Here is a 113387-nt window from a genome sequence, read left to right on the forward strand (position 1 = left end):
TCCCGGGGGTCGTCGAGGCCAAGGGATATACCAATCTGCACGCGCTGCCGCGGATCGCCTGGGACGGACGGCAGGGCTCGCTGCGCATGATGCGCGTGATGCTGTCGGGGTGCATGTTTCCGCAGGTCAGGCCCACCAGGGACAATTGGGTTTAGAGCGTGAGTTCATAATCCATGGCTATGGGCTTGGCGATGTCCGAATTGCCCTCGGAAGCGGCCATCCCGGACTGCCTTCAGCACGTCTCCTGTGCCAATAGGCGACATCGTTGACACACGATGGTCAATCGGCACAATCGAACAGTTCTCTACAGGAACAAGGTGCGGCAATGGATGCCACTTCAGTGTCTGGCAAATGTTTGTGCGGCTCGATTGTTTTCCAATATACCGGGGCACCGAACTGGACGTTGCATTGCCATTGCGAGAGTTGTCGACGAGCAACCTCTTCCCCAATAACGACATGGATTTCAGTCCCACGCAGCGCGTTCGCGTTCACGAAGGGCGCGCCCCGCTATTTCCATTCTTCGCCGGGCGTTCGGCGTGGTTTCTGTGAGAATTGTGGGTCACCCCTCACATATGAGAATGAACGGATAGAGGGAGAAATTCACATATATGCGGTGTCGCTGCTCGACGCGAATTATGCGTCGCCGAGCTGCCATGTCTTCGTTAATGAACAGCTACCTTGGTTCGAGGCGCTCGATGACTTGCCGAGGTTTGCAACGACCGGTCGCGACGGTGCCTCGCCTATCCGCATCGGTCCTAAGAAGAAAGTGGATTGATCTTTCGTGCCGAGGGCCAGTTAGGGTCGGGTCTCAGTTGGATAAATGAGAGGTTCATATGCGTGGCGCTGTCCAGTATTGCCTTTCGTGGTACCCGGAAAAATCAACGCACCCCGGAGGTGCTCGTTCCATCTCGCGATCCGGTCGATGTCTCTTGTGGGTCACATGAGGCGAAATTCCCGAGTGACAAGCGCATGTCTGCTTTAGCCTTCGATTGTGTTGCAAAAGTCGTTTTGCCGAAGGTGTCAAAAATTCTGAGGGCCGCAGGCGCGATTTTCGTGTAGAGATATGAAGGACCTCATCGCCTCGCGCTCAACTCATAGGCGACTTCGGTAACGCGATTGAGGTTATTCGAATCGTCAATCGCCTCGCGTTTTAAGGTTTCACCAAAACTTCGGACTGATGCAAATTTCGACTTTTGCAACAGTATCGCCTTCAAAAGCGGACATCTCTCGTTCTATGAGCACACGCCCTAAGCGGCCCGGTCCGGCCGCGACATCCAGCTGATGATCGGCATCGCCGGCAGCACCCATCCAAGCCCCGCCACGACATAGAAGATCGCCTGCAGCAGGCCTGAATTGGCCAGCCATGGCGTCTGGGCGATGGTCATTCCCAAGAGCGACCACACCACGACCAGCACCAGAAGTGCGATGGTTCCGAAGAATTTGCGGGTGCGTATGGTCATGGCGGATATGTCAGGCTCGTGGCGGGTTGCGCGCGGGAAGGGGCGGACTATAAGGGGCGCACCACTTCAATCAAGCGCGCCTTTAAGGCGGGCCAAGACTGATTTCAAGACGGGTTTTATGACCGGTAGTTCCGCACAGCAGGCTCCGCATCCAGGCGCCGTCAGATGGTGGCTGATCGTGGTCGCCGCACTGATCGCGGTCATGGTGCTGGTCGGCGGCGCCACGCGGCTGACGGAATCCGGATTGTCGATCGTCGAGTGGAAGCCGGTGACCGGCACGCTGCCGCCGCTCAACGAGGCGCAGTGGGTGCAGGCGTTCGAGGGCTACAAGGCCATCCCGCAATACCGCGAACTCAACGCCGGCATGAGCCTTGCGGAGTTCAAGACCATCTTCTGGTGGGAATGGAGCCACCGCCTGCTCGGGCGCGTGATCGGCGCGGTCTATCTGCTGCCGTTCCTGTACTTCCTGTGGCGTGGCGCGCTGGGCGCTGAGCTGAAACGGCGGCTGTGGGTGATCTTTGCCCTCGGCGCGCTGCAGGGTGGGGTCGGCTGGTGGATGGTCGCGTCGGGCCTCACGCAGCGGACCGAGGTCTCCCAGTATCGGCTGGCGACGCATCTGGTGCTGGCCTTGATCATTTTTGCCTCAATCGTCTGGACGCTGCGGCGGATGACCGCGCGTGCGCAGCCCGTTGTCCCGTTGTGGCTGAAGGTCTCCGGGGTGGCTTTGCTCGGCCTGACTTTCGTCCAGCTTTATTTCGGCGCGCTGGTCGCGGGGCTACGGGCGGGCAGGGTGTACAACACCTGGCCCGAGATCGACGGTGCCTTCATTCCGTCGGCGGCGCGGCTGTGGTTCGAGGAGCCATGGTGGCGCAATCTGTTCGACAACACGCTCACCGTGCAGTTCGAGCACCGCATGACCGCCTATGCGCTACTGATCCTGGCGGTGCTTCACGCCATCGACGCCATGCGGTCGCGAGCCGGTGCTGCCGTTATCGGCGGCGCGTGGTCGCTGGTGGCCGCGATCACGCTGCAGGCCGCGCTCGGCATCCTCACGCTGCTGCACCAGGTACCGATCGATCTGGCGCTGGCGCATCAGGCTGTCGCGATCGTGGTGCTGACGCTTGCGGTCTTGCAGACCGAACGCCTGGTTGCACGCCGCGTCGGACACGACCGGCAGAAACTGGTTCTGCCGCTCGGCCAACCCGGCTGAAATTGAGCAATTCTAATCTGCCGGCATTCCGGGAAGTGCCCGATTTGCAGGGGGTTCTTGCTGTGCGACGGCCTTGACGCGTTTGTGTGAGGCCGCACCGCTTTACTTGGGTGGTTTGGACGATAAAACGAAACAAAAACAGGTCTCGTCTCATGTCCTCAGCATTCATCCAGGCCGCCGTCATCCTGCTCCGCGAGGGGCTCGAAGCCATGCTCGTGATCGCAGCGCTTGCGGGCTATCTGACCAAGGCCGGCGCCGGTCATCGCATTCAGGCGCTGTATGCCGGCGCGCTCGTCGCCGTTGCGGCCAGCTTCGTTGCGGCCTGGTTGTTTGCGGTGCTGAACTCGGGCGATCACAGCGACATCCTGGAAGGCATTATCATTTTGCTTGCCGCCGCCCTGATGCTCTACGTCAGCGGCTGGTTGATGGTGAAGCAGGATCCGCGCGGCTGGCAGGAATATCTCGCGCACAAGGCCGATCAGGCCCTGTCGCAGGATACGATATGGGCGGTCGGCGCGCTGGCGTTCTTTGCGGTCTTTCGCGAGGGCGCGGAGACCGTTCTGTTCATCAATGCGCTCGCCAAGACCGAAGGCGGCTGGAGCGCGGGGCTGTTTGCCGGACTTGCCGCGGCGACGCTCGGGCTGGCCGTGCTGTTTTATTTCATCAACCTGATTGCGCGAAAGCTGCCGCTGCGGCCGCTGTTCATCATCACCTCGGCGTTCCTGTTCGTGATGGCGATCAAGTTCATCGGCGAGGCGGTGCAGGAGTTCCAGGAACAGGCGATCATCACGGTCACCGAGGTCAAGGGCTCGGCCTTCCTGAGCGCGATCGGCCTCAATCCATCGATGGAAGCGCTCTCGATCCAGGGCCTGGTGATCCTGTTTGCGCTGGCGACCTATTCGGTGGTCCAGCGCAACAACCGCCTGATGCGCGAGGACAAGGCCGCAAACAAGGCCACCATGCGCGCGGCTGAGTAGCTCGTCGCGCTACGCTACCTGCCGATTGAGTCCGAGATAATCGAGCCCGATATCGAGCGCGGCGGAACTGTGGGTCAGCCAGCCGGCTGAAATCAGGTCGACGCCGGTCGCGGCGATCGCTTTGGCGGTCTCGGCCGTGATGCGGCCGGAAGCTTCCGTGATTGCCCGGTCGCCGGTCATCGCCACCGCCTGCCGCAGTTGCTCGACCGTCATGTTGTCGAGCAGGACGGCATCCACGCCGATCGCGAGAACCTGTTCAAGCTGGGCCAGCGTGTCGACCTCGATCTCGATCTTGACGAGATGGCCGGCATGCGCTTTTGCGCGCTCGATCGCGGTTCTGACATCGCCTGATAGCGCGATGTGGTTGTCCTTGATCAGAATGGCGTCGTCGAGGCCAAAACGGTGATTGCTGCCGCCGCCGGCACGGACCGCGTATTTTTCCAGCGTGCGCAATCCGGGCGTGGTCTTGCGGGTGCAGACGATGCGCGCCTTGGTGCCTTGTGCTGCCGACACCAGCGAGGCCGTCGCGGTGGCCACGCCGCTGAGATGGCAGAGGAAGTTCAGTGCGGTCCGTTCGCCGGTCAACAACCCGCGCGCCGGCCCTTCGATGGTCGCGATCACATCTCCCGGCGTGACGACGCTGCTATCGGGCCGCTCGGCGATGAGCCGGATGGCAGGATTGACGAGCTGAAATGCACAGCGCGCGATGTCGAGCCCGGCGACGACACCGGGTTGGCGCGCGCGCAGCACCAGCGAAGCTTGCCGGTCGGCCGGGACGATCGCATCCGCCGTGATGTCGCCGGCGCGTCCGAGGTCTTCGAGCAGGGCGGTTCGAACCAGCGGCTCGTACATGAAGGGCAGAAGCGGCGTAAGCGTCACGGCTGGGCACTCCCAACAGACAGAGATCCGGTTTCAACGACGTCGCGGGCGGTCTCGACTGCGTATGCAAGCGAGATGGATGAAGGCACGGCCGCCGGCAGGGCGTCGGGGAAGTCGCTTCGATAGTGCCCGCCGCGGCTTTCCTCGCGCCGCCAGGCGGCGACGGCGATCATCAGTCCCACCAGCGCGGGATCGGTTGCCGCGCCGTGGCCGCGGGCGAGCGGATAGAGGCCGCGGATCGCGCGTACGATGCCGTGCCGGTCGCGGAGCACGCCGAGGCCTTGCGACAGGATCGCCCGCACGGCCGAAGGGTCGGATGCGGGCGCAAGCGCATTGGCCGCGCGCGTTTTCAGCGGACCGCGGCTCGCGCCCTGGACGCTCCGCGCGACCCATTGCGCACAGACGATCGCTTCCATCAGCGAATTGCTGGCGAGCCGGTTGGCGCCATGCAGCCCGGTGCGGCTGACCTCGCCGCACGCCCAAAGCCCGTTCACGCTGCTGCGGCCTTCGATATCCACCGATATCCCGCCCATGTGGTAGTGCACCGCCGGCCGGACCGGTATCGGATCGGTTGCGGGATCGATCCCTGCCATTTTGCAGAAGGCGGAAATGACCGGATAGCGTTTTGCAAATTCCGCTCCCGGATGTTTCCGCGCATCGAGGAACACGCGATGGCCTTCGGCGCGGCGGCGCCAGACCGCACGCGCGACGATATCGCGCGGCGCAAGTTCGGCGCCGGGCTGGTCCGCCATGAAGCGTTGCCCGGTGTCGTCGATCAGGATTGCGCCATCGCCACGCACGGCTTCGGTGACCAGCGGCATCGGGCGCGACGGCCCGTCGAAGGCGGTCGGGTGAAACTGGATGAACTCGATATCGGAGAGTTTTGCGCCCGCGCGTGCCGCCAGCGCCAGCCCCTGGCCAAAGCAACCGGCGGGATTGGTGCTGTCCAAAAACAGCCCGCCAATGCCGCCTGTCGCGATCACCACGCGGCCGGTATCGATCACGAGCGGACCCTGCGCGTTCACGGCGAGAACGCCCTTGACGGCATTGTCCTCGACGATCAGGCTCCGCGCCTCGACGCCTTCCAGCAGGGTAATCGACGGGCAGCGGCGCACCGCTGCGATCAGCGCACGCATGATCTCGCGGCCGGTGCCGTCGCCGGTGGCGTGCACGATCCGGTTGCGGCCATGGGCGGCTTCGAGCCCGAGCCGCCAGCCGCCATCGGGCCTGCGATCGAAGGCGACGCCAAGCCTCGCGAGATGCTCGACCGCCGCAGGCGCCGCGTGAACGATTCGGCGAGCGACGGCTTCGTCGCACAGGCCTGCGCCTGCGGCCAGCGTATCGGCCAGATGCAGGGCAGGGTCGTCATCCCCGCCCATCGCGGCCGCAAGCCCGCCCTGCGCCCACAGGCTCGACGCCTCCGCGCCGAGCGGCGCCTTCGACAGCAGCAACACCGGTTCCGGCGCCATCTGAAGCGCCGTCATCAATCCGGCGGCGCCGCCGCCGATGATGACGGGACGGTTGTCGAGCACTGAAATCTCCGGGCTCATATCGCCAGCATCCTTTCGACAGCGCGCCGGGCTGACACAGCGATGGCGGGATCGATCGTCACCTCGTGCCGGCCGGTCTCCAGCGCATGGCGAATGTTCTTCAGCGTGATCCGCTTCATGTGCGGGCACAGATTGCAGGGCCGGATGAACTCCACGTCGGGATGGAGCACCGCGACATTGTCGCTCATCGAGCATTCCGTCAGCAGCACGACCCGGGGCGGGCGTTGTTGGCCGACGAAGTCCGACATCGCCGCCGTCGAGCCGGAGAAATCGGCTTCCGCGACCACTTCGGGGGGACACTCCGGATGCGCCAGGATGGTCACGTCAGGGTGATTTTCGCGCAGTTGCCGGACGTCGGACGCGGTGAACAGCTCGTGCACCTCGCAATGGCCCTTCCATGCGATGATCTTCACGTTCGTCTGCGCCGCGATGTTCTGCGCGAGATATTCATCCGGCAGCATGATCACGCGCTCGACGCCGAGCGACTCCACGACCTTGAGCGCATTGCCCGAGGTGCAGCAGATATCGGACTCCGCCTTCACCGCCGACGAGGTGTTGACATAGGTGACGACGGGGACGCCGGGATAGCGCTGCCGCATCAGCCGCACGTCCTGCGCGGTGATGGAGTCGGCCAGCGAACAACCCGCCGCGAGGTCGGGGATCAGCACGGTCTTTTCCGGGTTCAGCAGCTTGGCCGTCTCGGCCATGAAGTGCACGCCTGCCAGCACGATGATGTCGGCATCGACCTTGGTGGCTTCGCGCGCCAGCAACAGGCTGTCGCCGACGATGTCGGCGACGCCGTGGAAGATTTCAGGCGTCTGGTAATTATGCGCGAGGACGACCGCGTTGCGGCTTCGCTTCAGTTCGAGGATGGCGTCGACGTCCTCGGCGAAAACCGCCCATTCAGGCGGCGGGATGACCCGTTTGACCCGGTCGTAAAGCGCTGCGGAACGGGCGAGTGCAGTGGAGCTGAGGCTGGCCATTTATACTCTCCTTGAGTATATCTTGGCTTATACTTATCCTGAGCATAACCGATGTCAAGTGCGCGATAGCGGGAGCTTGGTTCCGGCGATCGCCCGTTCCGCCAGCACGCCGTGGCGGAACCGGAACAGCTTGGCCGGGCGGCCGACGGTATCGGCGGCGATTGCACCAGTTTCCTCAACGAGTTGCTGCTGCTCGATCAGGCGGCGAAAATTCTGCTTGTGCACCAGCCGGCCTGCAAGCGCCTCAACGCTGCGTTGCAGCTGCAGCAGGGTGAATTCCGCCGGCATCAGCTCGAACACCACGGGACGGTATTTGATCTTGGCGCGCAACCGCGCGATCCCGGTGGCGAGAATGCGGCGGTGATCTCCGGTCATTGGTTTGCCCGGAATGACGGTCGTCGCCGGTGCCCCGTCACGCACGGCTTCCGGGACTAGGCCAGCTTCATAGAGCAGCTCGTAGCGCTGCAGCACCAGCTCCTCGTTCCATTCGCGATCGTCGAGGCCAAACGTGATGGCGACGCGCTGCCAGCGTTCGCGCTGCAGGCTCGTCGTCGCCGCGGACTTTGCCCATGCCCGCAGCCGCGACGCCAATGTCTTCGCCAGCGAAGCAGGGAGACCGGCCCGCTGATCCTCCCATGGGAAATATTCGTACCAGCCGGACCAATGCGCCTCGAAACCCGCGCCGACCTTGTCTTCGCGGGTCAGGCCCAGATAGCTGATCGAGATCGAATGCGGCGACTTGGCATCGCCGGCCCGCCCGCGATCGGCGAACGTATAGAGCTGCTCGACATAGCCGAGCGGATGGCCGGTCTGCGCCTCGACCCATGCCCGCAATCCCGTCTGCAGCGAACGGTGCGCAAATTCGAACGGGCCGCTCGGCAGCGCGCCGTCGTTGGCGATGGTCATGATCTTGGGCTCGCCGTCGGTGACGGCGACGAGGACGGCGACGAGGTCCGCCGTGGTCGCATTGGCAGCGCCCGTCTTGCTGGTTCTCCGCGGTGCCCCTGCCACGTTGGTCGTCCGCCTCCGTTATTGTCTAATGCGCGTTTAGCAATATCCGTACACGCCGCAAGCGTACGGCAGGCGGTTCCAATAGGGGCCATAGGACGGGCCGCCGTAATAGGGGCCGTCATAGCTGTAGGAATGGCTGGTACCGTAATAGCCGGGCAGCGTGGAAGAGCCCGGCAGCAGCGGCGTGCCGTAGACGCGCGGCGCATAAGGCACCACGCCCACCGGCGTGAACAGCACGTCGGGATCCTCTTCCTCGACCACCAGCGTGCGGCCGCGGCGCACATAAAGGGGGGCAGCGGCGGGTGCAACGGTGGTCCGGTAGTTGTAATGGGCGCGGGGCAGGCCGGGCGGCAATTTGCTGGCAGCGCGAACCGCGGCGTTTTTGGGGGCGGCGCTCTTGGTGGCGGGAGCGCCGTTGGCGCTCCTGGGGGCGGGGCTGTCCGCGCTCTTGGGAGCGGGGGTTTCGTCGGCGGCGGCGGTTCCGATCGCGAAGATCGCGATCAGGAATGGCGTCATCCAGCGCAGCATCGTTGGCTCCGAATCATCGAGGGCGGCTCAGCGCCACTTTATGCCGGAATGAGCGTTAACGAGAGACTTGTGATTGGGGGATGAGAGTTGTTTGGGGGCAGGCCGCGGCCGGTCGCTGGCATTGCAGACAGGAGTTCCGTCATTGCGAGCGAAGCGAAGCAATCCATCCTTCTGCACGAAGAAAGAATGGATTGCTTCGTCGCTTCGCTCCCTTGCGCAAACGCTTCGCGTTTGTCGCGGCAATGACGGCCGAGGGGCCGTTACGCGCTCAGCGCTTGCTCCAGATCCGCGATCAGGTCTTCCTTGTCCTCAATGCCGATCGACAGGCGTACGACATCGGGTGCGGCGCCGGATCTCACCTTGGCGGCGTCGTCGAGCTGGCTGTGCGTGGTCGACGCCGGGTGAATCACCAGCGAGCGGGTGTCGCCGACATTGGCCAGATGCGAGAACAGTTTCAGGTTCGACACCAGGTTGACGCCGGCGTCGTAACCGCCCCGCAGGCTGAAGGTGAACACCGCACCGGCGCCCTTCGGCGCATATTTGCGCGCGAGCCTGTTGTACTTGTCGCTGGCGAGGCCGGCATAGTTCACCGACGCCACGGCGGAGTGGCCGGCAAGGAATTCCGCGACCGCCTTGGCGTTTTCGCAATGCCTTTGCATGCGCAGCGGCAGTGTCTCGATGCCGGTCAGGATCATGAAGGCGTTGAACGGCGAGATTGCCGGGCCGAGGTCGCGCAGGCCCAGCACGCGGCAGGCAATCGCGAAGGCGAAATTGCCAAACGTCTCCTGGATCCTGATGCCGTGATATTCCGGCCGCGGCTCGTTGAGCATCGGATATTTGTTGTCCTTCGACCAGTCGAAGGTACCGCCGTCGACGATGATGCCGCCGAGCGAATTGCCGTGGCCGCCGAGAAATTTCGTCAGCGAGTGCACGACGATATCGGCCCCATGATCGATCGGGCGGATCAAGTAGGGCGTCGCCAGCGTGTTGTCGACGATCAACGGCACACCGGCCTTGCGGGCCACTTCCGCGATCGCCTCGATGTCGGTGATGCTGCCGGCGGGATTGGCGATCGATTCGATGAAGATCGCCTTGGTGCGCGGCGTCACCGCGCGCTCGAAGCTGCCGATATCATCAGGATCGGCCCACGCCACGTTCCAGCCAAAACTCTTGAACGCATGCGTGAACTGGTTGATCGAGCCGCCATAGAGTTTTCGCGCGGCGATGAACTCATCGCCGGGCATCAACAGTTGCTGCAGCACGACGACCTGCGCCGCGTGTCCCGAGGCGACCGCAAGCGCCGCGGTGCCGCCTTCCAGCGCCGCAATGCGCTCTTCCAGCACGGCGGTGGTCGGGTTGCCGATGCGGGTATAGATGTTGCCGAACGCCTGCAGCCCGAACAGCGAGGCGGCATGGTCGGCATCGTTGAACACGAAGGACGTGGTTTGATAGATCGGCGTCACCCGTGCGCCGGTGGTGGGATCGGGCTGCGCGCCGGCATGCACGGCAAGGGTCGAAAATCCCGGGAGACGGTCGGTCATCTGTGCGTCCTGTTCTTGGGCTTGTTCTTGAGCTTGTTCTTGGGCTTGCATTGAAAATGCGGGCGATGCTGATCGGAGCCGCGTCCGGCGTCAAGGCGAGGGGATCACATATCGTGAATTAGAAATGCGTCTGCTTCTTCTTGCCGCGTGTTCGAAACGATCGTTTCGTATTGCGTCACGTCGGCTCGCTTTTGTTCTTTGCGGCGCGATCCGATGCTGCGGTCGCGCCGCCGCCGACGCTCATCCGGTTGAGCGACAGCCGCATCCCCTGGGTCGGGATCGGCGCGCGCTTCGAGCTCAGCGTGCGCGAATTGACGCCCATCCATGAAATTTCCGACGACAGCCGTCCATACTCGATCTTGGGACAACGATTCATCACCACCTTGAGGCCGGCGGCTTCGGCCTTCTCGGCAGCCGCGTCGTCGCGCGCGCCGAGCTGCATCCAGATCACTTTCGGCGGCGGCGACAATGTCAGGGCTTCGTCGACGACGGGCATGATGTGGCTGGAATTGCGGAAGATGTCGATCATGTCGATTGGACGGCCGATATCCGACAGCGAGGCGACGAAGGGTTTGTCGAGCAGGCTCTTGCCGACGTGACCCGGATTGACCGGGATCATGTCGTAGCCGCGTTGCGCCAGATACTTGAACGCAAAATAGCTCGGCCGCACATTGACCGGCGACGCGCCGACCATCGCGATCGACTTCACGGAGTTGAGAATGCCGCGGATGTAGTTGTCGTCGTAGGCGTCGTGGTTCATTTTAATCCTGCACAGTCATTCCGGGATGGTGCGTTAGCACCAGACCCGGAATCTCGAGATTCTCCAATGCGCAATCGCGCATCGTAGTTCTCGCTTCGCGAGCCCCGGAATGACGACGCTCTGCGTCGTCACTTATCCTGCCATTTCGGTTCGCGCTTCTCGATGAAGGCGCCGATGCCTTCCTCGGCGTCGCGCGACATCATGTTTTCGGTCATCACCTCGGCCGTATAGCGATAGGCGTCGGCAAGGCTCATTTCGGCCTGGCGATAGAACGCCTCCTTGCCGAGCTTGACGGTATAGGCGGATTTGAGCGCGACCTTCTGTGCCAGCGCGATCGCCGCATCGCGTTCGGTGCCGGCGGCCACGACGCGGTTGACGAGGCCGATGTTCTTCGCCGTTGCCGCCGAAATCGGCTCGCCCGTGAGCAGCATCTCCATCGCCTGCTTGCGCGGGATGTTGCGCGACAGCGCCACCATGGGCGTCGAGCAGAACAGGCCGATATCGACGCCGGGGGTGGCGAAGCCCGCGGCCTCGGAGGCGACCGCGAGATCGCAGCTTGCCACGAGCTGGCAGCCGGCGGCGGTCGCGATGCCCTGCACGGCAGCGACCACGGGCTTCGGCAGATGCACGACCGCCTGCATCATCGCGCTGCAGGCGTTCATGATCTGCCCGAAATAGGCGCGTCCGCGATCGGCATCGCTGCGGCGCGCGGTCAGCTCCTTCATGTCGTGGCCCGCGGAGAACGCCGGACCGTTGGCCGCGATGACGACGGCGCGGACGCTGTTGTCGTCGTGGATTTGCTTCAGCGCGCCGTGCAGCTCGGCGATCAGGCCCTCCGACAGGCTGTTGCGCGCTGCTGGTCGGTTGAGGGTGAGCAGGCGGATGCTGCCGACATTTTCCTGCAGCAGGATCGGAGGTTGTGGCGTGGGCGCGCGAGCAGTCTGGGCGGGCATTTCCGAGGTTTCCACTCCGAGATTTTTATTTGGGCTTTGATGACAACCTAATGTAACAGGCACCCGGATGCGAGGGCAGGGGCGGCATGGCGGCAGCGAAAATGAGCGTGGCTGAGCTGGAGAAGTTCCTCCGCGAGGAATTTCCGCAGGCCTTCAGCGACGGCGATATCACCATCGAGAGCGCCGACGGCGAAACCTGCCTGCTGCGGCGGCGCTATGACGAGCGCATGCTGCGTCCGGGCGGCACGGTGTCGGGGCCGACGCTGATGGCGATGGCTGATTTCGCGATGTATGTGGTGCTGCTCTCGGCGATCGGCCCGGTGGGACTGGCGGTAACGACCAACCTCAACATCAATTTCCTGCGTAAGGGCCTGCCAGGCCAGGACGTGCTGGCCGCGGCGAAGCTGTTGAAGCTCGGCAAGCGCCTGGCGGTCGGCGAGGTCAACCTGCTGTCGGGATCGTCGCCCGATCCGATCGCCCATGTGACGGCGACCTACTCCATTCCAAATACGTAGGGTTTTTAGCGGTACTATTGCACCATATTTATAAGTGACTGTTCTTGCAGAGATAATTTATGCGCGTCGGCGTTGACGGACAACGCGCCGTTCTCTAGAAACCGCCCAGTTCGGCGCATCTGGCGCCGATTTCCATTTTCACGGATTTCCTCACATGAAAACCTATTCGGCAAAGCCCGCCGAGGTGACGAAGAAGTGGGTGTTGATCGACGCCAAAGGTCTGGTGGTCGGCCGTCTTGCCACGCTGGTCGCCATGCGCCTGCGCGGCAAGCACCTCCCGACCTACACGCCTCACGTCGATTGCGGCGACAACGTCGTCATCATCAATGCGGCGCACGTCGTGCTGACCGGTCGCAAGCGCGACAACAAGGTCTACTACAAGCACACTGGCTTCATCGGCGGCATCAAGGAACGCACCGCGAAGTCGATCCTCGAGGGTCGTTTCCCCGAGCGCGTGGTCGAGAAGGCCATCGAGCGCATGATCCCGCGCGGTCCGCTCGGCCGTGTACAGATGGGCAATCTGCGCGTTTATCCCGGCGCCGAACATCCGCATGAAGCCCAGCAGCCCGAGAAGGTTGATATCGCTTCGATGAACCGCAAGAACATGAGGGCCGCATAAGATGTCGGATACCATGCAGTCTCTCGACCAGTTGGCGTCGCTGAAGACGGCCGCTCCAGAAGCGCCGAAATACGTCAAGAAGGTCGACAAATACGGCCGCGCCTATGCCACCGGCAAGCGCAAGGACGCGGTTGCCCGCGTCTGGATCAAGCCGGGCGCCGGCAAGATCGTGGTCAACACCCGCGAAGTCGAAGTCTATTTCGCCCGCCCGGTTCTGCGCATGTTGATCCAGCAGCCGCTGGTCGCCGCCGCGCGCGCCGGCCAGTACGACGTCATCTGCACGGTCGCCGGCGGCGGTCTGTCGGGCCAGGCGGGTGCCGTGCGTCACGGCATCTCGAAGGCGCTGACGAACTTCGAACCGGATCTGCGCGGCGTCCTGAAGAAGGGCGGCTTCCTGACCCGCGACTCCCGCACCGTGGAGCGCAAGAAGTACGGCCGGGCGAAAGCGCGCAAGTCGTTCCAGTTCTCGAAGCGCTAATTGCTTCGCTAAAATTTGCAGCGCTTGCTGCATTCGCGAAAGAAAAAGGGCGCCCGATCGGGCGCCCTTTTTGCTTACTATTTAGTGATGGGTTACCACGGATTTTCGTGAAAACTTGCTTACCCGCACAAACGAAAATGGAACACGGCGCTCCTAGTGTCCCCAATGCGATGGCGCGAAATTGCATTTCAGTGTGCGCCGAACAAGTTGCATCACACGCGTTCGGGTGAGCCCATGTCGTTCGATACTTCCACGCTATATCTGTTTGCCACGATGGTTGCAGGCATGCTCGGGGCCATGCTGCTGCTGTTCGGCAAGCAGGAAAACATTCCAGCCTTGAAGTGGTGGGGGACGGCCTATCTGCTTGGCGCATCGTCGGTGGCGATCTGGACCATCGGCGGCGCCAGACTCGGCGAGCCGCTGTTGCTGGCGCTGCATGCGCTCGGCTTCGTGGCCTGCGGCATGGTCTGGAATGCCTCGCGCGTCTTCCACGGCCGCAAGCCCAATCTGCCAGGGCTGTTGTTCGGCGCGATCGTCTGGATCAGCATGGTGCTGGCTGTGCCATCATTGAATCCCGCCATGCGGCTGATCGTCGGGGCGGCGATCGTCGCGATCTATGCGGGACTGACGGCTTCCGAATTGTGGAGCGAACGCCGGCGGACGATGCACAATCGCTGGCCGACGATTGCCGTGCCCGTGATGCATGGTTGCGTGCTGGCGCTGCCGATCCTGCTCGGCAGCCTGCTGCGCCCGCATGACGAAACCTTCACCAGCAGCATCTGGGTGACGGCGTTTTCGATCGAACTGGTGCTGTATGCGATCGGCACCGTGTTCGTCATCTTCATGCTGGTGTCGGACCGCGCCGTGACGGTGCACAAGACCGCGGCTTCGGTCGATCCCTTGAGCGGAATGCTGAACCGCCGCGGTTTCACGGAAGCCAGCAACCGGGTGATCGAACGCGAGGCTGCCGCGGGGCGGCCGGTGACGGTGATGATTTTCGACATCGACCATTTCAAGAGTATCAATGACCGCTTCGGCCATCCGGCAGGCGACGAGATCCTCAAACTGTTCTCCACCGTCGTGGTCAGCAGTTTGCGCATCAGCGACCTGTCGGGGCGGATCGGCGGCGAGGAATTCGCGGCGTTGTTGGCGTGTTCGCTGGACGAGGGCGTGATCGTGGCCGAGCGTGTGCGCGAGGCGTTCGAGGCGTCCAACATCGCCTGCGAGGAAGGTCCGGTCGACACCACCGTCAGCATCGGCGTCGCGGGCGGTCCGGCGGGCACGGAGCTCGACGTGTTGCTGGCGGCGGCCGATACCGCGCTCTATCAGGCCAAGCGCGGCGGCCGTAACCGGGTCGAGGCCGCGGAAGAGCTGCCGCTCTCGCTGGAGAACTGGCGGCGCAAGACCGCCGGCCGCGCAGCTTCGCAACGCCAGGTGCCGGCGGCGACCTGAACGCTTCGACCGAACAAGGCGATATCTGCGGAGTTCGATCTGTCATTTTCGGCGGGGATCGCGGCGGAAACGATGCGCGGTAACCTCGCGTTTACCATTCCATCCATATCCTCTGCGTCATGGATTCACCTCGCAGACGAAACCCACAGGCCGCCCTGATGTCGCTCGAAGCGGCCGCAGCCTCGGCCCGCGGCGGTTTTGGCTGCATGTTCTCGACCTCGGAAGAATTCGAGATGGCGCTCATCACGGAGCGTCGTGCGCAGGGGCGTTATGATCAGCGCAGAATGCGCTGGCCTGCCATCATGTTCATCGGCTGTGCGCTGATGATCGCCGGCACGGTGCTGCTGTTCAACTAGGCGCTGATCCCTCATTTCGCCAACGGGTCGGGGCGCACCTGAATATGCACCGCCCGCGGCTTTGAGCCCTTGCCGCCCTCCATCAGCCAGGGTGTGCGATCGCCGCTCGAACTCCACAGCCCGCGGCCTTTCCAGCCCGCGACCGGATCGTCAATGCGCCCGTCGAGGCCTTTGGCAAAAAAGCCGAGCGGATAAGGGATGCGCAGCATCACCATCTGCCCGTCCTTGAGAGCAACGAAACCGTCGTTGAGGTTGGCGGTGGAGATCGGAATGTTCTCGCCGAGGCCGACCGTGTTGTGGTGATCGACCCAGGTGTAGTAGCTCGCCTCGGCGCTCGAGCTCTCGAACCCTTCAAAGCCGGGGCCCGGATATTTGAAATAAGAGAAGCCCTCCGGGCAGTGGTTGCCGGTCGCGCTCGGACCATTGAGCGGGTTCTTGCATTTGCTGCGATCGAAGCGGATCAAGCTGCCGTTCGAGCCCGAGCCCCAGAGCACGCCGTTCTTGTCGATGTCGCCGCCGCGAACGCCGATGCCTTCCTTCGGAATGGCATAAAACTCCGACAGTTTGGTCTTGGGATCGAAGCGCATGAAGCCGGGCTGGCCGACGAACACGTTGACGGTGTACCAGACCGAGCCGTCGGTCGGATGCGGCATCACGGCGTAGGGGCCTGAGCCGGCGACCCGCATGTCCTTGTCCGCCTCTGCCGGCTTGCCCGGCTCGGTGTATTCGTCGACCTTGCCGTTGCCGTTGGTGTCGAGAACGAACGGCGCCCACCCCTGCGCTTTGACGACATCGCCGGTCTCGTCCCATAACTTGGTATTGACCCAGCCGGCGACGGGGCCGGTCCCCGAAACCCAAAGCGTATCGTCGGCATCGTAGCCGAACTGCGGGTGATGGGTGCCGAAGCAGGTATCGATGAAGCTGTACTTCTGGGTCTTGGGATCGAACACCGTCACTTGCCGGCCTGAGCGTTCGAGCGGGAAGGCCTTGGCCGACGGGTGATCGGACCCTTTCCGGCAGTAAGCTGGATTTTCGATGCCGCGCACCGCCGCCGCCAACCACACGCGGCCCTTCTTGTCGAACATGCTGTTGTGATTGTTGGTCCGCTGGCTCCAGATCTTCTCGTCACCCCAATAGGCCGAGGGGCTGACCGGATTGAGGAGAGCCGTGCCATGGAGCGGAGGGCCGAAAGATTCCGGTGCATTGGGATCAGCGACCGGCATCCTGGAGAACGTCACCTTGTGCGTCTTCGGATCGAGGATCGGCATATCGTCGGATGAGTATTCGTTCGCGCCGTACAGTGGGCCGTAGGCGTTGACCGTTGGATAACGCCGATCCGAGGAAATCAGATCGTGGACGAAGTGCTTCTCTGTCGCCCATTCCCACGACGAGACGACGACGTTGCGTTCGATGCCGGTCGGCCGCGGCGGTTTGGATTTCGGCAGCTCGCCCTTGGCGACCCGATCGGTCCAGTCGCCGAAATACTTGAACGGTACGCCGCCGAGCTGGCCCGCGAGCCGATTCACCATCCATTCCCCGGTCTGGCCTGAGGAGACGCGGCGTATCCAGGCTTCCTCGCCCGATTTGAATTCGCCGAAAGCGCCCGGGATCGTGCGCGTGGATTCCTGGCCAAGCTGATGGCAGCCGATACAGTCGACATTGTTCATCCGCTGGCGCCAGATATCCTGCGTGATCTCCTTCGGGATGTCGGTAGTACCGCCGAAATCCTTCGCCGGCGGGATCTTCATCAGCGTGTACCAGTAGATCGCCGAATAATAATGGGCGGCTGCGGCCTCGTTCGGCGCCGGCACCGCCGTGAGGTTGACCTGCTGGCCGGGCTTGGCGCGTAACCTGGGCGAATCTACCAGCCCGTAGCCGCGCACCCAGATGGCGTAGTTCACACTCAGTGGCAGGTCCGGGATCACGTAACGGCCCTGATCGTCGGTGACGACGATCTTGGCGAATTTCGTCGGCAACTCATTCGTTTCCGCGATGACCCAGACGCCGGCCTCCGGGCCGTTGGGTCCGGCTACCACGCCGCCGATGTCGTCATTGTCGATCGCAACCGCCGCCGGTTGCTGCGCATGCGACGGCGCCGCCAAGGTGAGCGCGCCCGCCGCCGCAGCCAGGGTGAAGGAGAACAGGATCCGATTGAGATTCATCGCTTCTCTCCCCGTGGCCGTGAGCTTGCCGCTCGTTGTTTGGCGCAAGCCTACATCAAATTAGGGTTGAGGCGCGAGCATGTCACGCGCGCGATTTCCTCATGCTTGATGCCGCGAACGGCCAGCGTGCGTCGCAGCAACGCACAAGCGTCGCATATGTCTTTTGCTTTTGGGGCGACTGGGCTAGACACGCCAATTCTCATGAGAAGGCGTAACTCCGATGATCACCGAAATCGCACAAATCGACGTCAAGCCCGGCACCGAGAAGGATTTCGAGGCTGCCGTTGCCAAGGCGCGTCCGCTGTTTCTGCGCGCCAAGGGCGGCAAGGGCTTTGAGCTGCACAAATCGATCGAGAAGCCGCAGCGTTACCGGTTGATGGCGCAGTGGGAGACGCTGGAAAACCACACCGTGGATTTTCGCGGCTCGGAAGATTTCACCGCCTGGCGCGCGCTGGTCGGGCCGTATTTTGCTTCGCCGCCCGAGGTCGAGCACACCGAGACGGTGCTGACCACGGCCGACTAAGGGCGTTCAGGCGGCCGCTGCTTCGGCCGGCAGACGCTCCGTCTTGAAATGGTCGATCATCACCTTGGCGATCGCCATCAGCGGCAGCGCGAGCGCCAGCCCCCAGATGCCGAACACGACGCCGAGCAGGATCTGGAACGCAAACAGCGTGGCCGGCGGAATATCCAGCGCCTGGCGCTGGATGATCGGGGTCAGCACGTAGCTTTCCAGTGCGTGCACGCCGAGAAACAGGATGAAGGCGGAGAGGGCCGCGACCCATCCCGAGGCGACGCTGGCCAGCACCACGATCAGGCCGCCGAGGATCGCGCCCACCGTCGGGATGAAGGCGAGCAGTCCGGCCTGGATGCCGAGAATGAACGAACTCTGGATGCCAATGATCGATAGCCCGATCCAGGTCACCAGAAACACCGCGATCATGGTGATGATCTGCGCGATCAGCCAGCGCTCCAGCGTCTCGCCGATCCGGTCGACGATCGCGACCGCCCGCGTGCGGTGTCGGGCAGGCGCCATGAACAGCAGCCCGTCGCGGTAGACGCTTGGCTGGGTCGCAAAGGCTATTCCCAGGAACAGCACGATGAAGAAGTTTCCGACCGCGCTTGCGGTGCCCAGAATCAGTTTCAGGCTCTGGCTGAAGATCGCGCCGCCGCTGGCCGCAATCGTGCCGGCGCTGGGAAGCGTGTGGGGCGTCGGCGCAGCAGTCGCCGGCGCGGCATCATCCGACGGCGAGGACACGGTGCCGAAGTCGAAGAAGCTGGTGTCGATGCCGTTCCGTTCCAGAAAACCCTTGACGTTGACGAGCTGCGATTTGAGCGTGTTGCTCAACGCCGTCGTCTGCTGGGCGATCGTGGTGCCGCCGAGAAAGACAATGCCCGACAGCATGCCCGCAACCACCAGGCAGACCACTGTGAGCCGCAGCGCATGCGGCAGCCGCACCACGCGTCCGAGCAGGTTGCTCATGGCGTTGAGCGCGACGCCGAGCAGGATACCGGAAAATATCAGAAACAGCGTCGCGGCGAAGTGCCAGGTGAACGCGAGCAGGGCGGTGAACAGCACCACGCCGATGCCGCCGACCGATATCGCCCACGCCAGATCGTTGCGGGCCTGAAGGCGATTGTCAGCGGGACCTGTCACGTTGATTCCTTCTCGTGAGACATATTGCGTCGCCAGTCATTCGTCAAAATCGGACCGGGATCAAGCGGGCGGGCGCGCGCCGGTTTGACGCTGTCGCACCCGGTATGCCAAGCGGTGCATGAATCTGATATGGCGGGCCGGCGAGGATGAGATGAATTTCAAATGGTTCGGCCCGATTGCGCTACTGGCGGCGCTGGTGATCGGCGACCAGATCAGAATCAACCGGCCTGCCCACAAATATCGCCTGATGGTCGAGGTCGAGACGCCGGAGGGGCGCAAGTCGGCCTCTGGCGTGATGGCCGTCCATCCCGATCGCAGCTACACCCGCCGCGGTCAGACCCGCACGTTGGGTGACGCCGTTTTGGTCGATCTCGGGCAGGGCAAGAACCTCGTCGCGCTGTTGGCCCATGTCGACAATAATCTCGTCCTTGACGACATGAACTACGTGGCCTTGCGGGCCTATGCGGCGGCAGCCGGCAAGCGCGTGCCGTTCAGCGAGATGAGCCGGCTGACCGGCACAGTGCCGGTGAAGGGTGCGCTGATCCCGGTGTTCGTCAGTTTTACCGATCCGGCCACGCCCGGCACTGCGCGCCTGGTGCCGCCCGACAATGCCGAAGCGGTGCTCGGCAAGGGCTATCGCCTCCAGGGGATATCGACTGAGGTGGTGCCGAACGGATATTGGCCGCTTGATTTCGGCGGCGTGCTGGGCGAGCCGGTAACGCGCGGAATCCAGGCAAAATTGCCGTGGCTGAGCGGTGCCGGCGATTCGGCGGCCACGGCGCTCCGCGCGGCCGGTTTGCCCGGGGTCGAGGCGATCGGCGCCCAGGAGGCTTTCACGCGGAAATAGCAGGGCAGCCCCGCTGCCGCTCTGCGGATATTGATCCGCAGCCGGGCCGCAGGCATTATCTTCTGCAATCATGGCCCAACCCAGAATATCCTTGCACAGGACGATGACAGCGGAATTTTTGCGATGAGGCGGCCCGTGGTCGGTGTGATCGGGAACGCCTATCGCGTCGAAAATCGTTTCCAGACCCAGATGGTCGGAGAGCGCAATTTGCGCGCTGTCACCGACGTGGCAGGGGCGCTGCCGCTGATGTTCGCGGGCTCGCCCGAGATTACCGATGTCGGCGCGCTTCTCGACGTCGTCGACGGCGTGGTGCTGACCGGAGCGCGGGCCAATGTGCACCCGACGCGTTTCAAGACCGAGCCGCATGAGAGGCACGAGCCCTACGATATCCATCGCGACGACGTCGCGCTGGCGCTGACGGAGGCCTGCGTCGCCCGCGGTGTGCCGATCTTCGGCATCTGCCGCGGCCTGCAGGAGATGAACGTCGCCTTCGGCGGCTCGCTGCACCCGGAAATCCGCGAGATCCCCGGCCGCATCAACCACCGCATGCCGCGGCTGGAGAATGGCGAGATCCATCCCGACCCGACGGTGGTGTTTGCTGACCGGCACGACGTCCACCTCACGCCCGGCGGCACGTTTGCGAATCTGCTCGGCTGCGAAACCATCCGGGTGAATTCGCTGCACGGGCAGGGCATCCTCGAACCCGGCGAGCGCGTCGTCATTGAAGGCATTGCCGAAGACGGCACCATCGAGGCGATCCGGATCGCGGACGCCGCCAGCTTCGCCCTCGGTGTCCAGTGGCACGCCGAGTACGACCCGCAGCGCAACCCGATCAACCGAAAGCTGTTCGAAGCGTTCGGCGAGGCGCTGAAGGCGCACGCGCGAACCGGCTAGGCGACCGCAAAGAACGGTCGCATGACAAGGGAGGATGCGATGCGGGACCGCAAATGGTCGAGACGCGACCTGCTCAAGGCATCGACGGCGTCCGCTGCAGGCCTGCTGTTTGCCGAACCCCTGAAGGCCGCGGTGCCGCCGGCGGAGGAGGTGACGCCGGCCCTGATCGAAGCCGCGAAGAAAGAGGGCAAGCTGTCGTTCTATTCGGCGCTTGAACTCAATACCGCCGAGCGACTGGCGAGGACTTTTGAGGCGAAATATCCTGGGATCACCGTGCGCGTGGAGCGCTCCGGTGCGGAGCGGATTTTCCAGCGCATCGCGCAGGAGCAGGGAAGCGGCATCAAGGCCGTCGACGTCGCCAATTCGACCGATACCGCGCATTATCTCGAATGGAAGAAGAACGACTGGCTGGCGCCTTACCTTCCGAGCGACGTGGTCCGGCATTTTCCCTCCGATCAGATCGACCGGGACGGCATGTACGCGACGTCCTGCGCCTGGACGGAAGCGATCGGCTACAACACCAACCTCGTCAAGCGCGAGGAGGCGCCGAAAAGCTATGCCGACCTGCTCGATCCCAAGTGGACGGGCAAGATGGTCAAGGCCCATCCCGGCTACAGCGGCGCTATTCTGACCACGACGTTCCTGCTGGCGCGCGATCTCGGCTGGCCGTATCTGGAGAAGCTCGCGCAGCAGAAGATCATGCAGGTGCAATCAGCCGCCGATCCGCCGAAGAAGATCCTGCTCGGCGAGCGTGCCGTGATGGCCGACGGCAATGATTACAATCTCGTGCTGCTGAAGGACCAGGGCAAGCCGGTCGAAGTGGTGTATCCGGCCGAAGGCTCGCCGCTGATCATCGTGCCATCAGGCATTTTCCGCAGCGCGCCGAATCCGAATGCGGCAAGGCTTTTCCAGAGCTTCTTCTTCAGCGCGGAGGCCCAGCAGATGCTGGTCGACGTCTTTGCGCATCGCTCCTTTCACGCACGGGTGAAGGAGAAAGGCGAGCACATCCCGCTTTCCAGCTTGAAACTGCTGAAGGCCGATCCGGCCCAGGTGCAGGCGCAAAGCGAGGAGATCAAGGCGCGCTACGCCAAGATCTTCGGGGTGTGATGCCGGCACCCTCCAGCGCGGGAAATACGCCGAAAGCGGTTGCAACCAAAAGGAATCGTTGGATAGTACTGCAACCATCCGAATTTTGGGACGAATCATAAAGGCGGCCTGTATCAAGCGTCCTCCGTACTTCTACGGAGGCGGAAAAGATGGGATCGGGTCCGGGAAGTCGGCTAAGTCATCCATCATCTCCAGACTGGTGAAGCCATGACGCAACCAAGACGGCTCGCGCTGGCGATGGCGTTGCTGGTCGTCGTGACGTCCTGCGTCGTGAGCGCAGTGACCTATTATTTTGCGACGCAAGCCGCGCCGGGCGGGCCTCTGGCGACGATTGTCAGCGCGGCGCTGCTGGGCGGTACGATTGCCGGCGTGCTCGCGGTGGCTGTCGCTGCCGGTCCTGCGCGATTTTGGCGTAGCGCGCTGCCCGACGTCACTGGCCCCGTGGATGGTCGCAGCGGACGGGAGCAGGGGCTCGCTCATCAGGCGCTGACCGACAGTGAAATGGCGCAGGCGATCGTCGAAAACGCGCTCGATGCCTTCGTCCAAACCGATGGGTCCTGCGTCATTCTCGACTGGAGCCCGCACGCCGAGGCCTTGATGGGATGGACGCGCGCGGAAGCCCTCGGCAGGAGCGTGGAAGAGCTGGTGTTTCCGGAAGCACAACGCGCTGTGCACCGGCAATGGGTGGACCGCTTCCTGAGCGAGGCATCGGGCGACGCCGCCGGCGGGCGATACGAAACGCCGCTGTTGCACAAGGATGGACGCGAATTCTTCGCAGAGGTGTCGCTGACGGCGCTGCGCCGCGGTGAAGGCTACCTCATCAATGCGTTTGTCAGGGACATCACCGCAAAGCGCGCCGCTGAAGAACAATTGTTCCAGGCGCAGAAGATGGAATCGGTCGGGCAATTGACCGGCGGCATCGCCCACGACTTCAACAACATGCTCACCGTGATCACGGGCACGATCGAAATCCTGGCCGACGGCGTCAAGCACGATCCGGCGCTGACGTCGATCGCCAAGATGATCAATGACGCGGCCGACCGGGCGTCGCAGCTCACGGCGAACCTGCTTGCCTTTGCCAGAAAGCAGCCGTTGCGGCCGCTTGAGACCGACGTCAATGCGCTGATCGAGGAGGTCATCAAGCTCTTGGCGCCGACGCTCGGAAGGCGGATCGAGATCGGGACGGCGTTGAGCGAACAGGCCTGGCCGGCCCTGGTCGATCGCAGCCAGCTCACGTCGGCGCTGGTCAATCTCGCCATCAATGCCCGCGACGCCATGCCTGATGGGGGGAGGCTGCTGTTCAGGACGGGTAATTTCACGCGCGACGCATGCGACGCTGAAGTGGGCGGTCTCGGCGCGGGCGACTACGTCGCCGTCGAGGTCATCGATAGCGGCGCCGGCATTCCGCCTGCCATACGCGACAGGATTTTCGAGCCGTTCTTTTCGACCAAGCAGTTCGGCACCGGCACCGGACTTGGGCTGAGCATGGTGTTCGGCTTTGCAAAGCAGTCCGGCGGCAGCGTCGTGGTCGATGGCGACGAGGGCAAGGGCGCCTGTTTCCGCATCTATCTGCCGAAGGCCGACGTCGAGCCTTCGGACGCGCTTCCGGCAAGCGATGCCTCGCCGCCTGACGACGACGAACTGCGCGGGGGATCGGAAACCATCCTGTGCGTCGAGGATGATGATGTCGTGCGGGCGCATGTCACCGGCCGTCTCGAAAGTCTCGGCTACAAGGTCATTGTCGCTTCCAACGCGACCCACGCGCTCGAACTGGTGAATTCCGGCGCAGCGTTCGACCTCCTGTTCACCGACATCATCATGCCCGGCGCCATGAACGGCCGGCAGCTCGCGCAACAGGTCGCCGAACTGCGCCGGCCGCTCCGGGTGCTCTACACCTCTGGCAACACCTTCGGCGCGTTCGATGCGGGCGGGCATCTTGGCGAAGGTGTGTTGCTGCTGACCAAGCCGTATCGCAAGGCCGAACTCGCGCGCATGGTGCGGCTCTGCCTCGACCGCGCGATCGACCACATGGGCGATCCGATCCCGCTGCCGTATTCGGTGCAGGAGGATCTGGAGCGGTTTCTGAGGGATAATCCGCCGGAAAAGAAGTAGCCGCGAACAAGCGATACGTAAGCCCGCATGAGCGCAGCGATATGCGGGGGCAGCGAAAATCCTGGATGTCGCTTTCGCTCATCCGGGGGCTACGCTTGCTGCACGCTCGCCAAGGCTACGCTTGCTGCATCGGAGGTCGCGACGAAGCGTAGTTGCGGTGACGCTGCGTTAGCGAAAACCGAAGCTTTGCAAGAGCCCAGGTGTCTGGCTATTTTGCACTGGCTGCTGCTCCGGTGCTCGGGCGTCCGGTACTGGCGCGATCGGCATCGGTGCACTTTCTTCCCGGGTCCTCACTCGATGATGTCGCGCGGGCCGGATCTCTGCTCGAGCATTTTGCACGGACCGGACCCGTCGGTGCTTTTTCACAGGCCGGACCTGCGCTGGGGCATCTTGCGCCACCCGTACAGGAGCAGCTTGCACGGGCTGTTTGGGCTCGACCTGTGCCCGTGTATCTTGTTCGTCCGCCCAGGCCTGGAATTGCTTGAACAAGGCTTCAGTGAGCGGGTGGCCGATCTCGGCCTGGCTCTGATCAGCAGGCTCAGCAGCCGCAGCAATTTCGTCGCGCGGCGGCGCGTCACTTGTCGTCGACGGCAAATCCTGCGTGCCGGCGATTGATTGAATTGGTGGTGCCGACGGATCGTTGTCAGGCTGAAGCTCGTTGTCAGGCTGAAGCGCTGGTTTGTCGACCCATGTAGCCGTGACGTTCGCAACGAGCGCGACTGGATCTCCCACCGACAGGATCGCGATCCCGATCGCTGCTGTCGCCGTCACCCCCAAAATACTCGCCTTGAGGATACGTGACGAGAGAGCCGCTCTGCCCAAAGCCTTCCCGATATCCGGCTGCCTGGTTTCTTCGGCTTGCTCGGTGAGAAAGACAGGATAACGCTCGTCCGGCGGGAAACCGTCTTTTGTCGCCATTTGTTCGATGCCGCCTCTTATTTGTTCTCGTACATCAGTACCTCGCCAGCGAGGTCTAAAAGCGACAATCACCGCCACGATTTTGGAGAAGTTTTGACTTCATTGGGATTCGGGAACCGGGAACCGCAAGATCACGCGGGAACCCAGATTGCTTTGAGCGCGAGTGAAAATGGCCACCACGATAACGAAAGGCGCCCCGCAAGGGGAGCGCCTTTCGCATGTTGAGCCGAGATAACGGCGGCGAAGCCGTGCGGAATCACTGCGAATAGTACATCTCGAACTCGACCGGGTGCGGGGTCATCTCAAATCGCTCGACTTCGGTCATCTTCAACGCGATGAAGCTGTCGATGAAGTCGTCGTCACTGGGCCGTGCGACGTGCGGGCGCAGTGGCCGGCCGCAGCTCCAGTGTGGATACGCCTGCGGCAATATTCACGCCCGTCTGCCCCTGCACGGATGCCGGCTGCATGATGACCCTGCGGTCCGGGCCTCCAACCAGGACGTTGGCACTCGCTCCGGCGCCGACCGTGCCGCCGGCGGTCGCACCCGTATGGGTTCCCGCCAATGCCCCCCGGCCCAACGTGGACGGCGCAAAAACCGCCCAAGCCATCTGGCCGCCGGTCGTGGCACCGATGTCGAGGCCAAGCGTGCTGACGGTGCCCTCATAAGCGTCGCGCGCCCTGCCTCTCGCCGAGGCATAGATGCAGCTCAGTTGCCGCTGCCCCCCGACAACGAGGCCGACACCGGGCGATATGTTGCAGGTGAGCGTGCCGACCCTTGTCCGGTCCTGAGCCGTGGCCGGAGTCATGGCGAGGGCGAGCGCCAGGGCGGCGCATGTGGTTGCGAGACTATTCAAGGTTGTTCTATTCAGCGTTGCTTTGGTCATGGGCGTCCCTCCGTCGACGCATTTGATGGACCCCCTCAACGCGCAACGACACTGCGATGTTCCTGTTCCGAGCTGTAACGGTCGTGCAGGCGGGTCGGCAGGCGGGCGGTGGAAAATTCGCGGCGGCATTCGGCCATGAGTACACGAACCACGCGGCCGAAACGCCTGACTTTCCTACACAAAAAACAAAAGGCGCCCCGCAAGGAGCGCCTTTCGCATTGTTGGATGGTGATACGGGCGGCGCGAACGCCGCGCGGGATCACTGCGAATAGTACATGTCGAACTCGACCGGATGCGGGGTCATCTCAAAACGCTCGACTTCGGTCATCTTCAGCTCGATGAAGCTGTCGATGAAGTCGTCGTCGAACACGCCGCCGGCCTTGAGGAACGCGCGATCCTTGTCGAGGTTTTCCAGCGCCTCGCGCAGAGAGCCGCACACGGTCGGGATCGCTTTCAGCTCTTCCTTCGGCAGGTCGTAGAGGTCCTTGTCCATCGCCGGACCCGGATCGATCTTGTTCTTGACGCCGTCGAGGCCGGCCATCAGCATCGCGGCGAAGCCGAGATAGGGATTGGCCATCGGGTCGGGGAAGCGGACTTCGACGCGCTTGGCCTTCGGGTTTGCCGTATACGGAATGCGGCAGGAGGCCGAACGGTTGCGCGCGGAGTAGGCGAGCAGCACGGGAGCTTCATAACCCGGGACCAGGCGCTTGTAGGAATTGGTCGACGGGTTGGTGAAGGCGTTGATCGCTTTCGCGTGCTTGATGATGCCGCCGATGTAATGGAGGCAGGTCTCCGAGAGGTCGGCGTATTTGTTGCCGGCGAACACCGGCTTGCCGTCCTTCCAGATCGACTGGTGGCAGTGCATGCCCGAGCCGTTGTCGCCATAGACCGGCTTCGGCATGAAGGTGGCAGTCTTGCCGTAGATGTGGGCGACCTGGTGGATGCAGTATTTGTAGATCTGCATCTGGTCGGCCATCAGCGTCATGGTGTCGAACTTCATGCCGAGCTCGTGCTGGGCGGAAGCCACTTCGTGGTGATGCTTCTCGACCTTGACGCCCATCTTGGCCATGGCGCCGAGCATTTCGGAACGCATGTCCTGCACGGAGTCCTGCGGCGGCACGGGGAAGTAGCCGGCCTTGGTGCGGATGCGGTGGCCGAGATTGCCGCCCTCATATTCGGTGTCCGAATTGATCGGCAGTTCCGAGGAGTCGAGCTTGAAGCCGGTGTTGTAGGGCGTGGTCTGGTAGCGCACGTCGTCGAACACGAAGAACTCGGCCTCGGGGCCGAAGAACACGGTGTCGCCGACGCCAGACGATTTTACCATCGCCTCGGCCTTCTTGGCGATGCCGCGGGGGTCGCGGTTGTAGGGCTCGCCGGTGGTCGGCTCGAGCACGTCGCAGACGATGACCATGGTGGTCTCGGCGAAGAACGGGTCGATCGTCGCGGTCACCGGATCGGGCATCAGGCACATGTCGGATTCGTTGATCGCCTTCCAGCCGGCGATCGAGGAACCGTCGAACATCTGGCCTTCAGCAAAGGTGTCTTCTTCGATCATGCCGACATCGAAGGTCACGTGCTGCCACTTGCCGCGCGGATCGGTGAAGCGCAGGTCGACGTATTTTACGTCGTTGTCCTTGATCGATTTCAGGACGTCTTTGGCGGTCTTCATGAATACCCCTTTTAGCTACGGACGGTTTCCAGGACGCGACATTTTCGCAGACGATCGCTCGAGACATCGCGAACGAAATCAGGCCGCTGAAGCAGCCAATTTCTTGTTTTTTAGTCGCAAAATTCGGATAGCACCCGGCTTAGATAGCGTCCAGCCCGGATTCTCCGGTTCTGATCCGGATCGCTTCCTCGATGTTGGAGACGAAGATTTTGCCGTCGCCGATGCGCCCGGTCTGGGCGGCGCGGCGGATCGCGTCGATCGCCTTCTCGACCAGATCATCCCCGATCACGATCTCGATTTTCACCTTGGGCAGGAAATCGACGATGTATTCCGCGCCGCGATATAGTTCGGCGTGTCCCTTCTGCCGGCCGAAACCCTTGGCTTCGGTGACCGTGATACCTTGCAGTCCGACTTCCTGAAGCGCCTCTTTCACCTCGTCGAGCTTGAATGGCTTGATGATGGCTTCAATCTTCTTCACTGAGCGCCTCCCGGGCATTTCCAAATTCAGAGTGCAGATGGTTTCGATGTCGCGCGAGGCGCCGTCTGGTTTGATCCTTGCTTCCGGCAAAGCCGGATTGCTCATAATTGCCGCTAACTGCGACGATCATGTGCTCGGTTTTCCAACCGGCTTCCTCAAAAGCAGGGTCTATGCCAAGTTGTTAACGCGGCTGATTTCGAAACGTTATCAGACTTTTAACGGGCAAGTGGAAGAGGTTGAGCCGGACGACGTATGATAGCGAAGCTTACAAAATAGGCAAATCGATCAATTCATGTGCAGGCGAGGCCGGGAGGGCCGCGGGGTGCGACGTGGATATGCCTCCAGAAAAGGCTGACGGATCGAGGATTCGGCATGGAAGTTTTGACCACAACTGAGATGGAGCGTGCTGACCGGTTGACGATTACCGCCGGCACGCCGGGCTTCGCGCTGATGATGAGCGCAGGGCAAGCCGTGGCGGAGGCCGCAATGGCTCTCGTCGAGGAAGGACCCATCATGGTGGTCGCCGGCCGCGGCAACAATGGCGGCGACGGTTTTGTGGCGGCGGCCGAACTGGCGGCGCGCGGCCGCGAAGTGTCGGTCATCCTGCTGTGCGAGCGCGACAGCCTGCAGGGCGATGCCGCGCTCGCTGCACGTGGCTGGAAGTATCCGGTGCTGCCGTTCAACCCGCAGGCGATCGGCAAGCCGGCGCTGATCATCGATGCGCTGTTCGGTGCCGGGCTTAATCGTCCGATCAAGGGCGACCCGCTCGAGATGATCGAGGCGGTCAACGCCAACGGCGCGCCGGTGCTTGCGGTCGACCTGCCGAGCGGGATCAACGGCACGACCGGCGCGGTAATGGGTGCCGCAATCAACGCCGTGGAGACCGTGACCTTCTTCCGCCGCAAGCCGGCGCATCTGTTGATGCCGGGACGCAAGCATTGCGGCCGGGTCCGCGTCGCCGATATCGGCATCGATGCGCAGGTGCTCGAGGAGATCGCGCCGCGGACATTTGAGAACGTTCCGCAGAGCTGGCAAAAATCCTTCCCCGTGCCTGATATTGACGGCCACAAATATGCCCGCGGCCACGCCGTCGTGCTGTCGGGTGAACTGGCGTCGACCGGCGCGGCGCGGCTCGCGGCCCGCGGCGCCTTACGGGCGGGCGCCGGGCTGGTGACCGTAGCCTCGCCGCGCGACGCGCTGGCGGTGAATGCTGCGGCGCTGACCGCGGTGATGGTTCGCCCCGTCGATACCGTGGTCGAATTCGCCGACATGGTCAGCGACAGGCGCCTCAATTCCATCGTGATCGGGCCGGGCGCCGGCGTCAGCGCCCGGACGCGCGATCTCGTCCACACGGCACTGTCGGCGAAACGCGGCCTCGTGCTCGACGCCGACGCGCTGACGAGTTTTGCCGAAGCGCCGGAGCGGTTGTTTGAAGCGATCAAGGCTGCCGAGGACGCCCACGTCGTGCTGACCCCGCATGAGGGCGAGTTTCCGCGCCTGTTCAGCGACATCAGCAACAAGCATCCCGGCCGCTCCAAACTGGAGCGGGTGCGCGACGCCGCCGAGCGCGCGGGCGCGGTGGTGCTGTTGAAGGGGCCGGACACCGTGGTGGCATCACCGGATGGCCGCGCCAGCATTGCTTCCAACGCGCCGCCCTGGCTCGCCACCGCCGGCGCCGGCGACGTGCTGGCTGGAATGATCGCAGGGATGCTGGCGCAAGGCGTACCAACGTTCGAGGCCGCCTGCATCGGCGTATGGATGCACGGCGAAGCTGCAAGCGAGGCGGGACCGGGGCTGATCGCCGAAGATTTGCCGGAGGTGCTGCCCGCGGTGTTCAGGCGACTCTATGACGGGTTCGGGATCGAGTATTAGGCAACTCGAACTTGCCGACATGGACGTGGCGTCGGGCGTCCATCGCGCGGCGTTCGACCATGCATTGCCCTGGCTTACCGGTCCGCACACGCCCGACGAAGACCGATGGTTCTACCGGGAACGTGTGTTCACGGAATGTCACGTGCACGGGGCTTTCGAGGGCGGTGCGCTGGCCGCAATCATCGCCTTCCGAAGCGATTGGATCGATCAGTTGTATGTGCTGCCGGAAGTACAAGGACGCGGCGTCGGTAGCGAATTGCTGCAGGTCGCAATGCGCGCGTTCGATTGCCTCCAGCTTTGGACGTTTCAGCGCAATCTACGAGCGCGACGCTTTTACGAAGCGCGGGGCTTTGCGCTGGTCGAGGAAACCGACGGTGCCCGCAATGAGGAGAAGGAGCCGGACGCGCGCTATCTTTGGACGCGCCCGTAAGGTGCTATCCGACGAGGTATTTCGCCACCGCCGCCTCATTCCATTTCAGCCCAAGCCCGGGGCCTCGCGCGGTCACCGTGCCATCGATAACCTTGGCCGGCTGAGCGAGGATCACGCTGGCGAAATCGAGGAATTCGAGCCAGTGCGCGGTTGGCGTCACCGCGAGCATATGGGCGCTGGCCTCGGCGAACAGGTGGCTCGACATCGGAATGTTGGCGGCTTGTGCTTGCGCTGCGACCTGCAGCCAGCCGGTGACGCCGCCGCATTTCATCAGGTCGGGCATGATGAAGTCGCTGGCGCCGGCTTCGATCGCTTCCGCAAAGCCGCGCGGGAACCACCAGTTTTCGCCGGCCTGAATAGGTGTCGGCGAGGTCTCGCGCACTTTTGCGTGTCCAGACAGATTTTCCTGCGGCACCGGCTCTTCGATCCAGTGCAGATCGTAGGGTTCGAGGCGGGCAATGCGCCGCGCAGCCTCAGCGGGATCGAGTGACTGGTTGAAATCGATCATCAGCGCGACATCGGGGCCGATGAGGGCGCGCACGCCCTTGACCACCCGCTCGTCTTTGGCGGCGTCACCGTCGCCGACCTTGATCTTGATGCCGCGAAAACCCTGCTCCAGCGAGCGGCGCAGCGGCTTCTCGTCGGCTGTGGGATCGACCACGCCATAGCTATCATAGGCCTTGATCGGCCGCGCTGAGCCGCCGAGCAATTCGGCCACTGGCCGGTCGGCGATCTGGCCGAGCGCGTCCCAATAGGCCATGTCGAGACCGGACACCGCCATGCCGACGAGGCCCTGCCAGCCGAGCAGGCGGAACTTGGCGTCCATCGTTGCCATCAGGTCATAGGGCGCGATTGGCTTACCAATAAGCTCGCGTCCGATCTCCTCGATCAGGTGGACCAGCGGCTTCACCGTCATCCGGGCGTAGGCGAAGATGTAGGAGTGGCCGGTAACGCCCTGATCGGTTTCGACATCGATCAGGACAAGCGGCCCGACGTCGATCACACCGAACGCGTTCTTCACGGGGCGGGCGAGCGGCACGACGATGCCGCGCGCCTTGACGCTGCGGATGGCGGGGACCGGCTTGCTCATGGTGTGCTCCTCACTCGACACTGTACCACCGCACCAGCCGCGGCGCCGCCCAGTCGGTCGCCACGGATTCGATCAGGTAGCGCCCGGCATGTTCGGCCAAAAAGGCGATGCGCTGGGTCTGGCCGGGCTCGATCGCCAGCGTATCCAGCCAGAATGGCTTCCAGCCATCGTCGAGCCGGTCCAGCAGCCGGAAATGATGGCCGTGGAGGTGGAAGACGGCGGCGGTGGGCGCGCGGTTGATCAGGGCCAGCACGACAACGCGGCCGGTCTTGGTGCGGAAGGCGGGTGGGGCGGATGCGGCGAAATTGGCGGGCGTAACCCAGTCGCGTGTCGGTCCGCCAAGCGGCAGTTCGACCCGGGTGGCGTTCTTGAGGTCGAGCCGTTCGGGGAGGCCGTTGGAGGGCAGTGGCGGCGCCGGTGGCAGCGGGGCGGGGCGGATCGGCGGCTCACTGGCAACGCGAATCTTGCCGATCGGGCGGGCTTCCTTACCATCGTGCAATAGGATCGGGGTTTCGCTGCCGGCCGCCGCTGTGACGTCGATGAACGCGTCGATCCGGCCGCCCGGCGCCAGCACCACCGCGCCATTTCGGGCCTGGAACGGCTCGGACGGTTGGCCGTCGACGGCCATCACGCGGACCTCGAGCCCCTCCAGTTTGAGAGCAATAACAGAGCGTTGACAGCCGCTGATGATGCGGATCCTGACCCGTTCGTTGATCCGGGCTGAGAGATCGAGCGAAGTCCGGCCGTTAATCGTATGGACTGGCACGATGTCTCCGGGATCGGTCCCCGGTGCCATCGCGGTTCCATCCGGTCTCACCCGCCAATCCTCAATCAGCAGAACCTCGTCGCGGTCGACGGCGACAGGCTCGGTTTCCCGGACGATCAATGGCCGTGGCCGCGATGGGTGGGTCTGGCCATCGCCAAGCAGCCCGGATTCGCAGAGGAAGGTCCCGGCGTGGCGCAGCGGCAGTTGCGCGGCGTCCTTGCCGCCGGTTGCGAGCGGAGCCCGGCCCGTCAGCGGTTCGGTTGCCGAGGCGCCATCGATCCCTCGCCAGTTGAGGACCGCAGGCACTGGCAGCTCATTGCCAAAGTCGACCGCCAGCGTATCGCCGCGCTTGAAGGTGAGTTCAGGCCCTTGCAGCGACCAGATTGGCGTGGCCGCACTTCCCGGGCGGAGTGCGAGGCTGTCGGGCTTGGCCTGCAATGCCAGGGAGGGACGGTCTTGGAGACTACCTTGTTGGGCCCGGCCTGACACGGGCAACATCGGGACCAGTGCGGCCGCCCCCAGCCCAGCCATCAGTTCGCGTCGATCCAGCGGGAATTCGGGGCTTGCCATCGGACCAATGCGGACCATTTTTTGTTGTGCCTGTCCTAGCTGTGACGCCTTGCCCCGGTGCTGTCAAAAAGGGCCATTTTTTTGCTGCGGAGGTGTAGGCTCATGTTATAAGCCCGCCGCCCGCGGCATCGCGGCCGGGTATGGATGCTTTTCACGCGGGCGTGGCGGAACTGGTAGACGCGCTGGATTTAGGTTCCAGTGACGAAAGTTGTGGGGGTTCGAGTCCCTCCGCCCGCACCAAGCGCTCTATCCAGGCGTTTGCATGACGAATACTGGAGGGCCTGCTTTCCCATCGGGGGAGCCAAGGTCCGCCGAACCACCGGCGCAGGCTGCAAAGCCAAGCCTCGAACATTTGACACTGCCGGGTCGCTCTAGCCCGGCGCAAGCGGAAGAAGATTGACACCATGCAGGTCACCGAAACCCTCGCCGAGGGATTGAAGCACGAGTTCAAGGTCAGCGTTCCCGCATCGGATCTCGATGCCAAGGCGGACGCCAAGCTGGTCGACCTCAAGGACAAGGTGAAGCTCAACGGCTTCCGCCCCGGCAAGGTGCCGGTAAGCCATCTGAAGAAGGTGTATGGCCGCTCGGTGATGGCCGAGACCATCGACCAGACCATCCGCGACACCAACACGCAGATCTTCACCGACCGCGGTTTCCGCCTCGCGACCGAGCCGAAGATCACGATGCCGACCGAGACGAAAGAGGTCGAGGAGTTGCTCGCCGGCAAGACCGACCTGACCTACACGGTTGCGATCGAGGTGGTGCCGACGATCCAGCTCGCCGATTTCAAGACTTTTTCGGTGGAGAAGCCGGTGGTCGAAGTGACCGATGCCGAGGTCGATGAGGCCATCAAGCGCATCGCCGACCAGAACCGTCCCTATGCCGCGAAGGCCGAGGGCGCCAAGGCCGAAACCGGCGATCGCGTCACCATCAGCTTCAAGGGCTCTATCGACGGCGTTCCGTTCGACGGCGGCACGGGCGAGGGTATCCCGGTGGTGATTGGCGCCGGGCAGTTCATCCCGGGTTTCGAGGAGCAACTGGTGGGCATCGGAACCGGCGAAACCCGTACGCTGAAAGTGTCGTTCCCGAAGAACTACGCGAGCGAGAAGCTCGCCGGCCAGCCGGCCGAGTTCGAGACCACCGCAACCCTGATCGAAGCCCCGGGTGAAACCAAGGTCGACGACGAGTTTGCCAAAACGCTCGGCCTGGAATCGATCGACAAGCTGAAGGAGGCCGCACGCGAGCGGCTGGTCGCCGAGTTTGCAGGGGCCACGCGCCAGCGCGTCAAGCGCGCGCTGCTCGACCGTCTGGACGACAGCCACAAATTCGAGGCGCCGCCGTCGCTAATCGAGGAAGAGTTCAACCTGATGTGGAACTCGATCAAGGCCGAGATGGAATCCTCAGGCAAGACCTTTGCCGACGAGGACACCACCGAAGAGGCCGCGAAGGAAGAGTACAAGAAGATCGCCGACCGCCGCGTCCGGCTCGGCCTCGTACTGTCGGAAATCGGCGAGAAGAACAAGATCACCGTGACCGATGACGAAGTCGGCCGCGCGGTGATCGAGCGTGCGCGTTCGATGCCCGGCCGCGAGAAGGAAGTCTGGGACTACTATCGCAGCAATGCCAATGCGCTGGCCCAGCTTCGTGCGCCGATTTATGAAGACAAGGTGGTCGATTTCATCCTCGAACTCGCCAACGTGACCGAGAAGAAGGTCTCGCGCGAGGACCTGTTCAAGGACGAAGACGAGAAGAGCGCAGCCTGACCGGGTTGGTCAGGTCGATGTTAATGATGAACGGCGAAAGCGGCGTGATGGCAGCATCCGTCGCTATGAGATCGCCTGCGAATCAGCTTGAACTCGTCTCATTCGGCTCGCCATTGCCCGGCCTTGTCGCCGGGAAATTGGCTCATATCTGTGAGCGGCTCGCTACCCGCGAGTTCTGAGCCGAAGTCCTGCATCACGGGACGTTCGTCCGTGCGCGGCAATCATGCCTGCCTTGCCGATGGATGTTCGCCCCCGCTGTTCTCTACCTAACCCTCTACTAACCCTTGGGGTGACTAATGCGCGATCCCGTTGAAACCTACATGAACCTCGTGCCCATGGTGGTCGAGCAGACCAACCGCGGCGAACGCGCCTACGACATTTTCTCGCGGCTCCTGAAAGAGCGCATCATCTTCGTGACCGGTCCGGTCGAAGACGGCATGTCGACGCTGACAGTCGCGCAGCTCCTGTTCCTTGAGGCGGAAAATCCCAAGAAGGAAATCTCGATGTACATCAACTCGCCGGGCGGCGTGGTGACATCGGGGCTTGCGATCTACGACACGATGCAATTCATTCGTCCGCCGGTGTCGACGCTGTGCACCGGGCAGGCCGCCTCGATGGGCTCGCTGCTGCTCGCGGCCGGCGCAAAGGACATGCGCTTCTCGCTGCCCAATTCGCGCATCATGGTGCATCAGCCTTCGGGCGGCTTCCAGGGGCAGGCCACCGACATCATGCTGCATGCGCAGGAGATCCTGAATCTCAAGAAGCGCCTCAACGAAATCTATGTGAAGCACACCGGCCAGACCTACAAGGCGATCGAGGACGCGCTCGAGCGCGACAAATTCCTGACCGCCGATATGGCTCGCGACTTCGGCATCGTCGACAAGGTGATCGACAAGCGTCCCGAAGAGGCGGCGGTAACGAAAATCCCGTAAGGACACGGATTAGCGTCTTTCGCGTTGACCTTAACGGCTGGTTGCGCTGAAACGGAAAATATGGCCGCTGGCGCCCTGTCCATGCCCCCGCATGGACAGAAAGTTCCAGTTTCGTGCCGGTTTTGCTGCGTGGCAAACGCGCAACGCTCGCTCGATTTCGTCAACTTCTCCCCGTGCCAACGCCGCAAATCACGGTATTGTCACGGGTAGCCAATCCGCGCCCGATTAGCGAATTCTTGATAGTCGGGTGTCAGCATGATTGGCTGTGACGGTTGGGCTAAGATCGCGGGGGATTCGAGAAACCGTGATTCGCACGGTGCGTATTTGAGTTAGGGTCTTTTCTGGTACGGAATTTGCTCTATCTACCTTCAGGTCCGGTGAAGTGCCGGAATGGGTCGATCGGGTAACGGATCGAACGGCGGACGGAGACAAGAATGAGTAAGGTTGGCACGAGCGACTCCAAGAACACGCTGTATTGCTCGTTCTGTGGCAAGAGCCAGCACGAAGTCCGCAAACTCATCGCGGGTCCAACCGTATTCATCTGCGACGAGTGCGTCGAACTCTGCATGGACATCATCCGTGAGGAGAACAAGTCTTCGCTGGTGAAGTCGCGCGACGGCATCCCGACGCCGAAGGAAATCTGCAAGGTGCTGGACGATTACGTGATCGGCCAGAGCCATGCCAAGAAGGTGCTCTCGGTTGCGGTCCACAACCACTACAAGCGCCTCAATCACCAGACCAAGCACAACGACGTCGAGCTCGCGAAGTCGAACATCCTGCTGATCGGTCCGACCGGCTCGGGCAAGACGCTGCTGGCGCAGACGCTGGCTCGGATTCTCGACGTGCCGTTCACGATGGCGGATGCGACCACGCTGACCGAAGCCGGCTACGTCGGCGAAGACGTCGAGAACATCATCCTGAAGCTGTTGCAGTCGGCCGACTACAATGTCGAGCGCGCGCAGCGCGGCATCGTGTATATCGATGAAATCGACAAGATCAGCCGCAAGTCCGACAATCCGTCGATCACCCGCGACGTGTCGGGTGAGGGCGTGCAGCAGGCGCTGTTGAAGATCATGGAAGGCACGGTCGCCTCCGTGCCGCCGCAGGGCGGCCGCAAGCACCCGCAGCAGGAGTTCCTGCAGGTCGACACGACGAATATCCTGTTCATCTGCGGCGGCGCCTTCTCTGGCCTCGAGAAGATCATCTCCGCGCGCGGACGTTCGACCTCGATCGGTTTCGCCGCCCAGGTTCTGGCGCCCGAAGATCGCCGCACCGGTGAAATCTTCCGCCATGTCGAGCCGGAAGACCTCCTGAAGTACGGCCTGATCCCGGAATTCGTCGGCCGTCTGCCCGTGGTCGCAACGCTGGAAGATCTCGACGAGGCCTCGCTGAAGAAGATCCTGACCGATCCGAAGAACGCGCTGGTGAAACAATACCAGCGGCTGTTCGAAATGGAGAACATCGAACTCACCTTCGCCGACGAGGCGCTTGGCGCGGTTGCCCGCAAGGCGATCGAGCGCAAGACCGGCGCGCGCGGACTGCGTTCGATCCTCGAAAGCATCCTGCTCGAGACCATGTTCGATCTGCCGGGCCTGGAAGGCGTCGAAGAGGTCGTGATCTCGCGCGAAGTTGTCGAGGGAACTGCCCGTCCGCTCTACATCTATGCGGACCGTTCGGACCGGGCCGTCGAGAGCAGCGCCAGCGCCTGATCGCGCTCGTCATACCTCGCTTGGACTACCCCGATGAGGACGGCTGCCGGACGTTCCGGCGGCCGTTGTTGCGTCAGCGTTTTGCGCGCGTTTAGCCCCAATTAGTGGGCATTTTTCCGTGACTTGACACCCCCATACCCGATAGCCACCTAATGCCAATGGTGGCGGAAATCACGTTCGAGATTCGTCGCAAAATCATCCGGTGAGAGGCGGCAGCGAAGGCGGCCGAGTGACCCGGAACTCCCGGCACCTTGTGGCGGTTGCGCTAAACGAAGCGGACTGCGTGCAAGGGGGCAAAACAAAAGGAATAGGCCATGACCACCCCAAAAACCCGGCCAACCATCGTTCTCGGCGAAAGCCATTCGTATCCGGTGTTGCCGCTCCGCGACATCGTGGTTTTTCCGCACATGATCGTGCCGTTGTTTGTCGGCCGCGAGAAATCGATCCGCGCCCTCGAAGAGGTGATGAAGAACGACGCGCTGATTCTGCTCGCGACGCAGAAGAACGCGTCCGACGATGATCCAAGCCCGGATTCGATCTATGAGGTCGGTACGCTCGCCAGCGTGCTGCAGCTGCTGAAGCTTCCCGACGGCACCGTGAAGGTGCTGGTCGAAGGGCTCGAGCGCGCGCGCGTGCAGAAATATTCCGACCGCAGCGAATATTACGAGGCGACCGCGATTGCGCTTGCCGACACCGACGCCAATTCGGTTGAAGCCGAAGCGCTGGCGCGCTCGGTCGTGTCCGACTTCGAAAGCTATGTGAAGCTGAACAAGAAGATCTCCGCCGAAGTCGTCGGCGTGGTTCAGGCGATCACTGATTTTGCCAAGCTGAGCGATCAGGTCGCGCAGCATCTCGCCGTCAAGATCGCCGATCGCCAGGGCATCCTGGAGACGTTGTCCGTCACGCAGCGCCTGGAGAAGGTGCTGGGCCTGATGGAGAGCGAAATCTCGGTGCTGCAGGTCGAGAAGCGCATCCGCTCGCGCGTCAAGCGCCAGATGGAGAAGACCCAGCGCGAGTATTACCTGAACGAGCAGATGAAGGCGATCCAGAAGGAGCTCGGCGACGACGAAGGTCGCGATGAGCTCGCCGATCTGGAAGAGAAGATTGCCAAGACCAAGCTTTCCAAGGAAGCGCGTGAGAAGGCCCAGCACGAGCTGAAGAAGCTGCGCCAGATGTCGCCGATGTCCGCGGAAGCAACCGTCGTGCGCAACTATCTCGACTGGCTGTTGTCGATCCCGTGGAACAAGAAGTCCAAGGTCAAGAAGGATCTGGAGGCCGCGCAAGCGGTGCTGGACGCCGACCATTACGGGCTTGAGAAGGTCAAGGACCGCATCGTTGAGTATCTCGCCGTGCAGTCGCGCGCCAACAAGCTGACTGGACCGATCCTGTGCCTGGTCGGACCTCCCGGCGTCGGCAAGACCTCGCTCGGCAAGTCGATCGCGAAGGCGACGGGCCGCGAGTTCGTGCGCGTGTCGCTCGGCGGCGTGCGCGATGAAGCCGAGATCCGCGGTCACCGCCGCACCTATATCGGCTCGATGCCCGGCAAGGTCATCCAGTCGATGCGCAAGGCGAAGACCTCGAATCCGCTGTTCCTGCTGGACGAGATCGACAAGATGGGCGCCGATTTCCGCGGCGATCCGTCGTCGGCGCTGCTTGAGGTGCTGGATCCCGAGCAAAATGCGACCTTCAACGATCACTATCTGGAGGTCGACTACGATCTGTCGAACGTCATGTTCATCACGACCGCGAATACGCTGAATATTCCCGGCCCGCTGATGGACCGCATGGAGATCATCCGGATCGCCGGCTACACCGAGAACGAGAAGGTCGAGATCGCGCGCAAGCACCTGATCCCGAACGCCATCTCCAAGCATGGCCTCGATTCCAAGGAATGGTCGATCGACGACGATGCCTTGTTGCTGATGATCCGCCGCTACACCCGCGAAGCGGGCGTGCGTAATCTGGAGCGTGAGCTCTCCACACTTGCCCGCAAGGCGGTGAAGGAGCTGATGATCTCCAAGAAGAAGTCGGTCAAGGTCACCGAGAAAACGCTCGAAGACTTCCTCGGCGTGCCGAAGTACCGCTTCGGCGAGATCGAAAGCGAGCCACAGGTCGGTATCGTCACCGGACTTGCCTGGACCGATGTCGGCGGCGAGTTGCTGACCATCGAAGGCGTCATGATGCCCGGCAAGGGCAAGATGACGGTCACGGGCAATCTGCGCGACGTGATGAAGGAGTCGATCTCGGCGGCGGCGTCTTACGTCCGCTCGCGGGCGATCAACTACGGCATCGAGCCGCCGCTGTTCGACCGGCGCGACATCCACGTCCATGTGCCTGAGGGGGCGACCCCGAAGGACGGACCGTCGGCGGGTGTGGCGATGGCCACCGCGATCATCTCGGTCATGACCGGCATCCCGGTTCGCCACGATGTCGCGATGACCGGTGAGATCACGCTGCGCGGTCGCGTGCTGCCGATCGGCGGTCTGAAGGAGAAGCTGTTGGCGGCTGCCCGCGGCGGCATCAAGACGGTGCTGATCCCCGAGGACAACGCCAAGGATCTCACGGAGATTTCCGATGCGATCAAGGGCGGCATGGAGATCATCCCCGTGGCGCGGCTCGACGACGTCGTCGCCAAGGCGCTGGTCCGCACGCCGGTGCCGATCGTCTGGGAAGAGGACACCAAGGTGCCGGTCAAGCCCGATGGCGCCGACGAAGCGGCCGGTGGCCTCACGGCCCACTGAGCCAGTTTGTTGCGAAATGATAAAACGGCGCCTTCGGGCGCCGTTTTTGTTTTGCAAGGGTCGAAACTTCGATTTGGCAAGCGGAGTTGGAAGGGGATGGAAATCGACGGGCAATGCCACTGCGGGCGGGTGACCTATCGGGCCGATATCGATCCCGCGAAAGTATCGATCTGTCACTGCACCGATTGTCAGAACCTGACGGGCTCACCGTACCGGGTCACGGTGATCTGCTCCGAAGCCCAGGTCCGCATGACGGGCGCGCCGGCGAAGATTTACGCGAAGACCGGCGACAACGGCCGCACGCGTTTCCAGCATTTTTGCGAGGGCTGTGGTTCCCCGCTGTTCACCAGCGGCGACGGCGGGCCGGACGATTGGGGCATCCGCTGGGGCAGCATCCGCCAGCGCAATCAGATCAAGCCGGCGCGGCAAATCTGGTGCCGCTCGGCTGCGCCGTGGATCAACGATCTCAGGGAGTTGCCGGGCAGGCCGGGCGACTAGTGCGACCGGACACCCGAGCTATCCAACCCTTGCATCAAAGGGGGCCGCAGGGCTAAACAGGCGGCTCAAGGGCGGCTAGCTCAGCTGGTTAGAGCATCTCGTTTACACCGAGAGGGTCGGCGGTTCGAATCCGTCGCCGCCTACCAGCCTTCGCGCTGACGCGCTACGGCTCGGCAAGCCAGCCTTGGCGTCAGCGCGAAGGCTGTCGCGCCGAAGCTCGAAGAGCGAAGGCGGACTGATCGAAAGTTTCCGCGCACATGGACGCCCCCCAAGGCCACGAACAAAACGCTGACCAGGTCGCCTACTGGAATGGACCGGCCGGGCAACGCTGGGCCGCGCGGCAGGCGGAGCAGGACGTCGTGCTCGGGCCGGTCGCCGACCTAGTGATTGACCGGGCGAAGCTGAAGCCGGGCGAGCGCGTCATCGATATCGGCTGCGGCAGCGGCGCCACGACGATCGCGTTCGCGCGCGAGGTCGCGCCGTCAGGCCATGTGCTCGGCGTCGACATATCCGGCCCGATGCTGGAACGGGCGCGGCAGAGCGCGCCGAAGGATTTACCGGTCGATTTCGTTCTTGCCGACGCCACCGTCTATCCGTTTGAGCCCGCCAGTTTCGATGTGCTGGCTTCGCGGTTCGGCGTGATGTTCTTCGCCGATCCCGCGCTGTCGTTTGCCAACATGCGCAAAGCGCTGCGGCCCTCGGGCCGGCTGGCGTTCGCCTGCTGGCGCGAGCCGCGCGAAAATCCGTTCTTCATGGTGCCGCTGCAGGCCGCCTACAAGCACGTGCCGAAACTGCCGCAACAGGGGCCGGAAGATCCCGGGCCGTTTGCGTTCGCCTCGGAGGCGCGCGTCCGCCGCATTCTCGATGTGGCCGGCTTTACCGACGTCGAGATGGAGGCGTGTCCGCTGCTGCTGGATTCCGCGATCGGCCGCGGTCTCGAAGGCGCGGTGCAGGGCGCGCTGGAGATCGGTCCGGTGAGCCGCGCGCTGGAGGGCCAGCCGGAAGAACTCCGTAAGGCTGCCGCCAATTCGATCCGCGAAGCGCTGACGCCGTTCTCCAAGGGCGATGCGGTGTTGCTGCCGGCATCGGTCTGGATCGTGACGGCAAGGGCGTCGTGATTGAGGCGGCTCGCGCCACACTGTCATTGCGAGCGAAGCGAAGCAATCCATGCTCGGCAAGCGCGGAGAGATGGATTGCTTCGCTTCGCTCGCAATGACGGGGTGAGAGCCACGCTCTCTCCTCCCGGATCATGGCCAGACGCACGATAGTCTCGGCGGCCTTTTTCATGTCCTGGCGGCTGACCCATCCCAAATAACGCTGGATGGCCACCGCTACGCCACCAAATCGCCTGACGACTCAACGACGCTTGTTGCATCGGGCTGGCGGCGATGCGCATGGGTGCAGCAATGATGCGCTTGTCCGATCTGCATCTGACTCCGGCCCGGACCGGGTTGATTATCGTCGCAGCATTTCTGCTTTGCGCGATCGTCGTTCGAGTCATCACTGTGTCCGAACACAGCGAGATCCGCACGCACGCCACTCCTGAGAACGGCAGCCGAATACCCTTGGATGTTGGTGTCGCAGACCTTAGGGGATCGCTGCCTTAGATAGCTTGTTGGACGACAATGCGCGTCCGGCACGCAATGGACGCGAGGAACGCTATTTGATCGTCGCCTGCACGGTAATTACCGACGTGCCGGAAGCCGTCGGCCCCTGACCCGTCGCTTTGATGGCAAAGCTATCGCTTCCCTTGTATCTAGCCTTCGCCTTGTATTCGTACGTCGTTATGTTGAGCTTTTTCAACTTGCCGTGCGCCGGCTTTTTTAAGATATCCGAACTGGTCACCGTCCCGCGCATCGTGATTGGGAACTGGCAACTTTGCCCGGACGTGACGCTGATGTCGCCGGTCGAGTTCTCGCCCCAATCCGCTAATTCCACTAATTTTGGACAGTCAGAAGCGGCTAGCCCGCATTTCTCACAGTGTTGAGGCGCATCGGGGCGCGAATCAGCGAAAGTTCTTTTGCGAGAAGGACTTTGGGATGATTCAAGGAACGCCCCGATGCCGACAGAGTGTAGCGCAGAACAGTTTGATTTTGGAAGGGTGGAAGGCCGTGTTGTGGAAGCGGCCTTTGATGGCGGCCTTGTGACGTCGGATGCCGGCGCGCTGCTTCTGGGCGCGACCGACCGGGCGATCGATTTGGTGGGTCGCTTTGCGGATTGCTTTCGCGATCATCGCCGTCAGGACTTGATCGAGCATGCGGTCGGCACGTTGATCGGGCAGCGGGTCTTTGGCATCGCGCTCGGCTATGAAGATCTCAACGACCACGACGAGCTGCGGCACGATCCGCTGATGGCGGTGCTTTCGGGCAAGCTTGCAGCCCGGCGCGGGGACTGCGCACCGGTGGCCGGCAAGTCGACGCTGAACCGGCTGGAGTTGAGCCGAAACGAACCTTCGCGCTATCACAAGATCGCCTATGACGCGGCGGCGATCGAAGCGTTGCCGGTGACGCTGTTCCTGGAGGCGTACCAGCGGCCGCCGGAGCAGATCATCCTCGATCTCGACGCCACCGACGATCCGCTGCACGGACATCAGGAGGGGCGCTTCTTCCACGGCTATTACGACTGCTACTGCTATCTGCCGCTATACGTGTTTTGCGGCCGGCATTTGTTGGCGGCCAAGCTGCGCCCCTCCGACATCGACGCCAGCGCGGGCAGCGTCGCGGAGGTCGAGCGGATTGTCCGGCAAATCCGCGCCCGCTGGCCGTTCGCGCGTATCCTGCTGCGAGCCGACAGTGGCTTTGCGCGCGAGGCGCTGATGGCGTGGTGCGAGCAGAACCGCGTGGATTACCTGTTCGGGCTCGCCCGCAACACGCGCCTGGTCGCCATGATCGAGGAGGAGCTTGCCACGGCCAGGGCCGCGGCCGAGAAGACCGGCCGCCCGGCGCGCCGCTTCAAGGACTTCCAGTGGAGCACGCTCGATAGCTGGAGCCGAAGCCGCCGCGTCGTCGCCAAGGCGGAGTGGACGCACGGCGAGGCCAATCCGCGCTTCGTCGTCACTTCGCTCAGGCGCAGCGAGACGGGAGCGCGGGCGCTCTATGAGGACATCTATTGCGCGCGCGGTGACATGGAGAACCGCATCAAGGAATGCCAGCTCGACCTCTACGCCGACCGCACTTCGGCCCAGACCATGCGCGCCAACCAACTGCGGCTGTGGTTCGCCGCGATGGCCTATGTGCTGATCTGCGCCCTGCGGCGCATCGGCCTTGCTGAAACCACCTTTGCGGACGCCACCTGCGGCACCATCAGGCTTAAGCTCTTGAAGATCGGCGCGCTGGTTCGCATCTCCTGCCGCCGCATCAGGATCGCCATGGCCTCGGCCTGCCCTGCCGCCGAAGAATGGGGGCACGCGGCTCGCCGCCTGGCCGAAGCCGCCAAGGCCCGCGCCTCGCCGGCCTGACACGCGAAGCCGCGACGCGCCCAATCCGCGGTATCACCAACAAGGTCCAACGCACACTCAAAACCAAATCGCCGCCAGCGCTTTCGGCGCCACGGTCCTCGTCGCCTTCGCGCCGATCCACCAATACCCGTCGCAAATCAAATTGGCCCTGTGAGAAATGCAGGCTAGCGCTGGAGACGCGGACATTGAGCCTGTGGCTCCAACGATAAGCGCCAAAGCGGCGACCTTGGACAACCGCATAGCCGACTCCCTCATTTTCAAAAACGTGGCGTACCTGGCTTTTAACCACGTCGCTATCGCTCGCTTGCGCAAAGCGCTTGGCGTTTGTCGCAGGCATCGGCGGGATGGAGTGTCGCCGAACTCGCTACGCCCGTTCTTCCCAGATCATGGCCAGGTGCACAATCGTCTCCGCCGCCTTTTCCATGTCCTGGCGGCTGACCCATTCGAGCCGCGAATGAAAGGCGTGTTCGCCGGCGAAGATGTTGGGGCAGGGCAGGCCCATGAACGACAGCCGTGAGCCGTCGGTGCCGCCGCGGATCGAGCTGCGCACCGGTGTCAGGCCTGCGCGACGGATCGCCTCGATGGCGTAGTCGACGGTTTCGGGGTGGCGGTCGATGACCTGCTTCATGTTGCGGTATTGCGCCTTGACGTCCATCCGGTATGTCGAGCGCGGATAATCCTTCATCACCTCTTTGACGATGCTTTCGAGCAGCGCTTCCTTTTGCTGCAGCCCCTCGTCGGTGAAATCGCGCACGATGAAGCCGATGGTGGCTTTCTCCAGTGCGCCGGAAATGCCGATCGGATGCAAAAAACCTTCCTTGCCCTCGGTGGTCTCCGGCGAGCAGGTGTCCCTGGGCAGGCGGTCGACGATGGCGGCCGCGATCTTGATCGCGTGCTCCATCTTGCCTTTTGCAAAGCCGGGGTGGGTCGAGACACCCTCGATGGTGATGATGGCGCCGTCGGCCGAAAAGGTTTCGTCCTCGATATTCCCGGCGGTTTCGCCGTCCATCGTATAGGCGAAGTCGGCGCCGAGTTTCTTCAGGTCGGCCTTGTCGACGCCGCGGCCGATCTCCTCGTCGGGCGTGAACAGGATCTTGATGGTGCCGTGCCGGATGTGCGGATTTTGAATCAAAAACCGCGCCGCATCCATGATCTCGGCGAGGCCGGCCTTGTTGTCGGCGCCCAGCAGCGTGGTGCCGTCGGTGGTGATGATGTCGTGGCCGATCTGGTCGGCGAGCGCGGGGTGATCGGCGGTGCGGATCACCTGCGTGGGATCGGCCGGCAGCACGATGTCGCCGCCGCGATAATTCTTCACGACCTGCGGCTTGACGTTGGCGCCGGTGCAATCAGGAGAAGTGTCCATGTGCGAGCAGAAGCAGATCACCGGCACCTTTTTGTCAGTATTGGCCGGGATCGTCGCATAGACATAGCCGTGCTCGTCGAGATGGGCGTCTGCGAGCCCGATCGCCTGCAACTCGGACGCCAGCAGGCGGCCCAGATTCTTCTGCTTCTCGGTGGAAGGGCAGGTCGGCGACGTCGGATCGGACTGGGTGTCGATCACGACATAGCGCAGGAAGCGCTCGGTGACATCGTGGGTGAAGGCGAGGGGGGAGGCCGGCATGACGATCCGAAAAGCTGGGGCAAGGGAAGCGCTCTATAACAGAAAAGCGCCATTCCGGGTCCCCCGCCGGAATGGCGCTTCTGGTCGGATCAGGAGGGCGCGGCGGATCACACGGCTTCCTTGAGTTCCTTGGCCGCGCGGAAGGCAACCTTCTTGCTGGCCTTGATCGGGAGCGGTTCGCCGGTGGCGGGGTTGCGGCCCATGCGGGCGGCGCGCTTGCGGACCTGGAGGATGCCGAGCCCCACGATACGGACCCGCTCGCCCTTCTTCAGGTGTTTTGCGATCTTGCCGACCATGTCGGTCAGGATCGCCTCGGCGGCTTTCTTCGACAAATCATGCTCCTCGGCCAGCGCTGCGGCCAGATGCTTGAGTGTGATGGTGGCTGGAGTCGCTGCTTTCTTCGCCATATCTGGCCCTCCTCGTTGGTTGAATGGCTTTCGAGCGCGTTTGTGAAACCGGTCCGCGCCGGGAAAATGCCTTGCGTGGTGACTTGAAACCCCGGGGATACGGTGCGACCAGAGTGGGAGGGTTTCAAGAAACCCAGACGTATCAGGCCTTAAACGATTCGGGCGATAGCTGCCTGCGCTGTTTTGCCCGGAAACAGGCCATTATTTGCATCGGAATCGCAGAAACGCCCGTCTGACGCGGGGATTCGCAACGTCCTTGACTAAGCGGTAGCGGCCCTTTATGCCCTCGGTTCTGCGCGGATCAGAACATGATTACGGCATCCGCGGGAGTAGCTCAGTTGGTTAGAGCGCCGCCCTGTCACGGCGGAGGCCGCGGGTTCGAGTCCCGTCTCTCGCGCCATTTATCAATGGCTTAGCTGGTTCCCGTTTTTGGAAAAGTATTTTCATAGGCTCCGCGGAAATACTTTTGGCCGGGTTTTGTTCTATTGAATCCCCGACCTTTCGGTTTACAAAACCCGTAGTGCGATTTGTGCCAGCACTTTTCCCCGTCCGGGCCTGGCGGGTTTTGGCCCGAACTGTTAGGTAGCGCTGCCGAACCACCGCATCTAATGATCGATGGATGAGGCGCCCGTTAGTTGCCGACATAAATCGGCAGACGACCTTCCGCCTCGGCTTTGCGGCCCTCCAGAAAGTCGTTCGTGCGATATAGCGCGCCATATTGTGCATCGAGTTCGCGGTAGGCTGCGTTCTCTGCCCCATCTATCGCGAGGTGCGCTGATGCGAGCGTCGTTCGGATGCCGAGCGGCGCGCAGCCAGCGACCCGTTCCGCGATCTCGATACCACGAGCAAGCGCCTTCTCGCGGTCAGGCGCGATCTCCTGAACGACCCCAATGCGGCGCGCTTCGTCCGCTCCCCAATGGTCGCCGGTCAGCATGTATCTCATCGCGTTCGCCCAGCCTGCCTCGCGGACGAACCTCACCGTCGCACCACCACCCGGAAAGCGGCCATGAGTGTTTTCATCCTGGCCGAATCGAGCATCGGCGGCAGCGATCCGGATATCCGCGGTGAGCAGGAGTTCATGCCCCATGTTCCATGTATCGCCATGCGCGACCACAATCAGCGGCTTGCTCAGGCGCTTGATCTTTCCGAGCGGATCCAGCTCTCCTTCGACGAGTGCGGTCGGCTTTCCAGTCTTGGCAAGCTCCGTGAATGCGTCGACATCACGTTGAGCGCGGTAAATCAACAAGGCGAACGGCCCCGGGCGCACTTTAACCGGGGCCGCCCACTCCCGGCTGGGGCTTGGGGGCTATAAAGCCGGAAGCGCGGATTTCGACTCTTCGGGGAACTTCAGGTTCCATGCCCATCCTGATTTCAGTTCCCGAGCGTCCTAGTTAAGGACAGCACCGACTGTGCGGTGCCGTCCGTATTCGATCCCCGGTGTCGTGGTTTGATTTTAGGGGGTGTCCTAATTTTGCGGCTGGCGTGATAGCGTGTGGGTGTAGCCGAAAGAGGTCGACGATGAGGGCAAAATCGCTGTCAGGGTCTTTTGGGATTATTGCGGTCATACTTGCCGCAACCAGCTTCGGTGTCAGCGCTGGCGACGATTCTGCGCGTGGCCGATCAAACGATGTCATCAAATCACGACCCGCCACGGCTTCGAATAATGCTCAGAAGTATCGGCCGAAGCGCGGGTGCTTTGCGACGGGAACTTGGGATGCATCCGGTAATTCCCAAATGGTTTGCTGATGAGTGTAGAGGCCGCCTTGGCGGCCCTCCGGAACAGTGAAATACTTTTCGCCATTTTAATCACTTCCCGGCCTCTGTGAGCAGCAGCGGACGGCCCGCCACGAACCATTCACCACCGGTCCGATAGGCCGAGGACAACTGCCCCTCCAAACCGTGCAACAGGGGCCGGGATGTCGCGCACTCACAATTCATATTCAGATGCGCGATACACTCGCCTGCACGCGTACCGCCAAATGATTACCTACGGATTGTATCTGCGATTGCCACTCTTCCCCAATTATTCTCCAATTATAGTGCCTAGCGCTTGAGATGGAGCGGCCCAGGGGATGCCTCTGACTAATAGTGCAGGGTCTTTTCATGAGAGTTTCGCGGAAGGGGCGTTCCGTTCCAATGATCAGGCCGTCGCGCATTCGCAACTGACTGCCTTCATGCAATGGTGCGAGGTCCGGACGGGACAGCACCTGCCTGATCATGCTGCGATGGACCGCTTCTCGGTTGAGGACTTCCGCCGCTTTTGGCGCCTCTTCCTGGAGTGGTCCGACCTGCCTTGGCACGGCGAGGTCGAGCCAGTCTGCGTCGGCGATGCCTGCGAGACCGCGCGCTTCTTCCCAGATCTTCGTCTCAACTACGCCGAATGCCTCCTCACCGGCAGTCCCGGCCAGTCGGTCTTGACGGCCTGCCATGCTAACGGCAGCCGCGACCGGCTCACGCGGGGCGCTCTGCGCTGCACGGTTGCCCGGTTGGCGAAGTCGCTGCAGCAGCTCGGTGTGCGCCCCGGCGATCACGTCGTGGCGATCGCACGCAACAACGCCGAGGCGGCCATTGCCTGCCTGGCCACCACGGCAATTGGTGCGACTTTCGCTAGCTGCGCCCCGGACATGGGTGTGCCTGCGATCCTCCTGCGCTTTGCCCCTCTGGAGCCTGTGGTGCTCTTCGGTTGCCTCAGAGCTGAGCCATGGGATCCGGGCGTCCCCGTCTCCGAGCGCGTCGTCGGAGCGGCGGCCGGCCTGCCGGGCCTTACCGCGATAATTGCTCTGGACGACGGTTCGCTTCCCGCCGGCGAGATCATGGTGCCTCTGCACAGGCTTGCCGATCTGATCCGCGATGACGACACCGACAAGGACCCACCCGGCTGGCCGCGCCATCCGTTCAACCAGCCGCTGTTCACCATGTTCTCCTCCGGCACCACGGGCGCGCCAAAATGCATCCAGCATGGCGCCGGCGGCACCCTGCTGGAGCATGTGAAAGAGCACCGGTTGCACTGTGATCTCGGGCCGGGCGACAAGCTGTTCTTTCAGACCTCCTGCGGTTGGATGATGTGGAACTGGCAGCTCTCCGCGCTCGCCTCCGGCGTGGAGATTGTCCTCTACGATGGGCCGCTCGGGGCGCCAGACACGTTCTGGCGGATCGTCGCCGAGGAGCGCGTGACCGTCTTCGGCACCAATCCTGCCTATCTGCACTTCTGCGAGCAGAAAGACTCTTCCCCGGGTCGGATGTTCGACCTTTCAGCCCTGCGGGCTATGCTTTCCACCGGTTCCACCCTGTATCCCCGCCAGTACGACTGGGTCCGCGGCGAAGTGAAAGCGGCGATGCCGCTGCAGTCGATCTCGGGCGGCACCGACATCATCGGCTGCTTTGTCCTGGGCAATCCGGACCTGCCCGTCCATCGCGGCGAGGCACAGTGCCGCAGCCTCGGCCTCGATGTCCGCTCGCTCCCGCCGCCTCACGATCCGGAGGCGCGCATCGGCGAGCTCGTCTGCGGCAACCCTTTTCCCTCGCGCCCCCTTGGCTTTCACGGTGATGTCGACGGCACGCGCTTTCATGCCGCCTACTTCGCCCAGAACCCCGGCCTCTGGACGCATGGCGATCTGATCGAAGCCACGCCCCATGGCGGTTGGCGGTTGCATGGCCGTTCCGACGGAGTTCTCAATGTGCGCGGCATCCGCACAGGCACCGGGGAGATCTACCGCATCCTCGATTGTATCGAGGACGTCCTCGAGGCTATTGCGGTCGAACAGCAAGCAGAAGAGGAGCCAGGCGGCACACGCATGGTTCTCTTGCTCGTGCTGCGCGAAGGTCTGGTACTCAACGACAAGATGGTGAATCACATCCGCTCGGAGCTTGCGCGGTGCGGCTCGCTGGCCTTCGTGCCGGCGCGTATTGCACAAGTCGAGGCGCTTCCTGTCACCTTCAACGGCAAGCGGTCCGAAGCCGCGGCGCGGGACGCGGTGAATGGCCGCCCTGTACGAAATCGCGACGCTCTGCTGAACCCGGAATGCCTTGATGCCATTGCCAAGCATCCGGTTCTCCGAGTGCCTCCGGCTGTCAGGGGGGCGCGGAGGCCACCGCCAGGCCGTGGGGCGATCCCGGACCCTGACCGGCTACGGCAGGACCTGCAGGCGATCTGCGAACGCGTGCTGGGCATTGCGCCCATCGGCTGGTCCGATAATCTTCTTGGCTTCGGTGCGGACTCGCTCACAGTGGTGAGCCTGCTGCTCGAGATCGAGAGCTATGCCGGGTATCCCGTGCCCCTCTCGGCCTTTCTGGCGGCGCCCTCGATCGAAGGCCTGATCACGGTCCTCTCCGTCGGCGAGGAGGCAGTGACGGCGCAGCAGTTTAGTCAGTCCGGCCCGCGTCTCCGTGCCGTGGGTCCGGACGACCGGGAGCCGATCTGCCGCTTCCTTGAGGAATCCTTCCGCGAGTCGGGCATCAATGCCGCGACATGGCGTCGGCTGTTCGACCATGAGTGGTCCGATCACGGGCGCGGCTTCATACTCCTTGACGGCGACGCAATCGCTGGGTTCATCGGGGCTGTTACCGCCCGGCGGCAGGTGAACGGTGAGGCCGTGCTCGTCTGCAATCTGTCCTCCTGGGTCATACACGCGCAGTACCGCGGCTGGGGCATGGCCCTGCTTGCCTCGCTGCTGGAGGACGAGGGCCTCACCTATACGTGCTTCACCCCACAGCCGACATCTTGGGCTGCCCTGATGGCGCAGCGTTTCAAGCCGCTGGAGTCGCACAGGATCGCCATGCCGCCATTGCTGCAGGCCGAGACGCTGTTCGGGCCGAACCGGCCGGTCATCAGCTTCGATCCGGCTGTGATCCGCGAGAGGTTGACCGGCGAACAACGACAGATCTTCGACGATCACGCAACGTATGACACCCTGCAGCTCACCGTCAGCGACGGGGCCGACTATGCCTATCTCGTGGTAAAGCGCCGCATTCACCGTGTTGCGGCGAGCCGACTGGGAGGACTGGCGCGAGTTCTGCCGCTGGGAATCCCCTATTCGGACATCCTGCATTGTAGTGCACCGGAGCTGCTGTTGCGGCATCTCGAGCGCGTCAAGCTAGCGATCCTGCGGCGACAGCGGACGGCGGCGCTCGTCGGGGAGGCGCGGCTGTTTCCGGTCCAGCCACGAGGTGTGATGCTCCCGCTGCGCGCCTGTTACCGTTCCCCGCAACTCGCGGCCGGCGACCTCGACAGGCTGTATTCGGAAATCGTGCTGCTGCCCATCTGATAGGGTCGTCAACCCCTTCTTGCACGCAGTGTGTGTCCGAGGAGATTCAAATGTTCGCCGAGTAAGGGCGCTGCGCCATTTTTCAATGGCTTGATACCGATTTCTTCACGACCAGCCGCAAACAAAAAGGCCACCCGAAGGCGGCCGTTTTTATTCCAATAAAATCGATACCGCTAACGGACCGTCGAGGTGTTCGAGCTGGTGACGACCACCGCCTTGCCGGCCTTCACGACCTGCGCTGTCTGGCTGTAATCCGCACCGGTCCGGGCGGAAATGCCGAAAGCTGCCACCGCGATCCCCGCCACGAGCGCGACAACCACGATCTTCAGGTGGGTACTGCGATCCGCTGAGTGAATTGAGTGGTTCATGTGATGCCTCCCGGACGCCTTCCGCGTCCCTGCTGTGAGAGAGGTACGCCCTGTGTGTTTCAGGATCGTTTCGCGGTTTCGGCAAAATGGTTTCATTCGGCCGGTATTTCGCCTGTTTTCTGCCAAATCATCCGTGATGTAGATCACATACAGATCTAACCGACAGCGATGCGGGCCGCGGGGGGACACGGGCCGGGATCAAAACAATAATAAAAGCAAAAAAGGAAGCGCCGGCGGCGAGCCGGCCGGTCAGCTCGCCCGCTGAATGTCGGCGCGTATCGACCGTGCTGCCCTGATGAACAAAAGGGCGCCGAGCGTGGTCGTGACCGCAGCCGACAGCAGCGAATACCGCACGGCCTGGGCGCCATAGTCATTCTTCAGCGCGTCGTTGAGCATGCCGACCGCGAGCGGGCCGACGCCCTGGCCGAATCCGGCGGCTGTCAGCAGCATGATGGCGGAAGCCAGCGCCCGCATGCTCGGCTTGGCGACAGTTTGCGCGATCGCAAAGATCGGGCCGAGATGAAAGCCGACCAGGAACGAGGTGGCGGCCAGTGTCGCCACCATCGTGGTGAAGTCCGGAGTCAGCATGCAAAGCGCAAACACCGGTCCCGCGAGGCCTGACGTGATCGCGGGTGCCCACAGCTTCCAGCGATCGTCGCGGCGGCTGATCTGGGCCACCATGAATCCGCCGAGCAGCGTGCCGGCGATGCCGCACAGCCCCTTGAAGGTGCCGGCATAGGTGCCGATTTCGGCGCTGGAGAGATGGTGCACCCGCGCCAGGAACGGCGGAATCCAGGCCGAGGTCGCGTAGTTGGTGTAGGTGGTGAGACAAAAGCCCGCGAGCAAAATGACAAACGTTCGCTGCGAGGCGAGGAAGCCGAGCGTCGGCCTGATCGGCTCCGGCGTGAACGCCTCCGCCATCGCCCCGCGCTTCGGCTCGGAGATCGTCAGCCACAGCACCGCGGCGAGCGCGATGCCGGGCAGGCCGGCGACACAGAACGCCATCCGCCAGCCGTAGTACTGGTTGACATAGCCGCCGATGAAATAGCCGAGGAATACGCCGAGATAAGTGCCGATGGCGTAGACGCCGAGCGCCCGCGGGCGTTCGTTCTTGCTGAAGAGATCGGCAATGATCGACTGCGAGGCGGGCGTGCCGCCGGATTCGCCGATGCCGACGCCGATGCGCGCGAGCGCCAGCGTCGTCACGCTGTGCGCCATGCCGCAGAACACCGTCATCGCGCTCCAGAACGCCAGCGCAACGGCAACGATGTTGCGGCGGTTGAAGCGGTCGGCGAGGCGCGCGATCGGGATGCCGAGCAGCGAATAGAACAGCACGAAGCCGAAGCCTGCCAGCAAGCCCATCGTGGTGTCGCTGAGCGCAAACTCCTTTTTGATCGGCTCGATCAGGACGTTGAAGATGGTGCGGTCGAGGAAGTTCAGCGCATAGATGCCGGTCAACAGCGCGAGCACGTAATAGCGCCGGATCGAGGGCCTTGCGGCGGCCTCCGCTTGAACAGCCGCCTGCGGCGCGAGATCGACCATGCTTTCCCCCTGGATGTTGTCTTTTGCCGAACGTGCCGGCTCACGCCTCGCGAATGAAATTCCCCGCCTCGAATTCAACCGGCGGCGCGTTTGAATCAAAGGAGACGCCGATCGGATCGCGGCCCGCGGCCAAAGCTTCGAGCTGATCGCCCAGCATCCGCCGGATCATCAGGATGCCGCGGTCGCTCTGGCCGAAATGCTCTTCTGAGTGCAGCGTCACCGGGCCCTGGCCGACCTGCGCCTCGTAGTCGCCCGGGAATTGCTGGTGCTCCTGTTCGGTCATGTCCCACCAGAACTTGCCGTTGAATTTTGAGCGCATCCGCCCGATGTCGCCCGAATTCTTCACCCGGCCGGCGACATAGATGCGGAACGACGTGTCGTCGATCGGCAGCGTCCAGCCGATCGATTCGACGCGAGCGAATTGCGCGACGCGCGGATTGGGCACGACGCGCAGCGTGGGGAGGGCGGCTTCCGTCACTCGATAAAACACCCTGCCGTCGTCCTGACGTCGGATCGAGCGCACGATGACGCCGCGCGGCGACATCTCGAACTTCACCTCCGGCATCGAGGCCATCATGTTGGTGAATTGCGGCCCCGAGAACGAGCCGTGCAGCACCGGGACGTGGTAGGGGTCGACCACGTTTTCGAAATGCTGCAGCCAGTTGCAGGGGATGACGGCGGGGCCGCCGCCACCGATGGAAGAGTCATCGGCCTCGACGAACTCGCCATCGTCCATGTTTTCCAGGCATTCGTAGCGCGGCAGGGCCGGCTGCCTCTCGGCGGGCCCGAGGTAGGCGAAGATCAGGCCGTAGCGTTCCTGCAGGGGATACCAGGGCTGGCGCACCTTGTCCTTGAACAGGCCGCCTTCGGGCTCGCAGGGTTGTTCGAGGCAACGGCCCTCGGTGTCGAACTTCCAGCCGTGATAGCAGCAGCGGATGCCATCTTCCTCGACCTTGCCGTAATAGAGCGTGGTGCCGCGATGGCAGCAGCGGGCGTGCAGCAGGCCGACTCGGGCGTGCCTGTCGCGAAACAGCACCAGGTCCTCGCCGAGCACGCGTAGTTTTCTGGGGATATCGGTAGCGTCGGCAACAAGTCCGACGGGGTGCCAGTAGCGCCGCAGCAGTTCGCCCATCGGCGTGCCGCGGCCGACCGAGGTCAGTTCGGTCCGCGTGGTGGACGGCTTCATGGCATAGCCGGTCCCGAGATCGCGATCCCGCTGCGTAATGTTCATGCCGTTTCCTCCCGCCGCGGCTTTTGGCGCCGCGGTCGTATGGAAGTTTAGTGAAATGCAAATAGATGACAATGTCAACGATCGTCATATCGTATCGGTCGATTGTCTTGTTCGATCGCCATCGCCGGCGAGCTTGGCACCGGCCTACTTTGTTGGCAGAGGTTTGCTATGAACCAGAAACCGGGAAAGCAGGCCGCGCCGCCGCCCGCTGCGGCTGAGGAGCTGGCGCCGATCACCGCGATGATGTCGTCGCGGCTGATGGTGCTGGCCAATCTGCTCAAGCGCGGCGCGATCCTGCGCTACAAGCGGCTGGCGGGGCTGTCCTCGGTGGAGTTCGGTCTGGTGGCCTCGCTGGGGCGGCGGCCGCCGATGAGCGTCATCAGGCTCGCGGAAGCGGTCGGCATGGACAAGGGGCAGATCAGCCGCGCACTGGCGGAACTGGTCACGCGGAAGCTGGTCGCCAAGGAGGTCAATCCGCGGGACAACCGCGAGACGCTGGTTTGTCTGACCAAGGCGGGCCTGGCGGCGCATGACACCATTGTGGCAGGCGCGCAGGAGCGCAACCGGCGGCTCCTGGAACAGCTGGGCAAGGACGAGCTCGAGGTACTGCTGGGGCAGATCGACCGCCTGACGGACACGGCCGCCCAGATGCTCGCGGATGAAAAGGATTTGAACTGAAATTCGGCACCTTGCGGCCCGACGCGCGTTGGTCGGGCGAGGCCGGAACGCAACACTTTTTCGGGTTCTGCGGATGCGTCAAACGCAGGCATTACCCTCAAGCCGGCTTGTCTTGCGCCCTCTGTTGCGCTGCGCTAAGCCAAGAATAATTCCAATCAACGAATCTGCGGCCAAATCCGCAGGAAAAGGCACCGCCGATGACCGGCATCCTGCAGAATTACCTTCCACTTGTCGTGTTTATCGGGGTGGCGAGCCTGATCGGTCTGGCGCTCCTGATCGCTCCGTTCCTGGTCGCGTTCCAGCAGCCGGATCCGGAAAAGCTCTCCGCCTATGAATGCGGATTCAACGCATTCGACGACGCCCGTATGAAGTTCGACGTCCGCTTCTATCTGGTCGCGATCCTCTTCATCATCTTCGACCTCGAAGTGGCGTTCCTGTTCCCGTGGGCGGTCGCCTTCGGCAAGCTCGGCGCCACCGGGTTCTGGTCGATGATGGTGTTCCTCGCCGTCCTCACGGTCGGCTTTGCTTATGAGTGGAAGAAAGGCGCGCTGGAATGGGACTGAGCCCGACAGCAACAGGCTCTTCGCCCGCGATCGCGCAGGCGCCGAAGGGCATTCTCGATCCCGCTACCGGCAGGCCGGTCGGCGCCAATGATCCGTTCTTCCTCGAGGTCAACCACGAGCTTTCGGACAAGGGCTTCTTCGTCGCCGCCGCCGACGACCTGATCACCTGGGCGCGGACGGGATCCCTGATGTGGATGACGTTCGGCCTTGCCTGCTGCGCGGTCGAGATGATGCAGGTGTCGATGCCGCGCTACGACGTCGAGCGCTTCGGCTTCGCCCCGCGCGCTTCGCCGCGGCAGTCCGACGTCATGATCGTGGCGGGCACGCTGACCAACAAGATGGCGCCGGCGCTGCGCAAGGTCTACGACCAGATGCCTGAGCCGCGCTACGTGATCTCGATGGGGTCGTGCGCCAATGGCGGCGGCTACTATCACTATTCCTACTCGGTGGTGCGCGGTTGCGACCGCATCGTGCCGATCGACATCTACGTGCCCGGATGCCCGCCGACGGCGGAGGCGCTGCTCTACGGCATATTGCTGCTGCAGAAGAAGATCCGGCGCATCGGGACCATCGAACGCTAAGGTTTTAGGTAATGGACGACGGCAAGCTCGACGCCCTTGGGCAGACGATTGTTAGCGCGCTTGGCGGCGCGGCGAGCGCCCATGCGGTCGCGTTCAACCAGCTCACCGTCACGGTCGATGCGACGAAGATTGTCGAGGTCATGAAGTACCTGCGCGATGATCCCGCGCTGCGCTTCATCAACATCACCGACGTGACGGCGGTCGACTATCCCGGCCGCGAAAAGCGCTTCGACGTGGTCTACCACCTGTTGTCGCCGACGCTGAATGAGCGCATCCGCGTCCGCGCCGAGGCCGACGAAACCACGCAGGTACCCTCGATCATCGAGGTGTTTCCCGGCGCCGACTGGTTCGAGCGCGAGACCTACGATCTCTATGGCGTGATCTTCACCGGCCACCCCGACATGCGGCGGCTATTGACGGATTACGGTTTTGACGGCCATCCGCTGCGCAAGGATTTCCCGCTCACGGGCTTCGTGGAGGTCCGCTACGACGACCAGGAGAAGCGGGTGGTCTACGAGCCGGTCCGCCTCAACCAGGAATTCCGCAAATTCGATTTCCTCTCGCCGTGGGAAGGCGCGGACTATCCGCTGCCGGGCGATGAGAAGGCTGAACCGAAGGCCTGACCATGAACGAACAACCGCAAAACCTTCGCAATTTTACCATCAACTTTGGGCCGCAGCATCCGGCCGCGCATGGCGTGTTGCGCTTGGTGCTGGAGCTCGATGGCGAAGTCGTCGAGCGCGTCGATCCGCATATCGGCCTGCTTCACCGCGGCACAGAAAAGCTGATCGAGCACAAGACCTATCTGCAGGCGATTGGATATTTCGACCGGCTCGATTACGTGGCGCCGATGAATCAGGAGCACGCGTTCTGTCTCGCGGCGGAAAAGCTGCTCGGCATCACGGTGCCGCGCCGCGGCCAGTTGATCCGCGTGCTCTATTGCGAGATCGGTCGCATCCTGTCGCATCTGCTCAATGTCACCACCCAGGCGATGGACGTCGGCGCGCTGACGCCGCCGCTGTGGGGCTTTGAAGAGCGCGAAAAGCTCATGGTGTTCTATGAGCGGGCCTCCGGCGCGCGCATGCATGCGACCTATTTCCGTATCGGCGGCGTGCATCAGGACCTGCCGCCAAAACTGATCGACGACATCGAGACCTGGTGCGATCCGTTCCTGCAGGTCGTCGCGGACCTCGAAACGCTTCTGACCGGCAACCGCATCTTCAAGCAGCGCAACGTCGATATCGGCGTGGTGACGCTGCAGCAGGCCTGGGAGTGGGGCTTCTCCGGCGTGATGGTGCGCGGCTCGGGCGCTGCCTGGGACCTGCGCAAGGCGCAGCCCTATGAATGCTACGCCGAGATGGATTTCGATATTCCGATCGGCAAGAACGGCGACTGCTACGACCGCTACTGCATCCGCATGGAAGAGATGCGCCAGTCCGTGCGCATCATGAAGCAGTGCATTGCGAAACTGCGCGCGCCGGATGGCCAGGGCCCGGTCGTCGTCGAAGACAACAAGATCGCGCCGCCCCGTCGCGGCGAGATGAAGCGCTCGATGGAAGCGCTGATCCATCACTTCAAGCTCTATACCGAAGGCGTGCACGTGCCGGCCGGCGAGGTCTACGCCGCGGTAGAGGCGCCGAAGGGCGAGTTCGGCGTCTATCTGGTCTCCGACGGCACCAACAAGCCCTACAAGTGCAAGATCCGCGCGCCGGGCTTTGCCCATCTGCAAGCGATGGATTTTATCTGCAAAGGCCATCTGCTCGCCGACGTCTCCGCCATTCTCGGCTCGCTCGATATCGTGTTCGGAGAGGTCGATAGGTGATGGCGCAGGCGCCCATCCAGTTTGACCGGGCTTCGGGCGCGCTCGTTGGCGCGAACGCGTGGGAGCGTTTGGCCGCGATTGCGCTGGTGCTGGGTTCGAAGGTGGCGTCGAATTTTTCGCACCGCGGCTACAATATGTGCGCCAATCTCCTGCGCACGACGCTGCCCGAGCGCGGCATCCAGATCAAACTCAATCCCGACGCGACCTTCGAGTTTCCCTATGGCGACGGCTACTGGAGCAAGCTGCTCAACCGCACCTACCATTACGAGAACGAACTCGAGCTGCTGTTCAAGGATTCCGCCGACGTCGACTACACGCTGCTCGATTGCGGCGCCAATTACGGCTACTGGTCGGTCCTGGTATCGAGCAAGCCGTTTGGTTCGCGCAAGGCGATCGCGATCGAACCATCAGGGCAGAATTTTCCGAAGCTTGCCAACAACGCCAAAATCAACGGCAATCGCTTCGAAGCCATGAAATGCGCGATCGGCGCGACATGCGGCACCGCGCGGCTGTCCGGCACCAAGCATGAGGCCTTCAGCATCGCCGGCGACCAGTCTGATGGCGAGGAGGTGCCTGTCATCGCGCTGGATAACCTGCTCGACGACGGCAAGGTCGCCCCCGGCGGCAAATATCTGATCAAGCTTGACGTCGAGGGCGTCGAGATCGAGGCCATGAAGGGCGGCGTGCGGTTGATGCAGGGTGACAGCGTGCTGCTCTGTGAGGAACACGGCAACGATCCCCAGCACACCGTGTCGCGCTACATGCTCGAACAGACTCCGCTGAAGCTGATCGTCTACGACCCGCGCAGCAATCGCCTTGAAACCGTGACCGACCTTTCGATTCTGGACCGGATCAAGGTTTCAACCCATGTCGGCTACAACGTGTTCGGCACCGCAAGCGCATTCTGGCTCGCCCGGATCGATGCGCTCAATGCGAAAGCCGGGCGCCGCGTGCAATGAGAGACTGAACGATGTCCGTCCGCCGCCTCGCACCGAAGGAATTGCAGCCCGCGAGCTTTACGTTCTCGGAAGAGAACCTCGCCTGGGCCAAGGCGCAGATCGAAAAGTATCCGCCGGGTCGCCAGGCGTCCGCAGTGATTGCGATCCTGTGGCGCGTCCAGGAACAGCATGAGGGATGGGTTTCGGAGGCCGCGATCCGCGCCGTCGCCGACCTCCTCGAAATGCCCTACATCCGCGTGCTGGAAGTGGCGACCTTCTACACAATGTTTCAACTGCAGCCGGTCGGCAAGAAAGCCCATGTGCAGGTCTGCGGCACCACGCCGTGCCGCCTGCGCGGCGCCGAGGACATCATCAAGGTGTGCCAGAGCCGCATCCATCACGATCCCTTCCATCTGTCAAAGGACGGCAATTTTAGCTGGGAAGAGGTCGAGTGCCTGGGCGCCTGCGTGAATGCGCCGATGGTGCTGATCTGGAAGGACACCTATGAGGACCTGACCAAGGAAAACTTCGGCAAGGTGCTCGACGGCTTCGCGTCAGGCAATCCGCCGAAGCCGGGACCGCAGATCGACCGTCAGTTCTCGGCGCCGGTGGGCGGGCCTACGACGCTGAAGGAAATCACATGAAGCGTGACGGCACATTGCCCGTGGTCGGGCAGGGAAGGGTCAGCGCGATGAAGAACTGGCGCTATATCGGCATGCACGCCATCGCGGCGGCCGTTTTCATTTTTCTGCTGCAGCGTTACGCGCTGAGCGCGACGCTCGAATCCAGCCTGTTGTGGGCGTTGACCTTCGGCGGATGCGCCGCGGGTCTCGCTTACGCGCAGTCCAATCGTTGATCTGAGGAAGCTTCAAGTCATGCTCGACGACAAGGATCGCATCTTCAAGAACCTCTACGGCCTCCACGATTGGGGGCTTGAGGGCGCGCGCCGCCGTGGCGCGTGGGACGGCACCAAGGCGATCATCGACAAGGGGCGCGACTGGATCATCAACGAGATGAAGGCCTCCGGCCTGCGCGGGCGTGGCGGGGCGGGCTTTCCGACCGGGCTGAAATGGTCGTTCATGCCGAAGGAATCCACCGACGGGCGGCCGAGCTATCTGGTCGTCAATGCCGATGAGTCCGAGCCCGGCACCTGCAAGGACCGCGAGATCATGCGGCATGATCCGCATCTGCTGGTCGAAGGCTGCCTGCTCGCCAGCTTCGCGATGAACGCGCATGCTTGCTACATCTATGTGCGGGGCGAGTTCATCCGCGAGCGCGAGCATCTGCAGGCCGCGATCGACCAGGCCTATGAGGCAAAACTGGTCGGCAAGGACAATATCAACGGCTGGCCGTTCGACATCTATGTCGCCCACGGCGCCGGCGCTTATATCTGCGGCGAAGAGACCGCGCTGCTGGAGAGCCTCGAGGGCAAGAAGGGCCAGCCGCGGCTGAAGCCGCCATTCCCGGCCAATGTCGGCCTCTACGGCTGCCCGACCACCGTCAACAATGTCGAATCCATTGCAGTTGCGCCGGACATTCTCAGGCGCGGCGCGGCGTGGTTCGCCGCGATTGGCCGGCCGAACAATGTCGGCACCAAGCTGTTTTGTATCTCCGGTCATGTCGAGCGGCCCTGCAACGTCGAAGAGGCGATGGGGATTCCGTTCCGCGAACTGATCGAGCGCCATTGCGGCGGCATTCGCGGCGGCTGGGACAATCTGAAGGCCGTGATCCCCGGCGGCTCGTCGGTGCGCATGGTGCCGGCCGAGCAGATCATCGACACGCCGATGGATTTCGATAGCCTCAGCAAATTGCGCTCCGGTCTCGGCACCGCCGCCGTGATCGTGATGGACAAGTCGACCGACCTGATTCGGGCGATCGCCCGCATTTCCTATTTCTACAAGCATGAGAGCTGCGGCCAGTGCACGCCGTGCCGCGAAGGCACGGGGTGGATGTGGCGCGTGTTGACCCGCATGGCCGAAGGCCGCGCCCACAAGCGCGAGATTGATATGCTGCTGGAAGTGACCAAGCAGGTCGAAGGCCACACCATCTGCGCGCTTGGCGACGCCGCGGCCTGGCCGATCCAGGGGCTGATCGCGCATTTCCGTCACGAGATCGAGGCGCGCATCGACCAGTATTCGCACAAGGCCGATATCGACGATATCGGTGTGCGCGATCCCGTGAACATGGTCGCGGCGGAGTAGGGATGACGATGTCGCAACCGAGCTTCTGGTGGCAGAGATACGGGACGCTGGCGCAGATGGCGCAGGCGACCGTGGCGCTGCTCGGCTTTGTTGCGATCCTGATCCAGATCAACGAGATCCGCACCAACAACCGCGCCACCAGCGCGCGGCAGGCGTTTCTGGGGTACACCGATCTGGCATTCAAGAATCCGAAGTTCGCGCAGCCGGACTACGAGATGATCAAGGCTACGGGGCGCGACGAGCAGGTGCAGTACGAGAGCTTCGTCACCTACTTCCTTTACGCCTGCGAGGAGGCGATCGGTGCCTTCGCGGGAAAGCGCGAGTGGCTGGCCTCCTGCGACTACGACCTGAAGCCGCATCTGCCGTTCCTGTGCGAGAAGAGCGCGGCGCAGCCGGCCTATCTCGCGACCTATGGCGCCGAGACCCAGCAATGGATCAAGACGTCGCTGAAGACCGCCAGCGTTACACCGCCAGACTGCAAGCTGGGAAAGACCTGAGACCGCAATGACCAAACTCATCATCGACGGCAAAGAGATCGATGTACCCGCAGAGTTCACGCTGCTGCAGGCCTGCGAGGCCGCGGGCGCCGAAATTCCGCGCTTCTGCTACCACGAGCGGCTGTCGATCGCCGGCAATTGCCGGATGTGCCTCGTGGAGGTGAAGGGCGGCCCGAAGCCGGTCGCAAGCTGCGCCTGGGGCGTGCGCGACTGCCGGCCCGGTCCGAAGGGCGAGCCGCCGGAAATCTCCACGCGTTCGCCGATGGTCAAGAAGGCGCGCGAAGGCGTGATGGAATTCTTGCTGATCAACCACCCGCTGGATTGCCCGATCTGCGACCAGGGCGGCGAGTGCGATCTGCAGGACCAGGCGATGGGCTACGGCGTCGACACTTCGCGCTTTGCCGAGAACAAGCGGGCGGTCGAGGACAAATATCTCGGCGCGCTGGTCAAGACCTCGATGAACCGCTGCATCCAGTGCACGCGCTGCGTCCGCTTCTCCGCCGAAGTCGCCGGCGTCCCCGAGATGGGCGCGACCGGCCGCGGCGAAGACATGGAGATCACGACCTATCTGGAGCAGGCGCTGACCTCGGAATTGCAGGGCAACCTCGTCGATATCTGCCCCGTGGGCGCGCTGACCTCGAAGCCGTATGCGTTCGCCGCGCGCCCATGGGAGCTGGGCAAGACCCAGTCGGTGGACGTCATGGATGGCGTTGGCTCGGCGATCCGCGTCGATACCCGCGGCCGTGAGGTGATGCGGATCCTGCCGCGCATCAATGAGGCCGTGAACGAGGAATGGATTTCGGACAAGACCCGCCACGTCGTCGACGGCCTGCGCACGCAGCGGCTCGACCGGCCCTATATCCGCGACAACGGCAAGCTGCGCGCCGCGTCGTGGCAGGAGGCGTTCGCGGCGGTTGCGGCCAAGGTCAAGATGAGCGACGGCAAGCGGATCGGCGCCATTGCCGGCGATCTCGCCGCCGTCGAGGAGATGTTCGCGTTCAAGGATCTGCTCGGCCAGTACGGTTCGACCAATTTGGCGGTACAGGGCGGCGACGCCTTCGACGCCAAGGCGGGACGGGCGACCTGGATCTTCAACCCGACCATTGCCGGGATCGAGCAGGCCGACGCGCTGCTGATCATCGGCGCCAATCCGCGCAAGGAAGCCGCCGTCCTCAACGCGCGCATCCGCAAGCGCTGGCGCACCGGCCAGCTCAAGGTCGCGCTGGTCGGCCCCAAGGCCGATCTCACCTATGATTACGACTATCTCGGCGCGGGCACCGATACGCTGGGCGAGCTCGCCAGCGGCAAGCATTCCTTCACCGAGGTGCTGAAAGGCGCCAAGCACCCGATGGTGCTGGTCGGCGCCGGCTCGCTTTCGCGGCATGACGGCGCGGCGGTGCTGGCGCTGGCGGCCAAGGTCGCGGCAGGCACGGGCGCGCTCAAGGATGGCTGGAACGGCTTTGCCGTGCTGCAGGATACGGCGTCTCGCGCGGGCGCGCTCGATATCGGCTTCGCGCCCGGCAAAGGCGGCCTCAGCCTGGCGCAGATGACGACCTTCGGCACGCTCGACGTGCTGTTCCTGCTCGGCGCGGATGAAGTGAAAGTGCCGGATGGCACGTTTGTGGTCTATATCGGCACCCATGGCGACCGCGGCGCGCACCGCGCCGACGTCATCCTGCCGGGCGCGGCCTATACCGAAAAATCCGGCCTCTACGTCAATACCGAGGGCAGGGTGCAGATCGCGAACCGCGCGGCGTTCCCGCCGGGCGAGGCGCGCGAGGACTGGGCGATCGTCCGCGCGCTGTCGGATGTGCTGGGCAAGAAGCTGCCCTATGATTCCCTTGGGGCGTTGCGTCAGGCGCTGTTCAAGGCCGTCCCGCATCTGATGCGGATCGACCAGATCGAGCCCGGCAAGGCCAGTGACGTCAAGGCGCTGGCGGGTAAGAAGGGCGGCAAGGTCGACAAGACCCCGTTCAAGAGTTCGGTCGAGGATTTCTATCTGACCAACCCGATCGCCCGGGCCTCGGCGGTGATGGCGGAATGCTCCCGGCTTGCGTCCGGGAAGATGCTGACGGCAGCGGAGTGATGCGATGAAAGTCATCGGCCTCATCGGCGGCATGAGCTGCGAATCAACCGCGCATTATTATGCGCGGCTGAACGCGCGCATCCGCGAGGCGCTCGGTGGCTTGCACTCGGCCGAAATCCTGATGTGGTCGGTCGATTTTGCCCCCATTGCACAGATGCAGGCAGACGGCCGCTGGGAGGAAGCGGGCGCGCGTCTTGCCGTCATCGCCCGGCGCCTGGAAGAGGCGGGGGCAGAGGTGATCGTGCTCGCCACCAACACCATGCACAAGGTTGCTGACGCCATCGAGGCCGCGATCGGTGTCCCCTTCCTGCACATCGCTGACGCGACGGCGGAGAAGATTCGCACATCCGGCAAACGCAAACCCGCCATCATGGCGACCCGTTTCACCATGGAGCAGGATTTCTACACGGGCCGACTGCGAGAGAAATTCGGCCTCGATGCAATCACGCCGGACGAGTCCGACCGTGCGCTGGTACATCAGATCATCTATGACGAGCTTTGCGTCGGCCGCGTCACCGAAGCCTCGCGCGCCGTCTTTGTCGACGTCGCGCAGCGGCTCAAGGCAAAGGGCGCGGACTGCCTCGTGCTTGGCTGCACCGAAGTCGGTATGCTGCTCAATGAGGGGAATACGCCGCTTCCGATGTTCGACACTACTTTAATCCATGCTGATGCCGCGGTGAATTTCGCGCTCGGCCACGTCCCAACCGCGCAAGCAGCAGAATGAGCGTGACCTGATGGCTGATTTCTTCGCAAGCTCGTTCTGGACCGGTTTTCTCTGGCCGCTGATCGTCATGGTCGCGCAGAGCGTCCTGCTGCTCGTCGTGCTCCTGATCGCGATCGCCTACATCCTGCTCGCCGACCGCAAAATCTGGGCGGCGGTGCAGATCCGCCGCGGCCCCAACGTGGTCGGCCCCTGGGGCCTGCTGCAATCCTTCGCGGATCTTCTGAAGTTCGTGCTGAAGGAACCGGTCATTCCGTCCGGCTCCAACAAGGGCGTGTTCCTGCTGGCGCCGCTGGTGTCCTGCGTGCTGGCGCTGGCCGCCTGGGCCGTCATCCCGATGGATCTCGGCTGGGTCATCTCCGACATCAATGTCGGCGTGCTCTACATCTTCGCAATCTCGTCGCTGTCGATCTACGGCGTCATCATGGCCGGCTGGTCGTCGAATTCGAAATATCCGTTCCTGGCCGCGCTTCGTTCCGCGGCGCAAATGGTGTCCTACGAAGTCTCGATCGGCTTCGTCATCATCACCGTCTTGCTGTGCGCCGGCTCACTCAATCTCTCGGCCTTGGTGGAAGCGCAGAACACCCGCGGCTTCGCCAGCTTGATCGGCCTGCCGCAGCTCACCATCCTGAACTGGTATGTGTGGCCGCTGTTCCCGATGTTCGTGGTGTTCTATGTCTCGGCGCTGGCCGAAACCAACCGCCCGCCGTTCGATCTGGTGGAGGCGGAATCCGAACTGGTCGCGGGTTTCATGACCGAATACGGCTCGACGCCGTATCTGCTGTTCATGCTCGGCGAATATGTCGCGATCACCACGATGTGCGCGCTGGCGACGATCATGTTCCTCGGCGGCTGGCTGCCGCCGGTGGACCTGCCGCCGTTCAACTGGATCCCCGGCGTGATCTGGTTCGCGCTAAAAGTGTTCTTCATGTTCTTCCTGTTCGCGATGGCGAAGGCGATCGTGCCGCGCTACCGCTACGATCAACTGATGCGGCTCGGCTGGAAAGTGTTCCTGCCGCTGTCGCTGGCGATGGTGGTGATTGTGGCCGGCGTGCTGCAATTCGCCGGCATCGCGCCGAAGTGAGGCCGTCATGAGTGTCAACGTCAACGCAACCGCCCGTGCGCTTCTCTTGAGCGAATTCGTATCGGCGTTCTTTCTCGCCATGCGCTATTTCTTCAAGCCGAAGCCGACGCTGAACTATCCCTTCGAGAAGGGAGCGATCTCGCCGCGCTTCCGCGGCGAGCACGCGCTGCGCCGCTATCCGAACGGCGAGGAGCGCTGCATCGCCTGCAAGCTGTGCGAGGCGATCTGCCCCGCGCAGGCGATCACCATCGAGGCCGGGCCGCGCCGCAACGACGGCACCCGCCGCACCGTGCGCTACGACATCGATATGGTGAAATGCATCTATTGCGGCCTGTGCCAGGAGGCCTGCCCGGTCGATGCCATCGTCGAGGGACCGAATTTCGAATTCGCGACCGAGACCCGCGAGGAACTCTATTATGACAAGGCGAAACTGCTCGCCAATGGCGATCGCTGGGAGCGCGAGATTGCGAAAGCAATCGAACTCGACGCGCCGTACCGGTGAGGTGAGGGCATGATCCTGACCGCGCTGTTCTTCTATCTCTTTGCCGGCGTCTGCGTGGCGTCGGCGGTCATGGTGATTGTGTCGCGCAATCCCGTGCACTCCGTGCTGTTCCTGATCCTGGCGTTCGTCAACGCTTCCGGCCTGTTCATCCTGTTGGGCGCCGAATTCCTCGGGATGATGCTGATCGTGGTCTATGTCGGCGCGGTCGCCGTCCTGTTCCTGTTCGTGATCATGATGCTCGACGTCGATTTCACCGAGTTGCGCGAAGGCTTTCTGGAATATCTGCCGATCGGCCTCGTGATCGGCGGCATCTTCCTGGCCGAACTGCTGCTGGTTGCCGGCGGCTGGGTCATCAGTCCCGGCACCGTCAAGCAGATCACGGCGGCGATCCCGACCAATGTCAGCAACACCGAGGCGCTCGGGCTGGTGCTCTATACGAAGTACATCCACTACTTCCAGATCGCCGGCATGGTGCTTCTGGTGGCGATGATCGGCGCCATCGTGCTGACGCTGCGCCACAAGGCGAAGGTCAAGCGGCAGGACATCAACGTGCAGAACGCGCGCACGCCGGAGCTCGCGATGGCCGTGCGCCAGGTGGCGTCCGGGCAGGGCCTGCAGGATGCGGATGCGGCGGAGTGGGTGAAATGACGATCGGTCTGGGACACTATCTCGCGGTCGGCGCCATCCTGTTCACGATCGGGATTCTCGGCATCTTCTTAAACCGCAAGAACATCATCGTCATCCTGATGTCGATCGAGCTGATCCTGCTCGCGGTCAACATCAACCTGGTGGCGTTCTCGACCTTCCTCGGCGACATCGTCGGCCAGGTGTTCGCGCTTTTGGTGCTGACGGTCGCCGCCGCGGAAGCTGCGATCGGTCTTGCCGTGCTGGTGGTCTATTTCCGCAACCGCGGCTCGATCGCGGTTGAAGACGTCAATCTGATGAAGGGCTAAGGGCGCGGCTATGGTTCAGGCAATTGTCTTTCTGCCGCTGCTGGGCGCCATTCTGGCTGGCCTGATCGCGATCTTCGGCGCGCATGCGCGAAATCCGAGCGGCGATGAGGTCAAACATCACGACCATGGGCATGGCGCTCACGCGCATGCCGCCGATGCCCATGACGAGCATGCCCACGACGATCACGGCCACGACGACCATCATGTCTCGGAGCCGCCGGCTCAGGGATCGCGCGCGGCCGAGCTGATTACGACAGGACTTCTATTCGTTTCCGCAGCGCTATCCTGGGTGACGCTGGTCGATGTGGGCTTCATGCACCACGACGCCAGGATCGCGCTGTTCCCCTGGATCAATTCCGGCGATCTGCAGGTATCGTGGGCGCTGCGCGTCGATACGCTGACGGCCGTGATGCTGGTGGTGGTCAACACCATCTCTTCCCTCGTGCATCTCTATTCCATCGGCTACATGGACGAGGATCCGTACCGGCCGCGGTTCTTTGCCTATCTGTCGCTGTTCACTTTCGCGATGCTGATGTTGGTGACGGCTGACAATCTGGTACAGCTATTCTTCGGCTGGGAGGGCGTCGGTCTGGCGAGCTATCTGCTGATCGGCTTCTGGTACCACAAGCCCTCGGCGAACGCGGCGGCAATCAAGGCCTTCATCGTCAACCGCGTTGGCGACTTCGGCTTCGCGCTCGGCATTTTCGCGATCTTTATGCTGATCGGCTCGACCGACTTCGAGACGATCTTCGCCGGCGCGCCGGGGCTGTCGGGCAAGACCATCAACTTCTTCGGCTGGCATGCCGATGCGCTGACGCTGACCTGCCTGTTGCTGTTCATGGGCGCGATGGGCAAATCGGCCCAGTTCCTGCTGCACACCTGGTTGCCGGACGCGATGGAAGGCCCGACGCCGGTCTCCGCGCTGATCCACGCCGCGACCATGGTGACCGCCGGCGTGTTCATGGTGGCGCGGCTGTCGCCGCTGTTCGAGCTCGCGCCCAACGCGCAGGCCGTCGTCATGTTCTTCGGCGCCACCACCGCGTTCTTTGCGGCGACCGTCGGCCTCGTGCAGAACGACATCAAGCGCATCGTCGCCTACTCAACCTGTTCGCAGCTCGGCTACATGTTCGTGGCGATGGGGGCAGGGGCCTATTCGGTCGGCATGTTCCATCTGTTCACGCACGCCTTCTTCAAGGCGCTGCTGTTCTTAGGCTCAGGCTCGGTGATCTACGCGATGCATCACGAGCAGGACATCCGCAACATGGGGGGCTTAAAGGACAAGATCCCCTACACCTACAGCGTGATGGTGATCGGTACGCTGGCGCTGACCGGCTTTCCGCTGACGGCCGGCTATTTCTCCAAGGACGCGATCATCGAGTCCGCCTATGTCGCGCATAACCCCTTCGCGTTCTACGGTTTCGCGATGACGGTGATCGCGGCGGGCCTGACCTCGTTCTATTCTTGGCGCCTGATCTTCAAGACGTTCCACGGCGAGCCGCACGACCGGCATCACTATGAGGCCGCTCACGAGGCGCCGATGTGGATGCTGGTGCCGATCGGCATTCTCGCCGCTGGCTCCATCCTGGCCGGCTTCCCGTTCAAGGAGGTGTTCGCGGGCCATGGCGTGGAAGAGTTCTTCGGCCAGTCGCTCAAGATGCACCCGCACATCATTGATGAAATGCATCACATTCCGCAGGCGATTGCGTTCCTGCCGACGGTCATGATGGTGCTGGGCTTCCTGGTGTCGTGGCTGTTCTACATCCGCCGGCCGTATCTGCCGGTCGAACTCGCCGGCCAGCACCAGATGCTCTACCAGTTCCTGCTCAACAAATGGTACTTCGACGAGCTCTATGATTTCATCTTCGTCCGCCCGGCCAAGCGGATCGGTTACTTCCTCTGGAAAAAGGGTGACGGCTTGGTCATCGACGGCTTCGGCCCGGATGGCGTCTCGGCGCGCGTGCTCGATGTCACCCGCAACGTGGTGAAGATCCAGACCGGTTACCTCTATCACTATGCTTTTGCGATGCTGATCGGGGTCGCGGGGCTGATCACCTGGTTCATGTTCGGCTTGGGAGGCCAGTAATGACAACCTGGCCCATCCTTTCGGTTGTCACGTTCCTGCCGATCATCGGCGCGCTGGCGATCTATCTCACCCGCGGCGACGACGAGGCCGCGCGGCGCAATGCGCGCTGGATCGCGCTGTGGACCACGCTGGTCACCTTTGCGGTGTCGCTGATCCTGGTCTGGCGCTTCGACGCCGCCAATCCGGATTTCCAGTTCATCGAAAAGGCGAACTGGCTCGCCAGCGGCATCACCTATCACATGGGTGTCGACGGCATTTCGCTGCCGTTCGTGATCCTGACCACTGCCTTGATGCCGTTCTGCATCATCGCGAGCTGGAAATCGATCACGATGCGCGTGCGCGAATACATGATGGCGTTCCTGCTGCTGGAAACGCTGATGGTCGGCACCTTCTCCGCGCTCGACCTCGTGCTGTTCTACCTGTTCTTCGAAGGCGGCCTGATCCCGATGTTCCTGATCATCGGCGTCTGGGGCGGCCCGCGCCGGGTCTACGCATCGTTCAAGTTCTTCCTCTACACGCTGCTCGGCTCGGTCTTGATGCTGCTCGCGATCATGGCGCTGTACTGGAATGCCGGCACGACCGACATCCCGACGCTGATGCAGACGGCAGTGCCGCGCTCGTTGCAGACCTGGGCGTGGCTGGCGTTCTTTGCCTCCTTTGCGGTGAAGATGCCGATGTGGCCGGTGCACACCTGGCTTCCCGATGCCCACGTCGAGGCGCCGACCGCGGGCTCGGTGATCCTGGCCGCGATCCTGTTGAAGATGGGCGGCTACGGCTTCCTGCGCTTCTCGCTGCCGATGTTCCCCTTGGCGTCGCATGATTTCGCCTGGATCATCTTCACGCTGTCGGTGATCGCCATCGTCTACACCTCGCTGGTGGCCTTGATGCAGGAAGACATCAAGAAGCTGATCGCCTATTCGTCAGTGGCCCATATGGGCTTCGTCACCATGGGCATCTTCGCCGGCACCACGCAGGGCGTGGCGGGCGGCGTGTTCCAGATGGTCTCGCACGGCATCGTCTCCGGCGCGCTGTTCCTCTGCGTCGGTATCGTCTACGACCGCATGCACACCCGCGAGATCGTCGCCTATGGCGGCCTCGTCAACCGGATGCCGCTCTACGCGCTGGTGTTCATGGTGTTCACTATGGCCAATGTCGGCCTTCCCGGCACTAGCGGCTTCGTCGGCGAATTCATGACGCTGGTCGGCACCTTCAAGGTCTCGATCCCGACGGCGACCTTTGCCACGCTCGGGGTGATCCTGTCGGCGGCCTATGCGCTGTGGCTCTATCGCAAGGTGGTGTTCGGTGCGCTGACCAAGCCTTCGCTCGCCAGCATCAAGGACTTGACGTTACGAGAGAGCCTGACGCTGTTCCCGCTGGTCGCGCTGACCATCCTGTTCGGCGTCTATCCGAAGCCGGTGCTCGACATGTCGGCGGCTTCGGTCCAGCAACTCGTCAACAATTACAATGCCGCCGTGACTGCCGTGAAGGCAGCCGCGCTGGTCCAGTAAGGCCGCCACCATGAGCTTCTCAAGTGCAGGTTATCAGTTGCTGCCGGTGCTGCCGGAATTGGTGCTGGCCGTCGGCGCCATGGCGCTGTTGATGCTGGGCGCCTATCGCGGCGAGGGGACGACCAGGCTGGTTACCACGCTTGCGGTGCTGCTGCTGGTCGTGACCGGCGCGCTCGAGCTGATGCTGCCGGCCGGCAAGCTCACGACCTTCGGCGGCAGCTTCATCGTCGACGATTTTGCCCGCTTCCTGAAGATCCTTGCGATCATCGGCTCGGCGGTGACGCTGATCCTGTCGACGGAGTTCCTGTCCGACCCGTCGCGGCGGATTTTCGAATATTCGATCCTGGTGCTGCTCTCCACGCTCGGCATGATGGTGCTGATCTCGGCTGCCGACCTCATCATGCTCTATCTCGGGCTCGAGCTGATGTCGCTCGCGCTCTACGTGGTCGCTACCTCTAACCGCGACAACGCCAAGTCCACCGAGGCCGGGTTGAAGTACTTTGTGCTCGGCGCGCTGTCCTCCGGCATGCTGCTGTACGGCGCCTCGCTGATCTACGGCTTCACCGGCACGGTCGATTTTGCCGGCATCGCCGCCGCAGTGAAAACCGGCAGCGTCGGCATCGTCTTCGGCCTGGTGTTCCTGCTGGCCGGGCTCTGCTTCAAGGTATCCGCCGTGCCGTTCCATATGTGGACGCCCGACGTCTATGAGGGCGCGCCGACGCCGGTCACGGCGTTCTTTGCCTCCGCCCCGAAGGTCGCTGCACTCGCGGTGTTCACCCGGGTGACGCTGACGGCTTTCCCGGGCATCGTCCCGCAATGGCAGCAGATCCTCGTCTTTGTCGCGATCGCCTCGATGGCGCTGGGCTCGTTCGCCGCGATCGGGCAGAAGAACATCAAGCGCCTGATGGCCTATTCCTCGATCGGCCATATGGGCTTTGCGCTGGTCGGGCTCGCATCGGGCACAGTGGAGGGCGCGCAGGGCGTGCTGGTCTATATCGCGATCTATGTCGCGATGACGCTCGGCACCTTCGCGGTCATCCTTTCCATGAAGCGCGACGGCCAGCCGATGGAGCAGATCAGCGATTTCGCAGGCCTGTCGCGCACCAATCCGCTGCTGGCCTTCTTCTTCGCCATGCTGCTGTTCTCGCTGGCGGGCATTCCGCCGCTCGCGGGGTTCTTCGCCAAATGGTACGTGTTCGTGGCCGCGATCAAGGCGGGCCTGTTCACGCTCGCCGTCATCGGCGTGCTGACCAGCGTGGTGGGCGCGTTCTACTATCTCACCATCATCAAGGTGATGTATTTCGACGAGCCGGCCGGCCATATCGAGCCGATGCGGATCGAACTGCGGACGGTGCTGGCGGTCGCGGGCATCTTCAACATCTTCTTCTTCGTCTATCCGGGGCCGCTGGTCAGCGTCGCCACGACGGCGGCGAAGTCGCTGTTCCCAGGATGACTTTTACGCTCGGTTCCAAAGCCAGATCGGCGGGCTACGGCCTCGCCGCCTTCGACCAGATCGGGTCGACCAACGCCGAAGCCATGTCCCGCGCCCGCGATGGCGAGCGGGGACCTGTGTGGTTCGTGACGACGGAACAGACGGCGGGCCGGGGCCGCCGGCAGCGCGCCTGGATCGCGCCGCGCGGCAACCTCGCCAGCAGCATTCTCGAAGTCATGGACGTGTCGCCCGGCATCGCGGCGACACTGGGCTTTGCCGCAGGGCTGTCGCTGGAACGCGCGCTGCAAAAACTCAGCATCGAAGCCAATTTGCGGCGGGCCGGCGCCGGGCCTCTGAGATACGCCCTGAAATGGCCCAACGACGTCATGGCGGACGGGCAGAAGCTCGCCGGCATTCTGTTGGAGGCCGAGGCCGTAGCCGGCAATCGCCTGGCCGTGGTGGTCGGCATCGGCACCAACGTCATTGCTGCGCCCGAGGGCACGCCGACGCCGGCGACCTCGCTGGCCGCGCTCGGCGTTCAAATCGGCGCGGAGGAACTGTTTGCGGCGCTCTCGGATGCCTGGGTCGAATTCCATGGCATCTGGGACAATGGCCGCGGCTTTGCCGACATCCGAAAACTGTGGCTGGAGCGCGCGTTCGGCCTTGGCGAGCGGGTTGCAATCCAGACTGGAGCCGCGACCGTCGAGGGCACGTTCGATACCATCGACGAGAGCGGCTGCCTGATCGTCCGCACAGCGGAGGGCAAGCGCGCGGCCGTCACTGCGGGCGAGGTATATTTCGGCGCTGCGGCGTCAGTGGGAGCGGCCTGATGGCGCGGCCGGATGAACTGACCTTTGCGCCGCTCGGCGGCGTCGGCGAGATCGGCATGAACCTGTCGATCTACGGGCTCGGCAACCGAAACCAGCGGTCCTGGCTCGCGGTCGATCTCGGCGTTTCCTTCGGCGATGAGGAGCATCTGCCGGGCATCGACCTGATCATGCCCGACATCCGCTTCCTGGAGAAGGAGCGCAAGAACCTGATGGGCCTCGTGCTGACGCATGCCCATGAGGACCATTTCGGCGCGATTATGGACCTCTGGCCAAAGCTGCAATGCCCGGTCTATGCCACCAAATTCAGCGCCGCCTTGTTCGAGGCCAAATGCGCCGCCGAGCGCAATCCGCCGAAGATCCCGGTGACCGTGGTGCCGTCGGGCGGCCGCGTCAATCTCGGGCCGTTCACCGTCGAGTTCATCCCGGTCGCGCACTCGATTCCGGAATCGCATGCGCTGGCGATCCATACCTCCGCCGGCACCGTGCTCCACACCGGCGACTGGAAGATCGACCCAACGCCGATCATCGGCCTGCCGACCGACGAGCGGCGCCTGCGCGAACTCGGCGATGCAGGCGTGCTGGCGCTGGTCGGGGATTCCACCAACGCGGTGCGGGAAGGACGCTCGCCCTCGGAAACCGAGGTTGCCGCCACCATCGCCAAGCTGGTGAAGGGCGCCAAGGGTCGGGTCGCCGTCACCACGTTTGCCTCCAACGTCGCGCGCGTGAAAGCGGTGGCGGATGCCGCCAAGGCCGCCGATCGCGAAGTGGTGGTGGTCGGCCGCGCCATGGAGCGCGTGGTGCAGGTCGCCCGCGAGACCGGCTATCTCGATGGCGTGCAGAATTTTCGTGGCGCCGATTATTATGGGCATTTCCCGCCGGACAAGGTGCTGGCGCTGTGCACCGGCAGCCAGGGCGAGCCGCGCGCGGCGCTCGCCCGGATCGCCAATAACGACCATCCGCAGGTGACGCTGAACAAGGGCGACAGCGTGATCTTTTCCTCGCGTACCATCCCCGGCAACGAGAAGGCGGTCGGCGCCATCATCAACGGGCTGGTGGTGCAGGGCATCGAGGTCATTACCGACCGCACTGATCTCGTCCACGTCTCCGGCCATCCGCGCCGCGACGAACTGCGCGACATGATCTCATGGGTACGCCCGCAGATCCTGATTCCCGTCCATGGCGAGGCGCTGCATCTCTCCGAGCATGCCAAGCTGGCGCGCACCGCCGGCGTGCCGAAGGTCTTGACCTGCCGCAATGGCGATCTGGTCAAGCTCGGGCCCGGTGATCCCGGCATCATCGACGAGTTGCCGTCGGGGCGGCTCTACAAGGACGGCAACATACTGGAGGATTCCAAGTCCCGCGCCGTGGTCGAGCGGCGCCGGATGGGATTTGCCGGCTGCGCCTTCGTGGCGATCGCCATGACCGACAAGGGCGAACTGGCCGACGATCCCGAGGTCGATCTCGTCGGCATCCCCGAGAAGAATGCGGCCGGCGAGGTGATCGATGAGATCGTGTTCGATACGGTGGTTTCGACGGTGGAAAACCTGCCGCGGGCGCGCCGGCGCGATGCGGACGCGACGGCGGAATCGGTGCGTCGCGCGGTGCGGGCCGTCATCAACGAGCAGTGGGGCAAGAAGCCGATTTGCCTCGTTCATGTTCTGACGGTTTGAGGTAAAAAGGGCGTCGTCAGGCGAGCCGGCGGGCTCTCGTCGGGAAGACGCAGGAAGCAGGGAGTGAGTGTCATGCTGGGCCGGCTTAATCACGTTGCGATCGCGGTCAAGGACGCGGAAAAAGCCGCCAAGATCTATGGCGGCGCGTTCGGCGCCGAAATCTCCGGCGCGGTGCCGCTGCCGGAGCATGGCGTCATCACCGTGTTCGTGACGCTGCCCAACACCAAGATCGAGTTCATCCAGCCGCTCGGCGAGGCCTCGCCGATCGCCAAATTCGTCGAGCGCAACGCCGATGGCGGCATCCATCACATCTGCTATGACGTGCCCGACATCATCGCCGCGCGCGACAGACTGATCAGCGAGGGCGCGCGCGTCCTCGGCGACGGCGTGCCGAAGATCGGCGCCCACGGCAAGCCGGTGCTGTTTTTCCATCCGAAGGATTTTTCCGGCGCGCTGGTCGAAATCGAGCAGGCCTGAACCCATGGCTTATAGTGTCTCCACAGCGCTTGCGATCTACTTCGTGCTCTGGTGGGTCGTGCTGTTCACGACGCTGCCGTTCGGCGTCCGCAGCCAGCACGAGGACGGCGAGGGCGCGCCCGGCACCGATCCCGGCGCACCGGTGATGGCGCGGATGGGCTACAAGCTGCTCTGGACCACGCTGATCTCGGGCGTGGTTTTCGGCATTGGGATGTGGGCGTATCATCAGGGCTACCTGAACATCGAACGGCTGTCGAAGCTGATGGGGCTGCCGTTTTGACCCCACACCGCAGGGCCGGACACAAAATCTCGAAAACAACCCCATGCAAAGTAGAATGGGTCCCGCTTCCCAGTACTCACGCCGCTCGCGTCCGGGGCACCAGATGGACCGTCGTCACGGCCCAACTTAATCGCATTCCCGCCTAGTCGAACGCGACGCCTATCCGCTTGTCCGTTCGCCAGGCCACCCGGCAGTAGCGGCGCGTATGATCGCCCGAGACCACCAACCAGAAGCTGTCGGGGACGCCGACCGGACTGGCGACTTCGAGTGCAGCGCCGGTGTCCGATACATTCCGGATGGTGCAGTCGATGACGCCGCCGTTGAACTCGATGGAGCCTGCCTTCAATACCCGGTGCCGAGGTGCCGCGCGATGGTTTTCCAGAACCTGAAGCGGTTCAGGTGCCTTGGGCTCCGCGCCCTTCGCCGCTTGTTGCTCCAGCAACCCCTGGGCGTGCCGCGTTGCAGCCTCCATGGTCTCGTTGGTCAGCGTGGGCCTGATTCTGGCCCAGGCTAGCCGGAAGCGGACCTGGCAGTCCTTGTAATTGATGGCGGGCCCTCGGTCATTAGGGCTCGGGGGTAGCCCATAGACGGTGCAAGCCCACCACCAGTGCGGGCTATCCGCCTGCTTCATTAACCGTCCGACCTGGAAGCCGCGCCAGATCACCTCATAGTCGTCGTCCTGGCGGGCGCCGCCAATGACGGTGGGCCGCAATACAATCGCGTCTGGATCGTCACTAGTCACCGGATGTCCCTGATCCGATTTTGAAGGCCGAACGATACCGTTAGTCACATCTAGGCTATCGCGGCAATAGCCCGCTGGAGGGTTCCTCGGGTAGTATTCGGGTTCTGACAAATCCGGCGGGATCGGTTAATTTTGCACCGGTCCGTTCCGGCTGGGGGATATGATGAATTTTCAGCGTATTTTGTTATTGCTTGTGGTTCTGCTCGCCGCCGGCCTCGCCGGATCGTTCTACATGAACTGGAAGACGCTGGGGCAGCTTCGGACCGTGAAGGCCTTCGTCGAGAGCTCGGTTTTCGCCGACGCGGTGGTCGCCTGTGAGAAGGCGCCGAGCACGACCCCGTTCAAATGGACCGGCGGCAAGCAGACCGCCGTCATCGGCCTGACTTCCGTCAAGCTGAACAAGGACACGATCTTCCCGAGCTACACGCTGGTCGCCGATAGCGTCTTTTGCGACTATGACCCCGTGAAGAAAAAGGCAGACATCGGATCGAACTTCCTGGAACGGGAAACATTCTAGGCTCGGTCGACTAGTGGTGCGTGAGCCAATGGCGTCGGAAGAAGCCGCAGGGATCATCGATCTCTACCAGCGCAAGGCATCGGACTGGATCGAGAGTCGCGGACGCACCAGACTGATTGAAAAATCCTGGCTCGATCGTTTCCGGGCGCTGCTGCCGCCGGCTGGCCCGATCCTCGATCTCGGCTGCGGATCCGCAGCGCCAATGGCGGCGTATCTGATCGAACTTGGTCATCCCGTCGTTGGCGTAGATTCATCCCCGGCCATGATCGATGTCTGCCGGCGACATTTTCCCAAGCAGAAATGGATCGTCGCCGATATGCGCAAGCTTGCCCTGCGGCGGACGTTTTCCGGCATTCTGGCGTGGGACAGTTTCTTTCACCTCTGCCACGATGACCAACGCCGGATGTTTCCGGTGTTTCGCGAGCACGCAGCCCCGGAAGCGGCCCTGATGTTCACCAGCGGTCCCGCGCATGGGGAGGCGATCGGAAGTCTTGCGGGCGAGCCGCTGCATCATGCGAGCCTCGACCCGGCCGAATATCGTTCATTGCTCGACCGGAACGGATTTCGCGTTGTGTCGCATGTCGTCGAGGACCCCGACTGCGGCGGCCACACCATCTGGCTCGCGCAGCTCATGTGAGACGCGAGGCGCAAATGCGGACGGTGAACGCTGGTCGCGTTTTGCGGCTATGCTCCGGTCAAGAAAAAGGCCGATATCGGATCGAATTTCCTGAAGCGGGAGTGCGTGAGAGCTCCCGCACCGGCACGGGGGGGCAGAGGGATGAGTTCACAGCAGCGACCATTGGCTGATCCCCGGCCCGACGAATACCGAATTCTTCATGAAGCCGATCTGCGGGATTACCTTGCAGGGCTCCCGGCGATCGCAGCCCGTCTTGGCGGCGAACCGGCTTCCTGGTCGATCATCGAGGTCGGCGACGGCAACCTCAACCTCGTGTTCATCGTCAGGGGGACCGCGGGCGGCATCGCCGTCAAGCAGGCGCTGCCTTACGTGCGGCTCGTCGGCGAAAGTTGGCCGCTGCCGCTGTCGCGCTCGCATTACGAATATCTGGCGCTGACGCATCAGGCGCGGCTGGCGCCCGGGCTGGTGCCGGCCGTGCTGCATCACAACGAGGGGCTCGCGCTCGTCGTGATGGAATTGATCGAGCCGCATGTCATCATGCGCAGGGGGCTGATTGCCGGCGCGCTCTATCCGAATTTTGTCGGCGACATCGCCACCTTCATGGCGCGCACGCTGTTTTTCTCGTCCGACCTCGCGCTGCCTGCTGCCCAGAAGAAGGAGGGGATTGCGGCGTTCGCAGGTAACCATGCGCTCTGCAAGATCACCGAGGATCTGATCTTCACCGATCCCTACCGCGTGGCCGAGCAGAACCGCTGGACGCAGCCGTGGCTCGATGCGACGGCGGCCGCTTTTCGGGAAGACCTCGACCTGCACGCCGCGATTTCGCGTCTCAAGCTGAAGTTTCTGAACGCGCCGGAAGCCCTGATCCATGGCGACCTCCACACCGGCTCGATCATGGTGACGGAAGACTCGACGGTCGTGATCGATCCCGAATTCGCGTTCTATGGACCGATGGGTTTCGATATCGGAGCCATCATCGCCAACCTCCTGATGGCCTATCTGGCCTCCGCCGGCCACGAAAGGTCGCCGGGCGAACGGCGGCTGTTCGAGGTCTGGCTGCTGGAAACGATCGAGAACGTCTGGACGGAGTTTTCCCACGAATTCCTCGAATTGTGGCGCACGGAAAGTCATGGCGACGCCTATCCCCCTGACGCTGTTTCCGGGTACTGCCGGCGCGGCCCGCCTGGAGGCCGAACGGCAGGCCTATATGGCGCGGCTGTTCGGCGACACCGTGGGATTTTCGGCTGCAAAAATCATCCGCCGCATTCTCGGGCTGGCGCACAATGCCGATTTCGAATTGATCGAGGACCCGAAGCGGCGGGCCATTTGCGAGGCGCGAAGCCTGCGGCTGGCGCGCGCGATGATGGTGGAGACGGCGTCGTTCCCCACGATCAGCGCTGTGACGAAGGCGGCAAGGGAGGTCCGCGACTGGCAGCCGGATTTCGCCAAATGAGAGCCGCCAGTGATGAAGAGCTTAACTCGCAGGTTCGGTCTGCTAGATTCTCCAACGCAACATCGGTAACGCCGGATGGCCTTGGGCTATCTGCGGACATGCAAATGACGAAAGTCCGTCTGCTTCACGTCCAAGATCGCCGCTTCCGAGTCTGAACGGGAACGAGAAACCAAGATACGTACGCGACAAGACAAGCAAAGATGACCCATGCAATCATCCCCACGGCTTCCCGCTTGGTATCAATTGAAAACCAGCCGATCACCAGGAGAGGCAGCAAATAAGCGAGAGCAACCGTCCAAAGCGTCCATAGGCCGGCGCGGGTCAACACGAAGTAGATAAGTCCACCATAAAAGAACTGCACGATTAGGGCCGCACTAATTGTCACCCAACCAAGTCGAAAAATGGCACTCCAGGATCGCAAGGTTCCGTCGTCAAGCCACACCCAGAGCAGCATGAAGCCGATGAAGGTGATTGAAAACGCAGCGCTGGATGCAAGCCACGCGATTACTAGGTCTTTCATGGCAGCTCTACGTCTCGCATCCTCGTATCCCCCTTCGCCCCCTCGTGTGTCCTACTCATACAAGCCGCCGTAGCCACCATGACGGCTTCTGTCCTCTGGAATGGCCATTCTGCTTCCCCAAAGACAGACACCTGTATTTATGAGTGTATGCCTTACTCCACCGCCCGTTCCCGCAATCGCTGCGCATAGACGTTGATGATGAGCGCCGCCAGCAGGATCAGGCCGCGGATCAATATCTTCAAAAAACTGTCGATGTTGACGTGGTCGAGCCCGTTGTTGAGGACGCCGAGCACGAACAGGCCGACGATGGTGTTGCCGATGCCGCCGCGGCCGCCGAAGAGGCTGGTGCCGCCGACCACGACGGCGGCGATCGAATCCAGGAGATAAGTGTCGAACTCGTTCTGCTGCGCGCTGCCGAAATGTGCCACCCCGAGCATGCCGCCGATGCCGGCGCATACAGCCGAAATCACCATGACGCTGCCGAGGATGAGCTTGACGTTGAGGCCGGAATATTCCGCTGCCTCGCGGTTGCCGCCGACCATGTAAACGTAGCGGCCGAAGCGGGTGTAGGTCAGCACCAGATGGCCGCCGAGCAGCATCAGGGCGGCCACGATCACGATCCAGGGGATGCCGCCGATCGAGGTCGATCCCAGCGTCGTAACCAGCGGAGGTACCTTGTAGGCGATCTGCCCGCGCACCAGCAGCGCCGAGATGCCGGCTGCGATCTGCATCATCGCCAGCGTCATGATGAAGGAGGGGATGCCGATGACCGTCAGCCCGAACGCGTTGACGAGACCGAGCAGGGCGCAAAGCGCCAGCGCCAGCAGGATCGCGGCCCATCCGGGCATCGGGACGTTGGCGATGTTGACGTAGGATTCCTGCAGCGTGAAATAGGCGACCGCAATGCCGGTGACGTTGGCGATGGCGGCGATCGAAAGATCGATCTCGGCGCACAGGATCACGAAGGTGAGGCCGACGGCGATGATTCCGGTGACCGAAATCTGGGTGAGGATGTTGCCGAAATTGTCGAGCGTCGCAAAGGATGGGCTTGCGACCGCGAAGAAGCTGAACAGGCAGATCAGCGTCAGGAACGGCGCGATGTTGCGCATCTGGGAACGCAACATCACGGCTAGCCCGCGAGGCCGTTTCCGATCCGCGGCGACTGTCACGCTTTCACCTGAAGTCATGTCGGTCTCCTCACGCCGCTTCCAGGAGGCGGTCCTTGCTGATCTGTTCGTTGGCAAACTCCCGCACGACAGCGCCGCGCTTGAGCACGATGACGCGGTCGGCGAGCGACAGCACCGTCTCCGGCTCGGTGGAGAGCACGATGATGGCAAGCCCCTTGGCGCGCAGATCTCTGACGATATGGATGACGTCGTTCTTGGCGCCGACATCCATGCCGCGGGTCGGCTCGCACAGCACCAGGAGCCGCGGCGGGTAGCTCAGCCACTTCGCCAGCGCCACCTTCTGCTGATTGCCGCCCGACAGCATGCCGAGATCGAGATCGACGGCTGTGGGCCTGATCCGCAACTGCTCGACCTGCCGGTTGGCGATCGCGCGCTCGCGCGACGGCTTGAGCAGCAGCGATGAAATGCGATCGAGGATGCTGATCGAGACGTTCTTGTAGACCGGCTCCTGCAGGAACAGCATGTCGCGCCGGCTCTCGGGAACGAAGGCGATCCCGGCGCGGCGGGCGCCGGCCGTGCTGCGGAAGGCTTTTTGTTCTCCGGCCACCGCCAGCGAGCCCTGGTCAGGCTTTATCTTGCCGAACAGGATCCGCGCCAGCTCGAGCTGGCCGCATCCCATAAAACCATAGATGCCGAGCACCTCGCCGGCGCGGGCCTCGAACGAAACCTCGCGCAGGCGGCCGGCCAGCGTCAGGCCGTCTGCGTTCAGCACCACCGGTTGATCGGTCGGCGGCGGCAGCATGATGTCGTGGATATAGGTCTCTTCCAGCGCCTCGCGGCCCTTGCCGATCATCGCCTCGATCAGCGCCGGCTTGCTCGTCTCGGACGCGGCGGTCTCCGCGACCTTCCTGCCGTTGCGGAACACCGTCACGGTGTCGGAGACGCGCAGGATGTCCTCGATGAAATGCGAGATGAAGACGATACTGGTACCTTCGTCCCGCAGTCGTTTCAGCGTCGCGAACAGGCGCTCCACTTCGGGGGGCGACAGCGCCGAGGTCGGCTCGTCGAGGATGATGATCCGGGCGCCCGAGGACAGCACGCGGGCGATCTCGATCAGTTGCTGCAGGCCGATCGGCAGGTCGCCGAGCCGCGACATCGGGTCGACGTCGATGCCGAACCGCTTCAATTGCTCGCCGGCCTCGCGCGCCATGCGCCGCCATTGCACGAGCCCCAAGCGGTTGGTCGGCTGGTTGCCGAGAAACACGTTCTCGGCCACCGTCAGGTCAGGGGCCACGCTGAGTTCCTGATGCACCATCGCGATTCCCGCCGCATGCGCGTCGCGCACCGACCGAAAGCGGGTCTCCCTTCCGTCCAGCACGAGCCGGCCGGAAAAATCCGCATGCACGCCGGCGATGATCTTCATCAGCGTGCTTTTTCCCGCGCCGTTCTCGCCGACGAGACCGTGGATCTCGCCGGCGGTGAGCGCAAAATCGACACCACGAAGCGCTTCGACACCGCCGAAAGCCTTCGTGATGTCGTGCAGTTCGAGGATGGGCTCAGGTCCCCTGGACATGCTGGCTCAGATCAGGAAGTGGTCCTCCATCCATTGCATGCCGGCTGCGTTGGCTTTCGTCACCACCGGGCCATCTGTGATCACATGCTTCGGGATACCCTGTCCGCTCTTCTCGCCCGCCGTCACTGCCGCGACGCCGGCGATGATGGCGCCGCCATGGATGCGGCAGGAGGGGTTGCGGACGGTCGCGAACATGCGGCCTTCGCTCACCGCCTGGATCGCCGGCGGCATGGCGTCGACACCGCCGATCAGGATGTTGGTGCGGTTGCGCGCCTTCATGATGTTGTAGGCGGCCAGCGCCATGTCATCATTGTGGAAGAAGGCCGCATCGATTTGCGGGTGCTTCGTCAGATAGGTCTCCCATAGCCGAGCTGTCTTCGAGACGTCCCAATCGGCGGGCTGGGTGTCGAGCACCTCGATATTGGGGAATTGCTTCACCACCGACTCGAAGCCTTTGGCGCGGCCTTGCGCGCCGGTATGGCCGAGCGCGCCCTGCGTCATGATGATCTTGCCCTTGCCGCCCATGGCATTGCAGAGCGCCTGCGTCACCGAAGCGCCCATGAATTCATTGTCGGGCGCCAGGAACGAATGAACCTTGATCTGGTCGAGCGGGGCGATCAGCGTGTCCATGTCGATCACGGGCGTGCCGGCGTCGATCATTTTCTGCACGGGCTGGGTCAGCGTGCCGATGCCGAACGCCTGGATGGCGACGAAGTCCCACTTCTGCGACGCCATATTGTCGATCGCGGCGCGCTGCTTGACCGCGTCGAGCTGGCCGTCGAACCAGGTGACTTCGACGTTGAACAGCTTGCCCCACCATTCCGCCGCCTGCTTGCCCTGGGCGCACCAGGTGGCCTGCAGGCCTGCATTGGAGAACGCCGCCTTCAGCGGTTTCTCCGAACGTGCCGCTGCCGCCAGCGCCGGGCTGACGCCCAACCCGCCGAGCAGGGCGGTTGCCGCGCCGCCAGTCGCCGCCGCTTGAAGAAGATTACGCCTTGTCGTTGAGGATTTCTCAGTCCCTGACATCGCTCGCTCCCTCGTTGTCGTTGTTTTTTTACCGACGGCGTCGATTGCACGCACCGCGGATCGAGGCAGTCTTTCACACTCGGCGCCTTTGCGCCACCGGCTGACTTGACCGTCCGTATCAATGAGCTCCAGGAAACTCTAGTGCTCGTCGCTTCACTGCGCTGCAACGAGACTGTCGATGTCACCGAGCAATGTTCGCCACGCCGCATCGATTTCGTCCGACCAGTCCGCCCCGACGATTTCGCGCAGCGTCTGCGCGATGATGCCGAAGAACGCGACGAACAATTCGCGCGGCGTGCCAGCGCATGATCCGCCAAAGTGTGCGCGGTTTGGCGACAAGATCATGCGCCGATTCAAAAGATTAGCGCGCGATCGGACGCAAAACCGGCTTCCACTTTTGCTGATCGCGCGCGGGCGTCGTGCGAGGAAACCTCCGAGACGATGAGGCGAAAGTGGCCGGTGCGTTCTCCGGCAAAGTCCAGGATGGCGTCGATCGTCAAAGCCAGCATCGAGCCCTTGACGAGTTCGCTGCCCTCGGTGCGAACATCGTCCGCGCTTCGGGATGCGCGTCGAACAGGCGGCGATAGACCAGCGGCGTCAGATCCTCGCAGCGCCCGGCGGCCAGCTCGAAACTTCGCTCGATCGGATTTGACGATGCCATCATTGTCGCTTGCGATCGCCGCGAAAAAAACGCCTCGAAAAAAAAGAGCAGGGCGCCAAGCCCTGCTCAAAAATTGTGTCGACCCTTAATTTCCCCGAAAATTTAGATTTGCTCTTGATTGTCGAGGCGACGCTGCTTGTGCGCGTCAGGGCTCCTCCCGAGACTTGGACCACCAAGCTTTGCCTCTCGGCCAGCCTGAGCTTGAATTGGTAGACCATCTTCTTCGCCTTGTCACCATTTTCGGCAACCTTTGTTCAAAATTCCAGCACTCTGCGAAATGATTGGGAATTTACTACTGATGGTTGTGGATTTAGCTGCAATACCCCCGAGGCTTGGTATTGGGGTAGGGCGCCTTGCCTGCGGCGCAAAATGCATCGCTTTTCGACAAGTTTACTCCTTGAAGCCGCAACATAGTTCCGGGAACCTGATCTCGACTTCGGACTCTCTTGGTGGTTAAGGTCTGAAGCGGATGGGATTGCGATGCGCCGGCGGCTGAAGAATTTTCTGCCAATCGTCCTTATTGCCCTGGCGGTGCAGATTTTCGCACCCATCGGCGCATGCTGGGCGGCGAGCATCGCGGCCTCCGATCCGCTCGCCGGCGCCGTCATCTGCCACGGCAATGGTGCGCCCGGTGCAGGGCAGACCGATCAGACCGGCCACCGCGCCCATGACGGATGCTGTTCGGTTTGCAGCGTGCTGCAGACCGGCGCGCCGGTCGACGTGCCGCAGACTGCGGCGATCGATGTCGATCGGGTTGCCGAGCGGGTGGCCTGGTTCGATTTTGCTTTCCGGCTGACGAACGCTCGCGCCGGCAGCCACGCGCAGGCGCGCGCGCCTCCCTCCATTTCCTGACGACCTGGAACACCCAATGATCGGTGCGGCGACTGCCGTGCCGGTTGGTGCAGTCATTCAAGCCGGCCAAAGAGCTGGCGTCAGGAATATCTTATGCATCGTTATCATGCCTTGGGTGGCGCGAGCCTGCTTGTCCTCGGCAGCGCGCTCTCCCTCGCGCCGTCGACCGCCGAGGCCCAGACGGCGCTGCCGGCAGTGACCGTCGACGCGCCGCGCGCAACGACCGCCAGACCTGCGGCCCGCAAGCCGGCCGTTCGCGCGTCTGCCCGGACGCAGGCGAGGCCGCCTTCGGCCAATCCCGCGCCATCAGCGTCGCTGACCGCGGGCATTACCCCGAGCGTGGCGCGCGCGCTGCTCTATCAGGCGCCCACCGGCCAGACCGAGACCACCATCGATCGCAGCCAGTGGGACAACCGGCCGGCGGTTACCGTGGCCGACGTGCTACGCGAAAGCCCCGGCATATCAGTGAAGCAGGGCAACGGGCCGCGCGATATCGGCATCTCGATTCGCGGTTCTAATGCCCGGAATGGTTTCGGTATCCGCAACCTCGTGATCTTCGACGATGGTTTTCCGGTCACGCAGCCCGACGGGCTTTCCCGCAGCGACCTGATCGATCCGCGCGCCTATGGCGCGATCGATGTCATCCGCGGGCCGTCGTCGGCGCTCTATGGCAATTATGCCACCGGCGGCGCGCTGAATTTCCGCACCCGCCCGGGCGGCTCGATCGACGGCGCCGAATATGGCGTCGATAGCGGGAGTTTTGGCTACCTCAACAATTATTTTACCTACGGCAAGAAAGTCGGCAATTTCGAGGGCTCGCTGTTTGCGAGCGACGCGCGGGGTGACGGGTTCATCGGCAATAGCTGGTACAACACCCAGACGGTGAATTTTCTAGGCACGCTGCAGGCGACGCCTGACGACCGGTTTACGGTCAAGTTCATCAACAACAATCTCGATACAAGGCTGCCGCTCCGGTACACGCTCGACCAGTTCTACCTAAATCCGTTCCAGCGAGGCTGCACGACGGGCGGAAACGCCGCGCCGGGATGTGCAACGGTTACTCTGAACAAGAACGTGTTCAACACAGCGGCGGGAACCGACGTGGAAACCGCCGTTCAGGCCGGCCTCGGCCGCACCGACCGCCGGACCATCGTGGGTGGGCGATGGGAGCACGATTTCGACAACACCACGACGTGGCGAAACCAATTCGTGTTCGACGATCGGAACATCAGTCAGCCGACCGGAGGCACCAGCGCGATCGGCGATTTTCCGTCATACAACTACATGAGCGACGTCACCAAGCGCGGTGAAATTTTCGGTTTGGAGTCCACCGCCTATTTCGGCGCCTTCTACAACACACTCACCGCGTCGAGCGACTCGAGATTCGTCATGCCGGGCGGCAACGCCACGCTTGGCAGGCTGCAGAGCAATACCTGGAGCGACACCACCAATTACGGTGTCCGCGCGCGCGAGGAATTGAAGCTGACGCCGCAACTGACCGCCATTGCCGGGATCGGATGGGAAACCACGCATCTGAAGGGCATCAATTCCGCCTACAATTACGGGACGTCGCCGGTCCCGAACCCGATAATCACCCCGACGACAGCCGACCGGCAATTCCAGAACACCGCACCCGAGCTGGCGCTGCTCTACAAGCTGAGTCCCGAATGGCTGTTCCGGGCGCGTGTCGCCACCGGATACGGCACCCCGCAGATCGGAAACCTCTTCGTCCTTTCGGACGGTACGCCCGGCAATAACACGCAACTCCAGACGCAAAAGAACCTCGGTTACGATCTCGGCTTCGACTGGACGCCAAACAGCGCGCTCAAGTTCAGTGCGACCGGCTTCTACGAGTTCTTCCGCAACGAACTGGTGAGCCAGGCTACACCTGTCGCCGGCGTCAGCTACATGTTCAACGCGCCAAGATCCGAGCATCGCGGGGTGGAATTGGCCGCTGACTGGAAGTTCTATCCCGGTTGGCGCTTCACCGCGGCCTATACCTATCTCGATCAGTTCTACACCGAATATACGGAAGACATCAGAAGCCAGGGCGCAGGCGGTACCGTCTTCAGCTTCAACCGTGCGGGCAACAAGATTCCCGGCATCTCGCCGCACGAACTGACGGCGCGGCTTGGCTATGAACAGATGTGGGGGCCGCTTGCCGGACTCGGAGCGTTTGTCGAAGTCCAGTGGAAGGACTCGTTCTACATGGACAACGCCAATTTGCAGAAGGCGCCCGGATACGAATTGGTCAATCTCAACGTCCACTACAACACGGACCTCCAATCCGACTACTTCAAGTCGTTGAGCATGTATGCCGAGGTCAGGAACGTGTTCAACCGGACCTATGTTGCGTCCGCTAACAACATCAGCAATTCGGTCAGCGCGGTCGGCCTTCAAGGTTTGAGTCCCACCGGTTCGATCTACGCCGGCTCGCCGCGCGCGTTCATGGCCGGCATGAGGCTGGCGTTCAAATGACCGGACAACCCTGCAGGAGGAGTAAGGCCATGCTGCGAATGAGTTTGCTCGCGACGCTCGCTTTCTCGCTTTACCAGAGCGCAGCGCAAGCGCAGATGAGCCATCATCAGCATGCCTCGGAAGCGGCGTGCGAGGAGGTCGAGTTGCGCTGCGCCTCGAAGGTGACGCCGGCCTTCGCCTCAGATGGAACGCTCTGGCTCGCCTGGATGGCGGGGGGCCAGATATCAGTGGCGAGTTCGAAGGACAACGGGCGCAGCTTTTCGACGCCGGTTCAGGTGACCAGGGAAAAGCTCAAGCTCGATTGGGGACCGGATGCGCGTCCCCAGATCGTCGTCGAGAAAAACGGCGGTATCGCACTGGCGTTTTCGATCTTCAGGGACAAGGCGTTCAACGGCCAGGTGCTCGCCACAAGGTCGATCGACGGCGGCCAAAGCTTTGCCGAGTTGCAGCCGATCACGGCTGATAACGAGAGCCAGCGTTTCGCGGCGCTCGGCCTCGATGCTGATGGATCGGTGTTCGCGGCCTGGATCGACAAGCGCAACCGGGTGCCCGCGCAGCAGGAGGGCAAGAAATACGAAGGCGCAGGGCTGTTCTTCTCGTCATCGAAAGACGGCGGCGCTGTTTATGCCGAGGCGCGGCTAGCAAGCGACAACACCTGCGAATGCTGCCGGCTCGGCCTGGCGTTCGCAGGCCCCGGCCATCCCGTCGTCGTGTTCAGGAACATCTTCGACGGCGGTGTGCGGGATCACGCGGTCATGACGTTCGCCGATCCGGCGACACCGGGCGAGGTTCGCCGCGTCAGCAACGACGACTGGCAGATTTCCGCATGTCCACATCATGGTCCCAGTCTTTCGATCTCTCCCGCGGGCGCCTACCACGTGGCCTGGTACACCAACGGCAAGGGCCGCAAGGGGCTGTTTTATGCGCGCTCACAGGACGAAGGCCGCACGTTCTCCGATCCGATTCCGCTCGGCCGCGCCGACCGCAATCCGACGCGGCCTTACGTGCTGACCGGCCCGCATGGCGCCGCCATGGTCTGGAAGGAGTTCGACGGCGAGAAGACCTCGGTCAATGCGATGACCTCGCATGACGAGGGCAAGAGCTGGTCGACGCCGGTCACGATCGCCACGACGACTGATACCTCCGACCACCCGCTGCTGGTCAGCGACGGACAGAAGACCTACCTGTCCTGGATGACCAAGGCCGACGGATATCGCCTGCTGCCGATCGGAGATGGATCATGAAACGCTGTCTGCTGGCTGCAATTTTCCTCGTTGCTTCCCTGGCCGCCGCACCGGCAGCCGAGACGCCGTCCGAACTCAAGCCGTTCGTCCGCGGAAGCTGGCAGAACGTCCTGCGTTCGCACGCTGGCCGACCGACGCTGGTGCATTTCTGGGGCGTCACCTGCGGTCCGTGCAAGGTCGAACTGCCGCTGCTCGGACAATTCATGAAGGACCATTCCGAGATCGACGTGGTGATGATCAGCGCCGATCTCGTTCCGAATCTACCGGGTGCCGCGCGCGCGATGCTGGAGAAAGCCGGGTTGGGATCGGCGGAGAACTGGATTTTCAGCGACGGCTTTGTCGAACGCCTTCGGTTCGAGATCGATCCGTCTTGGCAAGGCGAGATCCCGCGTACGCTGCTGATCGCGCGTGACGGAACGGTCACCACGATCGAAGGTTCGGCCGAAATATCGGACCTTGAAAAATGGCTGGTTCAGCAAAACGTCGCAGCGAGATGAGAGACATGCATAGTGGGTCGTCCAGCGACTCGGGCGCTTTGGGGTGAACATGCGACGGCGGCTGGAAGTCTTCATTCCAATCGTACTGCTCTCGATCATGGTGCAGTTGCTGGCGCCGATCGGGGCCTTTCGCGCCGTCGCCCATGCGGTCTCCGATCCGCTTTATATGGCGACGATCGGTTCCGGCATGGCGTCCTCGCAGGACGCCTCAGAGACGAGCACCGCCAAGCCGCAGCACGGCGCCAATTGTTGCGGATTCTGCGGCGTCAGCCACGGCGGCGCTGTTGCGGTCGATCCGCCTATGAGATCGGAACGCGGATGAAGCGGCCCGATTACGCCTGGGAGCTCACGGCCTATCGCGCCAATATCCGCAACGAGCTGCAATGTCTCTTCGGCAACCTCACCGGAACCTGCAACGTTGCCAATGCCGATCGCACCATTCACCAGGGCATCGAAGCGGGGGCGGGTGCCGCGATCTTCCGCGGCATCTTCGACAACGGCCCGGCGCCCGACAAGCTCTGGCTGAATGTCGCCTACACGTTCAACGACTTCCGTTTCGACAACGATCCGAACTTCCGCAATAATCTCCTGCCTGGAGCTCCGCGCCACTATCTCCGCGCCGAGTTGCTATACAAGAATCCGAACGGCTTCTATTTCGGCCCCAATGTCGAATGGGTGCCGCAAGCCTATTTCGTCGACAGTGCGAACACGCTGAATACCGAGGCCTATGGAATGAAGATGGGCTTCGACAATGGCGGGCCGGTGTCGGCCTATATCGAAGGGCGCAATCTCCTGAACAAGGCCTATATCGCAAGCACCAGCATCATCAACCAGGCCACGGCCACCTCGACCTTGTTCGAGCCTGGCAATGGAAGGGCTGTTTTTGCCGGGATGAAGTACAGATGGTAGGTATCCATCCGACGCAGACCAATGCGGAACCCGTTTGAACACGAAAGCCGAACCATGAAGAACATTACGCGCACGTTTGCTTGTGCCGCCGCCCTGTTTGCCCTCATGGGCGCGCCCGCGCACGCCCAGGAGGTCAAGGCCGGCGATCTAGTCATCACACAGGCCTGGAGCCGCGCCACGCCCGGAGGCGCCAAGATTGCCGGCGGCTATCTTACGATCGAGAACAAGGGCTCTGCGCCAGATCGCCTGATCAGCGGCTCCGGCGATTTCGCCGGCAAGGTCGAAATTCACGAGATGGCAATGAACAACGGCGTCATGACGATGCGGGCGCTCGACAAGGGGTTGCCGATCGAGCCGGGCAAGACCGTCAAGCTCGCGCCGGGCGGTTATCACTTAATGCTGATGGATCTGAAGAACCCGCTCAAGCAGGGAGAGAAGGTGCCGCTGACGCTTGAGTTCGAGAAAGCCGGGAAGGTCACATTGTCGCTCGACGTGCAGGGCGTCGGCGCGCAGGCGCCAGCGGGCGGCCAGTCGGGGCACGATCATTCCGGCATGAAGAAGTAAGGAACAGCCTATGTCGAAAATTGCTCCTGTCGTCATCACCCTTGCTGCGCTCGCTGTCTCTCCGGCGAGCGCCCACGTCGCTCTCGAGAAGCGGCAGGCGCCGGTGGGCTCGTACTACAAGGCGGTGTTTGCCGTGCCGCACGGCTGCGCGGGATCGCCGACGGTCAAACTGCGGGTGCAGATTCCGGAAGGCGTGATCGGCATCAAGCCGATGCCCAAGCCCGGGTGGACCGTCGAGACGGTCAAGGGCAAATACGCCACCGAGTATGAGCATCACGGCAGCAAGGTTTCTGAAGGCGTCAAGGAAGTGGTGTGGAGCGGCGGCAAGGTCGTCGACGACAACTATGATGAATTCGTCTTCTCCAGCTTTCTCACTCCCGGACTGAAGCCGGACACCACGCTGTATTTCCCCGTGGTGCAGGAATGCGAGCAGGGGGTCAGCCGCTGGATCGATATTCCCTCGGAAGGCCAGAGCGGCCATGGGTCTGGCAGCAAGACGCCGGCACCTGGCCTCAAGCTGATCGCGAAGCCGTAAAGCCATCCCGATGGCGCGCGTGCTCGCCAGCCTTGCCGCGCTGCTGTCGGCTCTGTGCATTGCGAGCGCCGCGTGGGCCCATGCGACGCTGCTGTCTTCGGAGCCGGCCAACGGCAGCGTGCTCAAGCTGCCGCCGAAGATGGTGCAGTTGCATTTCAACGAGAGCGTCGCGCCGGCCGTGATCGGCGTCATCGATGCCGACGGCAAGGTGCGCGACGTCGCCACGCGCGCGGCCGGCCAATCCGTGCTGATCGTTCTGCCTGACGACCTGCCGCAGGGCACGCAAATCGTCAGCTATCGCGTGGTCTCGCAGGACGGTCATCCCGTAGCGGGATCGATGGTGTTTTCAATCGGCGCTGTGACCGGAGCCGTGCCGCCGGCGATGAAAAGTCCGCTGGCGGGACTGATCTGGTTGGCGCGGATCGGAGTTTATCTCGGGCTGTTTGTCGGTGTCGGCGGCGCCTTCTTCGCAACCTGGATCGGGCAGGGCCCGAGCGGGTCGACGGTCAGCCGCGGCGCGCTTGCTATCGGTCTCGTCAGTGCCGTGGCCTCGCTCGGCCTGCAAGGTCTTGATCTCCTCAACCTTCCCCTTGGCGGCATCGTGACGTCGGCGCCGTGGACGAGCGCGCTTGCTACCTCCCTTGGGCCGTCATTGTTGATTGCGATCGTGGTGATGGCCATCGCCTGGTATGCGTGGAAAAGCCCCAGCATCCTGATCGCTGGGGTGTTGACCACGCTCGCGATAGTGGGCGTCGGGCTTTCGCTGGCAACCAGCGGTCATGCCGCGACCGCCTCGCCGCAATGGCTGACCCGGCCGTCGCTGTTCCTGCATGGCATAGCCGTAGCCTACTGGATCGGCGCGTTGGCGCCGCTGGCGGCCATGGTGCATCGGCGCAATGACGACCTGCCGCGTGTGCTCAAGCAGTTTTCAGGCCTAGCGATGCCGCTGGTCGCGCTCCTGGTGCTGAGCGGATTGGTGCTGTCGGTCATTCAGCTTGGAAGCCTGCGTGCGCTGATCGAAACCCAATACGGCATCCTTCTCTCGATCAAGCTGGCGCTGGTGATCCTGTTGCTCGGCCTTGCGGCGCTGAACCGGTTTCTCTGCACGCCTGCGGTCATTGCGAACTACGAGAACACCCGGCCGCTGCTGGGGTCGATCGTGCTGGAATGCGTTCTCGTCGTTGGCATCCTGGCCGTGGTCGCCGGCTGGCGCTTCACGCCGCCGCCGCGCGCCTCGGTGGTTCCAGTGGCGGCGCCGCTCTCGGTCCATATCCATACGGACGCAGCGATGTTTCAGGTGCTGGTTTCGCCGGGCAAGGTCGGCTCCAACGACTTCGTGCTGCAGTTGATGACGGGAGATGCCGCCCTGCTGCCGGCCAAGGAGGCTGTGCTGATCCTGAGCTTGCCGGAGCGCGGCATCGAGCCGATGGAGCGTCGCGCGACGCTCGGGCCGGACGGCTATTGGCATGTGCGCGGCGTGGCGCTGCCGCTGCCCGGCCGCTGGCGGATGCAGATCGATGCGCTGGTCACAGACTTCCAGAAGATCACGCTGCAAGATGAATTGCAGGTGCGTTGACACCGGTTCGAGGGGTATGACGCCGTTGTGAAGGCATGAGGACCACGATGCCCAAAAACGGCCCGAAAATCTGCCTTTCCGGCTGCTTTTCACCGGCCCCGGCCTTGTATTTTCGCACCCGATCCGGTTTCACTGCACCTCTTCCGGTATCCCACTGATTCCTTGAGTTGTCCCATGCGGTTGTCGCGGTTTTTTCTACCCATCCTGAAAGAGAATCCGAAAGAGGCGGAGATCGTCTCGCATCGGCTAATGCTGCGCGCGGGCATGATGCGGCAAGAAGCGGCCGGCATCTACGCCTGGCTGCCGCTGGGATTCCGGGTTTTGAAGAAGATCGAGCAGATCGTTCGTGAGGAACAGGACCGCGCCGGTGCGCTGGAACTGTTGATGCCGACACTGCAGCTTGCCGACCTCTGGCGCGAGAGCGGCCGTTACGATGCCTATGGTCCGGAGATGCTGCGCATCACCGATCGCCACAAGCGCGAATTGCTGTACGGGCCGACCAATGAGGAAATGGTCACCGAGATCTTTCGCGCTTACGTCAAATCCTACAAGAGCCTGCCGCTCAATCTCTATCACATCCAGTGGAAGTTCCGCGACGAGCAGCGCCCGCGTTTCGGCGTGATGCGCGGCCGCGAGTTCCTGATGAAGGACGCTTACTCCTTCGACATCGACGAGGCGGCGGCGCGCCGTTCCTATAACCGGATGTTCGTGGCTTACTTGCGCACCTTCGCGCGGATGGGATTGAAGGCGATCCCGATGCGCGCCGAGACCGGCCCGATCGGCGGCGATCTCAGCCATGAATTCATCGTGCTGGCGGAAACCGGCGAGTCCGGCGTGTTCTGCAACAGCGACGTGCTCAACCTGCCGATCCCGCCCGATGACGTCGATTATGACGGTGACCTCACCGACATCATCAAGCAATGGACGTCGGTCTATGCTGCGACCGAGGACGTCCACGATGCCGAGCGGTACGAACGCGAAGTGCCGGCCGACAAGCGCGTCAATACGCGTGGCATCGAGGTCGGCCAGATATTCTATTTCGGCACCAAATATTCCGACGCGATGAAGGCGCTGGTTGCCGGCGCCGACGGCGTCGACGTGCCGATCCATGGCGGCTCCTACGGTGTCGGCGTCTCGCGCCTGGTCGGCGCCATCATCGAGGCCTGCCACGACGATGCCGGCATCAAATGGCCCGAAGCGGTGGCGCCGTTCACGGCTGTGATCCTGAACCTGAAGCAGGGGGATGCTGCCGTCGATGGCGCCTGCGAGAAGCTTTATCGCGAACTTCAGGCCAAGGGCGTCGATGTGCTCTATGACGATACCGACCAGCGCGCGGGCGCAAAGTTCGCTGCCGCCGACCTGATCGGTATCCCCTGGCAGATTCTGGTCGGGCCGAAGGGCCTCGCCGAGGGCAAGCTTGAGATCAAGCGGCGCAGCGACGGTTCGCGCGAGAATCTAAGCCCGGCGGAAGTGGTGGCAAAGATAGCGGGATAAGATATCCACCGCGCTTGTAATGTTGGCCATTAAGGCCACATTTGGCCCGAATCATGGGATTATCGAGTAATGGATGAGACCATGAACGAGACAGCCCGCACCCCGCCTTTTGCGCCCTTCGAATGGCTGTTGTCCGGACGTTATTTGCGCGCGCGTCGCAAGGAAGGCTTCATTTCGGTCATCGCCGGATTTTCCTTCCTCGGCATCATGCTCGGCGTCGCCACGCTGATCATCGTGATGGCTGTGATGAACGGCTTCCGCAAGGAACTGCTGGACAAGATCCTCGGGCTGAACGGGCATTTGCTGGTGCAACCGCTGGAATCGCCGTTGACCGACTGGAAGGACGTCGCCGAGCGCATCAGCCAGGTCGACGGCATCCGCCTTGCCGCGCCGGTCGTGGACGGTCAGGCGCTGGCGTCCTCGGCCTTCAACGCCGCCGGCGTGCTGGTGCGCGGCATGCGGTCTGCGGACCTGAACAACCTCACCTCGATCGCCAAGAACATCAAGCAGGGCACGATGGAGGGATTTGACGAGGGGCAGGGCGTTATCATCGGGCGCCGGCTCGCCGATCAATTGTCGCTGCATGCCGGCGACACCATCACGCTGGTCGCGCCCAAGGGCGCGGTGACCCCGATGGGAACCACGCCGCGCATTAAACCTTACAAGGTGGCGGCCGTGTTCGAGATCGGCATGTCGGAATATGACGCCAGCTTCGTGTTCATGCCGCTGCCGGAGTCGCAGGCCTATTTCAACCGCAAGGAGGACGTGACCGCGATCGAGGTATTCACCAGCAACCCCGATCGAATCGACGCGTTCCGCAAGAGCGTGACGGAGGCCTCGGGGCGGCCAGTGTTCCTGGTCGACTGGCGGCAGCGCAACTCGACCTTCTTCAATGCGCTGCAGGTCGAGCGCAATGTGATGTTTTTGATCTTGACCATGATCGTGCTGGTTGCCGCGCTCAACATCGTTTCCGGCCTGATCATGCTGGTCAAGGACAAGGGGCAGGACATCGCCATCCTGCGCACCATGGGCGCCTCGCAGGGCTCGATCATGCGGATATTCCTGATCACGGGCGCTGCGATCGGCGTGGTCGGCACGCTGACCGGCTTCTTTGTCGGCATGCTGATCTGCCTCAACATCGAATCGATCCGGCAATTCCTGTCCTGGATGACCAACACAGAATTGTTCTCGCCGGAACTCTACTTCCTCTCCCGGCTGCCGGCGGAAGTCGATTTCGGCGAGACCACCGCGGTCGTGATCATGGCGCTGACGCTGTCGTTCCTGGCGACGCTCTATCCGTCCTGGCGCGCCGCGCGCCTCGATCCCGTCGACGCGCTCCGGTATGAGTGAGGACGAGATGGCCGAGGAGGCAGAAGACGTACCGGTTATCTATCTCCACGAGATAAAACGCGAGTACAGGCAAGGCGAGGCGACGTTGACCATTCTCAACGGCGCCAAGCTCGCGCTGTGGGCGGGACAGTCGGTGGCGCTGGTGGCGCCGTCGGGTTCGGGCAAATCGACGCTGCTGCATATCGCGGGCCTGCTCGAAAGCCCCGATGACGGCGAGGTCTATGTCGCAGGCACGCCGACCTCGCAATTATCAGACATCGACCGCACCCAGATCCGGCGCTCCGACATCGGCTTTGTTTATCAGCAGCACCGGCTGCTGCCGGAATTCACCGCGCTCGAAAACGTGATGCTGCCGCAGATGATCCGCGGCCTCAAACGCGCCGAGACGATCAAGCGCTCGGAGGAGATCCTGTCCTATCTCGGCCTCGGCGACCGCATCACGCACCGGCCGGCCGAGCTGTCCGGCGGCGAACAGCAGCGGGTTGCCATCGCACGCGCGGTCGCCAATGCGCCGCGGGCGCTGCTGGCGGACGAGCCGACCGGAAACCTCGATCCGCACACCGCCGATCACGTCTTCAACGCGCTGATGCAGCTGGTGAAGGCGACGCAGGTCGCGATGCTGATCGCCACCCACAATATGGAACTGGCCGGCCGGATGGACCGGCGGGTGTCACTGGTCGACGGCCAGGTCGTCGAACTGGAGTAGCGCATGATCCGGACCCGAAGGGCCGCGTTAGCGCAAAGTGGATCCGGTTTTCCGAAGACATCATGCGCAATTGGGGACGTCGTTCAATAAGCGCCGCGCCTGCGCACCGGCCGATCCTGATACGCATTTGCAAAATATGGATTGACGACGCATTGCGCCGCGCGGCCCGAGGCCGACGCATTGCATTGAGGAATCGACGTATAGCTGCACTCATAATAGGTGATCGGGCCGTAGACATGCAGGCAGACCGGATATCCTCCGCCGTATGTCTGGGCGCGCGCCGGAGCTGCGGCCGAAATCGTTCCGATTGCGAGAATTGCCAAAGCCAGGATGCGCATCAGTATCTCCTACGGAATTGGCGGCTGCGATCGGTCTGCATTTCCGCCTTGGCGCTGAAAATAGGGATTCGCAGCGCAATACGCATCTCGCCCGGAGGCGGTTGCCTGACACTGCGTGCGCGACAAAAAACTGCATCGCCGAAAATCGCAGCTCTTGTGCTCAAATCAAACAGATAACGCTCAGTAGCCGTTGCGGTAGCGCTTGTAGCGGCGTGCCGAGGGATCTTGAGACGCATGTGCGAAATACGGATTGATCACGCATTGCGCCGGGCGGCCCGAGGCCGACGCGTTGCATTGAGGCAGGGTGTAATAGGTACAGTCGTAATAGCTGAGCCTGCCATAAACATGCAGGCAAACCGGATAGTTGGGATCGTAAGTCTGTGCCTGCGCCGGTACTGCGGCCGAGGCCGCTCCGATCGCCAAAATTGCCAAAGCCAGAATGCGCATCAGAATCTCCTTCCGTGTTGGCGGTTGCGATCGGTCTGCATGTCCGCCTTGGCGTTGAAATAGGGGTTCGCAGCGCAACTCGCATCTCGCCCGGAGGCGGTTGCCTGGCACTGCGCCAGCGTCGAAAAACTGCAATCGCCGACACCGGCGCCGAAATCGCAGCCCTTGATGCAGTAGGGAAATTCGCGCGCCGCAGCCGGCATCGCGACTGCTGCCGACACAGCAAAGGCCACCATTAGCGCCAGCCATGCCCTTCGCATGCATCCTCCGCCGGTAGCCCCAAGAACCTTCACCGGAAATCTTCAGTTGCTGAGCAGACGATCCACCTACGCCCGCGTCAAATCACGTTCCCGCGTTGAATGTCCCTTGACGATGCGCGGCGCGATGCGCTCTCGGCGGGCGCTCAGTATCTGCCGGTGCCGGGGGCGGGCGGCAGCGCACGGCCGGGCAGCGGGCGATACCCGGCGCGCGGCGGCGGTTCGCTCTCGCCGATATAATAGGGATTGGCGATGCAGTAGAGAAACCGTCCCGAAGCGGTCGCCTGGCACTGCTCGTAACTCGTGAAAGTGCAGTTGCTGAGGCCGGGGTGCTCGTCGCCCTGGATGCAGAACGGATATCGGGTGCCGACCGCTTCGGCAGGCGCGGCGCCGAGTGCGGCCAGTCCACTCGCGGCCAGCACGGCTAGTACAGTTTTACGCATTTCGAATCTCCTTGATCGTACTTCCGCGCGTTGCTGGTTCCATTTGCACCGACACAAGCCGCACCGGCGCAATCCCGTCAAGCCACTCTACATTGCAATACCGTCGCAAGGCGAATGTGAATTTTTTGCGGCGGGTTCCGGTGCAAAGTTTCGAGAAACGCCTGCAAGACAACATTAACTTACGTTCACACTGAGGCCATTTGGTGCGGGCTGTTGCAGTGAGGTTACAGCAATTCGAGCGAACGATGTTATGAGCATGCCTCGGCCTTGGGGGCTGTCAAAACGGAACGGGAATAAAAAGTATGAAGAAGGTTTTGCTTGTTACGGCCAGTCTGATCGCGCTCGGCGCGGCTGCGCCGGCACTCGCTGCGGATCTCGCTGCGCGTCCTTACACCAAGGCGCCTCCGATGGTCGCTGCTGTGTATGACTGGAGCGGATTCTACATCGGCGCCAACGGCGGCTATGGCACGAGCCACAACTGCTGGACCAACACCGCGGTCGGCGGCGTTCCGTTCACTCCGGCTTCCGAAGGTTGCCACGACGCTGACGGCGGCACGATCGGTGGTCAGGTCGGTTATCGCTGGCAGGCCGGCAACTGGGTGTTCGGCCTCGAAGCGCAGGGCAACTGGGCCGACTTCAACGGTTCGAACGTGAGCCTCCTTGCGGCGCCTGGCGTCAACCGCACCAAGATCGACGCGTTCGGCCTGTTCACCGGCCAGGTCGGTTATGCCGCCAACAACGTCCTGTTCTACGTCAAGGGCGGTGCAGCGGTCACCAACAACACCTATGAAGGTCTGTTCGCTGGTACCGTGATCGATCGCGCCGAGGAAACCCGCTGGGGTGGCACCGTTGGCGCCGGCGTGGAATACGCCTTCGCTCCGAACTGGTCGTTCGGCGTCGAGTATAACCACCTGTTCATGGGCACAAACAACTATAACTTCACCGGCGTCGCGTTCGTGGGCAATAGCCGCAACGACGACATCAAGCAGGACGCTGACCTCGTCACCGCCCGTATCAACTATCGCTTCGGCGGCCCGGTCATCGGGAAGTACTGATCTCGCGCACAACTAGCGAAACAGAGAAGCCCCGGGGCGTTGTCCCGGGGCTTTTTCTTGAGCGGAGCGGCGATCAACCATCGGGATTTGCCGGCATAACTCCTTCAATCGAAACCTTTGGGTAGTGGGCAGTCTGGCTGTGGCTGAGTTCTGGGCTGGAAAACGCGCGGGACGGCGCGCATATTTGGCAGATGGCAGATTTTGAAAAATGCTCCGGCGACCTGCGAAGATTGATTGGAATTGCTGACACCAATGGCGTCTCGATGGCCGAAAGGTCGATTGACGAATATATGGCCGCCACAGAGCCTTCCGATCGGACCGGCGCCCTTCAGGAGGTTCAGCGGGTGGTGCAGACCCATCGCGACGCGGCAACCTCTGGCGATCAGCGTGATTTCGCTGAGGTAGTGAACGATTACATTGAGAAGCTAATGAGGAGCTTCGAATGACCTCGGGTCTGGAATTAACCAGGTCAGTTTGATTATGGCAGAGTTCCGGGCTGGAAAACGGGCGGTTCCGGGCGCATATTTCGGGGATGGCGACAATTGTTCAATGCAATTGCGGCGCCGAGTACAGACGCACCGAAGAGAAGTTCTTGGTACCGCACACGGGTGACGCGATCTGCGTAGTCTGCGGCGCTGCGCTCGAATCGTGGTTGGAGTCTGACCACGTTCCCTCATACGAACTTATTGAACGTCCACAGACAGAAAGTCGGCAGGACAAGCCGCCCCAAACCTAGGGATCCACCAACTCGTCATCGCGGCTGGAGCAGTGGGAGCTAGCGAACTTCAAGCCGAAGTATCAATTCGTGGTCCGACAATACGCAAAGAGGGCCGATCAAATTAACCACAGGGGCCACTTCTCAAACTGACCCGCTACCGGCCCTTGACTCCCGGAACAAAAAAGGAACAATGTTCCTCATATGTTCTCATATCGTAGGGAGTCGGACGATGTTGCGGATGTTTGTGGAAGAAGCGGCGGCGCTGGCGTCGATTACGCTGTTTGTCGCGATGATCGCGGTCTGGGCGCAGGTGATTCCGCAGCTTTGATGCGGATTGGAAACCTGATCCAGGCCGACCCAAGCCGTCTTGCGGACGGGTTGGGGAAAAGCCGGATGGCGGGCGCGGAAGCTGGGTTCCGCGTGGACTCGGCAAGGCCAAGGCATCACCATCGCGGTGGCGAGTCGGCGCGCATCAGCGGCCGATGATCGCTCCCCACCATGATGCAAGAGCCCGTTAAGCGACATGTCCAGTGCCGGATTCGTTCATCTCCACGTTCATTCGGCGTATTCGCTGCTGAAGGGCTCGATCAAGATCGCCAAGCTCGGCGAACTGGCGAAGGCCGACCGCCAGCCGGCCCTGGCGCTGACCGACACCGACAACATGTTCGGGGCGCTGGAATTCTCCGACAAGATGGCGGGCTACGGCATCCAGCCGATCGTCGGCTGTGAGCTCGCCGTCGATTTCGGCGATCAGGACCCGAACGCGCGCAATGCGCTGGCTTCAGCGCCGTCGCGAATCGTATTGCTGGCGGCGCGGGAGCGCGGCTACCGCAGCCTGATGCGGCTGAACTCGCGGGCGTTTCTGGAAACGCCGGTGCATCAATCCCCGCATATCAAGCTCGAATGGCTGGAAGACGATGCCGAGGATTTGATCGCGCTGACCGGCGGCCCCGACGGCCCGATTTCGCTGGCGCTGCATGCCGATCACTTGGCGCTCGCGACAGGGCGTTGCGACCGGCTGGCGAATCTGTTCGGCGATCGCCTCTATGTCGAATTGCAGCGCCACGGCATCGACAAGGAGCGCCGTGCCGAATCCGGCCTGATCGATCTCGCCTATGCCAAGGGATTGCCGCTGGTCGCGACCAACGAGCCATATTTCGCATCGAACGACGATTACGAAGCCCACGACGCGCTGTTGTGCATCGCCGGCGGCAAGCTGATCGCCGAGACCGATCGCGAGCAGCTCACGCCCGATCACCGCTTCAAGACCCGCGCCGAGATGGCGGTGCTGTTCGCCGACATTCCGGAAGCGCTGGCCTCCACGGTCGAGATCGCGGAGCGCTGCTCGTTTCGCCCGAAGACGCGAAAGCCGATCCTGCCGCGCTTCACGGTCGGCGCCGGCTCGGGCTCCGACGCGGAGAGCGAGGAGGCTGCGGAGCTGAAGCGCCAGGCCGAGGAGGGGCTCGCAAGGCGCCTGCGGGTTCACGGCCTGTCGCCCGGCACCACGGAAGAGGAATACCAAAAGCGTCTCGCCTTCGAGATCGATGTGATCAACCGCATGAACTATGCGGGCTACTTCCTGATCGTCTCGGACTTCATCAAATGGGCCAAGGCCCACGACATTCCGGTCGGTCCCGGCCGCGGCTCCGGCGCCGGTTCGCTGGTCGCCTATTCGCTGACCATCACCGATCTCGATCCGATCCGCTTCGGCCTGCTGTTCGAGCGCTTCCTCAATCCCGAACGCGTGTCGATGCCGGACTTCGACATCGACTTCTGCCAGGACCGCCGCGGCGAGGTGATCGACTACGTGCAAGAGCGCTACGGTCGCGATCAGGTGGCGCAGATCATCACCTTCGGTACCTTGCAGGCGAGGGGCGTGCTGCGCGACGTCGGCCGCGTGCTGCAGATGCCCTATGGGCAGGTCGATAAACTGACAAAACTGGTGCCGCAAAATCCGGCCGCGCCGGTGACGCTGGCGCAGGCGATCGAGAGCGAACCGAAGCTGCAGGCGTTCCGCGACGAGGACCCGGTGGTCGCGCGCGCCTTCGACATCGCCCAGCGCCTCGAAGGGCTGACGCGCCACGCCTCGACCCACGCCGCCGGCATCGTGATCGGCGACCGGCCCTTGAGCGAACTGGTGCCGCTCTACCGCGATCCCAAATCCGACATGCCGGTGACCCAGTTCAACATGAAATGGGTCGAGCCGGCGGGGCTCGTGAAGTTCGACTTCCTCGGCCTGAAGACGCTGACCGTGCTCGACGTCGCGGTAAAACTGCTCAGGCAGCGCGACATCCAGGTCGATCTGCCGACGCTGCCGATCGACGATGCGCCGAGTTACCAGATGCTGGCGCGGGGCGACGTGGTCGGCGTGTTCCAGGTGGAAAGCCAGGGCATGCGTCGCGCGCTGATCGACATGCGCCCCGACCGCTTCGAGGACATCATCGCGCTGGTGGCGCTGTATCGCCCGGGCCCGATGGCCAACATCCCGACCTATTGCGCGCGCAAGCACGGCGACGAGGAGCCGGAATATCTGCATCCGATCCTGGAGCCGATCCTGAAGGAGACGTTCGGCGTCATCATCTATCAGGAACAGGTGATGCAGATCGCGCAGGTGATGGCCGGCTATTCGCTCGGCGACGCCGACCTGCTGCGCCGCGCGATGGGCAAGAAAATCCGCGCCGAGATGGAAAAGCAGCGCGCGATCTTCGTTGCCGGCGCGGTGAAGAACGGCGTGCCGAAGGGGCAGGCCGACACGATCTTCGAGCTGCTCGCAAAATTCGCCGACTACGGCTTCAACAAGAGCCACGCCGCGGCCTATGCGCTGGTGTCCTATCACACCGCCTACATGAAGGCGCATTACCCGGTGGAGTTTTTGGCGGCGTCGATGACGCTCGAACTCAACAACACCGACAAGCTGTCGGAATTTCGCGCCGAGGCGCAGCGGCTCGGCATCAAGGTCGAGGCGCCGAACATCAACCGTTCGGGCGCCACCTTCGAGGTCGGCGAGAACACGATCTACTATGCGCTGGCCGCGCTGAAGGGCGTCGGCCCGCAGGCGGTCGAGCAGATCGTGGAGGAGCGCAAGAAGGGCGCCTTCACCTCGCTTGCAGACTTCGCAGCAAGGGTCAATCCCCGCGCGGTCAACAAGCGCATCATCGAAAGCCTGGCCGCGGCCGGTGCATTCGACACGCTCGAATCCAACCGCGCGCGCGTCTTTGCCGGCGCCGATGCCATTCTCGCCGCGTGCCAGCGCAGCCATGAGGCGGCAACGATCGGTCAGAACGACATGTTCGGCAATGCGGCCGACGCGCCGACCATCATGCTGCCGCAGATCGAGCCCTGGCTGCCGGCCGAAAAACTCCGCCGTGAATACGACGCCGTCGGCTTTTTCCTGTCCGGCCATCCGCTCGACGACTATGCGACCGTGTTGAAGCGGCTGCGGGTGCAGTCCTGGGCGGAATTCTCGCGCGCCGTCAAAACCGGCGCGACCGCGGGCAAGGTCGCGGCCACTGTTGTGTCGCGGATGGAACGGCGCACCAAGACCGGCAACAAGATGGGCATCATGGGGCTGTCAGACCCGACCGGCCATTTCGAGGCGGTGCTGTTTTCGGAAGGGCTCGCGCAATACCGCGACGTGCTGGAGCCGGGTGCGGCCGTGTTGCTGCAACTCGGCGCCGAACTGCAAGGCGAGGACGTGCGCGCCCGGGTGCTGCATGCCGAGCCGCTGGATGACGCCGCGGCCAAGACCCAAAAAGGCCTGCGGATTTTCGTTCGCGACCCCAAGCCGCTGGATTCCATCGCGCGACGGCTCAACATGCCGGAGGCCGCCACGCCGGGCGGTCCGGCAAAGGGCCTGCCGGCCAAGCCTGCGCCCGCGCCATCGGGCGGCGCCGATGGTGACGTCTCGCTCGTCATCATGCTCGATCTGCAGACCGAGGTGGAAGTGAAGCTGCCGGGGCGCTTCAAGGTCTCGCCGCAGATCGCGGGCGCGATCAAGGCGGTTGCGGGCGTGGTGGACGTGCAGACGCTGTAGGCCGTAGCGTTTCCGGCGGTGCAACTAACCGATCCTGCGGACAATCGCGTAAGTTGTGTTGCAGCCTCACCGCATTCCCGGCTATGTCCTTGCAGGGGATTAGTTTTGGGGGCGTTATGTTGGGGCGTGGAATCGCGTTGCTGTCGGGTGCGTTGTTGTTGTCGGGGTGTATGACCGCCAAAGTCGGAACAGACTATGCGGCGATATCGCAGAAGATCGGTCCGCCGAAACCAGGGCTGTCCCGGGTGGTGGTGCTTCAGCAAAAGCGCGACGGCCTGTCCATGTCCCTTTGCGCCTGCGACGTGAAGCTCGACGGCACTCCGATCGGCAAGGTGCTCGTAGGAACCTACGGCTATGCCGATGTCCCGGCAGGCCCGCATCAGGTCACCGCGACCGAAGTGCTGTTTCCCGGCGAGACCAAGCGCGATTTCACCACGGCGCCCGGACGCACCTATTTCTTTCTGCTCAAGTCGAGCGCGAGGCATGACGCGGTAACCGGTACGACCATCGTTGCCGGATTGGCCGGCGCCGTGGTTGCCTCTGTCGTAACGTCCGGGAGCGACAATACAGGGCCGGCCGACCTCATTCCGCTGGACGAGTCGACGGCGAGAACGACGCTCGCCGAGTTGCAATTGGCAGATTAGGCCTCAGCTCAGGCCTGCCAATAGCCGAAAGCGCATTGTGCGCGGTTGCCCATCCCGCCGCACAATGACGCAGCTCGCAAATTCAAGAAGTTGTCATGCCTTTTGCGATGCCGTCCCGCCCGATCCGGCGTATAATCGAATCTAGTAGGGGGAACTGTTCTGCATCACGTGACTACCACCTGAAATCGCAGCAACGGAGATCCGCCATGAAAGTCAAAGACGCGATGCACAAGGGCGTCGACTGGGTCAGCCCCGACACGCCCATCACCGAAATCGCCAAACTGATGCGCGCACACGATATCGGATGCATTCCGATCGGCGAGGACGACAAGCTGGTCGGGATGGTGACCGATCGCGACATCGTCTGCAAAGGGCTTGCCGGCAACGGTTTCGATGCCAGCCGCGCCAAGGCGAGCGACGTGATGACCGACGGCATCCACTGCTGCCGCGAGGACGATGATCTTGCGAAAGCGGTGCATCACATGGAGACGCTGAAAGTCCGCAGGCTGCCGGTGATCAACAAGAGCAAGCGGATGGTCGGCATGATCAGCCTGGGCGACATCAGCCAGTTCGCGCCCAGTGATTTGATGTCCGGGTACGTGAAGAGCGTGGCGGCCCATCATTGAAGCGCCGGCCTGTTGCGATCGAAGCGTCCTGAACGGCGCGCCCGCCCGTTCGACCGCGAACGGGTGCGGAGCACTCTGCTTGAAGCCGCTCGACCGCGCCGGCCCAGTCGGCCGAACGAGCGACCTCAATCGTGCGTGCTGAAGTGGCCGCGCCAGGCCTTCGCCGTCAGTCGCGCGAATTGCTCGCCTTCCATGCGGATCAGCGTGGCGTGATCGCCGCTTTCCATGTAGATATGCCGTCGCGCATCGATGCTGTCGTCGACGATGACGTCCAGCCCGTAGCACTCGCCGAGCGGCGGTATGGCCCCGCGTTCGCAGTCCTCGAACAGCCGTTCGATTTCGTCTTCGCTCGCCAGGTCGACCTTGTGGCCGAGCTGACTTTTCAGGGCCGACAGATGCAGGTGATGGGAGGCCGGCAGGACGGCCATCATGTAGCCGCCGTCACGGCGCAGCACGACGGCCTTGGCCAGCGCCTCGCCCGGCACATGGCAGGCCTCGGCTGTGCGCGTCGATGACATGGTAGGGGCATGGGGGATCAGATCGTAGGTGACGCTCTGATCCAGATATTTCTGCAGGGTCGGGGCAACGGTCATGGCAGTTCCTCCATTGCATGGGCAAACCGCACATCGGGAGGAACTCGCGCAGCCGCCTCACGATGCGGGCGAACACGATTAAGGCAAGAGGATACGCCCGCCGGGCGGCCGCGACAATGCGAATTTCGGTGCAGGAACCGGGCGGAGCGGGGACACAAGGCGTGATTTGACCGCGGCATGCCTTGCTGAGAGCGCATTTGTTCAAGACATGTTCAGCTTAACGCGCGTTCCATGCGGCGCTTGGGCGGCGACAGGGTGGAAACCATGCGGTTAGCAAGAAGTTTGTCGATCCTATCGGTGTGTCTCGTTGCAATGTCCGGACTGGCGGGACATTTGAACACCGCCGCAGCGCAGCAGACGGAAAAGCGCATTGCGCTGGTGGTCGGCAACGCCGCCTATGCGAAATCGCCGCTGGCGACCGCGGCCAACGATGCCGGCCTGATCGCGCAGACCTTGCAGGCGGCCGGCTTTGACGTGATCGGCGCCCGCGATCTCGATGGCGACACGCTGCGCAAGAGTTTTCGCGACTTCATCCAGAAAGCCGAAAGCTCGGGGCCGGACACGGTCGCGATGGTGTACCTGGCCGGCTACGGGCTGCAACTGGCGGGAGAGAACTATTTCGTGCCGGTCGATTCCGCGATCAACCGCGATACCGACGTGCCGATCGAGGCGCTGCGGACCGGGGACTACATCCGTCAACTCGCCTCGCTGCCGCTGAAGGCTGGCATAGTCGTGCTGGACGCGGGGCGGCAACAGCCTTTCGTCAACGGACAGATCGCAAGCGGTCTCGCTTTGGTCGAGGCGGACCCGCACATGCTGATAGCATTCAACGCGGCGCCCGGAACGGTCGCGCCGGCCGAGCAGGGACCGTACGGCGTCTACGCCCAGTCGCTGGCCGAGATGATTCGGACCGGCGGATTGCCGCTGCCGGAGGTTTTCAACCGCGTGCGGCTTCGCGTCAACGAGGCGAGCAAGGGCGCGCAGGTGCCCTGGGACAGCCAGAAGGTCGACGCGGCCTTCACGTTCTTCGAGCGCGCACCGGATGCGCCCGCAGCCGCAGCTACGCCGCCGGACCAGGTCGCCGCCGTCCGCAGCAAGCCGATCCGCGATCTCGGCGTGCAGGACGCCTACGCCGCGGTGCTGGAGCGCGACACGCTGCCGGCCTATGAGGATTTTCTCGCCGCCTATCCCGACGATCCGATGGCGAAGCGGGTGAGGGCGATCGCGGCGGCGCGGCGCGAAGCGATCACGTGGCGCCGCACCTACCGCGCCGACACGCCGAACGCCTATTGGTCGTATCTGCAACGCTATCCGCGCGGGCCTCACGCCGCCGATGCGCGCCGTCGCCTTGCCATTCTCACCGCGCCGATCGAGCCGCCGCCGACATTTGATGTCATCGACTACGACGTGCCGCCACCGCCGCCGGAAGAGTTCATCTATATCGATCGGCCGGTGCTGGCCTTCGGCGATCCCGAGTTCGATTTTGTCCCGCCGCCTCCGCCGCCGGTCTACTACCTGCCGCCGCCGCCGGAGGATTTCGTGATACTGGAGCCGCCGCCGCCACCGATCGGGCTGTTCATCCTGCCGCAGCCAATCTTTGTGCCGATACCGGTCTATGTGCGGCCGCCGCGCTACGTGGCGCCGCCGCCGAACAACATCATCTTTGCGAACATCCACAACAGGGCCGTCATCAACAACGTGATCAACAGGCCGCAAACGCCTTTGCCGGCGGTCGGGCCTGGCGCCAGACCTATTGGACGCCCCGGCGCCCCGGAGGCGACAGTTGCGCCGGCGCAGCGTGGTGGCGCCACGCCGACATTGCCGCCTGCCGTCGCGCAGAGGGCCACGCTGATTCAGCAGGGCAGAGCGCCGGTACCGCCGAGCGCTACGATCAATCCTGCCGTGAGAACTGGTTTGCCCGGCGCTCCTGCGGGACCGACCGGGAGGCCGAACGCGACGCAGCCGGTGAACGCGCCGCCAGGCACGTCGCCTTCGACACAGCCCTCGCCGAGGATCAACGCCCTGCCGGTTCCAGGCGCCAGGGGCGCGCCGCCCGCGCCTCCAAGTGCTGCGGTATCACCGGGGACCGTGAATCCGAACGCTCGGCTTGCGCCGGGCGCGCCCCGTCCGGGATCGGCCGCACCGACTGCACCCAGCGCAGCTACCGGCTCCAGGCCCGCCATCGGGGCGACTGCTCCGACGGCTCCGGCTGGCCAGCAGCCAAGGGTGGCCGCGCCGCCACCCAGCGCCGCGGCGCCGCCGAAGCCGAGCGCTACCGTCGCTCCGAGACCTCAACTGCAGCCGGAATTGCGGCGAGGCCCGCCGCCGTCGGCCGTACAGGCGGCAAGGCCGCCGCCACCGCCGGCAGCCCGCGTCGCTCCGGCCCCTCCGCCGCCGCGGATGGCCGCGCCGCAGCCTGCACCGAGGATGGCCGCACCGCCCCCGCCGCCTGCACGTATGGCCGCGCCGCCTCCGCCAAGGATGGCCGCACCACCCCCGCCACCCCCGCGCATGGCCGCGCCGCCGCCGCCACCACCAAGGATGGCCGCGCCAGCGCCGCCGCCCCGAATGGCTGCTCCGCCCATACCGGCGCGCGCGGCGCCTGCGGCGGCGGCCCGAGGGTGCCCGCCGGGTGCCCGATGCTGATTGTTAACGGGCCAGATCCTCGGATCTGGCCCGAAGGCGCCCTAAATCGTGGGGCTGGAAGGCCGAAAAACCGGCCTTATTTCCTTGCTTCTGGCTGGAATCCGGCTATACACCGCGCCATCTCACACGGAAACATGGCTCAAAAGGCCGTCCGGTGGCAGCCGGGCCATAAGGCTCGTTTGCTCACACGTTTCCGGAGGAACCAACCGGAGAATCATCACTATGTCGCTACCCGATTTTTCTATGCGTCAGCTGCTTGAAGCTGGCGTGCACTTTGGTCACCAATCGCACCGCTGGAATCCGAAAATGGCGGAGTTCATTTTCGGCGCCCGCAACAACATCCACATCATCGATCTCGCCCAGACCGTGCCGTTGCTGCACACAGCGCTGAAGGCGGTATCTGACACCGTCGCCAAGGGCGGCCGCATCCTGTTCGTCGGCACCAAGCGCCAGGCGCAGGACGGTGTTGCCGAAGCGGCCAAGCGCTCGGCGCAGTATTTCGTCAACTCGCGCTGGCTCGGCGGCACGCTGACCAACTGGAAGACGATCTCGGGTTCGATCAAGCGCCTGCGTCACCTCGATGAAGTGCTCTCGTCCGGCGAGGCCTCCTCCTACACCAAGAAGGAGCGGCTGACGCTGCAGCGCGAGCGCGACAAGCTCGACCGTTCGCTCGGCGGCATCAAGGACATGGGCGGTCTTCCCGACATGATCTTCGTGATCGACACCAACAAGGAAGACATCGCGATCCAGGAAGCGCAGCGGCTCAACATTCCCGTTGCCGCGATCGTCGACACCAACTCCGACCCCAAGGGCATCACCTTCGTGGTGCCGGGCAATGACGACGCCGGCCGCGCCATCTCGCTGTATTGCGACCTGGTGGCCCGCGCCGCCATCGACGGCATCTCGCGCGCCCAGGGCGACCACGGCATCGACATCGGTGCCTCCGCTCAGCCGGCCCGCGAGGAAATTCCGGCCGCTCCCCAGCCGACCGGCTTCCAGGGGCTGGCCGGTCCGCGCGGCACCGCCGACAACCTCAAGAAGCTCACCGGCGTGTCGGGTGCGATCGAGAAGAAGCTCAACGACCTCGGCATCTTCCACTACTGGCAGCTCGCCGAGCTCGACCACGATACCGCGCACAAGATCGGCGAAGAGGTTGGTCTTCCGAGCCGCGCCGATGCCTGGGTTGCCCAGGCCAAGACGCTGACTGCGGAAGCGGAATAATCGGTACGCCGCGTGGCCGGGTCTTCCGGCCACCGGTTCTGCTCCCCAGATTACGACATTCCCTGTAGCTGACGGCGGCACGGCGCAAAGCGTGCGCCGCGCCCGCGGCCAACAGGCAAGAAGGATATTCGACGATGGCAACGATCACTGCGGCGATGGTCAAGGAACTGCGCGAGTCGACCGGCGCAGGCATGATGGACTGCAAGGCAGCGCTCACCGAAACCGCGGGCGACATGACGGCCGCGCAGGATTGGCTGCGCAAGAAGGGCCTGTCGAAGGCTGCCAAGAAGGCCGGCCGCGTCGCGGCGGAAGGCCTGATCGGCGCGGTGACCTCGGGCGTCAAGGGCGTCGTGGTCGAAGTCAATTCGGAAACCGATTTCGTTGCCCGCAACGAGCAGTTCCAGGGCCTCGTCAAGATGATCGCGCAGGTCGCGCTGCACAACGGCGCCGACGTCGAGACGATCAAGGCGGCCAAGGTTGGCGATGTCACGGTCGAGACCGCGATTTCGGACGCGATCGCGACCATCGGGGAGAACATGTCGCTGCGCCGCGCGACTTCGCTCGAAGTCGGCAAGGGCGTGGTGTCGAGCTATGTCCATGGCGCCGTGATCGATGGCGCCGGCAAGATGGGCGTGCTGGTCGCGCTGGAATCCACCGGCAAGACCGATGAGCTCACCCATCTCGGCCGTCAGCTGGCCATGCACGTCGCCGCGACCAATCCGCAGGCGCTGGATCCGTCCGGCCTCGATCCGGCGATCGTGACGCGGGAAAAGGACGTACTGGCCGACAAGTACCGCCAGCAGGGCAAGCCGGAGAACGTGATCGAGAAGATCGTCGAGTCCGGCCTGAAGACCTATTACAAGGAAGTCTGCCTGCTGGAGCAGGCGTTCATCCATGACGAAAAGGGCAAGTCGGTCGCCCAGGCGGTCAAGGAAGCCGAAGGCAAAATCGGTGCGCCGGTGAAGATTGCCGGATTTGTGCGCTATGCTCTCGGTGAGGGAATCGAAAAGCAGGAATCCGATTTCGCAGCCGAGGTCGCGGCGGCCAGCGGCAAGAAATAACCGCTGCGGTCAAAACCTTCCGGCGCCAGCGCGCCGGAAGTCACTTGCGCGGGACAAGGAAGCGATAAGCAATGGCTGAGCCGGTCTATCGTCGCGTCGTGATCAAGCTCTCGGGCGAATATCTCGCCGGCAGCCACTTCTTCGGTATCGACCAGCCGACCGTTGACCGCATTGCCGACGATCTGATCGCGGCCCAGAAGCTTGGCGTCGAGGTGGCCGTCGTGATCGGCGGCGGCAACATCGTTCGCGGCGTGGAAGTTTCCTCGCGCGGCGTGTCGCGCCCGACCGGCGACACCATGGGCATGCTCGCCACCGTGATGAACTGCCTGGCGCTGGAGGCGGCGATCGAGCGCAAGGGGACGCCGGCGCGGACGCTGTCGGCGTTCGTGATGCCCGAGATTTCCGAGCTGTTCACCCGCAGTGCAGCGCACAAATACCTTTCCGAGGGCCGAATCGTCCTGCTCGGTGGTGGAACCGGCAATCCGTTCTTCACCACCGACACCACAGCGGTGTTGCGGGCGGCCGAGATCGGGGCCCAAGCCGTGCTCAAGGCCACCAATGTCGACGGCGTTTACAGCGCCGACCCCAAAAAGGACCCGCAGGCCAAGCGGTTCGATCGCCTGACGCATTCGCAGGCGATTGCCGGCGACTACAAGGTGATGGATGCGACTGCATTCGCGCTTGCCCGCGAGACGTCACTGCCTATCATCGTATTCTCGATCGCCGAGCCGGGTTCGATCGGCGCGATCCTGCGCGGCACCGGCCACGGCACGGTGGTTGCTGGCTGATACGCCGGTGCTGCTTCGAACCGCGGGCTTTAAGGCGCCGGCGGCTGGTTCCTAAGGAGGGGAGAGTGTTATGCCCACGCCCGGTTTTGACATCAACGAATTGAAGCGCCGCATGCAAGGCGCCACCCACTCGCTCAAGCACGAGCTGGGCGGCTTGCGGACCGGCCGCGCGGCGGCGTCCATGCTGGAGCCGGTGCAGGTTGAGGCTTACGGCTCGCACATGCCCCTCAACCAGCTTGCGACCGTCAGCGTGCCCGAGCCGCGCCTGCTCTCCGTGCAGGTGTGGGACAAGTCGATGGTGAAGGCCGTCGAAAAGGCGATCGTCGATTCCAACCTCGGCCTCTCGCCCGCGACCGAAGGGCAGGTGCTGCGCTTGCGGATCCCCGAGCTCAACGAGGAGCGGCGCAAGGAACTGGTGAAAGTCGCGCATAAATACGCCGAAGCCGCCAAGGTTGCGGTCCGCCATGTTCGTCGTGACGGGCTGGATATCGTCAAGAAGCTCGAGAAGAATCACGAGATTTCCGAAGACGATCAGGAGCGGCTCGCCCACGAGGTGCAAAAGGCGACCGACGGAACGATTGCGGAAATCGATCAGTTGCTTGCGGCGAAGGAAAAGGAAATCCTCACCGTTTGACGGCAACGTACAAGAGTCGAGATTGGTCCTGGAATTCAGATAATGCCGAACGCCGCCGCCCCCGCTACGGAAGGACCGGATCGATCCGTCCCGTTGCATGTGGCGATCATCATGGACGGAAACGGGCGCTGGGCGGCAGCGCGCGGCTTGCCGCGCGCCGAAGGCCATCGCCGTGGCGTCGATGCGCTGCGTCGCGTCGTTCGCGCCGCCCATGAACTCGGTGTGCTCTATCTGACGATTTTTTCGTTCAGCTCCGAGAACTGGTCGCGGCCGGCGACCGAAATCGGCGATCTGTTCGGACTGCTCCGCCGCTTCATCCGCAACGATCTGGCGACGCTGCATCGCGATGGCGTGCGGGTGCGTGTAATCGGGGAGCGGGAAGGGCTCGAGCCCGATATCTGCACGCTCTTGAATGAAGCCGAGGAACTGACCCGGGCCAACACCAAGCTCAATCTCGTCGTCGCCTTCAATTACGGATCGCGCCAGGAAATCGCCGGCGCTGCGCAGCGGCTGGCGCGCGAAGTGGCGGAGGGCAAGCGCGATCCGGCGTCGATCGACGCCGATGCGCTCGGCCGCTATCTCGATGCGCCTGATCTTCCCGATCCCGACCTGATCATCCGCACCAGCGGCGAGCAGCGGCTGTCGAACTTCCTGATGTGGCAGGCGGCCTATAGCGAACTTGTGTTCGTGCCGATCCACTGGCCGGATTTCGACAAGGCCGCGCTCGAAAGCGCCATTGCCGAATACGCCAGACGGGAACGCCGTTTCGGCGGTCTGGCCGCGAAAACCGGATCGTGACCGAACGCGAGGCCGCGCCGGCGGCAGCGAGCCAACCCGATTCGCGAAACTTCGTGATGCGCATCGCCGTAGCCGCTGTGCTGATTCCGCTTGCGGTCGCGATCGCCTATGCGGGCGGCTGGCTCTGGACCGCGCTGGTGACGCTGGCTGCCATCGGCCTGTTCGTCGAATGGCTCGCGATCGTCGGTCTCGCCAGCGCGATGCGCGTGACGGCGCTGGGTGTGGCCGCGCTTGCTATCGCCGGGCTTTGCTTTGCGATTGGCCGGCTCGATGCCGCGCTGATCGTGCTCGGTGTCGGCCTTGTTGCGGTGGTGTCGCTTGCGCCGGAGCGGCGAAGCTGGGCCGCGGCGGGATTTCTGTATGCGGCCGCGGCCGAGATCGCCTCGGTGCTGGTGCGTCTCGATCCCGTCAAGGGATTCGCCGCGCTGATGTTCGTGCTGTTGATCGTTTGGGTGACCGATAGCGGCGGCTATTTCGCGGGTCGCGGCATTGGCGGCCCAAAACTTTGGCCGCGCGTCAGCCCTAAGAAGACCTGGGCGGGCGCCGCCGGCGGATTTGCCGCCAGCCTGGCCGTGGCGGCCGGGTTTGCCGCGTTCGATCTGGGCAAAGTAGGGCCGTTATTGCTGCTTTCCGGGGCTCTTTCGGTCGTCTCACAGCTCGGCGACCTCTTCGAATCCGCCGTGAAGCGCCGTTTTGGCGTAAAGGACTCAAGTCACATTATTCCCGGCCACGGCGGGCTAATGGATCGCCTGGATGGATTTGTCGCAGCCGTTGTCGTGGCGGCTCTTTTCGGTCTTCTGCGGGGCGGCGCCGATGGCGTCGGCCGCGGTCTTATGGTTTGGTGAAACGATGAGCGCAGTTCCATTGCGTAACAACAAGGCCGTTGCGGCAGCCGTACGCACGGTCACCGTGCTGGGCGCCACCGGTTCCATCGGCGACAGCACCATGGATTTGCTGCGCGGGGCGCGCGACCGCTATTCCGTCGAGGCGCTGACCGCGAATTCCAATGTCGAAGCGTTGGCCAAACTCGCCAAGGAATTCGGCGCGCGATTCGCAGCGATCGCCGACCCCGCGCGCCTTGGTGAACTGAAGGATGCGTTGGCAGGCACAGGCATCGAATGCGGCGCCGGCGAAAGCGCCATCATCGAGGCCGCGGCGCGTCCCGCCGACTGGGTGATGGCGGCGGTGAGCGGTGCGGCCGGATTGAAGCCGGCATTGGCCGCGGTCGACCGTGGCGCGGCCGTGGCGCTCGCCAACAAGGAATGCCTGGTTTGTGCCGGCGATTTCTTCATGCAGCGCGCGGCGAAAGCCGGCGCCTGCATCCTGCCGGCGGATTCCGAGCACAATGCGCTGTTTCAGGCACTCTCTTCCGGCAATCGCGAGGAACTGGTGCGCGTGATCATCACCGCCTCGGGCGGGCCGTTCCGCACCTGGGCGCCGGCCGACATCGAGCAGGCGAC

At 63.1% G+C, this 113387-nt stretch carries 110 protein-coding genes, 3 tRNA genes and 4 pseudogenes (2 of these 117 running past the window's edge); 80 read left to right on the forward strand and 37 right to left on the reverse strand.

What is annotated here, in order from left to right; translation table 11 throughout:
• Both V1294_RS19545 and V1294_RS38030 read left to right on the forward strand, forming a co-directional pair.
• Positions 1-155: the 3' portion of a polysaccharide deacetylase family protein gene (locus V1294_RS19545; RefSeq protein WP_334499425.1), read on the forward strand. It extends 898 nt beyond the left edge of the window; only the last 155 of its 1053 coding nucleotides appear in the window; its start codon lies beyond the left edge, outside the window; the stop codon is at positions 153-155.
• Between the two features lie 170 nt (positions 156-325).
• Positions 326-775 (forward strand): GFA family protein, encoded by a 450-nt coding sequence (locus tag V1294_RS38030; protein WP_442895358.1) that lies wholly within the window; start codon positions 326-328, stop codon positions 773-775.
• A gap of 472 nt (positions 776-1247) precedes the next feature.
• On the opposite strand, the gene V1294_RS19550 is transcribed toward V1294_RS38030, so the two are convergent.
• Positions 1248-1460 carry a DUF2842 domain-containing protein gene (locus tag V1294_RS19550; RefSeq protein WP_334481234.1) on the reverse strand — a complete coding sequence of 71 codons (213 nt, stop codon included), beginning with the start codon at positions 1458-1460 and terminating at the stop codon, positions 1248-1250.
• Between the two features lie 118 nt (positions 1461-1578).
• Here V1294_RS19550 and V1294_RS19555 point away from each other — a divergent pair, with 118 nt between their 5' ends.
• Together V1294_RS19555 and V1294_RS19560 are read left to right on the forward strand one after the other, a co-directional pair.
• On the forward strand, positions 1579-2670 hold the full coding sequence (locus V1294_RS19555) for a COX15/CtaA family protein (protein ID WP_334499427.1): 1092 nt from the start codon (positions 1579-1581) through the stop codon (positions 2668-2670).
• Between the two features lie 152 nt (positions 2671-2822).
• Positions 2823-3647: an FTR1 family iron permease gene (locus tag V1294_RS19560; protein WP_334481231.1), complete on the forward strand. Its 825-nt coding sequence runs from the start codon at positions 2823-2825 to the stop codon at positions 3645-3647.
• Positions 3648-3656: 9 nt separating this feature from the next.
• Here V1294_RS19560 and nadC read toward each other — a convergent pair whose 3' ends face one another.
• From nadC to V1294_RS19600, 8 genes are all read right to left on the reverse strand, one after another.
• Positions 3657-4526, reverse strand: a complete 870-nt coding sequence (gene nadC, locus V1294_RS19565; protein ID WP_334499430.1) for a carboxylating nicotinate-nucleotide diphosphorylase — start codon at positions 4524-4526, stop codon at positions 3657-3659.
• On the reverse strand, positions 4523-6076 hold the full coding sequence (locus tag V1294_RS19570; RefSeq protein WP_334499431.1) for an L-aspartate oxidase: 1554 nt from the start codon (positions 6074-6076) through the stop codon (positions 4523-4525). Before V1294_RS19570 ends, nadC begins: the two co-directional genes overlap by 4 nt.
• Positions 6073-7059, reverse strand: coding sequence for a quinolinate synthase NadA (nadA, locus tag V1294_RS19575; protein WP_334499432.1), 987 nt, complete (start codon positions 7057-7059; stop codon positions 6073-6075). Before nadA ends, V1294_RS19570 begins: the two co-directional genes overlap by 4 nt.
• A 54-nt stretch (positions 7060-7113) precedes the next feature.
• Positions 7114-8070 carry an NUDIX hydrolase gene (locus tag V1294_RS19580; protein ID WP_334499434.1) on the reverse strand — a complete coding sequence of 319 codons (957 nt, stop codon included), beginning with the start codon at positions 8068-8070 and terminating at the stop codon, positions 7114-7116.
• 36 nt (positions 8071-8106) lie between these two features.
• Positions 8107-8598, reverse strand: coding sequence for a hypothetical protein (locus V1294_RS19585; protein ID WP_334499436.1), 492 nt, complete (start codon positions 8596-8598; stop codon positions 8107-8109).
• A 260-nt stretch (positions 8599-8858) separates the two neighbouring features.
• Positions 8859-10139 carry an O-acetylhomoserine aminocarboxypropyltransferase gene (locus V1294_RS19590; RefSeq protein WP_334499438.1) on the reverse strand — a complete coding sequence of 427 codons (1281 nt, stop codon included), beginning with the start codon at positions 10137-10139 and terminating at the stop codon, positions 8859-8861.
• A gap of 175 nt (positions 10140-10314) precedes the next feature.
• Positions 10315-10899, reverse strand: a complete 585-nt coding sequence (locus V1294_RS19595) for a CoA-binding protein (RefSeq protein WP_334499440.1) — start codon at positions 10897-10899, stop codon at positions 10315-10317.
• Between the two features lie 128 nt (positions 10900-11027).
• Positions 11028-11852, reverse strand: coding sequence for an enoyl-CoA hydratase (locus tag V1294_RS19600; RefSeq protein WP_334499442.1), 825 nt, complete (start codon positions 11850-11852; stop codon positions 11028-11030).
• A gap of 86 nt (positions 11853-11938) precedes the next feature.
• Between V1294_RS19600 and V1294_RS19605 the strand changes: the two genes are divergently transcribed.
• The 5 genes from V1294_RS19605 to V1294_RS19625 all read left to right on the forward strand — a co-directional run bounded on the left by V1294_RS19605 (position 11939) and on the right by V1294_RS19625 (position 15272).
• A complete protein-coding gene (locus V1294_RS19605) occupies positions 11939-12367 on the forward strand; it encodes a PaaI family thioesterase (protein ID WP_108513525.1) in 429 nt (142 codons plus the stop codon).
• A 154-nt stretch (positions 12368-12521) separates the two neighbouring features.
• Entirely contained in the window at positions 12522-12986 is a 465-nt protein-coding gene (gene rplM, locus V1294_RS19610) for a 50S ribosomal protein L13 (protein ID WP_057858836.1), read from the forward strand.
• Position 12987: 1 nt separating this feature from the next.
• Complete coding sequence (gene rpsI / locus V1294_RS19615) at positions 12988-13464, forward strand: 30S ribosomal protein S9 (RefSeq protein WP_108513524.1); 477 nt, start codon at positions 12988-12990, stop codon at positions 13462-13464.
• Between the two features lie 234 nt (positions 13465-13698).
• A complete protein-coding gene (locus tag V1294_RS19620) occupies positions 13699-14916 on the forward strand; it encodes a GGDEF domain-containing protein (RefSeq protein ID WP_334499444.1) in 1218 nt (405 codons plus the stop codon).
• A gap of 119 nt (positions 14917-15035) precedes the next feature.
• Entirely contained in the window at positions 15036-15272 is a 237-nt protein-coding gene (locus tag V1294_RS19625) for a hypothetical protein (protein WP_334481216.1), read from the forward strand.
• A gap of 11 nt (positions 15273-15283) precedes the next feature.
• Here V1294_RS19625 and V1294_RS19630 read toward each other — a convergent pair whose 3' ends face one another.
• A complete protein-coding gene (locus tag V1294_RS19630) occupies positions 15284-17434 on the reverse strand; it encodes a carboxypeptidase regulatory-like domain-containing protein (RefSeq protein ID WP_334499446.1) in 2151 nt (716 codons plus the stop codon).
• Positions 17435-17654: 220 nt separating this feature from the next.
• Between V1294_RS19630 and V1294_RS19635 the strand changes: the two genes are divergently transcribed.
• A complete protein-coding gene (locus V1294_RS19635) occupies positions 17655-17957 on the forward strand; it encodes an antibiotic biosynthesis monooxygenase family protein (RefSeq protein ID WP_108513521.1) in 303 nt (100 codons plus the stop codon).
• 6 nt (positions 17958-17963) lie between these two features.
• Here the strand turns inward: V1294_RS19635 and V1294_RS19640 are convergent, their stop codons facing one another.
• Positions 17964-19088, reverse strand: coding sequence for an AI-2E family transporter (locus V1294_RS19640; protein WP_334499448.1), 1125 nt, complete (start codon positions 19086-19088; stop codon positions 17964-17966).
• A 118-nt stretch (positions 19089-19206) separates the two neighbouring features.
• Between V1294_RS19640 and V1294_RS19645 the strand changes: the two genes are divergently transcribed.
• From V1294_RS19645 to V1294_RS19660, 4 genes are all read left to right on the forward strand, one after another.
• Positions 19207-19935: a hypothetical protein gene (locus tag V1294_RS19645; protein WP_334499450.1), complete on the forward strand. Its 729-nt coding sequence runs from the start codon at positions 19207-19209 to the stop codon at positions 19933-19935.
• 123 nt (positions 19936-20058) lie between these two features.
• Positions 20059-20829, forward strand: coding sequence for a gamma-glutamyl-gamma-aminobutyrate hydrolase family protein (locus V1294_RS19650; RefSeq protein ID WP_334499452.1), 771 nt, complete (start codon positions 20059-20061; stop codon positions 20827-20829).
• Between the two features lie 39 nt (positions 20830-20868).
• Positions 20869-21936: an extracellular solute-binding protein gene (locus V1294_RS19655; RefSeq protein ID WP_334499454.1), complete on the forward strand. Its 1068-nt coding sequence runs from the start codon at positions 20869-20871 to the stop codon at positions 21934-21936.
• A 207-nt stretch (positions 21937-22143) separates the two neighbouring features.
• A complete protein-coding gene (locus V1294_RS19660; protein ID WP_334499456.1) occupies positions 22144-24048 on the forward strand; it encodes a PAS domain-containing sensor histidine kinase in 1905 nt (634 codons plus the stop codon).
• A gap of 168 nt (positions 24049-24216) precedes the next feature.
• On the opposite strand, the gene V1294_RS19665 is transcribed toward V1294_RS19660, so the two are convergent.
• The 4 genes from V1294_RS19665 to V1294_RS19680 form a co-directional block, all read right to left on the reverse strand.
• Complete coding sequence (locus tag V1294_RS19665; protein WP_334499458.1) at positions 24217-24966, reverse strand: hypothetical protein; 750 nt, start codon at positions 24964-24966, stop codon at positions 24217-24219.
• Positions 24967-25325: 359 nt separating this feature from the next.
• Positions 25326-25820: a DUF992 domain-containing protein gene (locus V1294_RS19670; RefSeq protein WP_334499460.1), complete on the reverse strand. Its 495-nt coding sequence runs from the start codon at positions 25818-25820 to the stop codon at positions 25326-25328.
• A gap of 289 nt (positions 25821-26109) precedes the next feature.
• Complete coding sequence (gene glnA / locus V1294_RS19675; protein WP_334481200.1) at positions 26110-27519, reverse strand: type I glutamate--ammonia ligase; 1410 nt, start codon at positions 27517-27519, stop codon at positions 26110-26112.
• A gap of 139 nt (positions 27520-27658) precedes the next feature.
• Positions 27659-27997 carry a P-II family nitrogen regulator gene (locus V1294_RS19680; protein ID WP_011441447.1) on the reverse strand — a complete coding sequence of 113 codons (339 nt, stop codon included), beginning with the start codon at positions 27995-27997 and terminating at the stop codon, positions 27659-27661.
• 37 nt (positions 27998-28034) lie between these two features.
• On the opposite strand from V1294_RS19680, the gene V1294_RS19685 reads away from it, so the two are divergent.
• From V1294_RS19685 to V1294_RS19695, 3 genes are all read left to right on the forward strand, one after another.
• Positions 28035-28253, forward strand: coding sequence for a hypothetical protein (locus V1294_RS19685; RefSeq protein ID WP_334499462.1), 219 nt, complete (start codon positions 28035-28037; stop codon positions 28251-28253).
• A 116-nt stretch (positions 28254-28369) separates the two neighbouring features.
• Complete coding sequence (locus V1294_RS19690) at positions 28370-29869, forward strand: NAD(P)H-hydrate dehydratase (protein ID WP_334481195.1); 1500 nt, start codon at positions 28370-28372, stop codon at positions 29867-29869.
• Positions 29844-30299 carry a GNAT family N-acetyltransferase gene (locus V1294_RS19695; protein ID WP_334499464.1) on the forward strand — a complete coding sequence of 152 codons (456 nt, stop codon included), beginning with the start codon at positions 29844-29846 and terminating at the stop codon, positions 30297-30299. Before V1294_RS19690 ends, V1294_RS19695 begins: the two co-directional genes overlap by 26 nt.
• Before the next feature lie 4 nt (positions 30300-30303).
• On the opposite strand, the gene V1294_RS19700 is transcribed toward V1294_RS19695, so the two are convergent.
• Entirely contained in the window at positions 30304-31389 is a 1086-nt protein-coding gene (locus V1294_RS19700) for an enolase C-terminal domain-like protein (protein WP_334499466.1), read from the reverse strand.
• Positions 31390-31399: 10 nt separating this feature from the next.
• Positions 31400-32743: a multicopper oxidase family protein gene (locus V1294_RS19705; protein WP_334499469.1), complete on the reverse strand. Its 1344-nt coding sequence runs from the start codon at positions 32741-32743 to the stop codon at positions 31400-31402.
• A gap of 137 nt (positions 32744-32880) precedes the next feature.
• Between V1294_RS19705 and V1294_RS19710 the strand changes: the two genes are divergently transcribed.
• From V1294_RS19710 to V1294_RS19750, 9 genes are all read left to right on the forward strand, one after another.
• Positions 32881-32965: transfer RNA gene (locus V1294_RS19710), tRNA-Leu, on the forward strand.
• Between the two features lie 164 nt (positions 32966-33129).
• Entirely contained in the window at positions 33130-34488 is a 1359-nt protein-coding gene (gene tig / locus V1294_RS19715) for a trigger factor (RefSeq protein WP_334499471.1), read from the forward strand.
• Between the two features lie 296 nt (positions 34489-34784).
• Positions 34785-35420 carry an ATP-dependent Clp protease proteolytic subunit gene (locus tag V1294_RS19720; RefSeq protein WP_334481186.1) on the forward strand — a complete coding sequence of 212 codons (636 nt, stop codon included), beginning with the start codon at positions 34785-34787 and terminating at the stop codon, positions 35418-35420.
• A gap of 434 nt (positions 35421-35854) precedes the next feature.
• The gene (gene clpX, locus V1294_RS19725) at positions 35855-37129 is read left to right on the forward strand and encodes an ATP-dependent Clp protease ATP-binding subunit ClpX (protein ID WP_027537232.1); all 1275 of its coding nucleotides are present in this window, start codon (positions 35855-35857) and stop codon (positions 37127-37129) included.
• Between the two features lie 314 nt (positions 37130-37443).
• Complete coding sequence (gene lon, locus V1294_RS19730; protein WP_334481184.1) at positions 37444-39870, forward strand: endopeptidase La; 2427 nt, start codon at positions 37444-37446, stop codon at positions 39868-39870.
• 96 nt (positions 39871-39966) lie between these two features.
• Entirely contained in the window at positions 39967-40368 is a 402-nt protein-coding gene (locus V1294_RS19735) for a GFA family protein (protein WP_334499473.1), read from the forward strand.
• 69 nt (positions 40369-40437) lie between these two features.
• Positions 40438-40514, forward strand: a tRNA-Val gene (locus tag V1294_RS19740).
• Between the two features lie 111 nt (positions 40515-40625).
• The gene (locus V1294_RS19745; protein ID WP_334499476.1) at positions 40626-41486 is read left to right on the forward strand and encodes a class I SAM-dependent methyltransferase; all 861 of its coding nucleotides are present in this window, start codon (positions 40626-40628) and stop codon (positions 41484-41486) included.
• Positions 41487-41762: 276 nt separating this feature from the next.
• Entirely contained in the window at positions 41763-41975 is a 213-nt protein-coding gene (locus V1294_RS19750; RefSeq protein WP_334481180.1) for a hypothetical protein, read from the forward strand.
• Positions 41976-42027: 52 nt separating this feature from the next.
• Here V1294_RS19750 and V1294_RS19755 read toward each other — a convergent pair whose 3' ends face one another.
• Positions 42028-42306: a hypothetical protein gene (locus V1294_RS19755; protein WP_334499478.1), complete on the reverse strand. Its 279-nt coding sequence runs from the start codon at positions 42304-42306 to the stop codon at positions 42028-42030.
• Positions 42307-42427: 121 nt separating this feature from the next.
• Between V1294_RS19755 and V1294_RS19760 the strand changes: the two genes are divergently transcribed.
• Positions 42428-43825 (forward strand): IS1380 family transposase, encoded by a 1398-nt coding sequence (locus tag V1294_RS19760; RefSeq protein WP_334494944.1) that lies wholly within the window; start codon positions 42428-42430, stop codon positions 43823-43825.
• A 364-nt stretch (positions 43826-44189) separates the two neighbouring features.
• Here the strand turns inward: V1294_RS19760 and pepT are convergent, their stop codons facing one another.
• Together pepT and V1294_RS19770 are read right to left on the reverse strand one after the other, a co-directional pair.
• Positions 44190-45446 (reverse strand): peptidase T, encoded by a 1257-nt coding sequence (pepT, locus tag V1294_RS19765; RefSeq protein WP_334481176.1) that lies wholly within the window; start codon positions 45444-45446, stop codon positions 44190-44192.
• A 107-nt stretch (positions 45447-45553) separates the two neighbouring features.
• A pseudogene (locus V1294_RS19770) lies at positions 45554-45865 on the reverse strand (HU family DNA-binding protein); the annotation flags it as partial.
• Between the two features lie 311 nt (positions 45866-46176).
• Between V1294_RS19770 and V1294_RS19775 the strand changes: the two are divergent.
• Positions 46177-46253, forward strand: a tRNA-Asp gene (locus V1294_RS19775).
• A 231-nt stretch (positions 46254-46484) separates the two neighbouring features.
• On the opposite strand, the gene V1294_RS19780 is transcribed toward V1294_RS19775, so the two are convergent.
• Positions 46485-47099: an enoyl-CoA hydratase-related protein gene (locus tag V1294_RS19780; protein ID WP_334499480.1), complete on the reverse strand. Its 615-nt coding sequence runs from the start codon at positions 47097-47099 to the stop codon at positions 46485-46487.
• An 826-nt stretch (positions 47100-47925) separates the two neighbouring features.
• Here V1294_RS19780 and V1294_RS19785 point away from each other — a divergent pair.
• On the forward strand, positions 47926-51117 hold the full coding sequence (locus V1294_RS19785; RefSeq protein WP_334499482.1) for an acetoacetate--CoA ligase: 3192 nt from the start codon (positions 47926-47928) through the stop codon (positions 51115-51117).
• 173 nt (positions 51118-51290) lie between these two features.
• Here the strand turns inward: V1294_RS19785 and V1294_RS19790 are convergent, their stop codons facing one another.
• The 3 genes from V1294_RS19790 to V1294_RS19800 all read right to left on the reverse strand — a co-directional run bounded on the left by V1294_RS19790 (position 51291) and on the right by V1294_RS19800 (position 54258).
• On the reverse strand, positions 51291-51485 hold the full coding sequence (locus V1294_RS19790) for a hypothetical protein (protein ID WP_108516300.1): 195 nt from the start codon (positions 51483-51485) through the stop codon (positions 51291-51293).
• A gap of 249 nt (positions 51486-51734) precedes the next feature.
• On the reverse strand, positions 51735-53027 hold the full coding sequence (locus V1294_RS19795; RefSeq protein ID WP_334499484.1) for a spinster family MFS transporter: 1293 nt from the start codon (positions 53025-53027) through the stop codon (positions 51735-51737).
• 40 nt (positions 53028-53067) lie between these two features.
• Positions 53068-54258: an aromatic ring-hydroxylating dioxygenase subunit alpha gene (locus V1294_RS19800; protein WP_334499487.1), complete on the reverse strand. Its 1191-nt coding sequence runs from the start codon at positions 54256-54258 to the stop codon at positions 53068-53070.
• 168 nt (positions 54259-54426) lie between these two features.
• Between V1294_RS19800 and V1294_RS19805 the strand changes: the two genes are divergently transcribed.
• The 23 genes from V1294_RS19805 (at position 54427) to V1294_RS19915 (ending at position 75164) form a co-directional block, all read left to right on the forward strand.
• Entirely contained in the window at positions 54427-54936 is a 510-nt protein-coding gene (locus V1294_RS19805; protein ID WP_108516296.1) for a MarR family winged helix-turn-helix transcriptional regulator, read from the forward strand.
• A gap of 197 nt (positions 54937-55133) precedes the next feature.
• On the forward strand, positions 55134-55499 hold the full coding sequence (locus tag V1294_RS19810) for an NADH-quinone oxidoreductase subunit A (protein WP_057856661.1): 366 nt from the start codon (positions 55134-55136) through the stop codon (positions 55497-55499).
• Positions 55490-56080: a NuoB/complex I 20 kDa subunit family protein gene (locus tag V1294_RS19815; RefSeq protein WP_417021152.1), complete on the forward strand. Its 591-nt coding sequence runs from the start codon at positions 55490-55492 to the stop codon at positions 56078-56080. The genes V1294_RS19810 and V1294_RS19815 overlap by 10 nt, the downstream gene beginning before the upstream one ends.
• An 11-nt stretch (positions 56081-56091) precedes the next feature.
• Positions 56092-56703: an NADH-quinone oxidoreductase subunit C gene (locus tag V1294_RS19820; RefSeq protein ID WP_334481163.1), complete on the forward strand. Its 612-nt coding sequence runs from the start codon at positions 56092-56094 to the stop codon at positions 56701-56703.
• Positions 56704-56705: 2 nt separating this feature from the next.
• Entirely contained in the window at positions 56706-57902 is a 1197-nt protein-coding gene (locus tag V1294_RS19825; protein WP_334499489.1) for an NADH-quinone oxidoreductase subunit D, read from the forward strand.
• Entirely contained in the window at positions 57902-58861 is a 960-nt protein-coding gene (locus tag V1294_RS19830) for an FkbM family methyltransferase (RefSeq protein WP_334499491.1), read from the forward strand. The genes V1294_RS19825 and V1294_RS19830 overlap by 1 nt, the downstream gene beginning before the upstream one ends.
• An 11-nt stretch (positions 58862-58872) precedes the next feature.
• Positions 58873-59484 carry an NADH-quinone oxidoreductase subunit NuoE gene (gene nuoE, locus V1294_RS19835; RefSeq protein WP_334499493.1) on the forward strand — a complete coding sequence of 204 codons (612 nt, stop codon included), beginning with the start codon at positions 58873-58875 and terminating at the stop codon, positions 59482-59484.
• Positions 59481-59696, forward strand: a complete 216-nt coding sequence (locus tag V1294_RS19840; protein ID WP_334481160.1) for a hypothetical protein — start codon at positions 59481-59483, stop codon at positions 59694-59696. Before nuoE ends, V1294_RS19840 begins: the two co-directional genes overlap by 4 nt.
• A 19-nt stretch (positions 59697-59715) precedes the next feature.
• Positions 59716-61041, forward strand: a complete 1326-nt coding sequence (gene nuoF / locus V1294_RS19845) for an NADH-quinone oxidoreductase subunit NuoF (RefSeq protein WP_334499495.1) — start codon at positions 59716-59718, stop codon at positions 61039-61041.
• A 2-nt stretch (positions 61042-61043) separates the two neighbouring features.
• Positions 61044-61538, forward strand: a complete 495-nt coding sequence (locus V1294_RS19850) for a hypothetical protein (RefSeq protein ID WP_334499496.1) — start codon at positions 61044-61046, stop codon at positions 61536-61538.
• A 7-nt stretch (positions 61539-61545) separates the two neighbouring features.
• The gene (gene nuoG, locus V1294_RS19855; protein WP_334499497.1) at positions 61546-63624 is read left to right on the forward strand and encodes an NADH-quinone oxidoreductase subunit NuoG; all 2079 of its coding nucleotides are present in this window, start codon (positions 61546-61548) and stop codon (positions 63622-63624) included.
• Positions 63625-63628: 4 nt separating this feature from the next.
• Complete coding sequence (locus V1294_RS19860) at positions 63629-64348, forward strand: aspartate/glutamate racemase family protein (RefSeq protein WP_334499499.1); 720 nt, start codon at positions 63629-63631, stop codon at positions 64346-64348.
• A 10-nt stretch (positions 64349-64358) separates the two neighbouring features.
• Positions 64359-65429: an NADH-quinone oxidoreductase subunit NuoH gene (gene nuoH, locus V1294_RS19865; protein WP_108516275.1), complete on the forward strand. Its 1071-nt coding sequence runs from the start codon at positions 64359-64361 to the stop codon at positions 65427-65429.
• 7 nt (positions 65430-65436) lie between these two features.
• Entirely contained in the window at positions 65437-65931 is a 495-nt protein-coding gene (gene nuoI / locus V1294_RS19870; RefSeq protein ID WP_247837164.1) for an NADH-quinone oxidoreductase subunit NuoI, read from the forward strand.
• Between the two features lie 9 nt (positions 65932-65940).
• Positions 65941-66579 (forward strand): NADH-quinone oxidoreductase subunit J, encoded by a 639-nt coding sequence (locus V1294_RS19875; protein WP_108516271.1) that lies wholly within the window; start codon positions 65941-65943, stop codon positions 66577-66579.
• On the forward strand, positions 66576-66884 hold the full coding sequence (gene nuoK, locus V1294_RS19880) for an NADH-quinone oxidoreductase subunit NuoK (RefSeq protein ID WP_108516269.1): 309 nt from the start codon (positions 66576-66578) through the stop codon (positions 66882-66884). Before V1294_RS19875 ends, nuoK begins: the two co-directional genes overlap by 4 nt.
• 10 nt (positions 66885-66894) lie before the next feature.
• Positions 66895-68967, forward strand: coding sequence for an NADH-quinone oxidoreductase subunit L (nuoL, locus tag V1294_RS19885; RefSeq protein WP_334499503.1), 2073 nt, complete (start codon positions 66895-66897; stop codon positions 68965-68967).
• Positions 68967-70475, forward strand: coding sequence for an NADH-quinone oxidoreductase subunit M (locus tag V1294_RS19890; RefSeq protein ID WP_334481151.1), 1509 nt, complete (start codon positions 68967-68969; stop codon positions 70473-70475). Before nuoL ends, V1294_RS19890 begins: the two co-directional genes overlap by 1 nt.
• Positions 70476-70485: 10 nt before the next feature.
• Positions 70486-71928, forward strand: coding sequence for an NADH-quinone oxidoreductase subunit NuoN (gene nuoN, locus V1294_RS19895; protein ID WP_334499505.1), 1443 nt, complete (start codon positions 70486-70488; stop codon positions 71926-71928).
• Positions 71925-72737: a biotin--[acetyl-CoA-carboxylase] ligase gene (locus V1294_RS19900; RefSeq protein WP_334499507.1), complete on the forward strand. Its 813-nt coding sequence runs from the start codon at positions 71925-71927 to the stop codon at positions 72735-72737. The genes nuoN and V1294_RS19900 overlap by 4 nt, the downstream gene beginning before the upstream one ends.
• Entirely contained in the window at positions 72737-74407 is a 1671-nt protein-coding gene (locus V1294_RS19905) for a ribonuclease J (protein WP_334499511.1), read from the forward strand. Before V1294_RS19900 ends, V1294_RS19905 begins: the two co-directional genes overlap by 1 nt.
• Before the next feature lie 72 nt (positions 74408-74479).
• A complete protein-coding gene (mce, locus tag V1294_RS19910) occupies positions 74480-74884 on the forward strand; it encodes a methylmalonyl-CoA epimerase (protein ID WP_108516251.1) in 405 nt (134 codons plus the stop codon).
• A 4-nt stretch (positions 74885-74888) separates the two neighbouring features.
• Positions 74889-75164: a DUF1467 family protein gene (locus V1294_RS19915; protein ID WP_334499513.1), complete on the forward strand. Its 276-nt coding sequence runs from the start codon at positions 74889-74891 to the stop codon at positions 75162-75164.
• Between the two features lie 142 nt (positions 75165-75306).
• Here V1294_RS19915 and V1294_RS19920 read toward each other — a convergent pair whose 3' ends face one another.
• Positions 75307-75546 carry a PilZ domain-containing protein gene (locus tag V1294_RS19920; protein ID WP_334504728.1) on the reverse strand — a complete coding sequence of 80 codons (240 nt, stop codon included), beginning with the start codon at positions 75544-75546 and terminating at the stop codon, positions 75307-75309.
• A 523-nt stretch (positions 75547-76069) separates the two neighbouring features.
• On the opposite strand from V1294_RS19920, the gene V1294_RS19925 reads away from it, so the two are divergent.
• The 3 genes and pseudogenes from V1294_RS19925 to mtnK all read left to right on the forward strand — a co-directional run bounded on the left by V1294_RS19925 (position 76070) and on the right by mtnK (position 78513).
• Entirely contained in the window at positions 76070-76423 is a 354-nt protein-coding gene (locus tag V1294_RS19925) for a hypothetical protein (RefSeq protein WP_334499515.1), read from the forward strand.
• A gap of 28 nt (positions 76424-76451) precedes the next feature.
• Complete coding sequence (locus tag V1294_RS19930; RefSeq protein ID WP_334499517.1) at positions 76452-77060, forward strand: class I SAM-dependent DNA methyltransferase; 609 nt, start codon at positions 76452-76454, stop codon at positions 77058-77060.
• 141 nt (positions 77061-77201) lie between these two features.
• Positions 77202-78513, forward strand: a pseudogene (gene mtnK, locus V1294_RS19935) (S-methyl-5-thioribose kinase).
• Positions 78514-78637: 124 nt separating this feature from the next.
• Here mtnK and V1294_RS19940 read toward each other — a convergent pair.
• The 6 genes and pseudogenes from V1294_RS19940 to V1294_RS19965 form a co-directional block, all read right to left on the reverse strand.
• Positions 78638-79033 (reverse strand): hypothetical protein, encoded by a 396-nt coding sequence (locus tag V1294_RS19940; protein WP_334499520.1) that lies wholly within the window; start codon positions 79031-79033, stop codon positions 78638-78640.
• 152 nt (positions 79034-79185) lie between these two features.
• The gene (locus V1294_RS19945; protein ID WP_334499522.1) at positions 79186-80220 is read right to left on the reverse strand and encodes an ABC transporter permease; all 1035 of its coding nucleotides are present in this window, start codon (positions 80218-80220) and stop codon (positions 79186-79188) included.
• 10 nt (positions 80221-80230) lie between these two features.
• Complete coding sequence (locus V1294_RS19950) at positions 80231-81733, reverse strand: sugar ABC transporter ATP-binding protein (protein ID WP_334499525.1); 1503 nt, start codon at positions 81731-81733, stop codon at positions 80231-80233.
• A 6-nt stretch (positions 81734-81739) separates the two neighbouring features.
• Positions 81740-82759 carry a sugar ABC transporter substrate-binding protein gene (locus V1294_RS19955; protein WP_334481132.1) on the reverse strand — a complete coding sequence of 340 codons (1020 nt, stop codon included), beginning with the start codon at positions 82757-82759 and terminating at the stop codon, positions 81740-81742.
• 153 nt (positions 82760-82912) lie between these two features.
• Positions 82913-83104 carry a hypothetical protein gene (locus V1294_RS19960; RefSeq protein ID WP_334481131.1) on the reverse strand — a complete coding sequence of 64 codons (192 nt, stop codon included), beginning with the start codon at positions 83102-83104 and terminating at the stop codon, positions 82913-82915.
• A gap of 66 nt (positions 83105-83170) precedes the next feature.
• Positions 83171-83423: pseudogene (locus tag V1294_RS19965) on the reverse strand (globin); the annotation flags it as partial.
• A 477-nt stretch (positions 83424-83900) separates the two neighbouring features.
• On the opposite strand from V1294_RS19965, the gene V1294_RS19970 reads away from it, so the two are divergent.
• The 12 genes and pseudogenes from V1294_RS19970 to V1294_RS20025 all read left to right on the forward strand — a co-directional run bounded on the left by V1294_RS19970 (position 83901) and on the right by V1294_RS20025 (position 95625).
• Positions 83901-84272 (forward strand): DUF2946 domain-containing protein, encoded by a 372-nt coding sequence (locus tag V1294_RS19970; RefSeq protein ID WP_334499527.1) that lies wholly within the window; start codon positions 83901-83903, stop codon positions 84270-84272.
• 93 nt (positions 84273-84365) lie between these two features.
• Positions 84366-86750 (forward strand): TonB-dependent receptor family protein, encoded by a 2385-nt coding sequence (locus V1294_RS19975; protein ID WP_334499531.1) that lies wholly within the window; start codon positions 84366-84368, stop codon positions 86748-86750.
• 29 nt (positions 86751-86779) lie between these two features.
• A complete protein-coding gene (locus V1294_RS19980) occupies positions 86780-87994 on the forward strand; it encodes a sialidase family protein (protein WP_334499533.1) in 1215 nt (404 codons plus the stop codon).
• Positions 87991-88491 (forward strand): TlpA family protein disulfide reductase, encoded by a 501-nt coding sequence (locus V1294_RS19985; RefSeq protein WP_334499535.1) that lies wholly within the window; start codon positions 87991-87993, stop codon positions 88489-88491. The genes V1294_RS19980 and V1294_RS19985 overlap by 4 nt, the downstream gene beginning before the upstream one ends.
• 97 nt (positions 88492-88588) lie before the next feature.
• On the forward strand, positions 88589-88813 hold the full coding sequence (locus tag V1294_RS19990) for a hypothetical protein (RefSeq protein WP_334504730.1): 225 nt from the start codon (positions 88589-88591) through the stop codon (positions 88811-88813).
• Positions 88786-89400, forward strand: a pseudogene (locus V1294_RS19995) (TonB-dependent receptor domain-containing protein); the annotation flags it as partial. The gene V1294_RS19990 and the pseudogene V1294_RS19995, both read left to right, overlap by 28 nt.
• Positions 89401-89454: 54 nt before the next feature.
• Positions 89455-89964, forward strand: a complete 510-nt coding sequence (locus V1294_RS20000; RefSeq protein ID WP_334481123.1) for a copper chaperone PCu(A)C — start codon at positions 89455-89457, stop codon at positions 89962-89964.
• Positions 89965-89974: 10 nt separating this feature from the next.
• Positions 89975-90499, forward strand: coding sequence for a YcnI family copper-binding membrane protein (locus tag V1294_RS20005; protein ID WP_334499538.1), 525 nt, complete (start codon positions 89975-89977; stop codon positions 90497-90499).
• A 10-nt stretch (positions 90500-90509) separates the two neighbouring features.
• Positions 90510-92075: a copper resistance CopC/CopD family protein gene (locus V1294_RS20010; RefSeq protein ID WP_334499539.1), complete on the forward strand. Its 1566-nt coding sequence runs from the start codon at positions 90510-90512 to the stop codon at positions 92073-92075.
• 174 nt (positions 92076-92249) lie between these two features.
• The gene (gene proS, locus V1294_RS20015) at positions 92250-93569 is read left to right on the forward strand and encodes a proline--tRNA ligase (protein ID WP_334499540.1); all 1320 of its coding nucleotides are present in this window, start codon (positions 92250-92252) and stop codon (positions 93567-93569) included.
• 69 nt (positions 93570-93638) lie between these two features.
• Complete coding sequence (locus V1294_RS20020) at positions 93639-94919, forward strand: lipoprotein-releasing ABC transporter permease subunit (protein WP_334481116.1); 1281 nt, start codon at positions 93639-93641, stop codon at positions 94917-94919.
• Positions 94920-94926: 7 nt separating this feature from the next.
• A complete protein-coding gene (locus V1294_RS20025) occupies positions 94927-95625 on the forward strand; it encodes an ABC transporter ATP-binding protein (RefSeq protein WP_334481115.1) in 699 nt (232 codons plus the stop codon).
• A gap of 83 nt (positions 95626-95708) precedes the next feature.
• Here V1294_RS20025 and V1294_RS20030 read toward each other — a convergent pair whose 3' ends face one another.
• From V1294_RS20030 to V1294_RS20045, 5 genes are all read right to left on the reverse strand, one after another.
• Positions 95709-95963, reverse strand: a complete 255-nt coding sequence (locus V1294_RS20030; protein WP_334499541.1) for a DUF3551 domain-containing protein — start codon at positions 95961-95963, stop codon at positions 95709-95711.
• Positions 95964-95972: 9 nt separating this feature from the next.
• The gene (locus tag V1294_RS38035) at positions 95973-96089 is read right to left on the reverse strand and encodes a DUF3551 domain-containing protein (RefSeq protein ID WP_442895359.1); all 117 of its coding nucleotides are present in this window, start codon (positions 96087-96089) and stop codon (positions 95973-95975) included.
• Between the two features lie 54 nt (positions 96090-96143).
• On the reverse strand, positions 96144-96410 hold the full coding sequence (locus V1294_RS20035) for a DUF3551 domain-containing protein (RefSeq protein WP_334481112.1): 267 nt from the start codon (positions 96408-96410) through the stop codon (positions 96144-96146).
• Entirely contained in the window at positions 96410-96670 is a 261-nt protein-coding gene (locus V1294_RS20040) for a DUF3551 domain-containing protein (protein ID WP_334481111.1), read from the reverse strand. The genes V1294_RS20035 and V1294_RS20040 overlap by 1 nt, the downstream gene beginning before the upstream one ends.
• Positions 96671-96813: 143 nt before the next feature.
• Positions 96814-97110 carry a DUF3551 domain-containing protein gene (locus V1294_RS20045; RefSeq protein WP_334481110.1) on the reverse strand — a complete coding sequence of 99 codons (297 nt, stop codon included), beginning with the start codon at positions 97108-97110 and terminating at the stop codon, positions 96814-96816.
• Positions 97111-97412: 302 nt separating this feature from the next.
• Between V1294_RS20045 and V1294_RS20050 the strand changes: the two genes are divergently transcribed.
• The 5 genes from V1294_RS20050 (at position 97413) to V1294_RS20070 (ending at position 104186) form a co-directional block, all read left to right on the forward strand.
• Positions 97413-98165, forward strand: coding sequence for an outer membrane protein (locus tag V1294_RS20050; protein WP_334499544.1), 753 nt, complete (start codon positions 97413-97415; stop codon positions 98163-98165).
• A 191-nt stretch (positions 98166-98356) separates the two neighbouring features.
• Positions 98357-98611, forward strand: coding sequence for a hypothetical protein (locus tag V1294_RS20055; RefSeq protein ID WP_334499546.1), 255 nt, complete (start codon positions 98357-98359; stop codon positions 98609-98611).
• Between the two features lie 795 nt (positions 98612-99406).
• Entirely contained in the window at positions 99407-102916 is a 3510-nt protein-coding gene (gene dnaE, locus V1294_RS20060) for a DNA polymerase III subunit alpha (protein WP_334499549.1), read from the forward strand.
• Between the two features lie 116 nt (positions 102917-103032).
• Positions 103033-103560: a DUF2846 domain-containing protein gene (locus V1294_RS20065; RefSeq protein ID WP_334499551.1), complete on the forward strand. Its 528-nt coding sequence runs from the start codon at positions 103033-103035 to the stop codon at positions 103558-103560.
• A gap of 206 nt (positions 103561-103766) precedes the next feature.
• On the forward strand, positions 103767-104186 hold the full coding sequence (locus V1294_RS20070) for a CBS domain-containing protein (protein ID WP_334481102.1): 420 nt from the start codon (positions 103767-103769) through the stop codon (positions 104184-104186).
• 125 nt (positions 104187-104311) lie between these two features.
• Here the strand turns inward: V1294_RS20070 and V1294_RS20075 are convergent, their stop codons facing one another.
• On the reverse strand, positions 104312-104779 hold the full coding sequence (locus tag V1294_RS20075; RefSeq protein ID WP_108516180.1) for an aminoacyl-tRNA deacylase: 468 nt from the start codon (positions 104777-104779) through the stop codon (positions 104312-104314).
• 264 nt (positions 104780-105043) lie between these two features.
• Here V1294_RS20075 and V1294_RS20080 point away from each other — a divergent pair, with 264 nt between their 5' ends.
• The 8 genes from V1294_RS20080 to dxr form a co-directional block, all read left to right on the forward strand.
• Positions 105044-107425: a caspase family protein gene (locus V1294_RS20080; RefSeq protein ID WP_442895360.1), complete on the forward strand. Its 2382-nt coding sequence runs from the start codon at positions 105044-105046 to the stop codon at positions 107423-107425.
• Positions 107426-107647: 222 nt separating this feature from the next.
• A complete protein-coding gene (locus tag V1294_RS20085) occupies positions 107648-108646 on the forward strand; it encodes a 30S ribosomal protein S2 (protein WP_334499554.1) in 999 nt (332 codons plus the stop codon).
• Between the two features lie 134 nt (positions 108647-108780).
• Entirely contained in the window at positions 108781-109707 is a 927-nt protein-coding gene (tsf, locus tag V1294_RS20090; RefSeq protein WP_334481100.1) for a translation elongation factor Ts, read from the forward strand.
• Between the two features lie 71 nt (positions 109708-109778).
• Positions 109779-110495: a UMP kinase gene (pyrH, locus tag V1294_RS20095; RefSeq protein ID WP_334499556.1), complete on the forward strand. Its 717-nt coding sequence runs from the start codon at positions 109779-109781 to the stop codon at positions 110493-110495.
• A 70-nt stretch (positions 110496-110565) separates the two neighbouring features.
• A complete protein-coding gene (frr, locus tag V1294_RS20100) occupies positions 110566-111129 on the forward strand; it encodes a ribosome recycling factor (protein ID WP_334359821.1) in 564 nt (187 codons plus the stop codon).
• 42 nt (positions 111130-111171) lie between these two features.
• Complete coding sequence (locus V1294_RS20105; RefSeq protein ID WP_247515371.1) at positions 111172-111927, forward strand: isoprenyl transferase; 756 nt, start codon at positions 111172-111174, stop codon at positions 111925-111927.
• A complete protein-coding gene (locus V1294_RS20110; protein ID WP_334499558.1) occupies positions 111924-112772 on the forward strand; it encodes a phosphatidate cytidylyltransferase in 849 nt (282 codons plus the stop codon). Before V1294_RS20105 ends, V1294_RS20110 begins: the two co-directional genes overlap by 4 nt.
• 4 nt (positions 112773-112776) lie before the next feature.
• A protein-coding gene (gene dxr, locus V1294_RS20115) for a 1-deoxy-D-xylulose-5-phosphate reductoisomerase (RefSeq protein WP_334499560.1) crosses the window boundary here: on the forward strand, positions 112777-113387 show its beginning. The gene runs 613 nt beyond the window's last position; the window shows 611 of its 1224 coding nt (coding positions 1-611); its start codon is at positions 112777-112779; its stop codon lies off the right edge, out of view.

Origin of the sequence: Bradyrhizobium sp. AZCC 1678 (genome assembly GCF_036924765.1) — a bacterium.
In the GTDB taxonomy this organism is placed as follows: Bacteria; Pseudomonadota; Alphaproteobacteria; order Rhizobiales; family Xanthobacteraceae; genus Bradyrhizobium; species Bradyrhizobium algeriense.

What these genes read in the sequence shown, in the direction of transcription:
- V1294_RS38030 (WP_442895358.1), top strand. Translation starts at nt 326, where the DNA reads ATGGATGCCACTTCAGTGTCTGGCAAATGTTTGTGCGGCTCGATTGTT.
- V1294_RS19550 (WP_334481234.1), bottom strand. Translation starts at nt 1,460, where the DNA reads ATGACCATACGCACCCGCAAATTCTTCGGAACCATCGCACTTCTGGTG.
- V1294_RS19555 (WP_334499427.1), top strand. Translation starts at nt 1,579, where the DNA reads ATGACCGGTAGTTCCGCACAGCAGGCTCCGCATCCAGGCGCCGTCAGA.
- V1294_RS19560 (WP_334481231.1), top strand. Translation starts at nt 2,823, where the DNA reads ATGTCCTCAGCATTCATCCAGGCCGCCGTCATCCTGCTCCGCGAGGGG.
- V1294_RS19570 (WP_334499431.1), bottom strand. Translation starts at nt 6,076, where the DNA reads ATGAGCCCGGAGATTTCAGTGCTCGACAACCGTCCCGTCATCATCGGC.
- nadA (WP_334499432.1), bottom strand. Translation starts at nt 7,059, where the DNA reads ATGGCCAGCCTCAGCTCCACTGCACTCGCCCGTTCCGCAGCGCTTTAC.
- V1294_RS19585 (WP_334499436.1), bottom strand. Translation starts at nt 8,598, where the DNA reads ATGCTGCGCTGGATGACGCCATTCCTGATCGCGATCTTCGCGATCGGA.
- V1294_RS19590 (WP_334499438.1), bottom strand. Translation starts at nt 10,139, where the DNA reads ATGACCGACCGTCTCCCGGGATTTTCGACCCTTGCCGTGCATGCCGGC.
- V1294_RS19595 (WP_334499440.1), bottom strand. Translation starts at nt 10,899, where the DNA reads ATGAACCACGACGCCTACGACGACAACTACATCCGCGGCATTCTCAAC.
- V1294_RS19600 (WP_334499442.1), bottom strand. Translation starts at nt 11,852, where the DNA reads ATGCCCGCCCAGACTGCTCGCGCGCCCACGCCACAACCTCCGATCCTG.
- V1294_RS19605 (WP_108513525.1), top strand. Translation starts at nt 11,939, where the DNA reads ATGGCGGCAGCGAAAATGAGCGTGGCTGAGCTGGAGAAGTTCCTCCGC.
- rplM (WP_057858836.1), top strand. Translation starts at nt 12,522, where the DNA reads ATGAAAACCTATTCGGCAAAGCCCGCCGAGGTGACGAAGAAGTGGGTG.
- rpsI (WP_108513524.1), top strand. Translation starts at nt 12,988, where the DNA reads ATGTCGGATACCATGCAGTCTCTCGACCAGTTGGCGTCGCTGAAGACG.
- V1294_RS19620 (WP_334499444.1), top strand. Translation starts at nt 13,699, where the DNA reads ATGTCGTTCGATACTTCCACGCTATATCTGTTTGCCACGATGGTTGCA.
- V1294_RS19625 (WP_334481216.1), top strand. Translation starts at nt 15,036, where the DNA reads ATGGATTCACCTCGCAGACGAAACCCACAGGCCGCCCTGATGTCGCTC.
- V1294_RS19630 (WP_334499446.1), bottom strand. Translation starts at nt 17,434, where the DNA reads ATGAATCTCAATCGGATCCTGTTCTCCTTCACCCTGGCTGCGGCGGCG.
- V1294_RS19635 (WP_108513521.1), top strand. Translation starts at nt 17,655, where the DNA reads ATGATCACCGAAATCGCACAAATCGACGTCAAGCCCGGCACCGAGAAG.
- V1294_RS19645 (WP_334499450.1), top strand. Translation starts at nt 19,207, where the DNA reads ATGAATCTGATATGGCGGGCCGGCGAGGATGAGATGAATTTCAAATGG.
- V1294_RS19650 (WP_334499452.1), top strand. Translation starts at nt 20,059, where the DNA reads ATGAGGCGGCCCGTGGTCGGTGTGATCGGGAACGCCTATCGCGTCGAA.
- V1294_RS19655 (WP_334499454.1), top strand. Translation starts at nt 20,869, where the DNA reads ATGCGGGACCGCAAATGGTCGAGACGCGACCTGCTCAAGGCATCGACG.
- V1294_RS19660 (WP_334499456.1), top strand. Translation starts at nt 22,144, where the DNA reads ATGACGCAACCAAGACGGCTCGCGCTGGCGATGGCGTTGCTGGTCGTC.
- V1294_RS19665 (WP_334499458.1), bottom strand. Translation starts at nt 24,966, where the DNA reads ATGGCGACAAAAGACGGTTTCCCGCCGGACGAGCGTTATCCTGTCTTT.
- glnA (WP_334481200.1), bottom strand. Translation starts at nt 27,519, where the DNA reads ATGAAGACCGCCAAAGACGTCCTGAAATCGATCAAGGACAACGACGTA.
- V1294_RS19685 (WP_334499462.1), top strand. Translation starts at nt 28,035, where the DNA reads ATGGTTTCGATGTCGCGCGAGGCGCCGTCTGGTTTGATCCTTGCTTCC.
- V1294_RS19690 (WP_334481195.1), top strand. Translation starts at nt 28,370, where the DNA reads ATGGAAGTTTTGACCACAACTGAGATGGAGCGTGCTGACCGGTTGACG.
- V1294_RS19695 (WP_334499464.1), top strand. Translation starts at nt 29,844, where the DNA reads ATGACGGGTTCGGGATCGAGTATTAGGCAACTCGAACTTGCCGACATG.
- V1294_RS19700 (WP_334499466.1), bottom strand. Translation starts at nt 31,389, where the DNA reads ATGAGCAAGCCGGTCCCCGCCATCCGCAGCGTCAAGGCGCGCGGCATC.
- V1294_RS19705 (WP_334499469.1), bottom strand. Translation starts at nt 32,743, where the DNA reads ATGGTCCGCATTGGTCCGATGGCAAGCCCCGAATTCCCGCTGGATCGA.
- tig (WP_334499471.1), top strand. Translation starts at nt 33,130, where the DNA reads ATGCAGGTCACCGAAACCCTCGCCGAGGGATTGAAGCACGAGTTCAAG.
- V1294_RS19720 (WP_334481186.1), top strand. Translation starts at nt 34,785, where the DNA reads ATGCGCGATCCCGTTGAAACCTACATGAACCTCGTGCCCATGGTGGTC.
- clpX (WP_027537232.1), top strand. Translation starts at nt 35,855, where the DNA reads ATGAGTAAGGTTGGCACGAGCGACTCCAAGAACACGCTGTATTGCTCG.
- lon (WP_334481184.1), top strand. Translation starts at nt 37,444, where the DNA reads ATGACCACCCCAAAAACCCGGCCAACCATCGTTCTCGGCGAAAGCCAT.
- V1294_RS19735 (WP_334499473.1), top strand. Translation starts at nt 39,967, where the DNA reads ATGGAAATCGACGGGCAATGCCACTGCGGGCGGGTGACCTATCGGGCC.
- V1294_RS19745 (WP_334499476.1), top strand. Translation starts at nt 40,626, where the DNA reads ATGGACGCCCCCCAAGGCCACGAACAAAACGCTGACCAGGTCGCCTAC.
- V1294_RS19750 (WP_334481180.1), top strand. Translation starts at nt 41,763, where the DNA reads ATGGGTGCAGCAATGATGCGCTTGTCCGATCTGCATCTGACTCCGGCC.
- V1294_RS19760 (WP_334494944.1), top strand. Translation starts at nt 42,428, where the DNA reads ATGCCGACAGAGTGTAGCGCAGAACAGTTTGATTTTGGAAGGGTGGAA.
- pepT (WP_334481176.1), bottom strand. Translation starts at nt 45,446, where the DNA reads ATGCCGGCCTCCCCCCTCGCCTTCACCCACGATGTCACCGAGCGCTTC.
- V1294_RS19785 (WP_334499482.1), top strand. Translation starts at nt 47,926, where the DNA reads ATGCCTCTGACTAATAGTGCAGGGTCTTTTCATGAGAGTTTCGCGGAA.
- V1294_RS19790 (WP_108516300.1), bottom strand. Translation starts at nt 51,485, where the DNA reads ATGAACCACTCAATTCACTCAGCGGATCGCAGTACCCACCTGAAGATC.
- V1294_RS19795 (WP_334499484.1), bottom strand. Translation starts at nt 53,027, where the DNA reads ATGGTCGATCTCGCGCCGCAGGCGGCTGTTCAAGCGGAGGCCGCCGCA.
- V1294_RS19800 (WP_334499487.1), bottom strand. Translation starts at nt 54,258, where the DNA reads ATGAACATTACGCAGCGGGATCGCGATCTCGGGACCGGCTATGCCATG.
- V1294_RS19805 (WP_108516296.1), top strand. Translation starts at nt 54,427, where the DNA reads ATGAACCAGAAACCGGGAAAGCAGGCCGCGCCGCCGCCCGCTGCGGCT.
- V1294_RS19810 (WP_057856661.1), top strand. Translation starts at nt 55,134, where the DNA reads ATGACCGGCATCCTGCAGAATTACCTTCCACTTGTCGTGTTTATCGGG.
- V1294_RS19815 (WP_417021152.1), top strand. Translation starts at nt 55,490, where the DNA reads ATGGGACTGAGCCCGACAGCAACAGGCTCTTCGCCCGCGATCGCGCAG.
- V1294_RS19820 (WP_334481163.1), top strand. Translation starts at nt 56,092, where the DNA reads ATGGACGACGGCAAGCTCGACGCCCTTGGGCAGACGATTGTTAGCGCG.
- V1294_RS19825 (WP_334499489.1), top strand. Translation starts at nt 56,706, where the DNA reads ATGAACGAACAACCGCAAAACCTTCGCAATTTTACCATCAACTTTGGG.
- V1294_RS19830 (WP_334499491.1), top strand. Translation starts at nt 57,902, where the DNA reads ATGGCGCAGGCGCCCATCCAGTTTGACCGGGCTTCGGGCGCGCTCGTT.
- nuoE (WP_334499493.1), top strand. Translation starts at nt 58,873, where the DNA reads ATGTCCGTCCGCCGCCTCGCACCGAAGGAATTGCAGCCCGCGAGCTTT.
- V1294_RS19840 (WP_334481160.1), top strand. Translation starts at nt 59,481, where the DNA reads ATGAAGCGTGACGGCACATTGCCCGTGGTCGGGCAGGGAAGGGTCAGC.
- nuoF (WP_334499495.1), top strand. Translation starts at nt 59,716, where the DNA reads ATGCTCGACGACAAGGATCGCATCTTCAAGAACCTCTACGGCCTCCAC.
- V1294_RS19850 (WP_334499496.1), top strand. Translation starts at nt 61,044, where the DNA reads ATGACGATGTCGCAACCGAGCTTCTGGTGGCAGAGATACGGGACGCTG.
- nuoG (WP_334499497.1), top strand. Translation starts at nt 61,546, where the DNA reads ATGACCAAACTCATCATCGACGGCAAAGAGATCGATGTACCCGCAGAG.
- V1294_RS19860 (WP_334499499.1), top strand. Translation starts at nt 63,629, where the DNA reads ATGAAAGTCATCGGCCTCATCGGCGGCATGAGCTGCGAATCAACCGCG.
- nuoH (WP_108516275.1), top strand. Translation starts at nt 64,359, where the DNA reads ATGGCTGATTTCTTCGCAAGCTCGTTCTGGACCGGTTTTCTCTGGCCG.
- nuoI (WP_247837164.1), top strand. Translation starts at nt 65,437, where the DNA reads ATGAGTGTCAACGTCAACGCAACCGCCCGTGCGCTTCTCTTGAGCGAA.
- V1294_RS19875 (WP_108516271.1), top strand. Translation starts at nt 65,941, where the DNA reads ATGATCCTGACCGCGCTGTTCTTCTATCTCTTTGCCGGCGTCTGCGTG.
- nuoK (WP_108516269.1), top strand. Translation starts at nt 66,576, where the DNA reads ATGACGATCGGTCTGGGACACTATCTCGCGGTCGGCGCCATCCTGTTC.
- nuoL (WP_334499503.1), top strand. Translation starts at nt 66,895, where the DNA reads ATGGTTCAGGCAATTGTCTTTCTGCCGCTGCTGGGCGCCATTCTGGCT.
- V1294_RS19890 (WP_334481151.1), top strand. Translation starts at nt 68,967, where the DNA reads ATGACAACCTGGCCCATCCTTTCGGTTGTCACGTTCCTGCCGATCATC.
- nuoN (WP_334499505.1), top strand. Translation starts at nt 70,486, where the DNA reads ATGAGCTTCTCAAGTGCAGGTTATCAGTTGCTGCCGGTGCTGCCGGAA.
- V1294_RS19900 (WP_334499507.1), top strand. Translation starts at nt 71,925, where the DNA reads ATGACTTTTACGCTCGGTTCCAAAGCCAGATCGGCGGGCTACGGCCTC.
- V1294_RS19905 (WP_334499511.1), top strand. Translation starts at nt 72,737, where the DNA reads ATGGCGCGGCCGGATGAACTGACCTTTGCGCCGCTCGGCGGCGTCGGC.
- mce (WP_108516251.1), top strand. Translation starts at nt 74,480, where the DNA reads ATGCTGGGCCGGCTTAATCACGTTGCGATCGCGGTCAAGGACGCGGAA.
- V1294_RS19915 (WP_334499513.1), top strand. Translation starts at nt 74,889, where the DNA reads ATGGCTTATAGTGTCTCCACAGCGCTTGCGATCTACTTCGTGCTCTGG.
- V1294_RS19925 (WP_334499515.1), top strand. Translation starts at nt 76,070, where the DNA reads ATGAATTTTCAGCGTATTTTGTTATTGCTTGTGGTTCTGCTCGCCGCC.
- V1294_RS19930 (WP_334499517.1), top strand. Translation starts at nt 76,452, where the DNA reads ATGGCGTCGGAAGAAGCCGCAGGGATCATCGATCTCTACCAGCGCAAG.
- V1294_RS19940 (WP_334499520.1), bottom strand. Translation starts at nt 79,033, where the DNA reads ATGAAAGACCTAGTAATCGCGTGGCTTGCATCCAGCGCTGCGTTTTCA.
- V1294_RS19945 (WP_334499522.1), bottom strand. Translation starts at nt 80,220, where the DNA reads ATGACTTCAGGTGAAAGCGTGACAGTCGCCGCGGATCGGAAACGGCCT.
- V1294_RS19950 (WP_334499525.1), bottom strand. Translation starts at nt 81,733, where the DNA reads ATGTCCAGGGGACCTGAGCCCATCCTCGAACTGCACGACATCACGAAG.
- V1294_RS19955 (WP_334481132.1), bottom strand. Translation starts at nt 82,759, where the DNA reads ATGTCAGGGACTGAGAAATCCTCAACGACAAGGCGTAATCTTCTTCAA.
- V1294_RS19960 (WP_334481131.1), bottom strand. Translation starts at nt 83,104, where the DNA reads ATGATCTTGTCGCCAAACCGCGCACACTTTGGCGGATCATGCGCTGGC.
- V1294_RS19970 (WP_334499527.1), top strand. Translation starts at nt 83,901, where the DNA reads ATGCGCCGGCGGCTGAAGAATTTTCTGCCAATCGTCCTTATTGCCCTG.
- V1294_RS19975 (WP_334499531.1), top strand. Translation starts at nt 84,366, where the DNA reads ATGCATCGTTATCATGCCTTGGGTGGCGCGAGCCTGCTTGTCCTCGGC.
- V1294_RS19980 (WP_334499533.1), top strand. Translation starts at nt 86,780, where the DNA reads ATGCTGCGAATGAGTTTGCTCGCGACGCTCGCTTTCTCGCTTTACCAG.
- V1294_RS19985 (WP_334499535.1), top strand. Translation starts at nt 87,991, where the DNA reads ATGAAACGCTGTCTGCTGGCTGCAATTTTCCTCGTTGCTTCCCTGGCC.
- V1294_RS19990 (WP_334504730.1), top strand. Translation starts at nt 88,589, where the DNA reads ATGGTGCAGTTGCTGGCGCCGATCGGGGCCTTTCGCGCCGTCGCCCAT.
- V1294_RS20000 (WP_334481123.1), top strand. Translation starts at nt 89,455, where the DNA reads ATGAAGAACATTACGCGCACGTTTGCTTGTGCCGCCGCCCTGTTTGCC.
- V1294_RS20005 (WP_334499538.1), top strand. Translation starts at nt 89,975, where the DNA reads ATGTCGAAAATTGCTCCTGTCGTCATCACCCTTGCTGCGCTCGCTGTC.
- V1294_RS20010 (WP_334499539.1), top strand. Translation starts at nt 90,510, where the DNA reads ATGGCGCGCGTGCTCGCCAGCCTTGCCGCGCTGCTGTCGGCTCTGTGC.
- proS (WP_334499540.1), top strand. Translation starts at nt 92,250, where the DNA reads ATGCGGTTGTCGCGGTTTTTTCTACCCATCCTGAAAGAGAATCCGAAA.
- V1294_RS20020 (WP_334481116.1), top strand. Translation starts at nt 93,639, where the DNA reads ATGGATGAGACCATGAACGAGACAGCCCGCACCCCGCCTTTTGCGCCC.
- V1294_RS20025 (WP_334481115.1), top strand. Translation starts at nt 94,927, where the DNA reads ATGGCCGAGGAGGCAGAAGACGTACCGGTTATCTATCTCCACGAGATA.
- V1294_RS20030 (WP_334499541.1), bottom strand. Translation starts at nt 95,963, where the DNA reads ATGCGCATCCTGGCTTTGGCAATTCTCGCAATCGGAACGATTTCGGCC.
- V1294_RS20035 (WP_334481112.1), bottom strand. Translation starts at nt 96,410, where the DNA reads ATGCGCATTCTGGCTTTGGCAATTTTGGCGATCGGAGCGGCCTCGGCC.
- V1294_RS20040 (WP_334481111.1), bottom strand. Translation starts at nt 96,670, where the DNA reads ATGCGAAGGGCATGGCTGGCGCTAATGGTGGCCTTTGCTGTGTCGGCA.
- V1294_RS20045 (WP_334481110.1), bottom strand. Translation starts at nt 97,110, where the DNA reads ATGCGTAAAACTGTACTAGCCGTGCTGGCCGCGAGTGGACTGGCCGCA.
- V1294_RS20050 (WP_334499544.1), top strand. Translation starts at nt 97,413, where the DNA reads ATGAAGAAGGTTTTGCTTGTTACGGCCAGTCTGATCGCGCTCGGCGCG.
- V1294_RS20055 (WP_334499546.1), top strand. Translation starts at nt 98,357, where the DNA reads ATGGCAGATTTTGAAAAATGCTCCGGCGACCTGCGAAGATTGATTGGA.
- dnaE (WP_334499549.1), top strand. Translation starts at nt 99,407, where the DNA reads ATGTCCAGTGCCGGATTCGTTCATCTCCACGTTCATTCGGCGTATTCG.
- V1294_RS20065 (WP_334499551.1), top strand. Translation starts at nt 103,033, where the DNA reads ATGTTGGGGCGTGGAATCGCGTTGCTGTCGGGTGCGTTGTTGTTGTCG.
- V1294_RS20070 (WP_334481102.1), top strand. Translation starts at nt 103,767, where the DNA reads ATGAAAGTCAAAGACGCGATGCACAAGGGCGTCGACTGGGTCAGCCCC.
- V1294_RS20075 (WP_108516180.1), bottom strand. Translation starts at nt 104,779, where the DNA reads ATGACCGTTGCCCCGACCCTGCAGAAATATCTGGATCAGAGCGTCACC.
- V1294_RS20080 (WP_442895360.1), top strand. Translation starts at nt 105,044, where the DNA reads ATGCGGTTAGCAAGAAGTTTGTCGATCCTATCGGTGTGTCTCGTTGCA.
- V1294_RS20085 (WP_334499554.1), top strand. Translation starts at nt 107,648, where the DNA reads ATGTCGCTACCCGATTTTTCTATGCGTCAGCTGCTTGAAGCTGGCGTG.
- tsf (WP_334481100.1), top strand. Translation starts at nt 108,781, where the DNA reads ATGGCAACGATCACTGCGGCGATGGTCAAGGAACTGCGCGAGTCGACC.
- pyrH (WP_334499556.1), top strand. Translation starts at nt 109,779, where the DNA reads ATGGCTGAGCCGGTCTATCGTCGCGTCGTGATCAAGCTCTCGGGCGAA.
- frr (WP_334359821.1), top strand. Translation starts at nt 110,566, where the DNA reads ATGCCCACGCCCGGTTTTGACATCAACGAATTGAAGCGCCGCATGCAA.
- V1294_RS20105 (WP_247515371.1), top strand. Translation starts at nt 111,172, where the DNA reads ATGCCGAACGCCGCCGCCCCCGCTACGGAAGGACCGGATCGATCCGTC.